This is a genomic window from Staphylococcus sp. 231237_7MaSpsaltlick, from assembly GCF_043107035.1.
Genome location: NZ_JBICNX010000009.1, coordinates 1 through 115,343, shown reverse-complemented (window position 1 = coordinate 115,343; position 115,343 = coordinate 1). Strand labels below are relative to the sequence as shown.

The following is a 115,343-nucleotide window of genomic DNA, read 5'->3' as shown; positions in this document are numbered from 1 at the left end:
AAGATGTTAAACGTTCATAATAGCTTTTATCTTCCATAGCATCTAAATTATAAAACTGTCCTAGCGTTGAATCACTCTTTTTTAGTTTTGATATAAATTGATCTTTTTCGTTGAGTTTTGTCGTCATACAATCCATGCGTAATTCTCCTTATGTTACTCTATTCCTAATCAGTATAAAGTTTATATCCAATATTGACAATTATACGGCTTACAAATTTCAAATTTTCAAAATGCAAACCATACAATACGCTTGGACATAATATTTCTATAGTTCAAAATTTTTATGTTTATATCGTTGCAAAAACGATAACAAATTAACAAAATAAAGTTTCTAACAGTCATTTTTGTGAAAAAAGTCATAAAATAAGGTATAATAATACTTAATAATACAAAGGGGGAAGATGCGATGAGTAGTGTAAAGCGTCTTGATATTAATTACAGAACTGACGAACTATTCGAAGATTTTAGAAACTTTGGAAATGAAGATTTATATTTAGTCGATGAGCTACGTGGTGAAATGATTGATGCAAGTTCAGACTCACCATTTTATGGCGTTTATGTCGGCGATCGATTAGGTGCAAGGATGGCACTTTATCGTAAAGGTGACGTAGAAGAAAAACACTTCCCTAATTTCGACGATTATAATGTGTTGTGGAAATTAGAGGTCTTACGTGATTTCCAAAATAGAGGTTATGGTAAAGCATTATTAGATTTCGCAAAGGATCAAGGATTACCAATTAAAGTAATAGCACGTAATCAATCAAAACAATTTTTCATCAAACATGGCTTCACTGATTTAGAAGAAGCAAACAAAGAAGGCCACGATGTTTTAGTGTGGTCGCCAAGTCAATAATACTTATTTATATGAATAAGTATTTATAAAAATATCGATTGTTAACTTATTATAAGCTCAGAATAATATAAAAGCGGGTCTATGAAATCAATTTTTAAATATATGATTTCTGCCCCGCCTTTTTTATTGAATATAAGTTACTATTTCATCTAATGCTGTAATTGTATAATCTGGTATTATCGTTGTCTCATTTACTTTATTTCTTGGGTTAAACCAACAAGTTGCTATTTTAGCATTTTTGCCTCCTAATATGTCTGAAGTCATTGAATCACCAATAATCAATGATTCTCCACGCTTTTCTTCTCCAATTTTATCAAATACATAATCAAAAAACTCTGGCATTGGTTTTTGAAAACCTGTTTGTTCTGATACAAATACATCCTTGAACCAATGACCGATATTAGTTTTCTCAATTCGACGTTCTTGTGTTTCTAAAACGCCATTAGTCACTATATACAAGTCATAATTATCTTTTAATCTATCAAGTGTTTCTATTGTATTTGTAAAATGTTTAATCGGCGCATTAGCTAACTCATCTCTAAATATATAATCTGCTTCAACACCATTTACTATTAAATTATGTAATTTAAAGTACGCTTCAAATCTTTTGCTTAACACTTCATCTTTGGTAAGTTCATTTTTTTGGAACGCATCCCAGTGAGCTTGGTTAACTTTCATAAATACTTCTAAATCGGCTTGAGTTGTTTTTAAATTATAATTTTTTGCCAATTTATTAAAAGCATAAGCTTCAGCATCATGAAAATCCACTAATGTATCATCAAAATCTATCAGTAAACTTTTAATCGTCATTTTAATATCCCTCCGCTCATTATTAATAATCATTAACCATCTCAGTATACACATATTTTACACATAAAAAAATGGCCAAGGTTATCACCTTGACCATTGTATAAAAATTGAAAGACTAGAATCCAAATAATTTTGAAACTAAGCCTACACCGTTTTCTACGATGCTTACAATGCTTGTTCCTAATTTAGCGCCGTCTCCTGCGATACCTGCTTGTACTGTTTCTTTGATTGCATCAAATAATCCTGCCATAATTAATTACCCCTTTAATTTGTATTTTTTATTTATAAAAGACTTATAGTCCGAATAATTTGCCTAATAGACCTGCACCACTTGATACGATATCTACAATGCTTGAACCTAAATCTGAACCATTACCTGATTTTGCCGCTGCTACTGTGTTTGCAATCGCTTCTGCTAATTTAGTCATTTGAATTTCTCCTTTATTAATTATTAGTATAATTTATTTTTAATCTAAGTCTAGAATCCGAATAATTTTGAAACTAAGCCTACACCGTTTTCTACGATACTTACGATGCTTGTTCCTAATTTAGCGCCGTCTCCTGCGATACCTGCTTGTACTGTTTCTTTGATTGCGTCAAATAATCCTGCCATAATTAATTACCCCTTTAATTTGTATTTTTTATTTATAAAAGACTTATAGTCCGAATAATTTTCCTACTAAACCTGCACCACTTGATACGATATCTACAATGCTTGAACCTAAATCTGAACCATTACCTGATTTTGCCGCTGCTACTGTGTTTGCAATTGCTTCTGCTAATTTAGTCATTTAAATATCTCCTTTATTTAGTTCATTGATTTATATTAAATTAAAATCTAGAATCCGAATAATTTTGATGCTAAACCTACGCCATTTTCTACGATACTTACAATGCTTGTCCCTAATTTAGCGCCGTCTCCTGCGACACCTGCTTGAACTGTGTTTTTAATTGCTTCGAATAAACCTTCCATTGTAAACACTCCTCGTTAAATTTTGATTATTATGACTGTTTTTATGTTGAAAACGATGCTTTTAAACAATTATTTTGTTTAGCTATCGTTCCTTACATTTACTATAAGATAATACATAATTAAATTGTCCATTTTTCTTTACTTAACTTTAAATATGCTTCATCTGTTCATTTTTTTATTTTGCTAAACAGTTTTGAATGCTTAAGTGTATTATGCACAATTAAATCAATCAAAATTATGTAAATCCTGTATTAATAATATATTTGAAAATTGTTAAATTTATTAGATAATTTAATAATCACTACTAATACCCATAGTATGTTTTTCTGTAAACAATGCTGGTTATAGGAAAAGAATATTTAAATTTATACTCTTCTACTTTATATAAGTAAAAAAAGCTATAAAGACATCTATATGGATATCTTCATAGCTTAATTTCATTTCTAAAATATAAATTATTATAGTTCAAATACCTTCGCAAATTTATATTTCTGTTACAAATTCACGATTAGCCGTAATAAAGGTACCGTGATTTGTTTTGAGTCTCGGTGTGCCTTTAGGTGATAAAACTATCTTTTGAATTTCTAAATTATCGCCTGAATTTAATATATTAACTGCTTCACCTTCAAATTTTCTATTTATATACTCTTTACACTTTTTCAATACAGCAACAGTATCAGGTTTACTATATATATATTTATCTTGCTTGTCTTTATTAACTGGATACACATTTTTTTTATTAGCAGTTAAATAATAACCTTCAGTTGTAATAAGCCTTGGTGTACCTTTAGTAGTTTCCACGACATCTAAAACGTCTACTAATTCTCCAATTTCTAAATCTTTTTCAGCAATTTGTTTGAATTCAACATCTGCATATAAATTCGATTTTTTAACAAGCGATACCGATTGCGGTTTATATGTCAGATATTCTGCTAAACCATTATCTCTATTTGTAGACTTGCTAGCTGATACAAACTCAGTTTTAAAACTTTGTCTGTTTAAAGTTGCCAATTGACTTGCATTAGGTAAATTCATATTCACGTAAATTGCTTTATACCCATCATAGATTAAGGATATATTGAATGCGAAATCACATTGGTTCAAATCTTCCGTGTTGATATAAATATAGTTATTTTTTATTTCAAAATCGAGAATCACGTCATTTATTTCGTTATTAATTTCATTAAGTATCACTTTATCAATAATGGTTTGATCATCTTTATATACACGAATCACATCTTTAAAAGTTCCTTCGATTAAATGTGAACCTTCATATACAGCAAACACTGTCTCTTTAATTGGTAAAACATTACGTAAAGTTTCGGGCATTAAGAAATGTACTCGATTATTTTTAACAAATTTATTTGCTTTGCCACCTTGTTGCAACATAGTTATAAATTCTATTAGATTTTGATACTCTTTGTTTTTCAAAAATTGGTAGATGTTTTTAAATGTATCTGTTAATAAATAATCTTCAATATTTTTACCATATGATTCTAACATTCTCACCATTTTATCAAACACTTCATAAAACACTGGTTTATTTTTAGCTTTTAAAAATCTATTATTTTTAAATAATCGTGACATATAATCAAGTTCCACAATTCGACTAATTGCTTGATGTTCTGCTTCACTTGGAAGTTCAAGTTTCAAAACTTCATCTAAAACTATTAAATTTAAATTAGTTTTTTCAATTATATCCGTTTGACCAACTAATGATTGATTATAAGTATAACGGTTCACATGATACGTTGGTGTAGGATTCATTGATCCTGCTTTACTTTTAGATATTACTTCTATAAAGAACAATTTATCTTCGCCGTATTTCATATGTTTAAAATAAATACCATTTTCTGTAATGATATTACGCTTAATGATTTTGCCTGGTGGACCAACTGCTCTAAATATTTTTTCTATTTCATATGGAACCAAATTATTAGCATTTTTATAAGAGCTAAATCTTCCAATTTTCTTTATAGCTTTATCTGTATGTTTAACACTTTGACCAAAAGCTATATCAGAATGGTGATCTATTGCTTGATTTAATAATATTGGCAGCCCTTCCGCATCTAACCAGTCATCTGCATCTAAGAAAGTAAGGTATTTACCTACAGATTTTTTTACACCTACATTTCTAGGTTCAGATGGACTGCCTGTATTTTCTTCTAATTTTATTATTTTAATAAAATTATATTTAGTAGCAAATGCTTCAACAATTTCTAATGAATTATCACTTGAACAATCATCAACAAAAATTGCTTCTATTTTGTCTTTATTGATATTTAGTTTATTGATAGATTCTATACACGTTTCTAGAAAATACGATTTATTGTATACAGGCACTATGATAGATAGTAATTTTTCCAATCCAATAATCTCCTTTTAAGTCGCTTTTTGTAATAAAACTGCTTATACTTATTATCAAAATATGTACTTTCATTCGTTTTTGAACTATTCAATACGGAGATATGTTTTATACAAACCCTTAATTATTTTTTTAAATGAAGCGCTCTAATAAGATAACATAATTTAATTACTCACAACACAAATAACCTATATGAGACAAATTAAAAATTAAAGATTGTATATTAATCTTGTTTTCACTTTTCTAATTATTTTTAAACAAACATCATAAAAATTAGACAAAAAAACAACCACCTTCCAAGGGAGAAGGTGGCTCAAAAAGAATGAAGTAATGGAGTACTTCATAACACTATTTTATTACGCACAACAAAATTGTTCAATGCTTTTTACAATAATTTAACATTCTTTTTTAAATCCTGAAATTTGGTGAGGCACGTTAAGAAATATATTTTCAATTTTTCAATGAACTTCCCTCAATGTATTCGCAAATCTTCATTTAATACATTTTTTGTATAATTAGACAGATTATATTTCGATTTATCTAAATTATGACAACATATGCCTATACTGTCTTTTTCATAGTTGTCAATTTACTACCTAATACACCGTTACCACCTAAAATACCTACTCGATTAAACATATATCATAATCGCCAAGCTTCTGATTGATTTTTTATAGTTATAAAATCTTTATACATTCCTGATGTTTGAAGTAATGTATGATGATTACCAATTTGAATTATTTTACCTTCATTAAGCACGATAATCTCATTAGCATTTTTAATCGTTCCTATCTTATGTGCGATAGTGATTACTGTTTTACCTTTACTTAATTCATCAATAGCTTGCTGTTTGAGATGTTCATTTTCTGGGTCAATACTTGCAGTTGCTTCATCTAAAATAATAATAGATGCATCTTTCAAAATAGCTCTAGCAATTGCTATTCTTTGCTTTTCTCCTCCTAAAAGTGATAATGGATTTTCATATTTTTTAGCCAGTAAATTCATAATTTATAACATATTGTCGACTTGTGTTTCAGCTACTTGAATATTTAGTAGTTGCAATTCTTGTTCTAAGTTTTCCGTAAATAATTGTGTATTCACACCTTGAATGACCATAAAGCCCTACTTTAACAAGACAACTTTACTATAAGTAACAATAATTTTCTGATTTTTGAATTGTGATATCGACAATTACATCACATTTATATTTTTCGATACATCATTATATTATCCCAATCGATAATCGTTATCAATGTAATTTTTAATGAATAATTACAACAAACAATAATATTATAATTATACGTTTAAAATATTGTATCCATTAACTTTTAATACTCCATTTTTCTTTACACTGCACATCATTACTTTACTACACATTATAAAAAGCCCAAAAATTGTACAGAATAATAGAATTGATTATATTGTTATACTGTGTTAATTTATAAATAGAAAAAGGGCGATACACTTACGTGTGTCGCCCCAGTGAGCCCGTTAAAAAGACGGCAGCTAGAATTTAATAATGATCAAATAATCATCTCATCCTCGCCAAAGTTAGAGATGGTTATTTTTTATGGCTTGATTTAACAATTGCGATTACTAAACCTAATAAGGTAACGATGAAAGTACCGAAACCTAACATTAAGTGTAGCACTTCTACAATTGAAACCACACAAGGCGTCTCCTTTCTAAAGATTTTGTCAGTACTTTCATAAGCACCACCTCACTTTATACTGAGATTAGCCACCATCTATCCAACTTGCTCATCTTTATATTTTATCATAGAAGCAATATCTCTACTAACGAATTATAGTTTCATTTTATATCATAAAAAAATTATACGTTTTTTCATTCTACCTATAGTTTGTTGCTAAATTCCATCTACCCTAGCTGCAAAAACACTACAAAATCAATGTATATATTACAATAATATTTGAATAAAAAATTACAAATTATTAAATATATCTGTTTTTCGTATTTAGAAATAATTTAACTAATAACCTTCATTAAATTGTACGCATAAGTATATTGAGCTATTTTATGATTTCATTAAAATAATCCGTACAATTAATGCTATAATATTCAATAGGTCAGCATTAAAAAATTTATAATTAAAAGTTTTGTTAAATACAAATAATGAGAAATACTTGTATGAACTGAATTACACCAACTATGTATTATATCAATCTCTGAAAAGACTTCATTAAATAACCCTATCGAAATATTAAAAAGTACCTGCCACAACATATATGCGATGGCTAGTTTTTTTAGGTTTTAGAAGGTTTTGTACAATAAAATATTTTATTAACTATAAAAAAGTATGGTTTATCCACACTTCACAATGGTTACTTAATTCGTTTTGAACCATTACGTGTGTTTGAATATAAAAAATTAAATAAAGGGGTATGTAGAATGGAAAAAGTTTTAGGTTTATTATTAGCTAGTACATTAGTATTGGGAGCATGTGAGAACAAGGAAGAAAGTAAAGAAGAACCTAAGAAAGAAGCAAAAGCACACAAGAAAGACAAGAAAAAAGAGAAGAAGAACAATAAACAAAAGAATACTGATAAAAAATCTACTTCTAGTTCAAATGAAGAAAGCGATGAAAATAAGAAAAGTAATACTGAGCACGAAAACACACAAGAAAATAACAGTGAGAATAATCAACAAGTTAATGTTGATAAAAATACAAATAACGCTAAAAATCCAAAGCAAGAACAATCTAACAATTCAGAACAAAATATCAGCAATGATCAACAAAATAGTAATAACCAACAAACTAAACCATCAAATAGCAACAACAGCCAAATGACTGAATCTGAAATAGCTGAATGGAATCAAACTAAACCTACTACTCATGACGAATCTCAAATGGGATATGGTAAAGGTGATTATGAAGCAGCTAGAGAACAAAGTAAACAAGTATGGGATGACTCTAATGCTCATGTAGGCGGACCAGGTTGGGTTGGTAAAAATGAAGGTTATGATAGTTGGGCAAAACGTCAACAAGCAGTACAAGAAACGGCATCACAAAAATAATTTTTAGGGTAGTACGCCTACCCTAATTATTTTTTACCCTTTTTAGGAAAATTTAGCCAAATGGCAACATTTACAGTCACAAAACAAAAAATAAAACTTCTACATCATGACAGTATGATGTAGAATACCCTAATTTTAAAACTGGTAAAAAGAGTTTGGATTCAAAACTAAAGCAGAAACAGCTAATTTAGCACAACAATTAATCTAGGATTTGGAAGATGCTAAAAAATTCGAAGAATACTTCAAAGAGTGGATAATATCAAATGGAAAGGATAAACTTTCAGTAAAGTAACAATATTGATATTCATACATTTTAGATGTATTTTCAGATCATTTCTGACAAGATATACTGCTTATAAATATTACAAGAAACAAATATCAAAAATTTATATCTAATTACTCCAAATGACAAAATTACACCCTGTTCTTTAAGGCATACACATGCCAGTTATCTTATTAGTAAAGGAATATCAATTGAATATATTAGTAAAAGGTTAGGACACGCAAACATATCTATAACACTTGAGGTTTATACACATTTACTTGATGAACATAAAAAAGAGCAAGGTCAACGCGTCAGAGAATTATTCTCTTGACCCGTATTTGACACTCGCTCTCTCGAAACGTTGATATATCAACGTGTTATAGTGTCCTGGGAGGGATTCGAACCCCCGACCGATGGCTTAGAAGGCCATTGCTCTATCCAGCTGAGCTACCAGGACATATTCTTTTTGAACACAAGAATTATTATATCTAACTTATCGCTATAAAGCAATACTCCAAGCATTAAAAATAAATATGATTTTTCACTTTAATAGACTTTTTATCATCTTTTTTTAATTTCATTAAAAAATTTACTGATTTTAGCATTTTACTGGGATAAAATAGCTTAATAATTAAATGATTTTAGGAGCGAAAGCGAAATTAAACTACATTAATCGCCCCTAAAAAGTTCTATCCTCACCAATATTACTTTATTATTCCTATAACAACACGTAATTTTACATAATTTATATAATTACTAGGCTGTACGTCCTTTTATCATTATAGACTGAACGTTTCACTATCAATGATTTGATGATTACGATTATAAAAATTTAATTTTACATCTTTTTCAATTTCATCAATCAACAATTCGGCATAGGTTTCTTCTATGTTACTTCTCGATTGTGAAATACTTCCAGGGTTTATGACATGAACGTCTCCAATGTGTTCATGTTTAGCCACGTGTGTATGGCCATAAAAAGCAAATTGACATCCTGATGCTTTTGCTTGTTCTGCAAGTGGCATTCGTGTACGGTTCACATTATATAAATGGCCATGTGTATAAAATGCTTTAATACCATTTACTTCTATAATTTCTTCATTTGGAAATTCTGGATAAAAGTCCGTGTTACCTTTAACTCTATAAAAATGGCTTAATTCGCTATCATGATATTCAAATTCTGAATCACCTAAATGAATCGCAACATCAATATCATCGTGATGACTTATTACGTCAAAAAGAATACCTTGTTCTGTGTGGTTATCACTTACTATAATCCATTTTAACATCACTGTTCACCTTCTAAGTATTGTCGTAACTTTTCAATTGCTTTACCTCTATGACTTACTTCACTTTTTTCTTCAGCTGTAAGTTGAGCCATTGTTTTATTTTTGTCATCTAAATAAAATATAGGGTCATAACCAAAGCCTTGTTCTCCTATTTTACTCAAAGTAATTTCCCCTTCAACTGTGCCTTTAAATTGGACAGTTTCTTCTCCAGGAGCACTCATACTAATGACACACACAAATTGTGCAGCACGGTTGATTTCATCACCTAAATTGGTTAACAATTTATCTATATTAGCATCATCATTTTTTTCAGTTCCTGCGTAACGCGCAGAATATATTCCAGGTTCTCCACCTAAAGCAAATACTTCTAGGCCACTGTCATCAGCTATCACTCGTTTATTTAATGCTTTTGCAGCTGCTTCTGATTTTAACTTCGCATTTGCTTCAAATGTATGTCCTGTTTCTTCTACATCAAAATCTTCAATTAATTCTGTGATGCCTATTACATTATAATCAGGAAATATAACTCTAAAATCATTTATTTTACCTTTATTATTTGATGCAATTACTATATCTTCCATTGTTTAATCTCCTATTCTTGTAATTCCATTTTTTCAACTTTCACTTTCATTTTTAACCACTCTTCAATAATTAATTCTATATGTTCAGTTTCTCCTGTAGCAAAAAATTTATGTTCAGGTTGTCGTTTATATCCTGCATGTTCATTACTAAAAGTTAATAATGCACTTACTTCTCGTGCAGTTTCTAATCCAGAAGAAATCACTACTTTTTCTCCACCAAAATAATCATTTATTGGTTGGTATAACAGTGGATAGTGTGTACAGCCTAAAATCACTGTATCAGCATTACTATTTCTCCAATGCTTTAATGTCTGATGTATAATAATACTTGTGATTGTAGGGTCTTGATACCTCATTTGCTCAACTAATGGTACAAAACCAGGACAAGCTATCCCTGATACTTCAACATTAGGGTTTATATTTTTTATATGATGTCTATAGGCTTCGGATTTAATTGTGCCTTCTGTACCTAAAATTAAAACATCATTGTTTTTGGTAGTCATAATCGCTGTTCTTGCACCAGGTTCAATAACACCAATTACTGGAATAGGTAATATATTTTGCAAATGTTTTAACGCTACTGCTGTAGCTGTATTACAAGCAATTACTAGCATTTTGATATCAAATGCCATTAATTTCTGTGCTAATTCTGTAGTGAATTCCCTAACTTGTGAGCCCTCTCTTGGGCCATAAGGGCAACGCTTAATATCACCTAAATAATATATTGTTTCATTTGGAAGTTGGCGCATAATTTCTTTGGCAACAGTTAAACCACCAACTCCAGAATCAATTACACCGATTGGTTTGTCCATATTCAATTACATCCTTATTTATTATCTTGTACTTTATTGTAGCATAGTCTTGTTTTCAAAATCATTAATCATGCTAATAGTTAAGTTTTCATCCGTAATATATACAATATGTATTTACCCTATTCAACTATGAAATAATTAACTAATTTTATAAAAAAGACTTAACATTTATTGTGTAAATGTTAAGTCTTTAATAATATTGTGAAATTAATATACTTGATGATCTGAACCAAAGAATGATTTGAACATATGGAACGATGTTTCTCTATTTAAAGCGGCAATAGATGTAGTCAACGGTATACCTTTAGGACATGCGTTTACGCAGTTTTGTGAGTTACCACATTCCTGTAAACCTCCACCGCCCATTAATGCTTCTAAACGTTCATCTTTTGTCATTGAACCTGTTGGGTGTAGGTTAAATAGTCTAACTTGTGAAATTGCCTGAGCACCAACGAAGTCATTTTTGCTAGTTACATTTGGACAAACCTCTAAGCAAACACCACAGGTCATGCATTTAGAAAGTTCATAAGCAGTTTGACGTTTTTTCTCTGGCATACGTGGACCTGGACCTAAATCATACGTACCGTCAATCGGAACCCATGCTTTCATTCGTTTCAAATTATCGAACATTCTAGTACGATCTACTTGTAAATCACGGATAACAGGGAATGTACTCATTGGTTCTAATTTAATAGGTTGTTCTAATTGATCAACAATTGCAGAACATGATTGTCTTGCTTGTCCGTTAATCACCATTGAACAAGCACCACAAACTTCTTCTAAACAGTTCATATCCCAAATAACAGGAGTCGTTTTTTCACCTTTACTATTAACTGGGTTACGTCTGATTTCCATTAAACATGCTATAACATTTAAATTCTCTCTATAAGGAATTTCAAATTCTTCGTTATATGGTGTTGAGTTGTCATTGTCTTGACGTTTTATAATTAATTTAATTGTTTTTTGGCTAGGTTGCTCGTTTTGTGCAGGAGTTTCATTAACTTCTTTTGTTTCTACCATAATTATTTACCTCCCTTTGACGCCTTAGAGTAATCACGTTTACGCGGTGGTATTAAACTAATATCAACTGGTTCATAAGTAAACTTAGGTGCCTCTGTCTTGCCTTGATACGTAGCTAATGTTGTTTTCAACCATTCTTCATCATTTCTTTCTGGGAATTCTGGTTTATAATGCGCGCCACGAGATTCATTTCTATTATATGCACCAATCGTGATTACACGTGCGAGTACTAACATATTCCATAATTGACGTGTAAAGAATACAGCTTGGTTACTCCAAGTTTGAGTATCTTCAATATCAATATTTTGATAGCGTTCCATCAATTCTACAATTTTCTTATCTGTCTCTAATAATGTTTTATTTTCACGCACAACTGTAACATTTGCAGTCATGACTTCTCCTAATTCTCTATGAAGTTTATAAGCATTTTCAGTACCCTTCATATTTAATAGGTTATCAAATTTCTCTTGCTCTTCTTTAACGTGTTTTTCGTAAATGCTCTCATCTAAATCTGTATATGAATCTTCAATATTTGAAATATAGTCTACTGCATTTGGACCAGCAACAGTACCACCGTAAATTGCAGAAAGTAATGAGTTAGCACCTAAACGGTTACCACCATGTTGTGAGAAATCACATTCACCAGCTGCAAATAACCCTTTGATATTTGTCATTTGATCATAATCAACATATAATCCACCCATTGAATAGTGTACTGCAGGGAAGATTTTCATCGGTACTTTACGAGGATCATCACCGGTAAATTTCTCATAAATCTCAATAATACCACCCAATTTAATATCCAATTCATGTGGATCTTTATGAGATAAATCTAGATATACCATGTTTTCACCATTAATACCTAATTTTTGATTCACACATACATCAAAAATTTCACGTGTCGCGATATCACGCGGTACCAAGTTACCATAATCTGGGTATTTTTCTTCTAAGAAATACCATGGTTTACCATCTTTATATGTCCAAATACGGCCGCCTTCACCACGTGCTGATTCACTCATTAATCTAAGCTTATCATCGCCGGGAATCGCAGTTGGATGAATTTGAATAAATTCACCGTTAGCGTACATTGCACCTTGTTGGTATACAATTGAAGCAGCTGAGCCTGTATTAATCATTGAGTTTGTTGTCTTACCAAAGATAATACCAGGGCCACCAGTTGCCATAATAACAGCATCTGAACCAAATGATTGAATTTCAGCAGTTGTCATATTTTGAGCAACGATACCTCTTGCCATATTATCATCATCTTTGACTATACCTAAGAATTCCCAACCTTCATATTTTGTAACTAAACCGTCAACTTCATAGCTACGCACTTGTTCGTCTAATGCATAGAGTAATTGTTGACCTGTAGTAGCACCGGCATATGCAGTTCTATGATACATCGTGCCACCGAAACGTCTAAAGTCTAATAGACCTTCTTTAGTTCTATTAAACATTACGCCCATACGGTCAAGTAAATGAATAATTTTAGGTGCCGCATCTGTCATTGCTTTTACAGGTGGTTGGTTTGCTAAGAAATCTCCGCCATAAACAGTATCATCTAAATGCACTGTCGGAGAATCTCCTTCCCCTTTTGTATTTACCGCTCCATTAATGCCACCTTGTGCACAAACAGAGTGTGAACGTTTAACAGGAACAAGTGAGAACAGATCTACATGCGCGCCCTGCTCTGCTGCTTTAATTGTTGCCATTAGACCAGCTAGTCCACCGCCGACAACAATAATTTTCTTCTCTGCCATAAATTGTCACTCCCTCAAATATATGTGAAACTTTATTTTATAATTTTATAAAAATGCTAAGATTGCGCTCATACCGATGTATGAAACAACTAAGAATACAATAAGTGAAACCCAAGTGAAGATTTGTTGTGATTTTTTAGATTGTAAGATACCCCAAGTAACTAAGAATGACCATAAACCATTCGCAAAGTGGAATGTTACAGCTAATAAACATACAATGTAAAAAATCAACCACCCTGGATTAGTTACAATATCGTGTACCATATCAAAGTTCACTTCATGTCCTAACGCACGTTGTATTCTTGTCTGCCATAAATGAATTGCTATAAACACGAACGTTATGATGCCTGTGAGACGTTGTAACATGAACATCCAGTTTCTAAATGCTGAATAATGTCCTACGTTCTCTTTTGCCGTAAAGGCAATATGTACACCGTATACTGCATGATATAGTATTGGAATATAAATAACAGCAAATTCCAATACAATTAAAAAAGGTAATGATTCCATAAATCCAGCTGCCTTGTTAAACGCTTCAGCGCCTTTAGTTGCCTGATGGTTAACAAGTAAATGGACTAATAAGAATCCACCTATTGGTATTACACCTAGTAAAGAATGTAATCGTCTTAAATAGAATTGATTTTTCGAGTATGCCAAAAGGAAGTCCCCCCTGTGAAACAATTAATTTTTTAGATTTCTTTTTTTGATGTGAAAGTAATTGGAATTTCTATATAACCCCTGCGTACAATAACTCTTTATGTATTGTATGTTTGTTACAACACAATATTATTGCACAATTTTAAACATAGAAGTATTATACAAAGTCTATTTTTATACATAATTTAAAATACAGTGTTAATGAGAATATTCTCAATTAGAAAACGCTTCCACATACATGTAAAAAAAGAATTCCTGTTATTTGCTATTGTAACACTAATTAAATAGAAAATGGGCATGAGAATGATTCTCATGCCACAAAGTTTTCACTACTTTTTGTCATATAACGCTTGATGAAGATTCTCAGCAACATTTTGTGGGAGCCCTGATTTTTTTAAATCTTCTACGCTTGCTGCTTTCATTTTCTTAATAGAACCAAATGTACGTAATAATTTTGTTTTTCTTTTAGCGCCAATACCTTCTACAGTATCCAATACAGATTGTAACCCAGTCTTCTGTCTTGTTTGTCTATGGAATGTAATCGCAAATCTATGCACTTCATCTTGTATTCTTTGAAGTAAATAAAATGGTTGACTATTTTTCTTCATGGGAACAACCTCTGCATTTTCACCGTAAAGAATTTCTGATGTTTGGTGCTTATCATTTTTACGTAGTCCTGCTACAGGTATATCAAGCCCTAGTTCATTTTCAAGGACATCAAGTACACCGCTCATGTGTCCTTTACCGCCATCTACAATAATCAAGTCTGGTAATGGACTACCTTCATTAAGTACTCGCGTATAACGTCGACGCACAACTTCTCGCATAGATTTATAATCATCTGGACCTACTACTGTCTTTATCTTATATTTACGGTAACCTTTTTTATTAGGTTTACCATCCACAAATGATACCATTGCCGAAACAGGATTAACTCCTTGAATATTTGAGTTATCAAAAGCCTCTATACGAATTGGTGTTTGAATGCCCATCACATCACCAAGCTCTTCTATTGCTTTTACTGTACGTGATTCATCTTTGGCAATTAATTCAAATTTATTTTCAAGTGTGATTTCGGCATTATGATTAGCTAAGTCTACCATATCTTTCTTTTTACCTTTAAGAGGCTGAACAATTTTAGTATCTACAACTGATTGGATAATTTCTTTATCAAGATGCTTTGGGACATGTACTTCTTTAGGTAAAATATGCTGATTCAAATCATAAAACTGACCAATGAATGTATAGAATTCTTCTTCTTCCGTCTGTTGAATGGGTATCATCGTAGCATCTCTTTTAATCATATTTCCTTGTCTTATAAAGAAGACTTGAATACACATCCAACCTTTTGACACACTATAGCCGAATACATCTCTAATAGTGCTGTCAGAGGAGGTAACTTTTTGTTTTTTATTTAAATTGTGTATATGTTGAATTAAATCTCGGTACTCTTTTGCACGTTCAAAATCTAATGACTCACTAGCTTCTTGCATTTTTTGTTCTAAATTATGCAAAATTGTCTTATCTTCACCGTTTAAGAAATCTGTAATTTCTTTTGTCATCTCAGCATATTTTTCTAAATCAACTGGATAAACACAAGGGCCTAAGCATTGTCCTATATGATAATACAGACATAATTTATCAGGCATTTTATCACATTTTCTAAAGGGATAAATACGATCTAATAGTTTTTTAGTTTCTTGTGCTGAATAAGCATTAGGATATGGTCCAAAGTACTTACCGCTTCCCTTTTTAACAGTACGTGTAACAATTAACCTCGGGTATTTTTCTTTAGTTATTTTAATAAAAGGATAACTTTTGTCATCTTTTAATAAAACATTGTATCTAGGTTGATATTGTTTGATTAGGTTTAGTTCTAACAATAAGGATTCTGTTTCACTCGATGTTACAATAAACTCAAAATTTCTAATTTCACTTACTAAGCGTGTCGTCTTAGCGTCATGTGCTCCTGTAAAATAAGATCTTAATCTATTTCTTAACTTTTTGGCTTTACCAACATAGATGATTTGGTTATTGCGGTCTTTCATTAAATAACAACCTGGTTCAGTAGGAACCACCGTAAGTTTTTGTTTAATTTCTTTTTGATATGTTTCCATAATCAGAGCTGCCTCCTTTCTTTATTATTTTTATACTGGTTAAACTTGGCTTATAAAGCCAAAAGCGTTACTACTAAAAATCTATATCTATACTATTATAAAATAGCTTGGCTACATTACACAATTTATTGAAATCTCTACACTTTAACTTTATAAGTGCTTATATAAGATGACACTATTAGACGAACAATACTAGCTTCTATCAACAAAGCATTTAAGATTAAACTTATCTATAAGATTAAGAGGTTGGTCTCATTTCAATAAATTACTTTTCATATGATTAAAAAATCCAGGACATTGATATGTCCCGGATTAGGTTCTTCTTTAGTATATTATAAGTGTTTTTCGATTACTTCAGCTAAGTTTTCTTTAGGTTGGAAACCTACAACTTTATCTACGGGTTCGCCATCTTTAAATACGATTAAAGTTGGGATACTCATAACTTCAAATTTAGCAGCTGTTGATGGATTTTCATCTACATCAAGTTTTAAAATATTAGCCTTACCTTCAAAATCACCAGCTAAATCTTCTAATACTGGAGCAATCATCTTACAAGGGCCACACCAAGTTGCCCAAAAATCTACTAAATTTACCCCTGATTGAATATTTTCATCAAAGTTTGAATCCGTTACTTTTACGATTGCCATAACTGCCAATCCTCCTTAAATTTCAAATGATGAAGAAATTATAACAGACTTTATGATATTCTGCATACCTCTTGCTCACGATTATTTTAATTCTACCACGGTTACACCAAATCCGCCTTCACTTGGCATCCCGTTTCTATATGATGACACACTTTTGTGCCGTTTCAAATGATTTTGCACACCTTTTTGTAAAGCACCTGTACCTTTACCGTGAATAATATAAACTTGTTCATAGTTACTTAGCACAGCTTGATCTAGATATTGGTCTACCGCGACCATTGCTTCATCATAACGGTAGCCACGTAAATCAAGTTCCATTTTAATACTTTGTCTATTTTCGCGTTTAATCATTTTAGTAGGCTCTTCTTTAGTTTTCTTAGTTTTTTCCAAGTCTTCTAAAGGTAGTTTCATCTTGATTATACCCATTTGTACTACTGCTTCATTATTATCAATTAGTTCTAACACTTCACCTTTTTGACCGTAAGTCAATACTTTAACTTCGTCACCAGTTTTAATCGTATCCCATTTTTTCTTTTCAACATTTTGTTTAATTGATTTAGCTTCATACTGATCGTCCAATTGTTTCTTCTTATCAATCAGTTCATGTTCTTTTACATCTGCACCTTTTTTATCTCTTAATTCACGTAATTCTTTTAAAATCTCATCCGCTTCATTAGTAGCTGATTTCACACGTTGATTCGCTTTTTCTTTCGCTTCATTCATGAGTTGCTTTTCATGGTTTTGATATTGTTCATATTGTTTTGCTAAAGCATCATGTGTATCTTGAGCTTCTCTAAGCAGTTGGTCTAACTCAATTCGTTGTTCATCTACACGTTTTGAATTTGTTTCAAGCGAAGCTATCATTTCATTAATTTCTTGTTCGTCTTGGCCAATCATAGATTTAGCTTTTTGAATAACTTGAATGTTTAGCCCTAGTTTTTTTGAAATGTCAAAAGCGTTTGAACGTCCTGGGACACCCATCAATAATTTATATGTTGGGCTCAGTGTATTAACATCAAACTCTACACTCGCATTCATAACTCCGTCTCTATTATAACTATATGCTTTTAATTCTGGATAGTGTGTAGTTGCCATTACTAAAGAACCTATATCATGTACATAATCCAAAATACTCATTGCTAAAGCAGCACCTTCGCTTGGATCTGTTCCTGCGCCTAATTCATCGAATAAAATCAAACTATGCTTTGTTGTTTCTTGTAAAATCTCAACGATATTTTTCATATGAGAAGAAAATGTAGAAAGTGATTGTTCAATAGATTGTTCATCACCAATGTCACAGAAAACATTTTCAAATACACTCAACTTACTACCATCAAGTGTAGGAATTAACATACCTGATTGTGCCATCATAATGATTAAACCAAGCGTTTTTAACGTAACTGTTTTACCACCAGTATTAGGACCAGTAATAATAACCGTCTCAATATCTTGTGCAAATTCAATCGTATTAGCTACAACAGTATCTCTATCCAATAAAGGATGATAAGCTTTTGGTAGATATACTGTTCTTTCAGCAGTAAATTCTGGTTTAGTTCCTTTAATTGAACTCGCATAACGCGCTTTGGCAGTTAGGAAATCAATTTGTCCCATTATAGATTCTGACATTAAACAAGCTTCAGCTTCTTCCGCCACATAGCCCGTGAGTTCAGATAAAATTCTTTCTTTTTCAACTGCTTCATCATTACGTAAACGGCTAATTTGATTACTCATTTCTACAATAGATGATGGTTCAATATATAAAGTCTGTCCTGAAGCCGATTGATCATGAACAATACCATTAAAATCTTGTCTATACTCAGCTTTAACCGGTATAACATTACGTTCATTACGTACAGTTACAATTGCATCGGAAAGTTTTTTCTGATTACTTTGGCTTTTAACAATTTTATCTAAGTTTTGTTTGATACGCTGTGTCGTACTAGAAATTTTACTTCTAATACCTTGTAATTCATAACTGGCATTGTCATATAAATCATACGCATCACATTTTTCGTGTATACTTTGATATAAAGTTGTTAAAATTGGTAACTGTTCCATTCTATCATTGAGAATTGGGTAATTAATCGTTTCTTCTTCGCTTATAAGATTGTTATAAAATGTCTTATATTGATTTTGTATTTGTATAAGACGTTTAATTACATTTAATTCACTCACATTCAGTACGCCACCAATACTAGCTCTATGAATAAACGCTGAAACTTTTGCTAACCCGCTTAAACTAGGCATACGATGTTTGTTGTAAATTTGTGCAATTTCATCAGTCTCATTCATTTGAAATTCTACAGTATTAAAATCCGTAGCAGGTGTCATAGCTATAACTTTTTCTTTTCCTAAATCACTAATTGCTTCATTTTCAACTAACAATTTGATTTTATCGAATTCTAAGACATCTAATGATTTCTGTCTCATCTAATCCCTCTATTTCTTCAATTTAATATTATTTTCTATTAGCGATTTAAAATCTTCGCGAGACATCGTATTAATAACTCTATCTTTTTTTACAAATCCTTTTTGTGCAGTTGCGATACCATATTTCATAAATTCTAAATGATCTATATGATGTGCATCTGTATTAATTGTTAATTTAACATTAGGATGTTTTTTTACAGTTTCTGCATTTAAATCTAAGCGTTTAGGATTTGCGTTAATTTCTAAAATTGTATTTGTTTCAGCTGCTATCTCACATAATCTGTCAATATCCGGTTCATAGCCTGGACGTTTACCTATGATGCGTCCTGTCGGATGCGCAATATGCCTAACATAAGGGTTACGGCATGCATTTTCCAAACGTTGCATAATTTCCTCTTGTGATTGATTAAAACTTTGATGTATTGCAGCTATAACATAATCTAATTGTGCTAATACTTCATCATCATAATCTAAACGTCCATCTGGTAATATATCCATTTCTATTCCTGAATAAATATCAATTTCATCATATTTCTCATTTAAAGCTTTTATTTCTTCATTCTGGCGTAATAACCTTTCTACAGACAAACCGTTTGCTACTTTCAAACTCTGCGAATGGTCTGTAATTACCATAAATTGATATCCTTTTGCAATATTAGCTTTGATCATTTCTTCTAAACTAAATGCACCATCACTATATGTTGTATGCATATGAATATCTCCTTGGACATCATCTAATTTTATAATCTCTGATAAGTCTTTATCAAACTCACTGCCATCTTCTCTAATTGCAGGTTCAATCCAATTAACACCAAAATGTTCGTAAATCTCTTTTTCACTTTGGTATTGAATGATGTTTCCATCTGCTTGTTCAATTCCATATTCGCTCACTTTTTCATCTTGTTCTTTTGCTAATTGACGTATGCGAATATTATGATCTTTGGAACCTGTAAAGTGCTGTAATGTATGATAAAACGCTGATGGTTCGATCAGCCTAAAATCAACACCAATGGTTTCATCATCAAAACTTAGCTCTAATGATACCTTTGTTTGACCAACGGCAACATCTTTAACTTTGTTCGGAATATTTAATAATGCTTGTTGTACACTGGCTGGTTCATCTGTACTAATTATATAATCTAAATCCTTACTCATTTCTTTATATCTTCTAAAACTTCCAGCAACTTCATATTGTACAACGGCGTCAATTTGTAACAAATATGCATCTATAATTTTATTTAACCCACGCATTTGGTCAATAGGATAATTATCTTTTTTAGCGCCTAATGCTTTTACAGCTTCCAATATATTTTGTTCTGTCTTTTTGGCAAAACCACTTAATTCACTTACTAATCCTTGTTCACATGCAGCTTGTAACGCTTCTTTCCCATCAATATTCAATTCTTTATATAACTTAGCTATTTTTTTACTACCTAATCCTTGAATCTTCAATAATGGAATAAGACCTTCTGGTACTTCTTGCTTCAAAGATTCTAATGTAGATGATGTGCCATGTTTTCGGTATTCATCTATTACGTCACCTACGCCTTTGCCGATACCTTTTAATTGAGTCACATCTTCTATTTGTTCTATAGGACGTTCGTCAATTTCAAGGCTTTGCGCGGCTTTTCTATATGCAGATACTTTAAATGTATTTTCACCTTTTAATTCCATATAAGTGGCTATTTTTTCTAATAATTGAATAATATCTTTTTTTGTCATTATTTTCACTCCATAGAAAAAGGTCAAGACAGATTACTGCTTCAAATTCAGTAAATTGGTTATGTCCTGACCTCCTATATTTTATAAAACTTTATATGTTTATATTCTAAAACATTCTATATATTTAGTACATAAGTTGATATAAATGGCACGTGAAATATAAAGTGTTCAGCTAAATGGCCTTCCATCAACTGTTGTTGCATGAATTCAAGTGGGTACATTGAAATCATATAAACCAAAGTAGCGCAAATAATAGTTGAAGAAATAACACTCATTATTACACCTAACATACGACTTACCCAATTAGGCTTTCTAGATGTAATTACATTATCAAATACAACGACAATAGCATAACAAATTACTTTAGTAACAGTTGCTATAATCAAAAATGCTATAATATGATCAAAACGCTGCTGTAGATTATCAAATTGAAATGCATAGTTCAAATCATATGCACGCGTTTTAGGAAATGGCACAAATAATTCTAATCGTTGTGAAATTTGTGAATGTAAACGATGGGCCACCCAAAGTGAGAATATGGTTGAACCTAAATGTAACGACCCCAACCAAATACCTCTTCTAAACCCAATCATGCCTATGTAAAGGAAAATAATTATGATTATTAAATCGCTAATCATTATTCTTCTCTATTTTTTAATTGTTTTATTTCTTGTTGTAAACGGTAATTTTCTTCTTCTAGCTGTACTTTTTCATGCATTATGTTTACGGCTGTAAGAATAGCTTTTCTAGTAGTATCAAGACCTGCGCTTTTACTAGCTAGTGTTTTCAGTCTCTCATCTACTAAATGCGCTACATAACGGATATGCTCAGGGTTGTCTTCTCCGACAATTGTATAATGTTGATCATTTATAGTTACGTTAATCCGATTTTTAAACTCACCCATATAATAACTCCTGACTTTGAATGTAAATTTCCGAACTTATTCTTTCATTAATTCCATTAAGTATGTAATTTAGTTATTTAGAATATTTATCACGAACTATTATACACGACATAATATTATTTTGTAAGTGGTGAGATTTGTTATATTAGAATTTCTTGTGATTTATTCTTTTTTTGTCTATATAAAAAGATTTTCTCTAATCTTTATATATACTATCCATTCGTGCTATTCTCAAATTTTATACGTGTGATATGATATTAAATGTCTAAATTTTAATTAAGATACTTATATAAAGCGAGGTCAATAACATGTCTAATGTTGTACACAAACTAACTAAACAACAAATCGACCAATTACTGTCGAAAATACCTTTTGATACTACAAATGTATCTCAAGGTATGAAAGCTAAAACAAAATATAAAAATACATCTATTTCTGTATATAATTCAAATAAGGTAATGTTTCAAGGTAAAGATGCTGAATCCATCGCAGCCCAATTATTACCAAATGCCATTCCCACTAAAAAAAACGCAACTAAAACATCTAAATCATCAAATTCACAACAAACAATACAATATAACCGCTATCAATGTATAGGAAGTGATGAAGCTGGCAGTGGAGATTACTTTGGACCGCTTACGGTATGTGCCGCTTATGTTTCTAAAAAAAATATTCAAATCTTAAAAACATTAGGCGTAGATGACTCCAAAAGATTAACTGATGCTAAGATTGTTGAACTAGCAGAACAACTTGTAACTTTTATCCCTCACTCATTGTTAACAATGAACAATGAGAAATATAACGAAAAACAAAAAGCTGGGTGGTCTCAAGTGAAAATGAAAGCTGTGTTACACAATGAAGCTATTAAAAATGTGACACAAAAAATTGATACGGAGGAGTTAGATTATATTGTCATTGACCAATTCGCTGAGCCTGGCGTATACAAACGCTACGCGTTGAGCGAACTACCATTTAGTAGTAAAACTAAATTCGAAACTAAAGGAGAATCAAAATCCATTGCCATTGCAGCTGCAAGTATTATCTCACGATATGCGTTCGTTAAACATATGGATAGTTTATCTCGTGCAGCAAAAATGGAAATCCCTAAAGGTGCGAGTAACAAAGTTGACTTAACCGCCGCTAAATTAATTGAGCGTAAAGGCATAGCTTATCTTGATAGTATTTCAAAAAAACATTTTGCAAATAGACAAAAGGCTGAAAACTTAGTACAAAAAAAATATAAATAAGAAAATAACACTACTTTCAACCTATCATTTACCATTATATTCTCTTAACATTATGACGCGTTCATTGAAAGATTTTTCTAGTTACACTGTAAATCTAGTAGGTCTTATTTAATACATCAAATAATCTGATATAAATATAAAACACACCTCCATGTTTGAAATCATACTTAATCCCAAAAGTTGGACTAAAATCTAACTTTTAGAAGTGCACGTCAATGGAGGTGTGTTTTTAGTTTATATGTTTACTTTAAACCACTTTCAACTATATTCTATATTTTTTATAGTATTAAAAGCATATAGCAATTTAAGTATGACTATCTAATTGTAGCACCTTCTGCTTGTAAAGCAGTCAATATTGCTTCATGTACCGCATTCACTTTATCATCCGTAAGTGTATCTTCAGTATCTAAATATGATAAACGAATTGCTATTGATTTTTCATCTTCAGCGACATGTTCGCCCTCATAAACATCAAATACTTCAGCTTCTTGTAATATATCGTCACCATTTTGCTGAATTATATTTACTAATTTTGCTGAAGGTATATCGCGGTTGATAACTAATGCAATATCTCTTGATACGCCTGGGAATCTAGGTATTGGTTGATAATTAATATAACCTACAGATACTGCCATTAATTCATCATAATTCAACTCGAATACGTAAGTACGTTTTAAATCATTGTCTTTTTCAATTTGTGGATGTAATTCTCCTACAAATCCAATAACTTTTCCATTTAATTTCACGTAAGCCGTTCTACCTGGGTGTAAACCGTTAATTTCGCCAGCTTCATATTCAAATTGTATATCTAACTTCTCAGCCACTCGATCCACAATACCTTTAGCTATGAAGAAGTCTATTTCTTCCTTCTTACCTTGCCAAGCGTTCACTGTATAATCACCTGTTAAGATACCACTTAAATATTCAACCTCATCTGGTAATTCACCTTCACCGTTACCAAAGAAGACACGACCAAGTTCATATAAGCGCACTTGGGTATTTTTACGTGCTACATTATATGCAACAGCATCAATTAAATGTGGAATCAAACTTTGACGCAACGTAGAATGTGCTTCACTCATTGGCATTAACAACGCAACTGTATCACGGTTTTGCAATGCAAAGTGGTTAGCTCGTTCTTTATCGACAAGTGAATAATTAATAGCTTGGTTTAAGCCTGCACCTTCTAAAGACGCTTTTACAATACGAGACTTAGACTGTCTATCCGTTAACGAACCATGAGTAACATGTTCAAATACTGGTAGTGTTGAAGGAATTTCATCATAACCATATATACGTGCGATTTCTTCAATTAAATCTTCTTTAATTGTGATGTCTTTACGACGTGAAGGCACCATAACAGTTAGTACATCATCAGTGTTCGTTGTTTCAAAACCAAGTTGCACGAAGATAGCTTCAATGTCTTTTGCAGCTAGTTCAAAACCAATTGTTTGATTAACTTTTGAAACCGAAATATCAATAGGTGTTACAAACTCACCCAAATCACCTTCAGCGACACGTCCTTGTGTAACAGTACCACCTGCGTATGTTTGCAGTAAATAACAAGCACGATCAACCGCTTCGTCTACAAATTCTGTAGCAATTCCTTTTTCAAAACGGCTAGAAGCTTCACTTCTTAAATTCAATCGTCTTGATGTATGGCGAATTGATACTGGATCAAATATAGCACCTTCAATAACAACATTTGTTGTCGCTTCAGTTACCTCTGAGAAGTCTCCGCCCATCACACCAGCAATAGCAATTGGTGAATTACCGTTAGTGATCACGATATCAGATGTTACTAATTTACGTTCTTGATCATCTAATGTTGTTATAATTTCACCTTCTTTTGCTTGGCGAACATCGATTTGTTTAGAACCAATTTGGTCTTTATCAAACATGTGTAACGGCTGGCCATATTCAATTAAAACATAGTTTGATATATCAACTACATTATTAATCGGACGGATGCCTGCTTTAATCAAACGCATTTGCATCCACTCTGGTGAAGGTTCGATAGTTACATTTTTTACGACACGCGCACTATAATAAGGTACTTTATCTTCATTTTGAATAGTTACACTGATTTCATCAGCAGTTTGTTCATTATTTTCATTACTTTTGGTTTCTGGTTTTACCATTGGCACATTATATAACGCTGCCGTCTCATAGGCTGTACCAATCATACTCAATGCATCAGCTCTATTTGGTGTAAGGTCAAATTCCATAACTTGATCATCTAAATATAACGCAGTCAACGCATCAGTACCAGGCGTCACTTCTGATGAAAATACATAGATACCGTCCTCGAATTGTTTAGGCACTAAGTTTGTTGGTACACCAATTTCCTGAAGTGAACAAATCATGCCTTCTGAACGTTCTCCACGTAACTTTGCACGTTTAATTTTCACTCCACCTGGTAATCTACCTCCAACCGTTGCAACAATAACTGTTTGACCGGCATCTATATTAGGTGCGCCACAAACGATTTGGACTGGTTCTTCTTCACCAATATCAACTTGGCAAACATTGAGTTTATCGGCATCAGGGTGTGTCGCTTTTGATTGTACATAGCCTACAACTAGATTTTTAATGTCTTTTGTATAATCAATAATATCGTCTACTTCAATACCAGTTCGTGTGATACGTTCAGCAAGCACGTTAACAGGTTGATCAACCTCAACATATGATTCTAACCATTCTTTTGAAATAAACATTATTTTTCACCTCTATCTTCTACTGCTTTAAATTGATTTAAGAAACGTACATCATTGGTATAGAAATGTCTTATATCTTCAATACCATATTTCAACATTGCAATACGGTCTGGACCCATTCCAAATGCAAAACCAGAATATTTAGTTGAATCAAATCCTGCCATTTCAAGTACGTTAGGATGTACCATTCCAGCACCTAAAATTTCAATCCACCCTGTTTGTTTACATACATTACAACCTTCTCCTTTACACTTGAAGCAAGATACATCTACTTCTACTGAAGGTTCTGTAAATGGGAAATAGCTTGGACGTAAGCGAATCTCTCTATCTTCACCGAATAATTGTTTTGCCAATAATTCTAATGTCCCTTTTAAATCACTCATTTTAATATTTTCATCTACAACTAATCCTTCAATTTGTGTAAATTGATGACTATGTGTAGCATCATCTGAGTCACGGCGATAAACTTTTCCTGGACATAAAATTTTAACAGGCCCTTGTCCATTACGTTTTTCCATAGTCCTTGCTTGAACTGGAGATGTGTGTGTACGCATTAATATTTCATCAGTTATGTAAAAACTGTCTTGCATATCCCTAGCTGGATGAGATTTTGGTAAATTTAATGCTTCAAAATTATAATAATCTTGCTCTACTTCAAAGCCATCTACAATTTCATAACCAAGACCTAAGAATAAATCTTCAATTTCTTCGATTGTGCGTGTTAATGGATGTTTTGCACCATTAGCAATTTTACGGCTAGGTAATGTCACATCGATTTGTTCTTCTTTAAGTTGTTGTTCTAATTGTTCGTTTGCTAACAATTCACGGCGTGAGTCAATTTCGCCTTCAATTGTCTGTCTCACTTCATTTACTTGTTGACCGTAGGCAGGCTTTTCTTCATTCGGTAGATCTTTCATATGCTTCATTAATCCAGTAACTGAACCTTTTTTTCCTAAATACTTAACCTTTACATCTTGTAATTCTTTTTCATTTTGAGCTTCATTGATATCCACTAATGCTTGTTGTTTTATTTCTGACATAGCTTCTGTTTGTGTCATACTTAGCCCTCCTATTTTTTAAATATGATCGAGTTATTTAAATTAAAAAACCACACAAAAAAGACTTTCATCCCTTGAAACTGGGACGAAAGCCTTCCGTGGTACCACCCAAATTTATGCATAAGCATACACTTGTTGTCATTGATAACGGAAATGATATCCGACTTAAATTTCTTTAAGTAACCAAAAAGGTGAAAAAAACTAAATACAGTGGATTATCTTTCAGTCTTGAATAATCTCCCTTAAGCATCTGTATATTATAGTTTACGTCTTTTTATCGGTAATTATTTAAATTTCATTCTCTTTATTATATACGATTATTCACAAAAGGGTCAACCTTTCAAGTGATACATTACAATACTTCCTGCAATGGCAACGTTTAAGCTTTCAGCTTTACCATAAATCGGAATTATTAAATTTTGTGTGGTTTGTTCTAATAATTTTGGATTTACGCCATCGCCTTCATTGCCTAATAATAATGCAAATGCATCTTGACTTGAAACTTGATGGTAATCTACTGCATTCTCTAATGCTGTACCGTATACTTCGCCTTCAAAATTTTCAATAAACTCACTTAAATCTTTTGTGACAATAGGTAAATGAAATACACTTCCTTGGCTTGCACGTAATACTTTATCCTGATAAGGATCTGCAGTGCCTTTTTCAAGCACTATTAAATCTAACCCTGCCGCATCTGCAGTACGAATTAAAGTACCTAAATTACCTGGATCTTGTATACAATCAATAAGTAACACTTGTTTAGCAGAAGTAATTTCATATTCAGTTTTTTCAATAACAGCGAAAAAACCTTGTGGTGTCACTGTACCTGATAATACTTCTGCAACTTTCAGGTTAATTTCAAATACTTCTTGTGCATAATCTTTTAATTTATCATCCAATCTATCTGCATCGACAACGTATAATTGTTGGATTATCAAATTACTTTTATAAGCTTCTTCGATTAAGTGGTAACCTTCAATAAGTGCTAATCCAGTTTTATCTCTTTCGCGTTTCTTTTTTAATTTATTCGCGCTTTTAACTTTACTATTTTGTGCTGAAGTAATCATTTCCATAGCATAGCCTCTTTATCATTTTATTTTTCAACCTCTGAATAAATGTGTAATATTTGTATGAATATTTTTTGCGATTTTAGAAAACGGTTGTTCTTTTTCTACTAATACACTATCACCATTATAAGTTATTTCGTCTCCTTTAACAGGGGAAATATCATTAAGGAATTGAATTTTCAATGTTTGTGTTACTTGCAAGTTTTTATCATTCATTACTTGAAAATGAATATGTGGTTCAGATGAATTACCCGAATTACCAACATTAGCTATATGTTGACCACGTAATAATTCATCACCTTTTTCAATTTTAAATGAATGTGGTTTAATGTGTGCAATCAGACTATATTCTTTGGGCCCATGTTTTATAACTATATAATTTCCTTCGGGATGAACTGTATTCATCTCACCTGGTATACTATCTGGGATTCCGTCGACTATTTCTTCAACAACACCATTTGCTGGAGCAACAATCGGCGAATCATAAATATGATAATTCTCACATTGGTTTAAATCACCTTTATATGTACATCCATCTTCAATTTTTATAAGATCCATTGCTAATCTCTGATTTTTATATTGATAATGATAATTGATTAACTCATTGTCGCCGCCCCAATAGACAAGACATTTGGATTTAATTGGTATCGTGTAATGTTGTTTTGATTGTTTTATACCACGTATATGTTTAATCGGTAACAACGTCATTCCGATAATTTCCTGATATTTGTTTAAAAAAACACTTACACCCGTGCTCAGGTTATCATCAAACCAAATAAATTCTTGATGTCGATTTATATGTAAGTGTCTATATAAATGATTTTGACCTCTAATGGCATTATAATTACTTAATATTTTTTCCAAATCATTTATAGACGTAACATCTTGAAAATAATCACTAAAATGATTGTATAGCCATTGAACATCATTGTTTTCTATCTTATTTATAATAATTTGCGCATTTATTGTTTCCATCATTTTTACACAACCCATCAGTTGATAATAAAAAAATTTCTATCTTTAAAATAAAAAATCGTTCAAAAATTATCAAGTGAATAATTAATGAACGATTTGATTAGGTTAAAACATAACCTTTAAATTATTGAAATTATTTTGATACAACTTCTTCGCCATTGTATGAACCACAGTTCTTACATACACGGTGAGATAATTTGTATTCTCCACAATTTGGGCATTCTGTCATACCAGGTACTGAAATTTTTAAATGCGTACGACGTTTATTTTTTCTTGTTTTAGACGTTCTTCTTTTTGGTACTGCCATGATAATCCTCCTTATATTCAAACACTAAATAGATATTTTTAGATTCAATAATCCATTATACTATAGATTACTTAAATCTGCTATTGCTCTTCGTCATATAATTGTTGTAGTTTTTGAAGCCTAGGATCGATTTGCTCTGATTCGGAAGATTCCTTCTCTTGTGCAAGTTCAATCGCTTGTTCTTCGTCAATAACTTCCCAACCATTACCTTCTCGTAACATCTGATCGCTTTCATTTGAAAAAGCACGCATTGGCTTTTCAATAATAACTAATTCTTCAGCAATATCCTTTAGATTTATCATACCGTTTGTTGCATCATGGTAATGTTCATCATCTTCTTCATCGTTGCCATATTGCTCATATCCTTCTAAATCAAAAATCTCTTGAGAGTTAATATCTAAAGGAACTTCAACTGGAACCAATGTACGTGCACACGCCATTGTGTATGTTCCTGTTATATGCATATCTGCAATGACTTCATTTGATCTGACGGTTAATTTACCCTCAACATCAATATCAGATAGATCTATTAAATCTAATGATTTTACTAAATGATCAAAATTAACCGTTTGATGGAACTCAAATGGTTTATCTTGGAATTTTCTTAATTGTGTTATTGACCATTTCATATGGCTTCACCTCTATCAAGCACAAAATTTATTTTAACTTTATAGACATAAGTTGTCAAGATTTTTTCTTAACACAATTATATCTGTTACAATAACTATAATGAATTCTGAAAGGAAGAATTGCAAATGAAAAGTGTTGCACTAATCACTGAATATAATCCTTTCCACAATGGTCACTTATATCATGCTCAACAATCAAAGTCAACAACCGGCTCTGAAGTTACTGTTGCAATAATGAGTGGAAGCTTTGTGATGAGAGGACAACCAGCAATTTATAATAAATTTAAACGCACGCGTATGGCACTAAGTGTGGTCGACTTGGTAATTGAACTTCCTATCTTTGCATCGTTATCAGCAGGACAATATTTTGCTGAATTAGCCGTAAAAGTTGCTGATTATTTAAATATTGATCATTTATCTTTTGGTAGTGAGTCTGGAAATATTGATGCTTTTCTGACACTAGCAGAAGATATTTCAAATACAGAACAATCATTACAATTTGCCGAAAAAACAAAAGAAGGTAAAAGTTATCCTAGAATCCTAAGTGAACTAATAACTAATAATGAGTTACTATCTTCACCAAACAATACACTAGGTATTTCTTATATCAGAGCAATTCAAAAATGGGCGCCAACAATACAACCATGGACCATATCACGTTTACAAAGTGCACATCATGAAGAAGAGATAGCAAACTTAAGTTTTGCTAGTGGCACGTCAATTCGCAAATCACTTCAAAATGCTAATACCCAATGGAAACAAGTAGTCCCTGAATCTGTGCACCCCTACTATACTATTCCAAATGTTTCAGTTTCTGACACATTTCACTATTTAAAATATGCAATATTAAGCCAAGATACAGATTCCTTAAACCAAATTTACACCATGAGTGAAGGTTTCGAAAATCGTATTATTCAATTTATTGACCAAGCAAAAGATTTCGAACATTTTATGGCACTATTAAAAACGAAACGATTTACCTATACACATATTCAAAGATTATTAATGAATATTTTATTGAATTTTAAACAGCAACAAAAACCTGAAGCAATACATGCCGTTAGGGTATTAGGTATGACTCAAAAAGGCCAGCAATATTTAAAGCAGTTGAAGCATCTTTTTCCTGAACGCAATTTCATTACTCAGCTCAATAAGCAAAATGCACATTTTTTCAAACATGAAATACATGGAACAAAAATTTATAACCTTATTTCAGGTGAAGCTGCCAATGACTTCAATACACCTGTTATACGTGTTTAAAGCGGATCTATACAATACAAATTCGTAATCGATGTTATCTTAACTATTTGTTTATTTATTCAAAAAGAGTGGTTCAATAATCAAAATAACCAATTAGATTATTGAACCACTCTTTTTGTTATTTTTTAAATTTTTCATTCAAAGCTTTTTCAACATGTACAGGCACAAAATCTGACACGTTAGCTTTATACGCCGCTACTTCTTTTACTACACTGGAACTTATAAACGAATAATTTGTACTCGTCATCATATACATCGTTTCTACGTTGTTGTTAAGCTTTTTGTTCATAGATGTTAGTCTTAACTCATATTCAAAGTCACTCACAGCTCTTAATCCTCTGATTATTGTTTGCGCACCGATTTCGTCACAAAAATCAACCAACAATCCATTAAAATGATGCACTGTTACATTATTTAAATGTTTTACTGATTCTTCAATTAGCTCAATACGTTCTTCAATTGAAAAAGTGCCTGCTTTATTACTATTTTTCAAAACACAAATATGTAACTCATCAAAACGATCCGCACTCCTATCTATAATATCGATATGACCGTATGTGATTGGATCAAAACTCCCTGGAATGACTGCTTTAGTTGTAGACATTTTAATCTCCTTTTTCTAATAACAAAGTATCTGTCAATCCATAATGATAACGTTTTATCACATGGAATGGCTCAGTTTTTATATTTTCGTGATGATGGAACTCACAAACGATAATACCATTTTCTTTTAACAAATTAAACTTTGTGATACCTTCAAGTGCTTCATCTATCAAACCTTTTTCATAAGGTGGATCCAAAAATATCACGTCAAATTGGATATCTCGTTTAGACAATGCTTTTAAAGCGCGATCTGCATTGTTTTTATATACTTCTGCCTGTGATTCGATATTTAACATTTTTAAATTTGCTTTAATCACTTTTACTGCTTTAAAATTTTGATCGACAAAAACCATTTGATCCATACCACGTGACAAGGCTTCTATGCCTAAAGCACCACTACCAGCAAATAAATCTAAACCTATACCTGAAACTTCATGTAAACTATTAAAGATACCTTCTTTTACTTTATCCATTGTTGGTCTTGTATTACGCCCTTCCATACTTTCAAGCGCTTTACTTTTATGTATACCCGATATCACTCTCATACAATACACACTTCCATTCTTAAAATAAATTTTATATAATGCTTAATGCACAGGTAAGGAGGAACAATTTAATGAAACAATCTTTTATAAAATTAGGTGAAGGCCTAACAGATTTGTTTGAGTTTAATACATTAATCGAATACAACTTCGAAAGAATCGATCACCTTATTTATTTCCATTCACCTAAATCTAAAACTCAACGTTCATCTGTCGCACTAGTCATGAAACCAACCAGCGGACAGCATTTCCAAGCAATGTATATAATGCTTAATGCCCTTAATTATCCATATCCAAGCTCAAATAAAAAATTCGAAATGATCAACAATCAAGCAGCTAAATATAATGTAGTCGTAAAAGCGATTGAAGTTCAACCACTCGAATTGTTCCACGAAACTGAACTGTATTTCAATTATTTAACAAGCGTCTTGAGATTACAAAGATGGATACCACCTTTACAGTAAAGAAAAAAATAAGCCACACTAGACATACGTTGTACTATTGTGGCTTCCATATTTTCATCAGTTGATGCATTTAACTTTTGTAGCTTTATGTTTTATATCTGACGTAATGCTTACATTATCTCATGTTGCTCTTTTTCATAAGTTTTCTTCAAATACTTATAAGGTGAACCTTCTACATGTTTAACATATTTAAGTTTCATCAATTTGTTTACAACATCATCCGCTTCCGCCTCATTAATATACATGACTACGAAACGATCTTGTCTATTTGTACTTACAATATGCCCAAATTTTCTTATTTGTCTTTCATGTTTCATATGCTTCAAATATATAATCAAGCTTATTCTAGGTATAATATTCATATTCTTATCACTCCAATTATTAGCCATTATATAATATCATGTCTTTTTCAATTTATAAATAACAATTATTTTGAACTCTCCTGTACTTTTGCTATATTACTTTATATACACAACTTGAGGAGGAATGTTCGTGACAAAATTCAACAAACTAATTAAAGGCGGTTTTTTAGGCACAGTAGGTTTAATGGGTAGTATTTTCTTTTTCACTAAATATAGTACTAAGCCACATAATCAAAGTATACCACCTTTCTTTTCTAAACCCGCACCATATATTTTTGCACATCGCGGTGGCATGGCAGTTAGACCTGAACAAACTAAATTAGCTTTTGATAACGCAGTTGCCCACGAAATAGATGGGTTCGAAACAGATGTAAGGTTAACAAAGGATCAAGAACTTGTTGTTTTTTATGATGCTGACGTGGACCGCACTACAAATGGTTCCGGAAAAGTAGCAGAGCATACTTTAGCAGAACTTAAACAATTAGATGCTGGTTATCATTTTACCGATATTAATGGCATTCAGCCTTATCGTGGCGATATAGATGCAAAAATATTAACGTTTGATGAATTATTAAAAACGTATCCAAACCAACTTATAACCGTCAATTTACAAGATGATCCAAAAAGTGAACAAGGTCAGCTTGCGCCTGAAATCATCTATGAAATTATCGTTGCTAATAACGCACAACAACGCGTTTTAGTATCTAGCTTCTATAGCAAACAAATTGAACGCTTTAATATAATAAGTAATGGTACTGTAGCCATTGGCGCAAGTCAAAATGAGGTTGCAGAAGGATTGTTAAAATTTTACACCGGACTAGGTAATACTTTTCAACCACGTGCCAACACTTTCCAAATGTTTGTATCATTCAAAGGCATAAAATTAACTTCACCTAAGTTTATCAAATGGTTAAACGAGCGTAATATCGTCCCAGCTTATTGTGGCGTAAACAACCTTGATTTAATGAACGATTTGGTTTTTTACGGTGCGCATACATTAATAACTGACAGACCCGATTTAGCACAACGTTTTAAAAATACTTATCACTAAAATATAAAAAATAGGGCAACGATACCAAAATGTATATTTTGATTTCGTTGCCCTGTTTCTATAGCTCAATAACTAAAGTAACTCTTTTATTTATAAAGAACAACTACATGATCCGCCTGTTGCACAACCACCTGCATCTTTTTGGAAAAATGGGTTTCCTGCTTCAATTTTTACATTTTCAGAAACTGCATATGCAATTTTCACTATCACTTGGTCGATTAATTCTTGCAATGCGACTTCTTTTTGTTTGTGGTTCATGACGACAGGTAACATTTCATATGCTCTTTTACGTTTTCGCGTATCTAACATCACGTTTTGGTAATCTGGATGATACTTACCAAAACGCATAATTTCATCGTATTTATCTTTTGACTTTAAAAAGGCTTGGTACAGGAGATGTGCTTCGTCATTATTAGCAAGCGCTTGTTCTGCCTGTCTGTATTCTTGATACAAACGAGATTCTAATATTTTATCACTTAAATCTTCTATTTCATCGAGTACGGTCAGCGTTTCCTCAGTTATCATAATCAACTATCTCCTAACTATTTATCTTCTACAAAAATCAGCGTATAGTAACCATTTGTTACTTCTCCACCCATTTCATTATATTTTGAGTTTAACATTCTAGATCTATGAATATCCGAATTCAACCAACTATGAATAAGTGTTGGCACTTCATTGAAATCATAACCCACGTTTTGGCTCGTAGATACAAATGGTATCTCTTGCTCATTTAATTGCTGTTTTAAAGCATCTTCAGTAAATTCAACACTATCAGTACCTATTGCTTCATACAAGTTAAACGATGCAATGTGTGCTAAATCATTATTTATACTTAACGGTTCAGCATCTTTTAACCTTCTCATTTCATTTGTAATTTCATATAATGTCATCAATTGGTTTGCATTTTGCTCATATGGCAAATCTTTTTGTTTACGCGTAACTTCTCCATCTTCTTTATCACTCAACATTTGATAAGGTTTAAATGCTGCTAATGCATCACTGTCTAAATACCTAACTGCAACAATTTTATTAGCTTGTTGATCAATATAGACTTGAGCATAAATATCTTTAAATTTTATAAGTGTTTGAGTTTTCATGTCAGAATCTGAAATTTCTAATTCATATTTTTTTCCATTTGATTTGATTGTTGGTTCTGGATTTATACTAAATTTCTCAAATACATTTGAAGCATCATCAGAAATTTTAACCGGATTTACTTTTGCTTCTTTTCCTGTAGCGTATACAGATTTAATACTATTACCTTTAGTTGTAACTAAATAATATTGGTTTTTTTCTTTGAATACATAATTTTTAAAATCACCTTTATATGAGTACACTCTTTCAGCTTGGCCATATGTATCTGTAAGTTTTTTTAGGTCTTGGCCAATCCAAGTACCTATACCTTCCTTGGGCATTGGATTTTCAACATTTTGCTCACTTTCTTGAAAGTCTTTGTTTTGGGTTGTTTTGGTCGAATTTTTATTTGGGTTTTCCAAAACATCAAACTTCAAACGTGGCGAGTAAAAAAGATATATCAAGAAAGAAATCAATAATAGTACACCAATAACTTTAATTATTAGTTTTTTCATCACTCACCCACCTATAGTTCTCTTTTGTTTATTGTACATGTTTCAATATATCACAAGCAAGGTATGTCATTATATAATGATGAATTATTAAAATGAATTTGATTTACTAAACGCATAAGCTTATTAAATTAATTTAAGTATTATGCAATGCTTTTAGGGGTATACTGACTTAGGAGAGGTGAATGATTATGTCAATAATTCGCGTACATGGCGCTAAACAGAATAACTTAAAAAATGTTTCGGTCGATATACCCAAACACCAAATAACCGTATTTACAGGGCGTTCTGGCTCTGGAAAATCTTCTTTAGTTTTTAGTACTATCGCCGCAGAGTCAGAACGCTTGTTAAATGAAACTTACTCAACATACATACAACATCAATTAGCTCAATTTTCAAAACCAAATGTAGATTTAATTGAACACTTACCAGTAGCAATGATTATTAACCAAAAAAGATTAGGAGGTAATTCACGCTCTACAGTTGGTACTATTTCAGATATTTATGCTTCTGTCAGATTACTGTGGTCCCGTATTGGTGAGCCATTTGTTGGTTACTCAGATATATTCTCCTTTAATAATCCTAAGGGTATGTGTCCCGAGTGTTCAGGATTAGGTTATGTGGAAAATATTGATTTAGATGAATTGTTAGATTATGATAAATCACTTAATGAAGATGCAATTCAATTCCCGTCATTCAGACCAGATAGTTGGCGAGGTAAACGTTATTTATATTCAGGACTTTTTGACAATGACAAAAAATTAAAAGATTATACTGAAGACGAATTCAATACATTACTTTATACAAAACCAACTAAATTAAAAAATCCACCCGAGAATTGGCCAAAAACAGCAAAATTTGAAGGCTTAATTCATCGGTTTAGGCGCTCTTTCCTATTAAATGATAACTTTGAAAAAAATAGATTTAAAGACGCTATCGATCGCGTAGTCACATCTAAAAAATGTCCAACATGTCTTGGTAAAAGACTTAATCCTGATGTATTACAATGTAAAATTAATGATTTAGACATTGCAGACTTTACTAATTTATCCATAGACGAAGCCTTACATTTTATAAAACAAATTAATTCTCCAAAGGCAAAAGTGATTATCGAACCATTGCAACAACAGTTATCTTCTTTAAGCTATATTGGATTAAATTATTTAACACTTTCTAGAGAAACAACTACTTTATCTGGCGGGGAATCACAGCGCATTAAATTAATAAGACACCTTAATAGTGCACTCAGCGACCTCGTCTATATTATAGATGAACCAAGTATTGGTTTACACCCTGATGATATACAACGTATTAACGAAATTATTCAATCATTAAAAGATAAAGGCAACACAGTTTTAGTTGTTGAGCATGATCCTGATGTTATAAGTATTGCTGATTATATCATTGATTTAGGCCCACTAGCAGGCAAAAACGGAGGAGAAATTACTTTTACAGGAAACTATGAATCATTATTAAAATCATCTACACATACGGGTATAGCATTACGTAAACAGCATCAGTTGAAATCAGATCCTAGAACTTCCCATGATTTTATCAATTTAGAACACATCGATAGAAATAATTTAAAAGACGTATCTGTTAAAATGCCCAAACAAGCAATGACTGTAGTGACAGGTGTCGCTGGTTCTGGTAAAAGTTCACTGATACATGCAGGTTTAAAACAAGTACCTAACACAATTTTTATTGACCAAAAGCCCGTACACGCTTCAAGTAGATCAAATTTACTCACCTATTTGAATATATTTGATGATGTGAGAACTTACTTTAGTGAAATAACACATTTAAAAAAGGCAATGTTTAGTTACAACTCAGAAGGTGCATGTCCTGAATGTCATGGTAAAGGTATCATCAAAACAGAATTAGCCTTTATGCCAGACTTTACTCAAACTTGTGATTTGTGCCATGGAAAACGCTATAAACCTGAAGTATTAGAGGCAAAAATAAAAGGTTATAATATTGCAGATATTTTAGCATTAACAGTAGATGAGGCAATTTCATTTTTTCAAGAAAAGAAAAATATTGCTCAACATTTAGAAGCATTAAAATCTACTGGTTTAAATTATATGACTTTAGGTCAAACACTCGATACTTTATCTGGTGGTGAAATACAACGTGTTAAACTTAGTAAATATTTAACACAAACTGTCCATCAACACACTTTTGTATTTGACGAACCCACTACTGGGTTACATGAAGATGATATTCCTATTCTATTAAATTGCTTCGAAAGCCTAATCTATAATAACAATACAGTAGTCATCATTGAACATAATCTCACAATGATGACTCATGCTGACTGGATTATTGATATCGGGCCGTTTGCAGGAGAAAAAGGAGGTAAATTACTTTATCAAGGCGCACCTCATGGTTTATTAACTATAAATGATTCCGTTACGGCGAGACATTTACAAAGATATATCGATAATTAATATTAAATAAATTATAGCGTGATAACTTGAATCGTAAATCAGTTAATTATTTAAAAATTGTTATCATTTGCCCAATTTATTTTTACAAAGAAACGATTTAAGCCAAAACTAATTTTTTACTTATTCCTCTTATATGTTAGTTACACTATCAATCTCTCTTATATATTATAATTAAAAAAGCTATGAAGAAATCTAACTTTCTAGATAGATAACTTCATAGCTTTTTTAATATATTACGTATAAGTAGTGCTTATCGATTTAGAAATTCAATTTTTTGTTTTCTAATCGTAAATAAATAGAAACGGGCTATCAAACCTGTTTATATAACAAATTTATGCCCGTTACCCTTTTTATATTCCCTAGTTCAAATAAAAGACTAACACTTTTCAATGTTAATTATAATCCGAATGTCGCTTTAATTAATGAGGTCGTTTCTCCACCTGGATAAAATACATAAAGTAATAAATACACAGCTACGCCCGTAATTGCTGTGAAGAACCAGATGATAGAAGCAATTGGTCCGACAAATCTATGTACTTTAAACTTATCTTTAAAAGCAGTAATGATTTGTAAAAGTCCTAAAACTCCACCAATGGTTGCTAAATTTATGTGAAAAACTAAGAAAATTGTATAATAAAGCTTAACCGATTCTGGACCACCAAATGCAGTATTACCAATAAAAATAGTTCTTGAAGCGTAAATAATAAAGAAAGCTAATGCAAAACCAGCAGCAGCTAACATTACTTTTTTATGGCTTTCAATTTTTCTTAACCAAATTTTGCGCCAACCGATAGCGACAAGGATTGCACTAATTACAATAAAGCTTGTACTGATTGTAGGTAAAATAGGTAAATTCATATATTACATCCTTATTTATAATTATTAAAACATTTGAATTAATGAGACGACAACAATTAGTACAAAGAAAACCACTAAATAGTTTAATGAATATATAAACATTTTTGTTGCCCATTTTGTTTGATCTGAATCCTTTTTAAAGCTTGTTAATCCTAAATATAACCATCCTAAATTTAATAGTGTAGCCAATACTATAAACGTTGTTCCTAAGCTACTTAATAAAAATGGGAGTGGTAATAAGAATACTAACCATAAAAACATACTTACTCTCGTGCGTTTAAACCCTTTTACTGATGGTAACATTGGAATATTTGCTAATGAATATTCATCTTTACGTTTAATTGCTAAAGCGTAAAAATGGATAGGTTGCCAACAGAAAATCACTAAAAATAGTGCTACTGCTATCAAACTGATATTTCCTTCAATTGCTGTCCAACCAATTAAAGGTGGAACTGCACCCGGAAAACTACCAATCACCGTATTCCATACCGTATGGCGTTTAGACCAAATTGAGTAAAATGATACATAACCCACTATACCTAGTAGTCCGATTACACCTGAAGGTATATTTAACGCAAATAGTAATGCTTCCCCTATTAGCATCATCCCAAAGCTGAGCATTAATAAATTTCTATTCGAAATTCTGTCATTAACTGTTGGTCTCTGTTGTTTACTTGGCATGATACTGTCAATATCTTGATCGTAGTAATTATTTAAAGCACATGCGCCCCCCATAATTAACGTAGAGCCCACCAACATCATTAAGATTTGTGGTATTGACGAGAGGAAGGAATGATTTGCCAACACAATCGCTAACCATGATCCAGCAAATGCAGGGAGTAAATTACCTTGTACTAATCCCATCTTGATAATTTGCTGCAACTCTTTAAAAGTCACACGACTAGAATTATGCGCCAAAGTTTGTTCTTTGTTCATAATTTCCCTCCTAATTTTTCCATATAATACAATGATATATTAAATTTGTAACATTGACTACATTTATGTAAACTTATTTGTGACACTTTAACGACATTACTAAAAAGTCATTTTTGTGACACAATTAAAATAACTTTTATTGTTATAATTAAATGTGAGATTTATTAAAATAACTTTAAATGTATCATTATGGAATAAAATAATTACAGTGGCATTAGCTATATGTTTAATAACTATTTGTACTTTAGTTTCTCAACTGTTTTATTTTTATGTGGGGGGTTAATTCTTGTTTAACAAAAAAAACCTAAAATGGTTATCCGTGTTGGCAGCTGTAATTATGGCTTTTGTTCAATTAGGTGGCGCGTTAGTTACTAAAACTGGGTCGGCAGATGGCTGTGGATCCGATTGGCCTTTATGCCATGGCGCATTTTTACCTGAGAACTTACCAATACAAACTATTATTGAATTAAGTCATCGTGCAGTTTCTGGCTTATCTTTAATCATAGTTCTCTGGTTAGTCATTGTTGCTTGGAAGCACATTGGTTATATTAAAGAAGTTAAATCTTTATGCATTATTAGTGTTGGTTTCTTACTAATACAAGCACTTGTAGGTGCTGCAGCAGTAATGTGGCAACAAAACGCTTATGTTTTAGCGTTACATTTCGGTATTTCGCTCATTTCATTTTCTTCAGTATTTGTTTTAACTTTAATTATTTTTGAAATCGATCGCAAATATGAAGCGGATGAATTATTTATTAGAAAACCATTAAGAATTTATACTTGGATAATGGCAATTATCGTTTATTTAACAATTTATACTGGCGCATTAGTCAGACATAAAGAAGCTAGTTTAGCTTATGGTCAATGGCCATTGCCTTTCAATGATTTAATGCCTCACAATGTCCAAGATTGGGTGAATTTTACTCATAGAGGGATGGCATTAATTGCCTTTATATGGATAATGATTACGTTCATTCACGCAGTAAATAATTATAAAGACAACCGTACAATACGATACGGCTATACAGCAGCATTTATATTAGTTATTCTGCAAGTAATTACTGGCGCATTGTCTATTATTACAGAAGTTAATTTATTCATAGCCTTATTACACGCTTTATTCATAACATTACTCTTCGGTTTCATAGCATACTTTATTGTATTGATGTTACGAACAATTAGGAGTGGCGGATAACTAAAACTTTAAACATGTTATATTAAATAAAAAACTGTCAACAAGCTAAAAGCCTTGTTGACAGTTTTTTTGTATGCTTTTCCAGACATATACTCACATGCTATATCATCTAAATACAACATAATGTTTTCTTGATAATTTTCCCATAATTCATTAACTTTTATCTATATTTTTGCGCTTTTTTTGTATCAAAAAACAGGACTGATTTTTATATCTGTCCTGTTTAGTATAGAGCCATATAAAAGAGCGGGCCACGAAATCAGAAATTTCAATTTTGATTCCACGACCCGCTTAATTTAAATGTGTTATAAGAGATTTTGCTAAAATTTTAATCTACAGGTTCTTTTTCAATTTCAATTAACAAATCTCCTGTTTCTATTGCCTCGCCACTTTGTACGGTAACTTGCTTCACAACGCCATCAAACGGAGCTTGAATCGTTGTTTCCATCTTCATAGCCTCAGTTATCAATAATGCTTGTCCACTTGTAACCGTTTCACCTATTGAAGTCTTAACTTCAGTAACTGAGCCTGGCATTTGTGCACCGATATGGTTTGGATTCAATTTATCTGCTTTCGGTTTAACACTTTCATTTGCTTTTACATTTTCATCTTGTATAAATATACGTCTAGCTTGTCCGTTCATGTCATAGAAAATTGTACGAATTCCCTTTTCATCTGGTTCCGTAATAGTTTTCAATGTGATGATTAGGCGTTTGCCTGTATCAATTTCAATTTCTACTGTTTCGTTTGAACGCATTCCAAAGAAGAAAGTAGGTGTATCTAATAACGATACATTCCCAAACTGTTCTTGTGTCGCAATGAACTGTTCATAAACTTTAGGGTATAAAACATAACTTATGATATCTTGCTCCGTTACTTCTCTTTCTTGTTTTTCTTCTAATTCTTCTCTTACCGCTTCAAAATCAACAGGCTCTAAATACTCTCCAGGACGATCTGTAATTGCTTCTTGTCCTTTTAGAATTACTTTTTGTAGCTGTTTATTAAAGCCATTTACAGGCTGTCCAATATCACCCTTGAAGAATGAAACGACAGATTCTGGGAAGTCTAATTTATAACCATCTTTTATCACTGTATCTTCGTCTAAATCATTTTGCACCATATATAACGCCATATCCCCAACAACTTTAGAGGAAGGTGTTACTTTAACAATGTCACCAAATAAGAAGTTAACACGTTGATACATTTCTTTTACTTCATTAAATCTATTACCCAAACCTAAGCTCTTAGCTTGTTGACTAAGATTTGAATATTGACCGCCTGGCATTTCATGCTTATAAATTTCAGTATTCGGTGATTTAATATCACTTTCAAAGTCATTATAATATTGACGTACAGTGCCCCAGTAATGAGACAAGGCTTCTAGGCCATCGACATCAGCACGCATATTTCTATCAAAACCATTTAATGCATAATATAGTGAATTACCACTAGGTTGACTTGTTAATCCACTCATTGATGCAACAGCTGTATCAATAACATCTACGCCTGCATCTATAGCTTCTTTATAGACTAATAATCCATTACCACTTGTGTCATGTGTGTGTAAGTGAATTGGGAGGTTAACCGCTGCTTTCAATTCACCTATTAATTCATTTGCTGCTTTAGGTTTTAGCAGACCTGCCATATCTTTAATAGCTAATATATGGAAACCTTCACGTTCCAGTGTTTTGGCCATATTCACGTAATACTCTAATGTGTAAATATCCGAACGATTTGGATCTAGAATATCACCTGTATAACAAATAGTGCCTTCTGAAATTTTACCGGCTTTTTGTACAGCTTCATTTGCCACTTTCATTTGATCTACCCAGTTTAATGAGTCAAAAATTCTGAAGACATCAATACCAGCTTCAGCACTTTCTTTAACAAATTTTTCAATGACATTATCAGGGTAGTTCTTATACCCGACAGCATTAGATGCACGAAGTAACATTTGGAATAATACGTTTGGAATAGCCTTTCTAAGTCTTTCTAAACGTTCCCAAGGATTCTCTTTCAAGAAGTTATATGCTACATCAAATGTAGCACCGCCCCACATTTCTAAAGAGAAACTATCTTTCATTACTTGTGCTGTTTTCGAAGCAATGTTCATCATATCTTTAGTTCTAACACGCGTTGCCAGTAATGATTGATGCGCATCTCTAAATGTCGTATCGGTTATTAAAACATCATCTTGCTGTTTTAACCATTCAGCTACGGCTTTTGGCCCTTTACTATCTAATAGTTGTTTTGTACCTTCTAACGCTGCAACTTCTTTTTTAGAGACTTGTGGTATAGGTGATGTTTCATAAATAGGTTTTGGTCGTTTTTCTACGTTTGGAAAACCATTAATTGATACATTACCAATATATTCTAATGTTTTTGTACCTCTATCTAGTGTTGGCGCAATATCAAAAAGTTCAGGTGTTTTTTCTATAAATTTAGTTGTATAATCACCTGTTTTAAATTGTTCGTTTCTCATAACATTAATTAAAAACGGAACATTGGTTTTAACACCACGGATTCTCATTTCTTGTAATGAGCGATCCATTTTTTCATTCGCTTGTTTGAATGACATTGCATGTGTTGATAATTTCACTAATAAAGAATCATAATAAGGTGAAATTTCAGCACCTTGGAATCCATCACCAGCATCTAACCTTACGCCAAAACCACCACTTGAACGATAAGCAATAATTCTCCCACTATCAGGCATGAAATCATTTGTAGGATCTTCAGTAGTAATACGACATTGTATCGCATAACCAAGCGTTTGAATATCTTGTTGTTGTGGCATACTGATTGCTTCATCATATAAATTCTCGCCATCAGCTACTAATATTTGTGTCTTAACAATATCTACGCCTGTAATCATTTCAGTTATCGTATGTTCAACTTGTACACGTGGGTTTACTTCTATGAAATAAAATTCGTCCCCAGAAACTAAAAATTCTACTGTACCAGCATTCACATAGTCGATATTTTCCATTAATTGAATAGCCGCAGCACATATACGTTCTCTTAAATCATCTTCAAGCGCTACTGAAGGCGCTACTTCAACAACTTTTTGATGACGTCTTTGAACTGAACAGTCACGTTCGTACAAATGCACTATATTCCCGTGTTCATCACCTATGACTTGAACCTCAATATGCTTTGGATTATCGATATATTTTTCAATATAAACTTCACTATTACCAAAAGATTTTTCAGCTTCAGACTTGGCACGATGGAATGCATCTTCTAACTCGTCTTCAGAACGTACGATACGCATGCCTTTACCACCGCCACCACTCGTAGCTTTTATCATCAATGGATAACCTGCTTCATTTGCAAATGCAATCGCATCTGATTGATTATCAATTGGGCCGTCTGTACCTGGAATAACTGTTAGATTTGCATTAATTGCAGTCGTTCTAGCTTTAACTTTATCGCCAAACATATCTAAGTGCTCAACACGTGGCCCTATAAACTTGATGCCTTCTTCCTGACATCTTTTTGCGAATGTCTCATTCTCACTTAAAAAACCATACCCTGGATGAATTGCATCAACGCCTGCTTGCTTAGCAACATCAATGATTCGTTCGATGTCCAAATAAGATTCAGCAGGCCCCAAATCCTTACCCACTAAGTATGATTCATCAGCCTTATATCTATGTAAAGATCCTTTATCTTCATTTGAATAAATAGCAACTGTTTTAACATCTAATTCTGTTGCTGCTCTAAAAATCCTTATTGCAATTTCACCACGATTGGCTACTAAAAGCTTGTTTATTTGTTTCACATCATGGTCCCCCTTAAATTTAGAATTTTCAAAAAAGTTTGATATAAAAACCATTATAGCAAAATCCGAACAATCTAGACAGTAAAAAATATTTAGCCATTATATTAAAACAATTTAAAATACATATATCTATCCTCAAGAGATAGTTAATGATTACGTCGCTAGAAACTACTTAACGCCTTGATATCAACACTTTCTTATAAAATTATATCATAAGAATAACATAATAAAAAGTTATTAAATACAATAAGTTTAACTTATTATTTTTGTACTTTGTTAAAAGTTTTTCAAAATTACTATAAAAAAGTAAAAAAATAAGCAAACGTTTTCAATACATTCGTATCAAAACGTTTGCTTTTATTAAGAACGTCTAGCTGAATTAATTCGCGTCCTACTTTTTCTAGTCTTTTTATATTTTGCTTGTTCAATTTTAATTTGTTTTGCAGTTATTAATAACAGCCCCATAGCTATACTTAGACTAATCATCGAAGATCCCCCGAAACTAATGAATGGTAAAGGGACACCAGTTAATGGAATTGTACCAGAAATACCACCTAAGTTAACAAAAGTCTGGCTTCCTATATAACTTGCTACTCCTACACAGACTAACTTATAAAAATAAGAATTTGTTTTACTTGCAAGTTCAAAAGCTCTATAAACAATAAAAAAGAGTAAACATATAACGAATAAACCACCTAATAAACCTAACTCTTCACAAATAATAGAAAAAATAAAGTCTGTATGTGGCTCAGGTAAATAACCTAATTTCATAATACTATTGCCTAACCCTCTGCCTAATAATCCTCCATTACCGATTGCAATCAATGAATTTGAAATGTGATATCCTGTTCCTGATTCTTGGCTAAATGGATTTGTTAGCGTGCTGAATCTTGCAGTTAAATAATCCGGCACTAGTCCCACCAACAAGAAAAGCGAACCAATAATTACAATACCTACTATAATCAACAACCCGTATTTGATCGATTTTTGAACACCAATACCTGCATAAAATAAAATTGCGAAGAATATAATCATGATAAGTAATGTTTGACCAACATCTCGTTGTAATAAAACAAGGCCAATACATAAGCCAGATAAAACGATAGGATATGTTAGTAATTTAGGTTCTTTAAATACTTTAGGCCGTTTCTTTTCAATCATATATGGTATATATAAAATGATACCAATTTTTAATAACTCGGAAGCTTGTAAATTCATAAAACCTAAATTAATCCAACTTTTTGAACCATTGATGTTGCTTCCAACCAATAACGTCGCAACCAACAATATTACGATGCCAAGCATCATTCCTTTTTGGAATCTGCTCGTTTCAAGAAATTTGACGTTCATAAAGAAAGCCATAAAAAATACAATAATCAAACTCATAATTACATACATCAATTGTCTTGTATAAAAGTATGTTCCAGCTACCGATATACCGCCTGTCAACGACCCTTTAGTCGCAGCGACCATGCTTGCACTGTAAACCATTACCAAACCTATTAAACATAGTAATAAATAGGTAATGACTAGCGGATAATCAATATATTTTGCATTTCGACCTATATATCGAAAAATTTGTTTTACATTATTCATTTGACATATCATCCAATTCTCATTATTTATTATCACTAACTAAATACTTTTATTAATTCGACTTATGTTCAGTAACCTAGTTGTCTTTAAAAACTTTTTTAGCTTTATGTAAAATAAATTGTGCTTTAAACATTATAACAAACATTCTATCAATTTCTCGAATAAATATAACAAAATATTGAGCTTTAAATGCTCGTAGATTTAACTTTATAAACACGACAAAAGCGGCTAAGATATAATCAACAATTATTGACATCCTAGCCACCTGTAGTATACTTATGTAGTTTGATATTGCACACCATATAAGTTTTCATATTTTTCTAATATTGAAAGCGCGATTCCAATTATAAAACTATTTTATTTAACCCAATTAAACATTTGTAAATGCATCATGCAATTTAGAAAGTTCTTTTTCTAATCGAAGCATTAAATCTTTGCCCACTTCTCTATCAACTAAACCAAGTTGTACAGCGAAATCTACTTCTTTTTGTAATCCAAACATCTGTGTATCAAGTACTTCTTCATACAATGGGCATTGAGGTAATGTAAGATTATCCATTTGTACTTTAATAAGTTGGAGAATCCTATCAGCATCTTTATTCAACTGGTCATATGCCGCATTATTAATTTTTTGATTTTTTACCAAGACATATTCCCCCTATCAATTGTAACTTTATATGACGAGTTTATCTTAATGCATACCAAAAAGCAAGTGAATTCAAGAATATACGTAATACTAGTATTTGTGATAAAATTGAAATTGACAATTATTTATTTGACTTTAATTTATGACGATAATAAGTATAAGACGAGCAATGACGATATATTAGCTAGTTTTTGTCAGAATATTTTGCTTTAAAAATAATATATATATTTTATTTTTAACACGTATTTGTTCACAAAAAAGTCAGATTCAATCAAATTGCGAATCATTGCTTATTACCGTTTTAATTTAGACACAGGATATACAAATAGGAGTGGGATTATGATTCAAATTAAGGGTGAAGTTAAATTTCCAATTACGTTAGATAGTACAACTTGGATTTTTGACGACAGAAAAGTTCAAATAGAAGACTTAGAGCAAGGCACATTCGATGGTACCAAACCTATCAATTTTGATGATAACCGTGAATGGAATAGAGCGATTTTAGAAGGACAAACTAATCCACCAACATTAAATTCTGAAATTAAATATAAAAAAAGAGCAGTTTTAGAAAATTCATTTGTTATTAACATGTCACCGTTTTTCAAAAACGCAGAACCATTTAATCATGCGAAAGCGATTCGCTTATCTAATGACAATGATTCAATAGAAGTACCTATTGACTTATTACCATATCTTTTTTTCCAATTTGCAAAAGATGGGAAAAGATTATATGACGATTATTCAGTAGATAGCTTTGTATATATTCCAGAAGAAGGTTATTCATACGAATTTAAGTATGTCACTCATATCGAGGTGATTTAATATGAAAAAAGTTCAATGCATAATTTGTGATACTGAGGTATTTATCGATCAAAATACTTTAGAAGCTAAAAGATTACGCAATGACCCGATGCATACTTTTATGTGTGATGAATGTAAAAGTAGACTTGATACACCGAAACAACGTAACCAAGTAACTACTTATGACCATCGTTAATATAAATCAGCACCTTCTTTTTTGCGATGGGCTGATTTTAAACTGTCGACAAAGTTTCTGACTTTGTCGACAGTTTTTTATGCATGCTTTCCGTGGCCACTGCCTAGCCTGTAGTCTTCGACTAGCGCGCTTCCTACAGGAGTCGGCCCAAATAACTAACTAAATTACACTAAAAAGATTATAATATATAAATAAACAAACCTTAGGCGAACTATCACTTAAGGTTTGCTTATTTTCTGAGACATCATTTTTACAATCTGGCTTATTTATTAACATCGTATTATCACGCTATCGCTTTAATAATAAATAGAGCTGAGACCTTAATGTCCCAGCTCCACAATCATACTAAATTAAATTTAGTAGACTTTTATTCATCTTCTTGCATTAATTGTTTAATGCGTTTTGCTTCTTTTTCACGAGCATTTTTTTCTAATACTGTTTTTCTAATACGGATATTTTCTGGTGTAGCTTCTACAAGCTCATCGTCATTAATAAATTGTAACGCTTCTTCAAGAGTTAAAGTTCTTGGACGTTTCATTGTTACAGTTTGGTCTTTGTTAGAAGAACGTACGTTAGTTTGGTTTTTCTCTTTCGTAACGTTAACTGTTAAGTCATTTTCACGATTATGTTCACCAACAACCATGCCTTCATAAACTTCAGTTCCTGGTTCCATGAAGTTAATACCACGATCTTCTAAGCCCATAAGTGCATATGAACTTGCTTTACCAGTATCTAATGACACTAGAGCACCATTTCTTCTACCACCGATACGTCCTTTAACACGAGGTTTAAATTCTTCAAATGTATGATTGATAATACCATAACCACGTGTTTGTGACATAAATTCAGTAGTATAACCGATTAAGCCACGAGCTGGTACCATAAAGATAATACGCGTTAAGCCATTATCTGTAGTTACCATGTCTAACATTTCACCTTTACGTTGGCCTAATGATTCAATAACAGCACCTGTGTATTCTTGAGGTACTTCACATTGTACACGTTCAAATGGTTCACATTTTACGCCATCAATTTCTCTTAAAATAACTTGTGGTTTAGAAACTTGTAGTTCAAAACCTTCACGTCTCATATTTTCAATTAAAATAGATAAGTGTAATTCACCACGTCCAGCAACAATCCATTTATCTGGTGAATCAGTTTCTGTAACTTTTAATGACACATCTGTTTCTAATTGTTGATCTAAACGTTCTTGAATTTGACGAGATGTTACATAATCACCTTCACGGCCAGCGAATGGAGAATTGTTTACTCTGAACGTCATTTCTAACGTTGGTTCGTCAATTCTTAATACAGGTAAAGCATCTCTATTATCTATTGGGGTAACAGTTTCACCAACGTTGATGTCTTCCATTCCTGATACAGCAATTAAGTCGCCTGCATGTGCTTCATTAACTTCTTCACGTTTCAAACCAAAGTAACCAAAAATCTTAGTTACACGGAAATTTTTAACTGTACCATCTAATTTAATTAGTGAAACGTTATCACCTACACGCATTGTTCCTCTGAACACACGTCCAACACCAATACGACCTAAATAATCACTATAGTCTAGTAACGCCGTTTGGAATTGTAATGGCTCATCTCTATTATCAATAGGTGCAGGAACATAATCAATAATTGTTTCATATAATGATTGCATGTTTTCGTCTTGTTTCTCTGGATCTAAGCTTGCAGTACCGTTAACAGCTGAAGCATAGACTACTGGGAAATCTAATTGTTCATCATTTGCTTCTAATTCGATAAATAAATCTAATACTTCATCTACAACACCTTCAGCTCTAGCTTCAGGTTTATCGATTTTGTTAACTACTACTACTGGTTTTAAGTTTTGTTCTAAAGCTTTTTTCAATACAAAACGTGTTTGTGGCATTGTGCCTTCATATGCATCAACTACTAATACAACACCATCAACCATTTTCATGATACGCTCAACTTCTCCACCAAAATCGGCGTGTCCTGGTGTATCTAAAATATTAATACGATTATCTTTATAATTTACTGCTGTATTTTTAGCAAGGATTGTAATACCACGTTCTCTTTCGATGTCATTTGAATCCATTGCTCTTTCATCTACATGCTCATTCTCACGGAAAATTCCTGATTGTTTTAATAATTCATCTACAAGTGTCGTTTTACCATGGTCAACGTGAGCGATGATTGCTATATTACGCACATCTTCTCTTAATTTAGTCATTTTATACAATTTCCTTTCTCGAGTAAATTCCCACTTTTCTTTGCAACTTTTTTATTATATCATATAATTGGTTAAAGAAAACTATAAAGGTGTGGTATAATGCAACAAAAAAAATCCAAATCAATTTTCTGGGTACTCGCTATAGTAGCTATTGTCTTTTTACTATTATTTAGCTTTAGTTTAGCTGCTACAAATGTTCCATTCATGATTTTAACATTTATATTATTCATTGCAACATTTGGTTACGGTTTCACATTAAAAAAGAAATATCGTGAAAATGATTGGCTATAGTCGGATGATTTTGATTATATTTAATAGATAAGCGTCCCATTCCTTCAAATCAGGATTGAGGCGCTTTTTTATAGGTTTATTTATAAGATATACTCTAATTATTGCTTTTTAATCTCTGTTGTAATAATTCAATAATTTCATTATTTTTTTGAAAATGTTGCTCGATTAATTCAGAATGTAACTGTTCATTAGCCATAATGATTGAATTAGGTTCATAAATTGATAAAGTATCTCCCATTAAATTTGTTCCAACACCCCCCACTTCATTTAAAATAATCAAACCACCTGCAAAATCCCAAGGTTGTAATCTGGGGGTAACATAACCACCCAATTTGCCTGTTGCAACATGTATAATCTCTAAAGCTGCAGAGCCGTATGCGCGTGCACTCCTGGCTTCTTCTACTATAGGTTTGAACACTTCTCCTAATCTTGGCTTTGTCAGCCAATTTGGATTAATTCCAATAATACTTGTCTTTAATGGCGTGTCCTCGATTTTAGGTAACAATGTCCCATTTTCATATGCGCCTTCACCAGTTTTAGCATGATATAACACATCGTTCATAACGTCATAGACAAATCCAGCGTATGGGTTTCCGTTATTATAAATACCAATAGATATTGCAAAATTTTCTTTTTGATGCACAAAATTTAACGTACCATCTATTGGATCAATGACCCAAACGACACCTACTTCATCTTTAAGGTGGTGTCCATGTCCTTCTTCTCCTATAACTAAATGATTCGGATAAGTTTCCGTTATATTATCAAATAGGTATTTTTCTGTAGCCTTATCGACATTTGTTACTAAATCATTAGGATTAGATTTAGTTTCTACTTTTATATCTTCTTTCATTATTTTTCTAACATTAATTCCTGCTTCTAATATAAGTCCTTTGGCAAATTCATAGACAGTCATCGTATCAGCTCCTTATTCATCCTCATTATACATTAACTAACTTTCCAAAAGATATTAACCAACCTTTATTATTTCAATAATTATAAGAATTACGAATAAGGTGAATTAAGATTATTTAATATAATTTATGTTTACCCTTTACCAACATAGTGTACACAATCTATAACAAATCATTTATTAACTAAAAATAAGAGGCATGTAAAATGTTTATCAGAGTATAATGTGCTACAATACATACGAAAATAATGATTATAGGAGGCACAAATGACTCAATATACATTCAAACCTAAAGACTTCAAAGTATTTACAGTAGATGGCTTAGATGCGAGAATGGAAGCACTTAACAACCATGTCAGACCACAATTGCATGCTTTAGGTGATTATTTCTCACAATATTTAGAAACTGCTACAGGTGAAGTGTTCTATCCTCACGTAGCTAAACATGCTCGTAGAAGTGTTAATCCACCTAAGGATACGTGGGTAGCATTTGCAACTAATAAACGTGGTTATAAAATGCAACCTCATTTTCAAATAGGATTATTTGAAAACCAACTATTTATTATGTATGGGGTTATGCATGAGGCAAAAGATAAAGCACAACAAGTTAAGGTTTTCGAAAATCAATTTGAAACATTAAAAAATCTGCCAAACGATTTTAGTATAAGCTTAGATCATATGAGCCAAGCAAAAACATACATACAAGAAATGACAGACGAAGATATACACGAAGCGTTTAAACGTGTTAAAGAGGTTAAAAAAGGTGAGTTTTTCGTAGCTCGTACATTAGCTCCAGGTTCTGAAATTCTTAAGAATGATAAGTCATTTTTAAAATTTTTAGAAGACACATTTGAACATCTATTGAAATTTTACAAATAGAAGTATTGTAAAAATCATTTTAGTAAAATAATTAGTGATTAATCCAATGCCGATAATTATTAATGTTTCGGCTCAGAACGCAAACAACCCTACGCATTAATTTGTGTAGGGCTTGTTTATTTCTATTTATGTAGTTGCTTTTCAAAATAATATTGTACTTTCAGATCATTATATATTCTTTTACTAACCATATTGCAACTTTTTAAGATTCATGGCAGTACAAATTAGCGTGGTATCCTGTAATATTGCATCGCCTTTACGTAATAAATGATTATTAGGAACTACTTTAGAGATAGAAATATTTTCATATTCATCACTTTTATCAATTGATTTATTCATCGTAATATACCCTGCCACTGTTTAATTTATATATTATACTATTTACGAATAATACTGTCAGTTATTTGTCTCATTTCTTGCGAGAAAGCTTATATCTGAAGACTACAGCTTAAGTCAGTGAATGTAGAAAGCGTGCATAAAAACTGCCAACAAAGACGGACACTTTGTCGACAGTTTGAACCAAGGTACTTATTAATGTTTCAACTTTTAATCTAGGTATTAGTTATAAATCAGCTTACCTAAACTATTTTAGTAAATATATGGGTCATCTTCTTTTTTCTTTTTCATTTCATTTTCTGGATTTATTTCAGCTTGTTTACGTTGATTATTTTGCTCGTCAAAATTCTGTTGAGAAAACATATTATTATTTTGTTCATCACGAGGTCCTTTTCTTACAAACAGCATGATAGCAACAACAAACCATAATATCAGTGCAATAAAGTTTCCTGCAAATATACCAGTAATTGCTGCAATGATTAAAATACAAGCTGCTAGGATACGATTTCCTTTAATAGTCAATGTACCAATAATACCTAATATCGTTGAAATAATTAAAAAGCTTCCTTGGAAAATAACGGAAGTTTTAAATGCTCCAATTGACATTTCTATCCCTTGTTGTTGATTCATTTCTTTAAATGTTTCTTGAAATTCTGGCACATTCAGGAAAGAAAATACAAGAACCATTAGTAATAAGAATAATATACTTAGACCATTTGCTACCCAGGCTGTGATTCTTTCAGCTTTTCTCTTCATAATCTTCCTCCTATTTTTTTATTAATCTTATCATAGCAAATTTATATTGTGTTAAAAATCATCACGTCCTAATTACAGCACATTTTTATTAAATATGTTTAAACATAATAATTATTTCAGTAAAAATAAAATGGCTATCGTAACACTGTTTAGGTTGACCTAATATTTTTTTTGGAGTAATCTATGGATTGTTAATAAATGTATATGGAGGTGAGGGTATTGACAAAAACAGTTCAATCCCATAAGAGTTTAGATGAAATCAATAATACGGTTTCCGTCAATGCTCACGGTAAGTTTAGCCAGAAACTTTTTTCTTATTTAGGTCCTGGTCTATTAGTAGCTGTAGGCTATATGGATCCTGGTAACTGGATTACATCTATGCAAGGCGGTGCACAGTTCGGCTACGTTTTGCTATTCGTGATTTTACTTTCAAGCCTGTCAGCCATGTTATTACAAAGTATGACGGTGAGATTAGGAATAGCAACAGGTATGGACTTAGCACAAGCAACAAAACACTATTTAAATAAACCGGTCGCTTTTATATTTTGGATTATTGCAGAATTAGCAATTATCGCAACAGATATAGCTGAAGTAATAGGTAGTGCAATTGCTCTTGATTTACTCTTCGGCATACCCTTATTGATAGGCGCATTAATTACCGTGCTAGATGTTTTTCTATTATTGTTCATTATGAAATTTGGATTTAGAAAAATTGAAGCTATCGTAGGTACGCTTATTTTTACAGTGCTTGTTATATTTATCTTTGAAGTCTTTGTAGCTTCTCCTCATGTCACAGAGGTTTTAAATGGATTCGTCCCTAATAAGACAATCATCACAGATAACAGTGCACTCTTTATTGCTTTAGGTATAATTGGAGCGACAATCATGCCCCATAATTTATATTTACACTCATCCATTGTTCAATCAAGAATGTATGCTCGTAATAGTAGTAATTCTAAAGCACAAGCGATTAAGTATGCAATAATGGATTCAAACATTCAATTGTCTATTGCTTTTGTAGTTAACTGCTTACTTTTAGTCCTAGGTGCTGCCCTTTTCTTTGGTGTCAATTCAGAACAGCTCGGTGGCTTTTATGATTTATTCAGTGCTTTGCAAAATCAACCTGTGTTAGGCGCCTCATTAGGAGCGCTTATGAGTACATTATTCGCAGTTGCATTACTAGCTTCTGGCCAAAACTCTACAATAACAGGAACAATGGCTGGTCAAATTGTAATGGAAGGTTTTATCAATTTAAAAATACCAAATTGGTTACGTAGATTGATTACTCGTGCTATTGCAATATTACCAATTATAGTATGCTTAATTATCTTTAAAGGTAACGAAGCTAAAATGGAACAATTACTAGTATTTTCACAAGTATTCTTAAGCTTAGCTTTACCATTCTCATTAATTCCATTACAACTTTCAACTAATGATTATAGTTTGATGGGACAATTTAAAAATAAAACTTGGGTTAATATTATATCTTGGTTCTTAATTATTATTTTAAGTTTATTAAATATATACTTAATCATCCAAACTTTCCAAGAATTATAAACGAAATACAAAAAAGGAGCGAGACATCAGTCTCGTTCCTTTTTTAGTTTCAAATGAACTAGCATATCTTATAGCACATTTTAGAATTTCTATATCTTATTTTTTGTCTTCTGAGTTGTCCGATTCAGCTGATTCTTTGCTATCATGTTCAGTTGTATCAGCAGCAGTTTGTGAAGTCATTTTTTTTCTTTCTTCAAAATTTTGTCTGCGTTGATTCACTGCACTTGGTTGTTGCTTACGTCTTTCTTTTTCACGTTTTCTTCGTTCTTTTTTCTCTTGTTTAATACGTGCTTTTTCTTCTGCTTTTTCTTGTTTTAATCTTGCTGCTTCTTCTGCTTCGGCTTGTTTACGACGTTGTTCTTCTTCGTATGCTTCTTGATGTCTTCGTTGTTCTTCTTCGTATGCTTCTTGTCTTCTCTGTGCTGCTTCAGCTTGAGCTTGTTCGTCATACTCTGTAGTTGCATTGTCAACTTCAGTTTGACTTTGATTTGAAACTGATTCTCCATGTTCATCATAAACGTCACTTACTGCGCCAAATTCATCAGTTTGTTGTTGCTCATCTTCAGTTTGCTTTTTATGTTTATAATTGTATTTCGCTTGTCTGGAAAGCACTTGTGGCTCTTCATGTGCCTCTTGTGTCTCAGCGTTTACTTTATCAGCTACTTCAGAAGAATAACCGCCTCTTCTTAGTTGGTTATCATTTCTTATTTGTTGTTCAGCGTCAGAAGTCTGTTCTCTCTCACTATATTGTGGTTTTGGTCCAGTCTGTTGTTCGTATTCTGAATAACGACCTTGGTACCCTTCTCCATAATAAGCAGGGACTGTTTCTACCTTATCTTTACGTGCAAACATCATAACTGCTACGATTAAAAATAGGATTGGGATAATAAGTGGAACAAATAATAATACCAATGGTAATGTAACTATTGTAGCTAAAAGGAATAAAAACCCTGATAGTATTCTAATATTCATTGAGATAAGTGCTAAGAATGATAATAATAAACACACAATAAAGTAAACGATAATAGCCCACACACCATTTTGTAACCAAATTACAAATTGCGTCGTATTCAAGCTATTATTAGCTAAAATTTGCTGAACAAAATCATTACCATTTAATGTAGTTTCTAAATTTTGTATTGATGTCTCACTACTAAAAGATACTAGTGCAATAAACATCGTAATAATGGTTAGTAATAATAAAAATACCCAGCTTAACCAACCTAATACTTTTTCTGCTAGTCGACTCACAGGACGTCTAACTTGAGTATATTGCTCTCCTGACATGTCTATACAACTCCTTATAATGCTTTCAAACTATTATAGCGAAAATACGCTAAAATAACTACTAACTTAGATTTATTTTAATGACATTTTAAAATTTAAAAATCTTTCGTTATATTCACTCAATGTTTCTTTTCCCAAGTCTCTGTAAACTTCTAAGTTTTCTTGTGACTCTTGTGATGGATAAAAGCGTTCATCATTTTTTACTTCGTCTGGAAGTAAATGTCTTGCTGCTTTATTTGGTGTTGCATAACCAACCCATTCTGTATTCTGCTTACTGTTTTGTGCGTCTAATAAAAAATTCATAAACTTATATGCGCCTGCTTTATTTTGAGCAGTTTTAGGTATTACCATATTATCAAACCATAAATTCGAACCTTCTTTAGGCACAACGTAATCAAATTCATCGCTACCTTGAACCATAGGAGCAGCGACACCGCTCCACACAACAGCAATATTCGCTTCATGTTGTTCTAGCATCATAGTGATTTCGTCACCTACGACGCCTTTAACGTTTGGACCTAAATGTCTTAAATCTCGTTCCGCTTTTTCTAGGTGTTGTGAATTCTTATCATTTAAACTGTATCCTAATTTATTCAACGCTAAACCTATTACTTCTCTTGCACCGTCTACTAATAATATATCATTGTTATATTTCTTGTTATACAATTGATTCCAAGAGTTAAAATTATCATTAGGATACGCCTTTTTATTATAAATAATACCTACAGTTCCAAAAAAATACGGCAAGGAATAGCGATTATTTTTATCAAAAGACATATTCATATAATCTGGATCCAAATTTTTAATATTAGGAACATTGTCATGATTTATCGGTAATAACATGTTTTGTCTTTTTAATTTTTGAACAGTATATTCACTAGGAAAAGCAACATCGTAATGTGTGCCACCATTACGTATTTTGGCTTCCATTGCTTCATTAGAATCAAAAGTTTCATAGATTACTTCAATACCTGTTTCTTTTTGGAATTTTTTAATTAAACTAGGATCAATATATTCTCCCCAATTATAAACATAAATTTTTTCGCCATTTTTTGAATGGTCTTTCGCTGTAAACTTATGACTGATAAACAGACATATTAATCCAACAACAACTGAAACTATGATTAATTGTAAGAATCGCTTCATTGCTGTAAACCTCGTTTCACTTGCTTTTTATGTTTCACCATATTTTGAATGAAATAATAACCAAAAATACCTAACATAATAACTACAAATAATATTGTAGAAATAGCATTGATTTCCATGCTAATACCTTTTCTAGCCATAGCATATACTTCTACTGATAATACACTAAATCCGTTGCCTGTCACAAAGAAACTTACGGTAAAATCATCCAGTGAATATGTAAGTGCCATAAAAAATCCACCAATAATTGCAGGCATCAGGTGCGGTAGCATTACTTTATTTAAAACTTGAAATTCAGTTGCTCCTAAATCACGTGCTGCATTAAGTGTATAATCATTCATTTCATAAAGTTTAGGTAAAACAATGATAACAACGATTGGTATACAGAATGCAATATGAGAAATTAACACAGTCGTGAATCCAAGTCCTAGGCCTGTGAAATGACCAATTGCCGTAAACATAATTAAAAATGAAGCTCCAATAACTACATCTGATGAAACCATCAATACATTATTTAATGTTAATAATGAAACTTTCAACTTTTTATTTCTCAGATGAAATAGACCAATTGCGCCCATCGTGCCAATCACCGTTGCAAAGGCTGCTGCTAAAAGTGCAACAGCAATGGTATTAAAAATGACTGACATGAGGCGTTCATTATTAAATAATGTTTGATAATGTTCTAAGGTAAATCCTTCAAAGTGAATCATGTTACCTGCGGAATTAAAGGAATAAAGCATTAAAAATAAAATTGGAATATATAATACTGCGGTTAATATACCAATGTATAATTTACCATACCATTTCACGTGCTTCACCCTCTTCCATTCGACGATTTAGTATTAGTAATGATCAACACTAGTGCCATAAATATAATAAGGCATAACGCAATCGTTGAACCCATTCCATAATTTTGAATTACAAGAAATTGTTCTTCTATCGCAGTTCCTATATTAATCACTTTATTTCCTGCAATTAATCTCGTTATCATAAACAAGGATAATGCAGGGATAAATGTCACTTGAACACCTGTTAATACACCTTGTTTCGTCAAAGGAAGTATTACTTTTCTAAAAGTAGTAAACGGACTTGCTCCTAAGTCACTCGATGCCTGTAGTATATTATTAGGAATATCTTTCATACTATTAAAAATAGGTAAAATCATAAATGGAATATAAATATAACTTGCTACAATTAAAAATGCAGGAACGGTAAACAATAAATCCATTTCAGATAAATGTAATAACCTTAACATTTGATTGATAATACCATCATGACTCAATAATCCAATAAATGCATAGGTCTTCAGTAGTAAATTAATCCATGTAGGTATGATTAATATCAGTAACCATAAATTTTGAAATTTGGAAGATCTAATAAAATAAGCTGCTGGATAACTGACTAACAATGTAATGAGTGTGATAACAGCTGCAAAAACTACTGAGTCCCAAATCATACGAAAATATTTCCATGTCAGAATTTGCTTATAATTTTCAAAACTGAAATGCCCGTGTAAATCAAATAAGGAGAAGTACACAAGCAAAAGTACTGGAACTATAATAAATAGTATCATCCATAACACATAAGGAATGAATAAGAATTTGTTTATTTTACGCATGGTTATGCTCCTCATAACTTTCGATACGTTGATCAAATTCTGCTTCAGTTTCTCCTGGCACCATAATATGAATCGCTTCAGGATCAAAATACAAGCCAACTTTACTTCCTATTTCTGCTTTTTTAGTAGAATGAATCATCCATTCATAGCCTTTTCTGTCTATACAATTAATTTCATAGTGAACGCCTCTAAATAGCATCGAATCAACAGTGACCTCAAATAAACCTTCTGCAGCTGCCATCAAACTAATATCTTCTGGTCTTATAACAACTTCAACTTTTTTCTGTGAATCTATACCCATATCAACACAGTCAAAATCTTGACCATAAATATTAACTAAATAGTCATCAATCATTGTACCTTCAACGATATTAGATTCTCCTATAAAGTCTGCCACGAAGCGATTGACTGGTTCATCATAAATATCAGTTGGTGTGCCGAATTGTTGAATTTTACCATCTTTCATAACAAAGATATAATCACTAAGTGCCAAGGCTTCCTCTTGGTCATGTGTTACAAAAATAAACGTTATTCCCAACCTTGATTGTATCTCTCTTAACTCATATTGCATCTGTGTACGTAACTTTAAATCTAGCGCAGACAGCGATTCGTCTAATAAGAGTATTTCAGGCTCATTAACTATAGCTCGTGCAATTGCTATGCGTTGTTTTTGACCACCACTCATACCATCAATTGTGCGTGTCTCATACCCTGTTAATTTCACAAGCTGTAAAGCTTCTTGAACTTTCCTTTTAATTTCAGATTTACTTATTTTTTTAAGTTTTAATCCAAAAGCTATATTGTCATAAACATTAAGATGTGGAAATAATGCATAATCCTGAAATACCGTATTTACTTTACGTTTATTTGCAGGCGTTTGATTGATTTTCTTGTTTTGATAAATAATCTCCCCATTATCTGCAGTCTCAAAGCCAGCAATGAGTTTTAGTATGGTCGTTTTACCACAACCTGATGGACCAAGTAACGTGTAAAAATGTCCTGATTCTATATCAATATCAATCTTATCTAAAATTTGTAAATCATCGTAACTTTTACTTACAGATTTGAAAGATAATAAAGGTTCCATATATATCCTCCTATAAATAAGAAGCGGTAACGACTATCATCACTTGAGCTTCTTCTGATTTTGGGTTTATTAATCTATGTAACTGATTAGCCTTAAAATAAAGCGCATCTCCTACTACAGCATGGTAATCATCATCACCTAATTTCAAAGTAACTTGTCCTTTTAAACAATAGATGAAAGTATCTGATTCTGATGGTTCAAAATTTTTATACGAGGCGTTACCTTGTAACGTTAACAATAATGGCTCCATTTCAAATTCATTAGACTGTGTAACCGGCCAATTTAATATATAACCCTTATCATATTCATCATAAGTAACTTGTGATGCCTTTTTATATAACACTTTTTCTGTTCGTGGTTCTTTGAAAAAATCACTAGGAGTCGTACCCAATACTTCTAATATATTCAAAAAGGTTTCCATACTTGGTGATGCATATTGACTTTCAATTTGTGATATATAACCTTTTGATAAGTCAGTACGCTCTGCTAATTCTTCTTGTGTTAAATGCTTTATAATACGTAAATTCTTAATTTTCTTACCTATCTCCATTTTTTCACCTTTTCAAAATATTATAGTGAAAAGTTTTAATTTTCATCATAACTAAAATTTTTGCTTTTAAAAAAATAAAAAGCTATATTCTGTTTACTTTTATCAAACATTTTGTTTAATGCTTAATAAAAATATCAGAATATAGCTTTTATGACAATAGTTATTTTTATTTTGATGAAAAATATCTTTGTTCTGGTGAAGTTTGTACTGCTTTAACCACTTGATAACTGTTATAGCCGCTATTATTCTCAAATTCTTTAAAAATCTGTTTCTCTTCAGCTTTGCCAGGTACAATTTCTTTAAATTGTTTATAACGATTTAATATGAGTTGTCCTTCAACTTTAGATTCATAATAAGCCTCAACAGCATTGAAAAATGACACGACTTGCATCATCTCATCATTTGTCCAATCTAAATCTATTGGATATTGATATTCCATTGTTTTTTTTACCTCCAATTCAATTAACTTATCTTCATTATATTTCAAAGTAATATTTTGTATCATCTATATGCTATATACAAAAAAATCCGAGACATTTATTTATGTCCCGGACTCAATTGTCATATTGGTAATAAATCATTACTTTGAGTAAGAACTTAAATTAAGTTATGCTCAATTGTAAACATTTTTACCAGAGTGTGATAACAAATACTTGTTATGTCACATTCCTTTTTAACTTTAGTATGAAAATCTAAAGAAATTACATTGTATGAATAGGTAATCCTAATGCTTTTTCAGCAGCTTCCATAGACATTTCACCTAATGTTGGGTGAGCATGAATAGTTAAAGATAAATCTTCAGCATTCATACCTGCTTCAATTGCTAAACCTAATTCAGAAATAATATCAGAAGCGCCAGTACCAACTACTTGAGCACCTACTAATGTGTTATCTTCTTTAAGTGTTAACAATTTAACAAATCCAGTTGTGTCATCTAATGATAAAGCACGTCCATTAGCTGCATAAGGGAATTTAGAAGCTGTAACTGCTAAACCTTCTTCTTTAGCTTGAGCTTCTGTGTAACCAACAGTAGCAAGTTCTGGTTCAGTGAAACATACAGCAGGCATACCAATGTAGTCTACTTCAGATGCTTCACCAGCAATTACTTCAGCAGCAACTTTAGCTTCATAACTAGCTTTATGTGCAAGTGGTAAACCAGGAACGATATCGCCAATTGCAAAAATGTTTTCAGCTGAAGTACGGCTTTGTTTATCTACTTCTAACAATCCACGATCTGCAAATTTAAGGCCTAACTCTTCTAAACCTAATTCATCAGTGTTAGGACGACGTCCTACAGTAACTAATACGTAATCAGCATCGATTGTTTGTTCTTCGCCTTTTACTTCATAAGTTACTTTCACACCATTTTCAGTTTCTTCAGCAGATTTAGCCATTGCTTCAGTTACAATTTCAACGCCTTTTTCTTTCATACCTTTTTTAACAGGTTGCGTCATTTGTTTTTCGAAACCACCTAAGATGTCTTTTGCACCTTCTAGGATAGTAACTTCTGAACCAAAGTTAGCGAAAGCAGTTCCTAATTCTGAACCAATGTAGCCTCCACCAACAACAACCAATTTACCAGGAACTTCTTGTAAATTTAGAGCACCAGTAGAATCGATTACGCGGTTACCAAATTTGAAGTTAGGGATTTCAATTGGTCTAGAACCAGTTGCAATAATCGCGTTTTTGAAATTATAAGTTTGAGCACTTTTATCATCCATAACACGTAGGCTATTGTTATCAACAAAGTAAGCTTCACCTTTTACGATTTCAACTTTATTACCTTTTAATAATCCTTCAACGCCACCAGTTAATTTCTTAACAACTGATTGTTTGAATTCTTGAACTTTATCATATTTTAGTGAAACACTTTCAGCGATTACACCTAAATTTTCAGAGTTCTTAGTTTCGTCATAACGATGTGAAGCGTGTAATAACGCTTTTGAAGGAATACATCCTACGTTTAGACATACACCGCCAAGCTCGCCTTTTTCTACGATTGTTACTTTTTGACCTAATTGTGCTGCACGAATTGCTGCAACATATCCGCCAGGTCCTGCTCCGATTACAATAGTATCTGTTTCAATTGGGAAATCTCCAACTACCATGTTTTACCCCTCCATTAATAATAATTCTGGATTATTTAATAAACGTTTAATATGATTCATAGCATTTTGTCCAGTAGCACCATCAATTTGTCTGTGGTCAAAGCTTAATGATAATGATAGTACTGGTGCTGCAACAATTTCTCCATCTTTAACGATAGGTTTTTGTGCAATGCGTCCGATACCTAAGATAGCAACTTCTGGGTGATTGATAACTGGTGTGAACCATTGTCCGCCAGCTGAACCGATGTTACTGATTGTACAAGTAGCACCTTTCATTTCATCAGCTGATAATTTACCATCACGAGCTTTAACAGCAAGTTCGTTAATTTCATCTGAAATTGCAAACATAGATTTGCGATCAGCATTTTTAACTACTGGTACTAATAAACCTCTGTCTGTATCAGCTGCGATACCGATATTCCAGTAATGTTTGTGCACGATTTCGCCAGCTTCTTCATTGAATTCTGTGTTAAGCGCTGGGTATTTTTTAAGTGCAGAAACAAGTGCTTTCACTACATATGGTAAGAAAGTTAATTTAGTACCTTGCTCAGCTGCAACTTCTTTGAATTTTTTACGGTGATCCCATAGTTCTTGAACATCAATTTCATCCATTAATGTTACGTGTGGTGCAGTATGTTTTGAGTTAACCATTGCTTTAGCAATTGCTTTACGCATTGCTGGGATTTTTTCAGTAGTTTCTGGGAATTCACCTTCAGTAGAAACTGCTGCTGGTTGTGAAGCGCTTGTGCTAGTTGTTTCTTCGCTAGCTGCTGCACTTTCATTTGAAGCAGTTGATTGGCCACCATTTAAGTAAGCGTCAACATCTTCTTTAGTAGTACGTCCGTTTTTGCCTGAACCTGAAACAGCTTTAATATTAACGCCTTTTTCACGTGCATATTTACGTACAGAAGGCATCGCTTTAACACGTTTGCTTTCGTCTACTTCTTCATCATTTGAAGCTTGTGCAGGTGCTTCTGGCGTACTTTCTTCTGCTGGTGCCTCTGTTTCTTCACTAGCAGCTTCGTCACTTTCACTACCTTTAAATTGCATTTCTTCTGCATCTGGTGCATCGATTTTAACAATTGTATCACCAACAACTGCAACAGTACCTTCGTCTACTAAAACTTCTTCAATAGTACCAGAAACAGGAGATGGAATTTCTACAACTGATTTGTCATTTTGGACTTCAGCTAATACATCGTCTTCTTCAATTGTGTCTCCAGCTTTAACAAACCATTTTACAATTTCACCTTCGTGGATACCTTCACCAATGTCGGGTAATTTAAATTCAAATGCCACGTTATTATCCTCCTAAAAATTCATATTAAGTCAAAAATTAGAAAACAGGTTGAGACAATTTACTCATACCTTCTTTATTGTATATATAAACTTGAATGAAGTAGGTATAGCGACGTATCGTATACGCTACTCCATTCAAAGAGTATATTAAAATTCTAATGTTTCTTTTGCTTTTTCAATGATATCGTTTTTGTTTGGTAACCAAACATTTTCCGCTTGTGTAAACGGATAGACAGTGTCAGCCGCTGCAACTCTTGCAATAGGAGCTTCTAATGAAAGGATTGAACGTTCAGCTAACTCAGATGCAACTGTTGCACCAACACCAGCTTGACGTTGAGCTTCTTGAACTACTACTGCACGACCAGTTTTTTCAACTGAAGCAACAAGTGTTTCGATATCAATTGGTTGAACAGTACGTAAGTCAATGACTTCTACTGAATAACCTTCTTTTTCTAATTCTTCTGCTGCTTTTAATGACTCTTGTACCATCGCACCGTATGCAATAAGTGTGATGTCATTACCTTCTTGTTTTACGTTAGCTTTTCCGATTTCAATTGTGTACTCTTCTTCAGGTACTTCATCACGGAAAGAACGATATAATTTCATGTGCTCTAAATATACAACTGGGTCATTACTTCTAATTGCAGAAATTAATAATCCTTTAGCGTCATATGGATTTGAAGGGATTACCACGTGTAAACCAGGTGATTGAGCTAAAATACCTTCTAAGTTATCAGCGTGTAATTCTGGTGTATGAACACCACCACCAAATGGTGCACGAATTGTAACTGGAGCTTGTTTAGAGTTACCAGAACGGAAACGCGTACGCGCAATTTGTCCTGCTACAGAGTCGAACACTTCAAATACAAATCCTAAGAATTGTATTTCCATAACTGGACGGTATCCTTGTGTAGTTAAACCTAGAGCTAAACCACCAATACCAGATTCCGCTAAAGGTGTATCAAATACACGATCTTCACCGAATTCTTTTTGTAAACCTTCAGTTACACGGAAAACACCACCGTTAACACCGACGTCTTCACCGAAAAGTAAGACATTTTCATCATTTTGTAATTCGGTTTTAAGCGCATTATTAATCGCTTGAACCATTGTCATTTGTGCCATCGGTTACTTCGACTCCTTCTCTTTATAAATTTCATATTGCTCAGCTAAATTTTGAGGCATTTCATCGTACATATTTTCCATCAAGTCAACAACTGTTTGTTTTTCAGTGTTGTCTGCTTCTTTAATAGCAGCTTTGATTTCAGATTTAGCACGTTCGATAACTTCGTTTTCTTTTTCTTCAGTCCATAAACCTTTATTTTCAAGGAATTTTCTGAAGCGTACTAATGGATCCTTTTTCTCCCATTCAGAATCTTCATCAGATGTTCTGTATTTAGTCGGATCGTCACCAGCCATTGTATGTGGACCATAACGATAAGTGATTGTTTCGATTAATGTTGGACCTTCACCGTTTACAGCACGATCACGCGCTTCTTTAGTTGCTTGATATACTGCTAATGCATCCATACCATCAACTTGGATACCAGGGATACCAACTGAGATTGCTTTTTGAGCTAATGTTGTAGCTGCCGTTTGTTTACTACGTGGTGTAGAAATCGCATAGTTGTTATTTTGAATAACGAAAATTGCAGGTGCTTTATAAGCAGAAGCAAAGTTAATACCTTCATAGAAATCACCTTGTGACGAACCACCATCACCAGTGTATGTGATTGCTACAGCTTGTTTACCACGTTTTTTAATACCTAATGCAACACCAGCTGTTTGAACATACTGTGCACCGATTATAATTTGTGGACTTAGAGCGTTAACTCCTTCAGGCATTCTGTTTCCTTTAAAGTGACCTCTTGAGAATAAGAAAGCTTCTGTTAAAGGTAAACCTTGCCAGATTAATTGTGGTACATCACGGTAACCTGGTAATATAAAGTCTTCTTGCTCTAAAGCATATTGTGAAGCTAATTGTGAAGCTTCTTGTCCTGCTGTCGGAGCATAGAAACCTAATCTCCCTTGTCTATTTAATGAAATAGAACGTTGGTCAAGGATACGTGTCCATACCATTCTCTCCATTAATTCAACTAATTGCTCGTCTGACAATTCTGGTAACAAATCTTCATTAACAACATTGCCATCTTCATTCAAAATTTGAATCATTTCAAATTTAGATTCAGTATCATTCAATACCTTCTCTGCATCGAATTGGGCTTTTAATTTCTGAGCCATTCAATTCACCAAACCTTTCCCGTATAGTAGAAATTCATTTTATCCTTTAACATTGTACCACAAAACTGTTACACTGTTAAACAATTTGAAAAAGTTCTGTAATACTCAAAATAGATACAGTTTTTGTGTCTGTATCAATGAAAATTATAACACTGTACTACTCAAAATCATGTAATTTTTTCTAAAGGCTTCTATATAAATGTAAGCGCACCCATTTATTATGCTATAATCAATTGACACAAATTTCAAATGTAGTGCATTCAATTTTAAGCGAGACTGTCTACATCTTCTTTTTCTTGGTTAACTTTTTTCATTGCATCTGAATATTGTTTAAAGGCTTTGTTCATATCTTTATATGATTTCGATACTGCTTCTGATTTTTTATCAATTTCAGCTTGGTCCACTTTTTCACCTGACGTGTATTGGAACATATTCTTTTCTTTAGTCAAAATGTTTTTGTAAGCTTTAGAATAATTATCGTGTGCTTTATACTTATCTTTAAGTGCATTATTTAATTCTTCAACTTCTTTTTTCTTTTGTTTATCACTTATGTTATCAACATGTTCTTGCGCTTTTTTAAATTCTTTTTCAGAATCATTAAGTGCTTTCTCTTCTTTTTCAAATTCTTTTTCTCTTTCTTCTACGTTATCTACTACTTTTTTTGAAGTTTCTTTAACTTCTTGCTGGTCTTTTCCATTAATTTCTTTTACTAATTTTTGTTTTTCTTGTTCAAGATTATTTAATTTCTTGCCAACTGATGAAACAGGTTTCTCTTCATCAAATGCTTTTTGTACTTTTTCATTATAGTCTTTGATTTCACCTTTATCTGTTGTACAACCTGCGACTAACATAGTAGAAGCAATCACTGCACCGATGCCATATTTTAATTTCATTTTGAGAAATCCTCCTTTATTTGTATGATATATTATATAATATTTTATGATAAATCAAATCTATCACTGTATTTTTCCCATTAAGTTTTGGTATATTTTATATTAAGGAAGGTGTATGAACAAATGTTAACAATGAAAGATATTATCCGTGATGGACATCCAACACTTCGTCAAAAAGCGCAAGACGTGCCACTACCGATTTCTGATGAAAATCGCAATATATTAAAATCAATGCGAGAATTTTTAATTAATAGTCAAGATGAGGAAACTGCTAATAAATATGGTCTACGTTCAGGCGTTGGACTCGCTGCCCCTCAAATTAATATTTCTAAAAAAATGATAGCTGTATACTTACCAGATGACGGAAATGGCAAAAGCTATGACCTTATGCTAGTCAACCCAAAAGTAGTAAGTCATAGTATACAAGAAGCTTATTTGCCTACTGGCGAAGGATGCTTAAGTGTAGACGAAAATATTCCCGGACTCGTCCATCGTAAAAATAGAATTACAGTTAAAGCAACTGATATCGATGGTAAAGAAGTTAAGTTACGTCTAAAAGGCTACCCAGCAATCGTGGTTCAACATGAAATTGACCATATTAACGGCGTTATGTTTTATGACCACATTGATCAAACTAACCCTCTTCAACCACACGATGATGCAGTAGAAGTTTAATTTATAAAGTAAAAATACCGTTAGCAAATTGAGATTATCAAATCGCTAACGGTATTTTTACATAAAGTCATCCCTACGTTCATGATAAGGAACTTCTAATTCTTTCAATTCTGATTTCAATAAATTTAACTCTTGAATGTCGATGAATTCTGGATCATGATTATGTTTTACATAAATTTGATTTCCATTTACATTATCAATGATTTCATTATAATTAAAAAACATAATTACTTGTTCAGCACGCACCTCAAAAGTTACATCTTGAAATATTTTATCAGTTCTTTTTTTTTCAACTTTCACATCTTCAATAATTCTCTTTACTTGATCCATTTCTATCACCTCAACGTCACTTTCACTACGATAAGCTACTGCTATTGCAATGATAATTAAATTTTCCTTCTCAATATTATCTTATAATATTTTTCATTTCATACTCAAGCTTAAACTTCTTTTTATACAAATTTTCTGAAAAAACACAAAGTCAATTTTACAATCTATATAAAATATGAGCATAATTGTTCGGATTAATGGCATACAACAAGATAAAACTGCTTTATTTATTCTACTACATCATGTAAAATGAGAGATAACTGAAAACATACAAGTAATTATATTTGTGTTTTTCTAATCGAACGAAATTAAGAAAATCGCCCTAGCAACATACTGGGATAACTAGTATGTTCTCTTTATATAATGGTAGTGGAAACATCACGTTTTTGAAAATAATGATAATACTTCATCATTTTCGTCCCACTTATAATACTAGGGTTTTACAATAAAATAAAAAGAAAATCAATAGATGATTTTTAGGAGGAAAATAATAAAATGGCAGTATTTAAAGTATTTTATCAACATAACAGTGACGAAGTAATTGTACGTGAAAACACGCAAACAATTTATGTTGAAGGACAAACAGAAGAACAAGTTAGAAGATATCTAAAAAACCGTAATTTTAATATTGAATTTATAACTAAATTAGAGGGCGCACATTTAGAGTATGAAAAACAATCAGATCACTTCAACGTGGAGCAAGCTGAATAATGAAACAAATTCATAAAAATGAAGTTGCGGTTTATGCACTTGGTGGTTTAGGTGAAATTGGTAAAAACACTTATGCCGTTGAGTATCAAGATGAAATCGTTATTATCGATGCCGGGATTAAATTCCCTGACGACAATTTATTAGGTATCGATTACGTTATTCCTGATATCACTTACCTAGAGCAGAACCAAGATAAAATTGTTGGTCTGTTTATTACTCATGGACATGAAGACCATATAGGTGGTGTGCCCTACCTATTAAAGAAAATTAATGTCCCTATTTATGGTGGACCATTAGCTTTAGGCTTAATTAGAAATAAATTAGAAGAACATCATTTGTTAAGAACAACAGAGCTTATTGAAATTGAAGAAAGTAGTGTAATTAAATCAAAACACTTTGAAGTTTCTTTCTATTTAACTACTCACAGTATTCCAGAATCATATGGTGTTATTGTAAACACTCCTGAAGGTAATATTGTGCATACTGGAGATTTCAAATTTGATTTAACTCCTGTTGGAGAGCCTGCTAATATAGCTAAAATGGCTAGACTTGGTGAAGAAGGCGTTCTGTGCTTACTCTCTGATTCAACTAACTCATTAGTACCCGATTTCACATTAAGCGAACGCGAAGTTGGTCAAAACGTCGAAAAAATATTCAGAAATTGTAATGGCAGAATTATATTCGCCACATTCGCTTCTAATATTTATCGTGTGCAACAAGCTGTAGAAGCTGCTATTAAGCATAATCGTAAGATTGTAACTTTTGGTCGTTCGATGGAAAATAACATCAAAATTGGTATGGAATTAGGTTATATCAAAGCACCGCCAGAAACATTTGTTGAACCTAATAAAATCAATACTGTTCCTAAACATGAACTCTTGATTTTATGTACTGGTTCACAAGGTGAACCAATGGCTGCACTTTCAAGAATCGCTAATGGTACACACAAACAAATTAAAATAATACCTGAAGATACGGTTGTCTTCAGTTCATCACCTATCCCAGGTAATACGAAAAGTATCAATCGTACGATTAACTCACTATATCGAGCTGGTGCAGAAGTCATTCATAACAAAGTATCAAATATTCACACTTCAGGACATGGTTCTAAAGGTGATCAACAATTAATGTTACGTTTGTTACGCCCTAAGTTCTTCCTACCAATTCATGGTGAATACCGTATGTTGAAAGCACATGGTCAATCTGGAATTGAATGTGGCGTTGAGCCTGATAATGTCTTCATATTTGATATAGGGGACGTCTTAGCTTTAACACGTGATACAGCGCGTAAAGCTGGTAGAATCCCTTCTGGAAATGTACTTGTCGATGGTAGCGGTATCGGTGATATAGGTAATGTAGTTATTCGTGATAGAAAACTTTTATCTGAAGAAGGTTTAGTAATCGTTGTAGTAAGTATTGACTTTAATACAAATACACTGTTATCAGGTCCAGACCTTATTTCAAGAGGTTTCGTATATATGCGCGAATCAGGACAATTGATTTATGATGCTCAACGTAGAATCAAATCAGATGTAATTGCTAAATTAAATCAGAACCCAGAGATTCAATGGCATCAAATTAAATCTTCTATCATTGAAACATTACAACCTTATCTATTTGAGAAAACTGCACGTAAACCAATGATATTACCAGTTATAATGAAAGTTAATGAAGATAATAACCAATCATTTTCTAAAAAAACTAATAGCAATCAGCCTAAACCTAAGAAAAACAACACGAAGGCATTTGCTAAGTCTAAAAAACCAACAGATAAAAATAATAAAAAAGTTAATAATAAAAAACCGACACAAAATACTAAGAAGCAATCAACAGATGTACCATCAAAAAATGAATAGTGGTGCGTTGTGCAAAAGGTTGATTTACGACAGTAAAGCTAATTAGAACTAGTAATGAATATTAACAGTTCATTAAGTAAGCACTAATAAAAAAGATGAAGTTGAGACTTGAAATTACGTTTCAACTTCATCTTTTTTTATTTTAAAACAACAATATCTTAATATACTATTAGAAAAAGCACTTAAAAGTAGATATTGTATAAGTAACTACTTTTAAGTGCTTTTTCTATGATTAACGTTAATGATCTACTAATGATTATCTTACTACTTTTTTCTCAAAGCGATTTAAATCATTATCGTGTCCTATCATTATCAAAATATCTCCTATTTCTATACTTAAGTTAGGGTCTGGCGATACTAAGATTTCTCTACCACGTTTAATAGCAATAATACTAATGCCAAATTGTGCACGAATATCCAATTGTATAATTGTTTGACCTGCCATTTTCTCACTTGCTTTGATTTCAACGATAGAATGTTCATCTGCAAGTTCTAAATAATCCAAGACGCTTGCACTAGCTACATTATGAGCAATCCTTCTTCCCATATCTCGTTCTGGGTGAACGACGGTATCAGCACCAATTTTATTTAAAATTTTAGCATGATAATCATTCTGTGCTTTAGCTGTTACTTTCTTTACACCTAATTCTTTTAAAATTAAAGTCGTTAAGGTACTAGATTGAATATTCTCTCCAATTGCAACAATAACGTGGTCAAAATTTCGGATACCTAAACTTTTCATTACAGCTTCATCTGTTGTATCTGCTACTACAGCATGTGTTGCAATGTCACTGTATTCGTTTACTCGAGCTTCATTCATATCAATTGCCATAACATCCATGTCTAAAGCATTTAATTCTCTTACTATACTGCCACCGAATCGGCCTAAACCAATCACCACATATTCTTTATCCATATGCGTCCTCCAATTTAAAAATTGTGGCATATTAATTGAAATCATTACTTAGAAAAGTATTGCTGTCAATTAATATAACCACATTTGAAAATATTAAGTTATTTTTTGCCTTCTACATATTTTTTATCAAAGACAAATAATCTTAATAATAATATTAACGATGGAATGAGTAAAAGTAAACCTAAAATAAACACAATAATTAAGGCTATTGCCATGCTACTATTTACGACACCTTCATCTATTCGAATATAAGGATACAATATATATGGCAATTTACTTGCGCCATACCCAAAGAATGCAAAGCCCATTTGGAAAATTACTAATGTAAAAGCATAGCCATGACCTTTTTTCATAAGTGTTAATATCATTGCACCAACAAAACATATAAAACTTAGTAGGAACATCCACCAATAATTTGTTACCGCGTTTAAGAAGTGTTCTTCATTTTGTAAACGTAATGATAAAAATACAAATAATGATACCGCGATCATAGGTGCTCCCCAAATTAAGAACCAATATCTCAATAAATTGTATGCTGGTTTATCTTTTGCTTTAGAAGCGTAAAAAGTAAGAAAACCTGATGAGATATAAAGAACTGAAATAATCGCTAAAAATACGACTGACCATGAATATGGACTAAGCAACAATTCTAACCAATTTAAGTCTAAATGATTCTCTGTGCCAGTAATATACCCACCTTCAGATATCGTTAATGTTGTAGCTAGCGCAGCTGGGATTAGCAATCCAGCTATACCGTACATTCCTAACCATGGTAACTTAGTATCTGGACCATAGTTTTCAAAAGCATAAAAGCCACCTCTAATTGATAGCAAAATTAACGCAATTGACGCTGGCAAGAGTAACACTGTCCCAAGATATTTGGCTGTATCAGGGAAGAACCCAACCATACCTACGAAGAAAAATACAAAGAACACATTTGTTACTTCCCACACTGGATTAAGATAACGAGCAATCAAATGATTAATTTTCTTATCCTGTTTCGTAATTTTTGCATGTAGTGTAAAAAAGCCTGCACCAAAATCAATTGAGGCGATAATGATGTAACAGAATAAGAAAATCCAAAGCACCGAAATACCAATGTATGCAAATATCATTCTGCATCACCTCTTTCTGAAGCTAATGCTTCAACATCTTTATATGCTGGTTTATGCTTAAACATACGGATCAGTACATAAGCTGAAGTAACCATAAGAACGATATAAAGTAGTCCAAATAATATCGTCACGAGCGTAAGTCCACCCGCTTGTGTTGCAGCATCAGCGACTTTTAGATAGCCACGAACAATCCATGGTTGACGACCTTGTTCAGTTAAGAACCAACCAAACTCAATTGCCAACATTGCTGCAGGCCCGGTTAATAATGCACCATATAACATCGGTTTTGAATATGTGAATTTCCGTAATTTTTTAAACACAAGCGTTAACACATACGCACCAGATACTATGAGACAAAATACTCCCATAGAAACCATTAAATCGAAGTAATAATGTACAATCATAGGTGGATGTAATTCCTCAGGGAAATCATTCAAACCTTTTACTTCTGTATCTGTATTATTATCTGCTAAGAAGCTTAAAATACCAGGAATTTTAACTGCACCTGTAACTTCTTGCGTTTTTTCGTCTAATGATCCAAATAAAACTAAATCTGCATTCGATTCTGTATCAAAGTGCCATTCATATGCTGCTAGTTTTTCTGGTTGCTCTTGATGTAAGAATTTTGCAGATAAGTCTCCAGCTAACATAGATCCTAAGGTAAAGATTACACCTAAAATCATAGTTAATTTTAGTGCTTTCTTATGATACTCAGTATCTTTTTTAAATTTATTTTTTAACAATTTAAACGCTGCGATAGCGGCTAATACAAATGCCATTGTCATTAATGCAGTGGCTACAACGTGAAATGAACGTATCAAGAATGAATCATTAAACATTGCGACTAAGGGTTCTACATTAACCATTTTACCATTTTTCATTTCAAATCCAGCAGGTGTATTCATAAATGAGTTAACTGCCGTAATAAAGAATGCGGAAAATGAGCCACCTAATATAACTGGAATACTAATAAGAAAATGTGTCCATTTTCCTTTAAAGCGATCCCAAGTATACAAGTAAATACTTAAGAAAATTGCTTCAAAGAAGAAAGCAAAAGTTTCCATAAATAACGGTAATGCTATGACATGACCACCCATTTGCATAAATGTAGGCCAAAGTAGTGATAGTTGTAAACCAATTATAGTCCCGGTTACAACGCCAACAGCTACCGTGATAGTATAACCTTTGGTCCATCTCTTCGCCATCGCCGTATACGATGGGTCATTTCTCTTAATCCCTAAAAATTCAGCAACAGCAAACATGACCGGTACACCTACACCGATTGTTGCAAAAATTATATGAACTGCGAGTGTCATCGCAGTTAGAAAGCGTGCTAATTCAACTGAATCCATAATATCACCTTTTTTATTTATTTGTGACAAAAATCACAACGTCCATTCATTATAAACTGCTTTACATTTTTTTGAAATAAATTGTGCTTAAAATAAAGTGACAAATTAATGACCAATAACATGTATTTTTTAAACTTGAAATATTTAATAAAGTTTCTTATATTTAAGTAAATTACAATTAAGAAAGGATAAAAGCACTATGACTGAAATTATAATTTACACTCAAAACGATTGCCCCCCTTGTACATTTATCAAGAATTATTTGTTAGATAAAGACATTGAATATACTGAAAAAAATATTAGCATTTCAAAATTCAGAAACGAAATGATGGATTATGATGCGTTTGCTACACCATTTATCTTAATAGACAACGAACCAATGTATCAAATTGATATGGATAAAATCAATCAAAGCTTAAATTTAAACTAGTGAGGCCTTGATATTCCATTAACTTATATATCAAACCTAACTCACAAAGTTCCATTTTACAATAATTGTGTATTGAAAGATTTAAATAATCAAAAAAACTGTTCACAAAGTTATTTAACTCTGTGAACAGTTTTTTATTGTAGTGATACACTAAAGTAATTCAATACTTATATATGCATTCGCTTACAAAATTATTCAAAAATTTTACTTAGCGTATTGTTCAACCAATTCTTGGACTTCTTCTGATGTCGCACAATTAATTGCTCTATTCGCTAGTTCTTCCATTTCATTTTGACTTAGACCTTTGATTTGTCGACGTGCTTTCAATATAGATGTTGCACTCATTGAAAATTCATCTAAACCTAGACCTAATAGCAATGGAATAGCAGTTTCATCTCCAGCCATTTCTCCGCACATACCAGTCCATTTACCTTCATTATGAGAAGCTTCAATCACTTGTTTTACTAAACGTAAAATTGAAGGATTGTATGGTTGATACAAGTAAGAAACACGCTCAGACATACGATCAGCAGCCATTGTATATTGAATCAAGTCATTCGTGCCGATACTAAAGAAATCAACCTCTTTAGCAAATACATCTGCTAAAGCAGCAGTTGATGGTATCTCTACCATAATACCTAATTCAATATCGTCAGAAACTTCAATGCCTTCGTTTGTTAAATTTTCTTTTTCTTCCAATAATAATGCTTTTGCATCGCGGAACTCTTTGATTGTGGCAACCATTGGGAACATAATATTTAATTTACCGTAAGTAGATGCACGTAATAATGCTCTTAGTTGCGGTCTAAAAATATCTGGTTGATCTAAGCATAAACGAATTGCACGATATCCTAAGAATGGATTCATTTCTTCAGGTAAGTTTAAATACGGTAACTCTTTGTCGCCACCGATATCTAAAGTACGTACAACAACACGCTTACCTTCCATTGTTTCCAATACTTTTTTATAAGCCTCAAATTGTTCATCTTCAGTTGGCATTTCATCTCTACCCATATATAAGAACTCAGTACGGTATAATCCAATACCTTCTGCGCCATTTTCGATAACACCTTTTAAATCATCTGGTGTACCTATATTAGCAGCAAGCTCTACATGCGTTCCATCAGCTGTTGTTGATGGTTCATCACGTAATTGTTGCAATGCTTGCTTATCTTCAAAGAAACGCTCACGTTTATTTTGATACGCTATAACTTCATCTTCAGTTGGGTCAATAATTACGTCACCAGTTAAACCATCGACGATAATCATATCGCCTTGTTTTACTTCTTTAGTAATTGACTTAGTACCCACGACTGCAGCAATTTCTAATGAACGACTCATAATTGCAGAATGTGATGTTCTACCACCAATATTTGTAACAAATCCTTGTACAAATTCTTTGTTTAACTGAGCAGTATCTGAAGGTGTTAAATCGTTTCCGATTATAACAACGCTTTCATCAATCATACTAGGATTTGGTAATTCTACACCTAAGATGTGTGCTAACACACGTTTTGAAACGTCTCTAATATCAGCAGCACGCTCTTTCATGTATTCATTATCCATTGATTCGAATATTGTGATAAATTGTCCAGTTACATCAGATAATGCAGTTGGTGCGTTAACTTGTTCGTTTTTAATTTTTTCTTCAATCGGTTGAATTAATTCAGGATCATCTAAAACTAATAAATGCGCATCAAAAATTGCTGCCTTATCGGCACCTAAATTCTCTTCTGCATTATTTCTAATCTTAGTTAATTCAACTTTAGATGTTTCGATAGCATGATTAAACTTTGCAATTTCAGCGTCGACATCTGTTACCTTTTCACTATCAAATGAAAGATCAGGTTCAACTAATAAATATGCTTTAGCAATAGCTACACCATCAGATGCAGCTATGCCATTAATATAGTTAGACATAATTATTTAGTTAATCCTTCTTTAGATAAGATATCTGTTATTGCTTCGATTGCGTCAGTTTCATCGCTACCATCAGCATAGATAGTGATTTCAGCATCTTTACCTACACCTAAACTCATAACACCCATGATTGATTTCAAGTTAACTTTTTTACCGTTATATTCTAATTGAATATCTGAGTCGAATTTTGAAGCAGTTTGAACAAGCATTGTCGCTGGACGAGCGTGGATACCTGTTTCGTCAATAATTACATATGATTTTTGTTCCATAATATGATATCTCCTTCGTATAGTTAAAATCGTTAGTTTATTATAAAACCTAGCATAGTTTTATATAATAACATTACCAAATTATACATATAAATTCAATTCGTTGCACCCATGATATGACAATATTCAACGAATTTTAATTATTTTGTGAAAACGTTATAGTTTTAAACAAGTGTTTTCGCAACTTTTTCACATTTTTGAATATGTTCTTCGCCTATTTTCTTCATGAAGTAATAACTGATTGAAGCTGAAATAGCTTGCCCAAGAATTGGGAACCATTTCGTTTGTTTAGCTGCTACACGTTTCGCTACATCTCGGATAACCACTTTCAATATTGCATTAGATACTTTTTTACCAATAAACTGGCTTCCTTGAATTGCAGCAGCTGCAAAAACACGTTCTTTCATATCGTCTCTCATATTATTAACCTGTTTATGATCAAGACCATATATCTTATTAACATCTTCAATAATGTCTCTCATAAGCTTAATATCTACACCAAAGTCTAAACCTGGAATCGGTACAATACTTACACTCGAAGATAAAACCGATTTCTTTCTAACGAGTGCTTGTGCTCTTTTACGACGTTCCTCAATCTCAATATTAGTTGTAGGTAGGTTACCTTTTTGTTTTATATCTTCAATTTTCAATACCTTATTGCCTACTTTATTTGTAAATTTATTTGTTATTTTATTTTTAAAGCTCATTTTCTTCACTCCTTAAGTAAATTCATTCACATTAAAAATAATACCCTTTTTTCAAAGTTTTACTTTATTTTTACAAAAATAGCTTTTAGATATTTAGATGGTTTGTAATGAGGATGTGTTTTAAAATCTTTAGGCAAGCCCATTACATCAACAATTTCATAATCTACATTCTGAGCATTTAATGTTGTATTCACTACATTTTTAAATGCTTTTAATGAAAATGCACTATTATTTGTACACAATAGTAGTGTACCGTCTGGTCCAAGTATATCTAACGCACCTAAAATTAATTTATCGTAATCTTTTTGTACAGAAAATGTCTTTTTCTTATTTCTAGAAAAACTTGGTGGATCAATAACAATCGTGTCATAAAATAAATCGTGACGACGTGCATAATTATAAAAATCAAATGTATCCATTACATAAATATATTGTGATTTAGGATCAATGCTATTTAACCCAAAATTTCCTTCTGTTAATGTGCGAGAGCGGTTCGCCAGATCAACACTAGTTGTCATCTCAGCCTTTTCTGCTGCAACGACTGAAAATGCACCAGTATAACTAAATACATTTAATATTTCTTTATCTTCCGCGTATTGGTCTTTTAATTTTTTACGTACTTCTTTCTGATCTAAAAAGATACCAGTCATTGGTCCGTCATCTAAGTGTACATTGAAGAAAGTGTAGTTTTCTTCAATAACTATTGGGAATTCTGGTGCGTCGCCGTCAACGAAACCACCTTTAATTTCTGCATCTTTGAAGCGCATTTTCTCATATATTGAAGTATACGGAAATACTGATTTTAATGCTGATAATACATTATAACGGAATTTATAAATCCCTTTTGAATACCATTGAATTAAGAAATGGCCATCATAGTTGTCTATTGTCAGACCTCCAACGCCATCTCCTTCACCATTAAATACTCTAAAAGCGTTTGTACCATCAATATTGTAGAAATATGTTCTTTCAGATTTTGCTGCTTCGAATAATCGTTCAAAAAATTGCGTGTTAATCACTTCATTTTTATCGTAACTTAACACCCAACCGATACCTTTATGTTGTTTACCAACGTATGCTGTAGCAATATATTGTTCCTGGTTATTAACTAAATAAAATAAATCCCCTTCTTTTAAATGATCATGTGAATAAATATCATCTTCATCTATAAGTGGATACTCATTTAAATATTTTGTTTCTTTACCTCTATTTAATGTGGCAGTTTTCATAAAATTATGTCAGCCTTTCTGCTTTTTATATTTATAATTTTTCTTTGCTTACTTATTCTATCATCTCAATCTTATCGTAACATCAATTATCTTTAAATCATTACATTATTAATAACATTACTAGCAAATATTAAAGGCCGAAACAAAAAATAATGATATCCTCGCTTTAAAGTGGACACTGAAAAAGTGGAAACTTTAAAGCGAACATATCAAAAATAAATGTTTCGGCCTAAAAATTAATATCGGCAATACCCGATTAAAATTGAAAGTATACTTAACACAGACTTGATTTTAATAGCCACTATCGTCGAAGTTAGTCGCTATCATCTTATTTATACAATAAGTTTCAACGCTACACTTTATACGCTTTAATAACTCAATGCATTAATATTTGCTTGGTTCACGTAATTTCATTACAAAAGCTACTACAATAGCAATTAACATAATTAGTAATATTGGCGTTATGAAAATTGATAATAGTAATCCATGCACCATAATATTCACAAATTCAGTAAGTAATTTGAAAAATAATAGACTGACCATAAATAATTGTAAATAGTAAAATCTATCTTTTAAGAAATTCGTTAGTGTCGTTAATATATAAATAATGATAATAAACATTAAGATTAGTAACGTTATCCACTCTATTACATATTGTGTTTGAGAGATTTCCCAATTACCAGAAACGAATAATGAATTTCTATTGTTAAATTCAATTAAAGTGAAAAACAATAGGACTGCGCCACAAAATAATTCCACATACGCTGATTTCACCCATTTAGGTATTTTCATCCAATTAGGAATATCATCCTCTTGAATATCAATTTTATTTTTCCACTTAGTAATGAATTTATCTTTTTTATCTCTTACTTTTTGAATATCTACACTTCTACGTGTCTTCCTAGTAAACTCTGTTGTTTTATCTTGTAAGTTTTTCCATGTTTCTTTCGTTTGATTTGTTACAGTGCCTTTACTTGTTCTAGATAGTTCCGGTTCTTCTTCCCCAAGTTCTTGCTTAGTTAATGGGAGGGATCTTCTTAAGAATAAAAAGTTCCAAATTGACATTTGACCCAGCAACCACATAATTATGAAAAATGTGTTTACACTTAAAATATCAATCGGTATAATTTCATCACTATCAATTCTCCCATATAGCACAATTTGCGTAATTAAATAACTAAAACCATAACTGAAAATAATCCAAAGATAATGGTATTTTCTATGCTCTGTATTTAACTCGTCTTTATAAACGATGTAACCAATGTGAATTACAAATGGTATTACGAAAATAATAGCAAAGAAGCTATAAACTTGAGTCATTAATATCAATGTGATAATAAAGAACAATATACCGACAACTAAGAAGAATATGGAAATATCATAGTCGTATCTAGTTGTTCTAAATAGAGTAAAACCAATCAAAACAACGCCAATACCAAATAAAATGATTATAATGGCGCTAATTACTGGAAAATTCCCAATATAATTGCTTATTACTCTAATTATTTCACCAAAAAATGCGTTTATAAAATCCCATACATTATGAATATGTAAGTCAATTTTACCCTTGTTATTTAATTTATCAATTAAAGGTAAATTGATTAAAATGATGAGACCTGTGAAAAGCGAAACGATGCCTATAATATAACTATATAATATCTCAGCGTGTTTCTTTAAAAAAGACATACCATTCACCTCAAAAGTTATTATATATTAACATTTAGTTCTTGTCTTTAACAATTTAATAAATACGTCCATAGTATGATATAAATAGATGTATAGTCAACTTTCCACTTATACCATTCAATTAAACAATAAATTGATTATAACTAAGACTCAAATTTAAATCACTAGTTTTGTTTGAATTTTTTATGTTGTGGTATATGTAAGTTATAGAAGTTCATATACTTTAGAAGGAGTGTTTAATCTATGAGTAAAGAAGAATTAAACAAAAAAGCCGCAGAACAAGCAAAAAAAGAAGAAGATAAATTAAAAGATAAGAAAGAATCTGCTGAAGATAGTACAGAAGAAACTAAAAAGAATGTACAAGATTCACTAGATTAATTGTTTCAATAATATAAATATCACATGCTTTAAAATATAAATGTAAATTCGACAAGTGAGGCTGGGGCAAAATAAATGCTCCAGCTTTAGCTTTGGTTATTACTTTTGTTGAACTTTCCATTAAGTTTAAAAGAAGATAATTATTAAACTTAATGGTAATAAAGTACATACATTAAATATTAAATTCAATTGATAGCCTTGACATTGTTCCTTAAAAGTCATACATTATAGTTAAATTTAAATTAATCATTCGCACTAGGGGTGTTTTGTGACTGAGATGAGGTGTACCCTCAAACCCTTTGAACCTGATCTAGATGAAACTAGCGTAGGAAAGTGTACTAATCACCTATTTTTCAGGTATTTGTATGCCTATATTTTAACGCGCAACTTTCTAGAAGGTTGTGCGTTTTTTATATTAGGAGGTTTTTTTATGTCAAAAGGATTAAAGCTTTCAGAAATTCTAGTGACTGTACTAATTGCTGTTGTTTTTGCAGTTATTTACAATATATGGAATTTTGTGTATAAAGCATTACAAGTTACAGGGTTACACTTTGAGGAATTAACATACGGTGCTTGGTTTATGGCTGCTATCGTCGCTTATCTTATTATTCCTAAAGCTGGTATTGCAATATTAGCCGAGTTTGCGGCTGGTGCTGGTGAAACTATTGTCATGGGTCGTTTTGATATTGCAACTATGGTCTATGCCTTATTACAAGGTTTAGCATGTGAAATTATATTTGCTATTTTCAGGTATAAGTCTCGTTCAGCAATGGTCGCAATGCTCGCTGGTCTCTTAGCTTCTATTTCAACATTGCCTTTAGACTTTGCTTATGGTTATTTAGGTGAAGTTGCCGGTTGGAATCTAGCGTTATATATCGGCTTCAGACTTATAAGCGGAATCATCGTTGCCGGCTTAATTTCCTACTATATTGTAAAAGCATTAGATCAAACGGGCGTAACTAAATTGTTCAGACCTGCTACAGAAAGTGACTATGATAATTTATAAGGAGCAATCACGTTGATAGTTACAAAAAATTTGCGATTAAAATATCCAAACGGTAAGAAAAAAATATTTGATCATTTAACACTCCAAATCAAAGAAAAAGAAAAAGTACTATTATTAGGACCATCCGGTTCTGGCAAAAGCACTTTATTAAATGTATTAAGTGGTATTGTACCAAATCTTATTGATCTACCTATCAAGTATGATGAATTGAATATCGACGATTCAAGTAGTGTTATATTTCAAGACCCAGATAGCCAATTTTGTATGCCCAAAGTTGACGAAGAGTTAGCATTTGTTCTAGAAAACCAGCAAGTCCCCCGACATGAAATGGATGAACGCATAGATAATGCACTTAAAGCCGTCGATTTAAAAGTTGATAAAAATCAATACATTAATCAACTAAGCGGTGGTATGAAACAGAAACTTGCAATTGCCGAAACGATATTACAACAGTCGAACACCTTGTTTTTAGATGAACCTACTGCAATGTTGGACGTTGAGTCAACTGCAGAATTATGGAATAAAATCAAAGCCTTATGGCAAAACCAAACAGTGATTATTGTCGAACACAAAGTGGAACATATATGGCAACATATGGACCGTGTCATCTTATTAAATTATGATGGTGAAATTATCGCTGATACTACCCCAGATAAAATCTTGAATAAACATGAAGATTTACTAACAGAATATGGGGTTTGGCACCCTAACGCTTGGCAATATGCTCCGCCAACGATACATTTTAATAATAATACTAATACAAACTTAGATCTTGAATTTGAGAATGTGAACATAAAACGTGGTAAACATAATTTAATCAACATACCTCATTTAAATATTGGTACTGGTGAATGGATTACAATTACAGGCGCAAACGGCTCTGGAAAAACCTCATTACTTGAATCAATGATGCAATTAATTAAATATGAAGGACGTATGTTAGTAGACAAGCGTCCTTTCAACAAAATTAAAGTAGCAGCTAAATATATGTATTTAGTTTATCAAAATCCAGAATTACAATTCATTACTTCTTCTGTTTATGATGAAATTCATATTCAATATAAAAATAAATTTAATTCTAGGCAAGAGGCTGACGCGCAGACTGAATCAATGTTAGAAACACTTAATTTGTTAGCCGTGAAATCTCAGCATCCTTATGAACTTTCCATTGGTCAAAAAAGACGTTTAAGTGTTGCAATCGCTCTAAGTTCATCGTCTGAATTCATTTTACTTGATGAACCGACATTTGGCTTAGATAGTCATAATACATTTAATTTAATAAAGTTATTTCAACAACGTGTAACTAGTGGTCAAACTATTATTATGGTAACACACGATTCAGAAATCATATCCCGTTATCCAACAAGAAGGCTACATTTAGCACATCATGTCATAGAAGAAATGTCTGGTGATCATTATGTTTGATATTTGGAAAAAATATTATACTTTTGTAGATGATGTAAATATAATTACAAAGTTAGCAATCGCAGTTATTTTATTTTTCTTTGTTATACTTGTTCATCAGTTTGATTTTATGCTCTACATTACATGTTTAATGCTGCTATTTTTATTAGCTTTTAATGGTTTGCAATTAAAAATCACTTTAACATTTGTTATTTTAACGATGCTATTCAGTCTCATATCTGCGTTGTTTATGATTTTTTATGGCGATGGTACGCACACACTATTCCAATTCGGCTTTGTCCATATTACTTCAGAGAGCTTATATCGTGGCTTACATTTAGCCATGCGTACGACTACCATTTCATTTTTCGGGATTTTAATTGCTTTCACTTCTCAGATTGTTTTAGTATTTTACAGTCTAATGCAACACTTAAAAGTAAAACCTAAAGTTGCTTATGCGTTTATGGCAGCAATTCGTATGGTTCCATTGATGTTCATTTCCTTAATAGAACTTAGAAAATCATTAAAAATGCGTTATCAGCTAATTCACGCACAAAATTATCGTGGCTTTAAAAAATTGAAACATTTACTAATTCCTTTATTAAGTCAAAATATCCGCAAAGCACATCAACTTTCTGTAGCAATGGAAAAAAATGGGTTTAAAGACGGTCCAAGAACGTACTATTATTATGCACCTTTCTCGTATAAAGATTTTCTATTAATTTTAGTAGTAGGAATCATTTTATTAAGTGCTTATTTATTGGCACAATATATTCCTATTACAGGCATTGAAGATATACGTGTAACAAATATTTATTAAAAAGGTTAACCACCTTTTAAGTAGTCATATTATCCAAAAACAAAAGCGATTGGACAAAACTTAAACCACTTTGTCCAATCGCTTTTTAATTTTAATACAATCTCTCAATTATTTAATCGCTTTATTACTAATATCTTTACGATAGAAAAGGCCTTCGCTTTCTATTTTATCGACCGCTTCATATGCATTATCTTTAGCTTTAGCAATATTTTCACCTTCACCTAATGCTAATATGACACGACCACCTGAAGTAATATACACATCATTTTCTTTCTTTAAACCACTTATAAAGTAATCGCCATTTAAATTAAAACCTGATACTTGATGTCCTTTTTCATATTGTCCTGGATAACCTTTTGAAGCTAACATGACACCTACAACTGCATTATCTTTCCATTCAAAATTGATAGGCGCTTTTGCTTCTAAATCAATTATATGTTGCATCAAGTCGCTCTCCATTCGCGTGAGAAGGACTTGTGCCTCTGGATCACCAAATCGAGCGTTAAATTCTATTACTTTTGGCCCGTCTGCTGTAATAATTGCACCTATGTAAAGTACCCCAAAGAATGAGTAGCCCTCTTTAACCATAGCTTGTGCAATTGGCTGAGCAATATCATCGTTAGTACGTTTCAATATCGATTCATCAATATGAGGCACTGGGCAATATGCACCCATGCCACCTGTATTTGGACCTTGATCATTATCGTATGCACGTTTGTGATCTTGCGCAATACAATCGAATGGTACTGCATAGTCTCCATTCACCATAGTCATAAGTGAAAACTCTTCACCTTCAAGGTATTGTTCAAATACAACAACACCTTCTTCTTCAGGATATAAAGTTTCTACACCTGCTTGTGCTTCTTCATAATTACTTGCAATAATGACACCTTTACCAGCAGCTAAACCATCCTTCTTTAATACCACAGGGTATTCACAAGATTCTATATATTGTAAGGCATTATGTTTATTAGTGATTTCTTTGTATTCTGCCGTTGGTATTTTATATTTTTCCATTAATTGTTTTGCAAATAATTTCGAACCTTCTATTTGTGCAGCGTCTTGATTAGGCCCAAACACTTTGATATCAGCTGCTTGTAATTTATCTGTCAAACCTTCTGTAAGCGGCTGTTCTGGTCCAATAATTGTCCACGCTATTTCGTTTTGTCTCGCAAATGTCACTATTTTTTCATGATCCGTTTCAGCTATTTCCGTATGAATGATTGCTACATCTAACATTGCGTCATTACCTGGAATAGCATGTATTTCATTAACGAGAGGTGATTGACTTAATTTATGTGCTAAAACATGTTCTCTACCACCTGCACCAATTACAAGTACTTTCATATAATATATGGCCTCCATTATTAATGTTTAAAGTGTCTAACGCCAGTAGTTACCATAGCAATACCATGTTTATTTGCCATATCAATAGATGCTTGGTCTTTAATTGAACCACCTGGTTGAATAATCGCTTTAATTCCTGATTTAGCAGCTAGCTCAACAGTATCATCCATTGGGAAGAAACCATCAGAAATCATTGCAACATCATCATTTATTTCAATCGCACGATCAATAGCAATTTGTGCTGAACCAACACGATTCATTTGCCCTGCACCAATGCCCACAGTTTGTTTGGCGTTACTTAATATAATTGCATTACTTTTAACTGAAGCAACTACCTTCCATCCTAATAACATTGCATCCCATTGTGCCTCTGTAGGTTCAACGTCAGTTACAACGCTCATTTCTTCACGTTTCAATGCTACATTGTCTTTATCTTGTACTAAGTAACCACCTGAAACAGACACAACTTCTTGTTCACTATTATCAATGGTCATATCAATTTCTAATAATCTTATATTTTTCTTTTGACTTAAAACTTCTAAAGCTTCTTGAGTAAATTTTGGTGCAATAATAACTTCTAGGAAAATACCATGTAAAGTTTCAGCTAATGATTTTTCAACTGTTCTATTTAAAGCTACAATACCACCAAAAATAGATTGGCTATCAGCTTCAAAAGCATGTTGATAAGCTTCATCAATTGTGTCAGCAACACCAACACCGCAAGGGTTCATATGTTTCACAGCAACTGCTGCTGGTTGTTCAAACTGTTTTACAAGTGACAACGCAGCATCTGCATCTTTAATGTTATTATAACTTAATTGTTTACCGTGTAATTGTTTAGCACCTGCAAGGGTATGTGATGCATCTGAAGTGCGAACAAAATAAGCAGATTGCTGTGGGTTTTCCCCATAACGTAAACTTTCTTTATTGTCTTTAAAATAATCGACGATTGCAGCATCATACTCATTTGTATGTTCAAATACTTTAATCATTAGTGATTTGCGATAATCTTCATCTAACTGGTCTTCTTTTAATCTATTAATAATTTCATTATAATCAGCAGGATGAACTACTGTTGTTACATGTTTAAAGTTTTTAGCTGCAGCACGTAACATCGTTGGACCACCAATATCAATATTTTCAATGGCATCACCTTCAGTTACATCTGGATTGGCAACTGTTTCTTTGAATGGGTAAAGATTCACAACGACCATATCAATTAAATCAATATGTTGTTCTTTTAATTGTTCTAAATGTTCAGGTTTATCTCGGTCAGCCAAAATACCACCATGTACAGATGGATGTAAAGTCTTAACTCTACCGTCCATAATTTCTTCAAATTGTGTTAGATCAGAAATAGATTTTACAGGCACGCCTGCTTCAGCAATTGCGCGCATTGTTCCACCTGTTGAATATAATTCATAACCATTTTCTGTAAGTGATTGCGCAAATGCTACAATCCCTGTTTTATTAGACACACTTAAAATTGCTTTCTTCATTATTACTTGCACCTCTTATTGAATGATTTTTGAAATGACTGCTGGGTATAATTCATGTTCTAATGCTTTTATTCTCTCTTCTAAATCAGCTTTAGTATCGTCCGGGTATATATCACATGTTCTTTGTTCGATAATTTCTCCTGTATCCATCCCACTATCGACATAATGTACCGTTGTACCCGTTATGGCATCACCACTTGCTAACGCTTGTCCCACCGCATCTTTACCTTTGTATTTAGGTAATAAGGATGGGTGAATATTTAAAATCCTTTTATCATACGCTCTCAAAATATTTTCACCAATTAATTTCATATAGCCTGCCAAGACTATCCATTCAACTTTTTCTGAAGTAAGCCACTCTATAATTTTTCGTTCATAGTCTGCTTTAGAATCAAAGTTTTTCAATTCATTAATATGTACATCTAAATTGTATTTCCTAGCACGTTCAATACAATATGCACTAACTTGATCTGTATACAATGCTGTCACTTCAATATGAGGAAGGTTACCTTGCTCAATTTGTGTCATTATACTTTCAAAATTACTACCTGACCCTGACGCAAAAATAGCTATTTTGGCCAATTTTATACCCCCGTTAATTGAATTGGTTCTTCGCCTTCAACGATTTCCCCAATTGCATAAGCATTTACGTTTTGTTTGTTTAAAATATCTAAGGTTGTTTGTACTTGTGACTCATCTACTACGATTGTAAAACCAATACCCATATTAAAGATGTTGTACATTTCCTCAGTTTCAATTTCTCCTTGTTGTTGCAACCAATCAAAAATTGGCAACGTTGGGAATTGCTGTACGTCGATATTTGCAGTGACGCCTTCCGGTAATGCTCTAGGAATATTTTCATAAAATCCGCCGCCTGTAATGTGTGTCATGGCATGAATTTTAACCGCTTCTTTAACAGCTAATACTGGAGCGACATATAACCTTGTTGGTTCTAGAAATGCTTCTAAATATGTTTGTTCATCGTTGTAGTTATCTTGTAAATCAATCTTAGATTTTTCGATTAATTTTCTAACTAAGCTATATCCATTTGAATGAATTCCACTAGATTCAAGTCCTATAATAACTTGACCTGGCTTTACTGAAGAACCATCAATATATTCACTCTTTTCAACCGCACCTACAGCAAATCCTGCCAAGTCATATTCACCTTCGTGATACATATCACCCATCTCTGCAGTTTCTCCACCAATTAAAGCAGTATGTGTCTCTTCACAACCGTCACTTACCCCTTTGACAATTTGTTCGATGACTTCTGGGACAACTTTATGTGTTGCAATATAATCTAAGAAATACAGTGGCTCTGCACCTGTAGTTAAAATATCATTGACGCACATAGCAACGGCATCAATACCAATTGTGTCATGTTTACCGTGATCGATTGCTAATTTCAATTTTGTACCTACTCCGTCTGTGCCAGAAACAAGTAATGGTTCTTTCATGTTTAATTGTGATAGATCAAATGTTGCCCCAAAACCACCTAAACCACCAAGTACTTCTTTGCGCATTGTTCTCTTAACGTGACTAGACATACGATTTACTGCTTCATAACCTGCATTAATATCTACACCGGCTTGTTGATATGCTTTAGACATTTAAATTACCCTCTCTATCAAAGAATTGTTTATGATCTGCTATATATGCTTTTTGGCGATTGCTTAGATGCGCTATATAATCTTCTTCATAGTCATAAAGTCCTGCTGGATAGTCACCAGTAAAACTTTCTACACATAATCCACTGTATGGTGCATCTACATCAAGTCCAATGGAATCAATCAATCCATCAACTGATAGATAAGCTAAAGAATCTGCCCCAATATGTTCGCTTATTTCTTCTGGTGATTTGTTAGCAGAAATAAGTTCAGCTGTTGTCGAAACATCGATACCATAAAAACTTGGGAACATAAACTCAGGCGACGCGATACGTACGTGTACTTCTCTGGCTCCAGCATCTTTCAACATTTGCACGATACGTCTACTAGTTGTACCTCGGACAATTGAATCATCTACAAGCACGATATTTTTATCTTGTACAATATCCTTAACCGCTGATAATTTTACGCGTACACCTTGTTCACGTAGTTCTTGGGTTGGTTGAATAAATGTTCGTGCAACGTATTGGTTTTTAACTAAGCCCATTTCATAAGGCAAGCCGCTTTCTTCTGCGTAACCAGAAGCAGCAGATAATGAAGAGTTCGGCACTCCGATAACCATATCTGCACTTTCAGCTGGACTTTCTTTAGCTAGTTGCTTACCAGATTGTTTTCTAACTGCATGTACATTTTTACCAGCAATTGTAGAATCAGGTCTAGCAAAGTAAATATATTCCATCGCAGAAATAGCAGTCGTCGTGTGTCTCGTGTATGACTCTACTCTAATGCCTTCGTCATTAATCACAACATATTCTCCTGCATGAATATCGCGCACAAATTCTGCACCTAAGACATCAATCGCACATGTTTCACTCGCAATCATATAAGAGCCGTTTTTCATTTTACCTACAGCTAATGGTCTGATTGCATTAGGATCAACTGCGCCGTATAATGCATCTTTAGTCAAAATAGCAAAAGTAAATCCACCCTTTATCTTTCTCAAACTTTCTTGGAATGCATCTTCAAAGGTTGGTGCTTTACTTCTTCTAATTAAATGCATGATGACTTCTGTGTCCGATGATGAATGAAAAATAGACCCTTGATGTTCTAATGAACGCTTTAAACTTTGTGCATTTATAAGGTTTCCATTATGACAAACTGCAACACTCATATCGTAAAAGTGATATAAAAATGGTTGGATATTTTCAATACCTTTATTACCAGATGTAGCGTATCTTACATGTCCAATAGCATGTTGATAAGACTTAAAAGTTTCAAGTTGAATATCAGAAATCGCTTCTGTTAATAAGCCTAAACCACGTTCACCAATTAACTTTTCACCATTTGAACACACAATTCCAGCACCTTCTTGCCCACGATGCTGTAAACTGTGTAACCCCATATAAGTTAGTTGCGCAGATTCGGGGTGATTCCATATGCCAAACACACCGCATTCTTCATTTAATCCGTTGCTGTCATACATTTAGGTATTGCTCCTTCCCATATATCAGTAAGGTTTTGAACATCACGTGTTATTTGAATCTCATTATTAGTTACTTTAAATTGATCGTCGTGTGTTAATTGTCCAATTTCAATTGCACTTTCTATATCTAACGTTTGTCCTTCTTTCACTGCAACAATATAACGCCCTTGTGTTTCACTAAATAATTGAGCGTTCGTTACATTTAATTGTGCGTTTAATCCAAGTTGGTAATGTGCACTCATACGCGCTAACGTCAACAGTAAGCCGCCTTTTCCAACTGTTTGAACGTGTGATGCGATTCCATCACGAATTACTTGTTTTATAGATTCACCCTTTTGTACTTCATCAGATAAATCAATTGCTTCAAATTCATGATTTACTTTCTTATAAAGTAACTTCTCAACTTGGCTACCACCAAAATCATCCTTTGTGTCACCTACTACATATAAAGTGTCGCCAGCACTTGGTTGGAAATCATTTAAATAATCGATGTCTTCGATTAATCCAACCATGCCTACAACTGGTGTAGGGAAGATAGATGTTTCTCTTGTTTCATTATAAAGTGATACATTACCTGATACGACTGGTGTATTTAAGACTTCACACGCTTCTGACATACCTTTCGTTGAATCCGCTAACTGTTGATAAATTTCTTTCTTTTCTGGTGATCCATAGTTTAGACAGTCAGTCATTGCTAAAGGCGTGGCACCTACGGAAATCAAATTACGGTATGCTTCCGCTACAACCATTTTTCCACCTTCATAAGGGTTATTAAATACATAACGTGCTTCACCGTCAATCGTAGATGCGATTGCTTTATTCGTACCTTCTACTCGAACTACTGATGATTGCAACCCTGGTTTCACAATTGTATTAGCACCAACTTGTTGATCATATTGTTCATATAAATAACGTTTAGATGCAATTGTAGGATGTTGTAATAATTCATCAAATACAGACTCTACATCTACTTTACTATAATCATTTTTACTTTCATTGTAGTTTGGCGCTTCACCTTCTAATACATAAACAGGCGCTTCATCAGATAAAGGCTGCACAGGAATATCCGCAAACACTTCATCTTCGTACGTTAATACAAAACGATCTGTATCTGTTACTTCACCTATTACAGCGCTATCTAATTCGTGCTTATCAAATAAATCTAAGAATTTTTGTTCTGTGCCTTTTTCAACAACAAGTAACATACGTTCTTGTGTTTCTGATAACATCATTTCATACGGTGATATACCTTTTTCTCTAGTTGGGACTTGTTCTAAACGTAAATGTAAACCACTGCCACCTTTTGCAGCCATCTCTGAAGAAGATGAAGTTAACCCTGCAGCTCCCATGTCTTGTATTCCTACAAGTTCATCAAACGTAATCGCTTCTAATGTAGCTTCCATAAGTTTTTTACCAACAAATGGGTCACCGATTTGTACTGATGGGCGTTTACTTTCACTATCTTCGCTTAATTCTTCAGAAGCAAAAGTAGCGCCATGAATGCCGTCACGACCAGTTTTCAATCCAACGTAAATCACTGAATTGCCTACACCTTTTGCTGTACCTTTTTGAACCATATCATGATCGATGATACCTACACACATAGCATTTACTAAAGGATTTCCATCATATCTATCATCAAACTCTATCTCGCCGGCAGTTGTTGGGATACCTATACAGTTACCATAACCACCAATACCAGCAACCACGCCACGTAATAAACGGCGATTTTGTTTTTCAGTTAATTCACCGAAGCGTAAGCTATTTAATAAATTAATAGGTCTTGCACCAATAGATACGATATCTCTAATAATACCGCCGACCCCTGTTGCCGCACCTTGATAAGGTTCTACAGCAGATGGATGGTTATGTGATTCAACTTTAAATACAACAGCTTGATTATCACCTATATCCACAACACCTGCGCCTTCACCCGGTCCCATTAATACATGCTCACCAGAAGTTGGGAACTGCGTTAAGAATGGTTTAGAATGTTTATAAGAACAATGTTCACTCCACATTACAGAAAAGATGCCTATTTCTGTAAAATTAGGTTCTTTACCTAAAATTTCGCAAACTTTTTCATATTCTTTATCACTTAAGCCCATATCTTTATACAATTGTTCTAATTTAATTTCTTCTGCACTCGGTTCAATAAACTTAGACATTTTGTTCCCTCCAACTATTTACCATTGCTTCAAATAACTTCACGCCACTGTCTGTACCTAAAATTGATTCAATTGCGCGTTCTGGATGTGGCATCATACCACAAACATTTCCCTGTTCATTTACTATGCCAGCAATATCATTGAATGAACCATTTGGGTTATCAACATATTTTAAAATAATTTGATTGTTTTGATCTAAAGCTTCGTATGTTTCAGGCGTGCAGTAATAGTGTCCTTCACCATGTGCAACTGGGTATACTACCACTTCATTTTTATCATATAGATTTGTGTATGCTGTTTGGTTATTAACAACTTTTAAAGACTCATTGCGACTGACAAACAAGTGCGAATCATTATGTAGTAATGCGCCGGGTAATAGTCCTATTTCTGTTAATATCTGAAATCCATTACAAACACCTAATACTGGTTTGCCTTCTGAAGCAAATCTTTTCACTTCTTCAGTAATCGGTGCCACACTAGCCATTGCACCTGAACGTAGATAATCTCCAAATGAAAAACCTCCTGGAATTAACACGCCATCAAAACCATCTAAAGAAGTATTTCGATAATCAACATATTCTGCTTGTACACCAGACTTTATAGCCGCATTATACATATCTCTATCACAATTGGAGCCTGGAAATTTTAGCACTGCAAATTTCATTATGCTTTCTCTCCTTCTTCCAATACTTTATAGCTATATTCTTCAATGACAGTATTAGCAAATAGTTTTTCACTTAATGTCGTAACCACATTGTGTACTTCAGCATCTGTAGCTTCATCTACTGTCATATATAAAACTTTTCCAACACGGATATCGTTAACTTGTTTATAGCCTAAATCGTGAACTGCACGGTTTAATGCTTGTCCTTGTGTATCTAATACTTGTGGTTGTAATGTGATGTGTAATTCAATTGTTTTCATTTTTATAAAGCCTCCAGTTTATTTAAAAAAGTTTGATATGTTTCAATGATTGATCCTCTATCTTCTCTATATACATCTTTATCAAAATTTGTATCGCTATCTTTATCCCAAATACGGCATGTATCAGGAGAAATTTCATCAGCTAGTAAAATCTGTCCATCATTTGTACGGCCAAACTCTATTTTGAAATCGACTAACCGTAAGTTCATTTCATCCATTAATTGAACTAGAACTGCATTAACATCCTTTGCCGCTTCTTTTAATGAATTTATTTCATTATCTTCAGCTAAATGTAGTAACTTAATATGATCTTCTGTTATTAGTGGATCATTTAGGTCATCGTTTTTATAGAAGAATTCCACAAGTGGTTCGTCAAATTCATGTCCTTTTTCAAAACCAAGTCTTTTAGTAATAGAACCTGCAGCAATATTTCTGACTACTACTTCTAAAGGGATGATTTCAACTGATTGTACAAGTTGTTCTGTTTCAGATATCTGCTCGATAAAATGGCTTTTCTCACCTTTTGCTTTTAAATAGTTAAAAATGTGAGAAGTGATTTGGTTGTTTAAACGACCTTTGCCTTCTATTAAATCTTTTTTAGCGCCATTTCCTGCAGTAACTTCATCTTTGTATTCAACACGTAATACATCATTTTCACCAGTCGAAAATATTCTTTTTGCTTTACCTTCATATAATAAAGACATTATTGAGATCTCCCTTCAAATTTATCAAGTAGTGCTTGTTCGCATTTATCTATGTCAGTTGTCAACACTGTTAAATGCCCCATTTTTCTATTAGGTTTTCTAGATGTTTTACCATATATATGGACATGCCATTCAGCATGCTCACTAAATTGGTCTTCTAATAAATCTAAATCTTTCCCTAATAAGTTCATCATTATTGCTGGTTTTAACAATTCAATTTGTTCTGGTAATTTTTGACCAGTAATAGCCAAAATATGTGTATCAAATTGTGAAAAATCGCATGCTTCAATTGAATAATGACCGGAATTATGCGGTCTAGGTGCAATTTCATTTACATATAAACGGTTTTCACCATCTATAAAGAATTCAACTGTAAAAGTACCTACGAAATGAATATTTTTGATTATTTTATCAACTTCATTTCGAGCTTCTGCTTCTTTTTCATGCTCCGTGCGAGCAGGTACGATTGTTTTAAAGAGAATTTGATTTTGGTGTTCATTTTCTTGTAGTGGAAAATATGTGATTTGATTGTCATTACCAATGGTAACTGTTAGGGATACTTCTTTTTCTAATTGCAAATATTGCTCAGCAACACATTCTTGTTTTTCTAAAAGTGCTTTTGCTTCATCTATATCTGATGCTGAATTAACTAATATTTGACCTTTACCATCATAGCCACCAAACCTTGTTTTCACGATAAAAGGATAACCGATTGTTTCTATAGCAATATTCAAATCATCCGTCTTAGATAATTGTACAAATGGCGCAATTTTGCAATTTGCTTTTTGTAATGTTTGCTTTTCAGTCAATCGATCCTGGAGTAATTGTATAGCTTGATATCCTTGAGGAATATTATATTTTGAGACAAGTGTCTTTAATTGATCGGCTGATATATTTTCAAATTCGTAAGTGATGACATCAGATAACTCACCAAGTTGTTCCAATGCTTCTTGATTATCATACTCGGCGTTGATAAATTCATGTGCGACGTACTGACATGGACATGCTGGATCAGGATCAAGTACGATTACTTTGTAACCCATCTTTTGAGCTGATTGTGCCATCATTTTACCTAATTGACCGCCACCGATAATACCGATTGTTGAGCCGAACTTTAATTTATTGAAGTTCATCTTGCATTTCACTCACTTTCTGAACTAATGATTTTTCATAATTTTCCAAATTTTTTTGGACTGATTGATTATCAATACTTAGTATTCTTGCAGCTAGTACACCTGCATTTTTCGCTCCAGCTTTGCCTATAGCTGTAGTTGCCACTGGAATACCTCCTGGCATTTGGACGATTGATAATAATGAATCTAGTCCTTTTAAACTTTTTGACTCAATTGGTACTCCAATTACTGGTAATGTTGTCATCGATGCAACCATGCCAGGTAAATGAGCGGCACCGCCTGCACCTGCAATAATAACATCATAACCATTTGCTCTTGCTTCTTTAGAAAAATCAACCATTAATTGTGGCGTACGATGCGCTGAAACAACTTTCTTATCATACGGAATTTCTAATTGGTCTAACATAGAACAACTTTCCTTCATTGTTTCCCAATCTGATGAACTACCCATTATGACTACCACTTTCAAAACGAACACCCTTTCAGAAATTTGAAATGTCACTACTATTAGATGTATATTACAGATATAGCATAACAATTAAACCATGCTTTTTCAATCAAAAATCGAACTTTAACCAAAAAAAAGTACATAATTTACGTCTTTTGGTTGTTAATTGCCATGGTTTTTATGTTAATGTTAAGTAAAGTTCATACATTCGAGGAGGATTTTTCATGGTCGCAAAGATTTTAGACGGAAAACAAATTGCTAAAGATTACAGACAAGGGCTTAAAGATCAAGTTGAAGCTTTACAATCTAAAGGTTACACACCTAAATTATCTGTTATTTTAGTGGGTAATGATGGCGCTAGCCAAAGTTATGTTAATTCAAAAAAGAAGGCTGCTGAAAAAATTGGTATGATTTCTGAAATTGTACATTTAGATGAGTCAACTTCTGAAGAAAATGTATTAAAAGAGCTTAAACGCTTAAATGAAGATGATAGTGTGAGTGGTATATTAGTTCAAGTGCCATTACCTGAACAAGTAAGTGAACAAAAAATACTGGAATCTATAAATCCAGCTAAAGATGTTGATGGCTTCCATCCAGAAAATATCGGTAAGTTATATATTGACCAACAAACTTTTGTTCCATGTACACCACTAGGAATCATGGAACTTCTAAATCATGCTGACATTGATTTAGAAGGTAAAGATGCTGTTGTAATTGGCAGAAGTCATATTGTTGGGCAACCTGTTTCTAAATTATTACTTCAAAAAAATGCAACTGTTACAATCTTGCATTCAAGAACAAAAGATATGCATAGTCACTTGAAAAATGCTGATGTTATCGTAAGTGCTGTCGGACGTCCAGGCTTAGTAACTAAAGATGATGTTAAAGAAGGCGCAGTCGTAATAGATGTTGGTAACACTCCTGATGAAAACGGCAAATTAAAAGGTGATATCGCTTATGATGAAGTTAAAGAAGTAGCTGGCGCTATTACACCGGTTCCAGGTGGCGTAGGCCCAATGACAATTACTATGGTACTAAACAACACTCTTATAGCTGAAAAAATGCGTAGAGGTATTGAATAGTCAAATAAATAACGTCTGTTAAATATTTAATGAGTTAAAAATAGGGTAATTATTTATTAAAGCAGAGAACATGGATAAACCTGTTCAAAAGGCAATCATGACTGGTTATCAAGTGCTAGTTATAATCAATTTATCTCGCCTTGCTTGACTGTCTCCTATTGCTTATAAAAAAGCTGAAAAGTTTAAACGTAAAGTTTTCTACCCAAAAAATAAACGTCAATTTCTAAATTATTCCAATAGAAATTGACGTTTATTTGTTTTATGAAATTTTTTAACATGTTGAAATCCCGAAGACTATTATGAGTGTAAGACATTAAGCGCAAAGCAACTCAATCTATTCTCAATTAACAAAAAAATTTTACATATAACAGACAGCCAATCTAAGTGATTAGCTCTCTTACTTTATTGAGACTTAAAATCTGCTCAATGTGTAATTTATCAATAAAGAATATCAATTGTAGAAAGTTATACTCCTACGCTTAATCTAGGAATAAATGATTCGAAATGTAAATGTTGTTGTTCAACACCCATTTCTTTCAATGTAGTAATAATTGATTTCAGGAATTTAACACCTCCGCAAACATAGATTTCAGTGTCTGCTGAAATAAATTGACTTAGATACGTTGCATCCATATATCCCGTTTTTTGTTTATCATGAATAATATACGATGCATTATCGTTATTATTTGCAATATCTTCTATTCTACTGTAAAAAGGAATTTCTTCTATATTTTCAACATTTTGAATAAAGTCTACTTTTACATTTGAGCTTGCTACTTCGTTAAACATTGGAATTAACGGAGTGACACCTATACCTGAACCAATAAATAGTTGAGGCGCTGTGTTATTTACTACACCAAATCCACCTACTGGAGCTGATAAATTTATTGTCCCGCCTATTTGCATCTCATCATGTAAAATGGTTGATACTTCTCCCTCGTGAAAATCTGTTACATCTCTTTTCACTGCAAAAGTTAATGTATGTTCGTCGCCTTCAATAATGGAATAGTGACGTTTGGCACGATATTCCAATTTATCACTTTCTACGTCTACAGTAATATATTGACCTGCCTCAAATTTACTTAAGTTATATTCATTTGACTTAACGGTAAACACCTTGATATCTGAAGTTGTTGGTTCTATATTAATAATTTCAAAAGGTTTAAAACCATCCCAAGCCATCTCATCGTAAATATCTTTCTCAACATTAATAAATACGGAAGCTATTTCACCATATGCTTTTGCCCACGTAGCAATAATCACATCATCTTCTGGTAGCCCTAGTACATTTTGAATAGCTGCCAATAAGTTTTCTCCCACAATATCGTATCCGGCTTCTGGCACTTGTAACGCGCAGTGTTTATAAGCAATTTCTTTAACAACTGGCATGATGCGTGTTAAATCATCGATATTGGTTGCTGCCGCTAATACACTATGCGCTAACGCAGTAGATTGTAAGCCTTTTTTTTGATTCGTTTGATTGAACATATTTTTTAACTCAGGATGTCTGGTAAACATTCTATTATAGAAGTATGATGTAATTTCTTCTCCTTTTTGTTGTAATACCGGAACAGTTTCCTTAATAATATCTCGTTCTTTTTCATTCAACATTAATTACACCCCTAATTTTTATTTAATTCTTTTTTACATTTTTATCTTATTACAAAATTGAAAGTTACAAAAGATTTTTGTGATAAAATTCACAAAAAGTTCAATTTACATATTTTTAACCGGAAATTACAATGAAATTTATAGAAATAAGCTATATTAGGACTATAGTATGATGTATAATGTAGCAAATTAAAGTATAGTAAGATTAAATAAAATTAATGTTTTGCGTTCGGAGGTTACGTAATGAATAAATTAATACAATCTTTGTCTGCATTAGGTGTATCAGCTACACTTGTATCACCTAATTTAAGCGCAGAAGCTACTGAAAATTCAATCCCAGAACTTAAAGGGATTAATGATACAATTATCGATAAAGGCGATGACTACAATATATTAAATGGCATACGTGCTTATGATAAAGAAGATGGCGATCTTACACATAAAATCAAAGTTGACGGTAATATTAACACCAAAAAAGCTGGTAAATATAAAATCGAATATAAAGTTGAGGATTCAGATGGCGCAACAAATAAATCTATTCGTTATATTGAAGTAAAATAATTTTATAATTTTAATACATATATCCCTAAATGATAATGTTTATCACTGTTTTGTGACCGATTTTGGCTTATCGTCTTAAATATGACACTTTTCACAAAATGTACACATAATTTTAACAAATCTTTGAAAGCCCACCAGACGTTGAGTTTGTTGGGTTTCTTTTAATTTTACAATATTTTTTTTCGTACAAACACTTGTAAATATTGCGTAATATCTTAAAATTGATGGTAAGCCCTACATTTGTAGTATTAGGAGGTCAAAAAAGTGTCAAAATTTAAGTCTTTGCTTCTACTCTTTGGCTCGCTAATTTTGCTTAGTGGTTGTTCTAACGTAGAAGTTTTAAACCCAAAAGGGCCGATGGCAAGCGATACGAAGTTTTTGATTATGTATTCAATCATCTTCATGCTTGTTATTATTGCCGCTGTTGTTATTTTATTCACGGTTTTCCTATATAAATATAGAATAGGAAATACTAAAGAATCAGGAAAGATGCACCACAATTCTTTAATGGAAACAATTTGGTTTATTATTCCTGTAATTATTGTAATTGCTTTAGCCATCCCAACGGTTAATTCACTTTACAATTATGAGGAAAAACCACAGAAAGAAGACGATCCACTTGTTGTTTATGCGACAAGCGCTGGTTATAAGTGGTTCTTCAGTTATCCTGAACAAAAAATCGAAACAGTTAATCATTTAACTATTCCGAAAGATCGCCCTGTTGTCTTCAAACTCCAATCAATGGATATGATGACAAGTTTCTGGATTCCACAATTAGGTGGCCAAAAATATGCGATGACAGGTATGACAATGGACTGGACATTAACAGCTAGTGAAGAAGGTACGTTCAGAGGACGTAACTCAAACTTCAATGGTGAAGGCTTCGAACGTCAAACATTTGATGTTAATTCTGTAAGCCAAAGTAAATTCGAGAATTGGGTAAAAGATGCTCAAATCAAAAAAGTATTGGACCAAGATACATTTGATAAGCAACTTTTACCAACTACTGAAAATAAAAATTTAACTTTCAGTGGTACGCATTTAGCATTTGTTGATCCTGCAGCTGATCCTGAGTATATTTTCTATGCTTATGATCGTTTCAATTATGTGCAGAAAGATCCAAACTTTAATACACCAGAAGAAATAAAAGAAGATGTATTAGATAAACCAGATAAACCTGCACGTAAACCACAAATCACAAATGCAAACTATGAGCGTCATGGAATGAAAGCCATGATTCTAGGCAATAATGAACCATATGATAGTGAATTCAAAGATGAAGAATCACATAATATGGATGAAATGGAAAAAATCTCTGAAGGTGTTAAAGATGAAAAAGCATCTAAAATAGAGAAAAAAGACCATGAAAATGGAGGTGGACATTAATGAATTTTCCATGGGATCAATTACTCGTTCAAGGTAACTGGATGATAACGATGGCACAAATTGGTGCACCTTTCGCAATCATTGCTGTGATCGCAGTAATTAGTTATTTTAAATTATGGAAATATCTATATAGAGAATGGTTCACATCTATTGACCATAAAAAAATTGGTGCAATGTACTTAATCTGTGCGGTATTAATGTTCGTACGTGGCGGCATCGACGCACTAATGATGCGTACGCAGTTAGCAATTCCAGATAACACATTTTTAGAAGGAAACCATTATAATGAGGTCTTTAGTACACACGGTGTAATAATGATCATCTTTATGGCAATGCCTTTCATCTTTGGTTTATGGAATGTCGTAGTACCATTACAAATTGGCGCACGCGATGTTGCATTCCCTATATTAAATAACGTAAGTTTCTGGTTATTCTTCTCAGGTATGATTTTATTCAACCTTTCCTTTATAGTCGGAGGTTCACCTGCAGCTGGTTGGACAAACTATGCACCACTTGCAGGCGAATTCAGCCCAGGACCTGGAGTTAACTATTACTTAATAGCAATACAAATTTCTGGTATCGGTACATTAATGACCGGTATAAACTTCTTTGTTACTATACTTAGATGTAAAACACCAACTATGAAATTCATGGAAATGCCAATGTTCACGGTTACTACTTTTATTACGTCATTAATCGTTATCTTGGCTTTCCCTGTATTAACAGTTGCACTAGCACTATTTACGACTGACAGAATATTCGACACTGCATTCTTCTCAGTTGCAAACGGTGGTATGCCAATGTTATGGGCTAACTTCTTCTGGGTATGGGGGCACCCTGAAGTGTATATCGTTATCTTACCAGCATTTGGTATTTACTCTGAAATTATTCCGACATTTGCACGTAAACGTCTATTCGGTCATCAAAGCATGGTCTGGGCAACTGCAGGTATCGCATTCTTAAGTTTCTTAGTTTGGGTTCACCATTTCTTCACAATGGGTAATGGTGCATTAATTAACTCATTCTTCTCAATTTCAACCATGCTGATTGGTATACCAACTGGTGTTAAAATCTTTAACTGGTTGTTTACGCTTTATCAAGGTCGTATCACCTTTGAATCACCAATGCTATTCGCATTAGGTTTCATACCTAACTTCTTAATAGGTGGTGTAACTGGTATAATGCTCTCTATGGCAGCAGCAGACTACCAATACCACAATACGTACTTCTTAGTAGCGCATTTCCACTATACATTAGTGGCTGGTGTTGTATTTGCTTGTCTAGGTGCTTTAATTTTCTGGTGGCCTAAGATGACTGGATTTAAGTTAAACGAAACATTAAACAAATGGTGTTTCTGGTTATTCATAATCGGATTTAACATTTGTTTCATACCACAATTCATTCTTGGTTTAGATGGTATGCCTCGTCGTTTATATACTTATATGCCAGAAGATGGTTGGTGGTTACTAAACGTAATTTCAACTGTCGGTGCCCTAATGATGGCATTAGGCTTTATGTTCTTAGTTGCAAGTATCGTATACAGCTTCTTCAAAGCACCACGTGAAGCTACTGGCGATAACTGGGATGGTTTAGGTCGTACGTTAGAATGGGCAACTGCAAGCGCAATGCCACCTAAATACAACTTTGCTATCACTCCAGATTGGAATGACTATGACACATTTGTAGATATGAAAGAACATGGTCGTCATTATTTAGATAACCATAATTATACAGATATCCATATGCCAAATAACACACCTGTTGGTTTCTGGATGGGAATTTTCTTCACTATTGGTGGATTCTTCCTTATCTTCGAAACACTTATTCCAGCAATAATTTGTTTATTAGGTATTTTCGGTACAATGATTTATCGTAGTTTCCAAATAGACCACGGTTACCATATACCAGCGTCTGAAGTAGCAGAAACTGAAAAACGTTTACGTGATGCACGTATTAAAGAAAGGGAGGCTGTAAGTCATGAGTCATGATGCAAACACAATTGACCAACGTTCGCATGAAGGTAATTTAAATAGACTTGGCTTTTGGATTTTCCTTACAGCAGAATTCTCATTATTCGGTACGTTGTTTGCGGCATTATTAACACTTCAACACGGCGGCGATTATGCCGGCAAAATGACTACTGAATTATTTGAATTACCACTTATATTAATAATGACATTTGCATTATTAATTAGTTCTTACACTTGTGGTATAGCAATATACTATATGAGAAAAGAAAAAGAAAAATTAATGATGATCTGGATGATTATCACAGTCCTTTTAGGTGCTGTATTCGTAGGCTTTGAAATTTATGAGTTTGCGCATTACGTACACGAAGGTGTTAATCTAACTATTGGTTCTTATTGGTCTAGCTTCTTTATTCTACTAGGAACACATGGTGCCCACGTATCATTAGGTATTGTTTGGATTATTTGTTTATTAATTCAAGTTGCAATGCGAGGATTAAATAAAGACAATGCTCCTAAATTATTTATAGTCAGTTTATATTGGCACTTTTTAGATGTTGTTTGGATTTTCATCTTTACTGCCGTATATATGATAGGGATGGTGTTTAGCGGATGAATACAATTGTAAAACATACTGTAGGTTTTATTGCCTCAATCGTTCTAACGATCTTAGCAGTATTCGTAACCTTATACACATCTATGGCACTTAATGCTAAGATTACCATCATCTTTGGTTTTGCTTTTATACAAGCTGCAGTTCAATTATTAATGTTCATGCACTTAACTGAAGGTAAAGATGGAAATTTACAAGGATTCAAAGTTATATTTGCGATTATCATTACTTTAATTACTGTTATCGGTACTTATTGGGTAATGCAAGGTGGACACTCAAGCCACTTATAATCCTAAAAAAGACTTCTCTTCGGAGAAGTCTTTTTTTATTATTATTTTTTATAAAAGTTAAAGCAAGTTACTGTACTATTTCCAATTATGTTTAATACATTTTTTAAGCATTCAAACTACAAAAATTGTAAAATAAGCACATACCCTATTTTATTCAAGGAGGTTAATTAATAATGAAACAACCTATAATTATAGACACTGATCCTGGTATTGATGATGCTGCTGCAATCAGTATTGCTTTAAATCACCCTGCATTTGATTTAAGAATGATTACTACTGTCAATGGAAATGTTGGGATTGAAAAAACAACAGCAAATGCATTAAAACTTAAACAGTTTTTTACAAGCAATGTACCTATACATAAAGGTGCTTCACAGCCCCTACTTTCAAATATCGTAGACGCAAGTACAGTCCATGGAGAATCAGGTATGAACGGATATAATTTTCCTGAACCTAACTATGATGATTTAACTTCAATGCATGCTGTGGAAGCTATGTATAAAGAATTAAAAATAAATGAAAATCCGGTAACACTCATTCCTATTGGACCACTAACGAATATTGCGCTATTAATATCTACTTACCCTGAAGTTAAAGATTATATTAAAGAAATTGTCTTAATGGGTGGTTCTGCTGGCCGTGGAAATGTAACGCCCTCTGCAGAATTTAATATTTTTTGTGATCCAGAAGCTGCTCAAATCGTATTCAATTCAGGTTTACCTTTGACTATGGTCGGTCTTGATGTTGCAAGAAGTTCTACATTAAGTCATAAAACAGTAAATGAACTTCAGGTATTAAACCAAACTGGTGATATGCTACACCATCTTTTCAAACATTATAAAGGTGATGATTTTGAAAATGGCATTAATGTTTATGATGTATACACTGTGCTTTATCTGCTCCATCCCGAAAAGTTTGATGTCCAAGAAGCAGATGTTCAAATTGAGACTAATGGTACATTGACAAAAGGTGCAACAGTTACAGATTTTAAATCATTATTCCCCAATTGTAGCGTGGTCATGTCCATTGAACCTAGTGTATTTAAAGATATCTTTATAGATGCACTCAAATACTGTAAATAATTGATAGTTTATTAATACATAAAAAAACACTCCTTTTTACTATTTAATCTGTAATTTTTAAGCTTTGCTTAAATAGTAAAGGAGTGTTTTTCATTTTAATATTTCTGACCAACAATATTATATGGTTCACCTTGTTTCAAGATATCATAATAAATATGTTTTATTTTCTTTTCGTTACTAGTCTTACTATTTTCATAATTAGTGCCTAATACTACTATATATTTGTTATTAAAATAAGCTGTAAAAACTTGACCAAAAAAACCGCCATTAATCCTATTTTTATCTGGAAGTGAATAAAAACCATATCTATAAGGTTGCGGATATTGCGATGTTAGACTTTCATGTAAAAATGGCTGTGTGATTTTATCATCAAAAAGTTCATTTTTTTGCAAATTTAAAATTAATTGTCCCATATCGTATGGCGCCATAAAGAGATTACCTGCACCATAATACTGATCTAATATATTTGGCGTTTGTTTTATCGGTTTATCAGAATTTTTATCCTTTTTATAGCCAATAGCCATATTTTTTTGATAATCTACATCATTAAAAAATGCTGTAAAATTCAAATTATATGGCCCAGCAAGTCTCTCTTCAAAATTCTTTACATACGATTTATTAGTCACCTCTTCAATCACACGTGATAAAACTAGGTAATTCGCATCATTGTATCTGTTTTTATTATAATATTTTTGCTCTATTCCCTTTTCTTGTATAGCATGCACGGCTTCATCTAAATTTTTATATTGCGGTGAAGCACTATATTTATATAAACCACTTTTATGTTGCATCAATTGATTTAATGTAATGGGTTGAACTGATTTAAACCATGGTAAATACTTTGTGACTGGATCCTGCATATTTATTTTCTTATCATTTACAAGTTGCTTTAGCATTAAACCAGTTGTAAATTTTTGAGAAGATCCAATTAAATATAATGTATCCGCTGTGTTCTTTTCATCTTCTTTAAAATTTCTTATACCGTAACCTTTATTTAGCTTTAATTGACCATTTTCAAATACAGCAGCAGTGCCATTAAATTTAATTTGTTCTAAATATCTATTAATTTCTACAATATCAGAATTTTTTTCGTCAATAACAGTTTTTAATTCTCCTACTTTTTTATGATCTTTTGATGCTTCTTCATATGATTTGTTAGCATTGTATTCTTGATTATAACGTTGGTAATGTTTATACACTATTAAAAACGTTATAGCTATAAGAAGTATACTCAAAATAATCGTTAATCGTTTTAGTTTTTTCGTAGTCATCTTTTTGCCTCTGTTTTACTCAATCTATATAGTTAATATAGTCTTTTTCAAATTGTTCCGTTATGGCATCAATATTATCTACATTAAGTGAAAAATACAGCTTAATTTTTGGTTCTGTGCCTGACGGTCTTAAAGCAATAAAACCTTTTTCAAATATGAACCTAATTAGATTTGTATTAGGTAATGATAATAATTCAGTTGTTCCCTCTTTTACATTTCTAATTTCACCAGTTCGATAATCCTCAATCTGTTTGACATCCATACCACATATTGAAAAAATATCTTTATTTCTAAACTGATTCATTATTTTAGAGATTTTCTCATTACCTTTTGTACCTTCAAAGCTAGGTGCAATTGTTCTATCTTTAAATTCACCAATATTTTTATAGATATCATTAATTGTATCTTTAAACGTTAAACCGTTTTTATTTAATAAATTCTTATATTTAATCAGCAACGGTACCATTTGAATTGCATCTTTATCTCTAGATATTGGTTTTGCTAAGTATCCGTGGCTTTCTTCGAATGCTAATAACAATTGCTTATTAGACGTGTTGTTTTTTTGTTCAATAAAGTCTGAAATATATTTAAACCCAGTAAGTACATTAGCCACTTCAACATTTAATGATATGGCCAATCTCTCCGCTAGTTCACTTGTAACAATCGATTTAATAATATATTGTGGTGTATTAGCTTCTATTAAATCTTGAAATCTTAATTTCATAAACAGTAGACCTATTTCATTACCATTAAAATATCTATAATCATTATCTCCATAACGTTCAATAAAACCTAATCTATCTGCGTCTGGATCTGTAGCAATAATCAGTTGTGCATCTGTTTCGTCTGCTAATTTTTTACCTAGTGTAAACGCGGCTTCGTCTTCAGGATTAGCAATTGCAATAGTTGGAAAATGACCATCTGGTTTTGATTGTTTTTCTTCTATTACATAGTTATGATAATTCAACTCTGCTAATATATCTGACATTAGTGGTAAACTCGTACCATGTAAACTTGTAAGTACAACTTTTGCATCTTTTTCTTCAATTGTACCTACTAATGTTTTTACTTCAGATTTATATTTTTCTGTAACTTCATTAGCCATGTATTGAATTTTCTCTTCATTTAATAATGATTCAAAATCACCTTTTTCAATTGACAGTGGCGATGCAATTGAATTTATATACGAACTTAACGTTTCTGATGCTTCTGGTAATAATTGACCACCATGATTATCATAAATTTTTATACCATTATAATTTTTAGGGTTATGACTAGCAGTTATCATGACACCCGCACTTACATTTAACTCTCTTACCGCAAAAGATAGCTCGGGTGTAGATTTGTAATTTTCTGATACAATCGTACGCACCCCATTTTTAGCTAAAACACTTGCCATTTCTCTAGAAAATTCTTTTGATAATAATCTAGTATCAAAATGTATAACTGCTGATGGATTGTTACTAACTTTATTTTTTAAATATTGTGCTAATCCTAACGCAACTTTTCGAACAGTAAAGGCATTTAATCTACCAGGTCCTAAACCAAAAGTACTTCTTATACCTGCAGTACCAAAAGATAAAGTAGTTTCAAAGCCCCCGTTTTTCTCTTCTTCTGTTTGTAATTGATAAAAATCTTTAACTAAACTCTCATCAATTTTCTCTAACCAAGCTTGTTTCACGTTAATGTATCCTCCTTATATCTCTCAGAATAAAGATATATTTAATTTTAAAAGCTAATTTTCAATAATTCATCTCATAAATTTTTCTACTCTAACAGAACCTATTAAATATTCATTAGAATTGATATTGTCTACAAGTTTATATTTCCACTGTATATTATATCTTATGTTTTAAAATAAATCATTTTTAATCAAATGACATAAATGTAACCTTCATATCTAAAGTTTGATTACTCAAGCGCTAACTACTACAAATACCTTTTAATTTCACTTCAAACTTGTAAATAACATATTGATAGTTGATATTTTTTAATTATAGTAATAAAATTATAAGTTATAGTACATTTTCTTCTTTACAAATATTTAACAAAGTTAAAAAGGTTAATAACTTAAACAAAATAATAGTTACATGTACCAAATCTTATACATGGGGAGCTTCAAACATGAATAAATTTTTAAAATATTTTTTAATATTTCTATCTTTACTTCTTGTGGTTGTTCCAGTGATATTTGCCGTTATACTATTAAAATCTTCTCAAGGCGCTTTTGAACATTCATACAATGATCAAGATTCAGCGAGACAATCTAACATCCGTGAATCAAAAGTTGATCCTTCAAAAGATCCTATCTCTATCTTATTCTTAGGTATTGATGATAATAGTGGTCGTGAAAAAAACGGACAAAGTACTGAACAATCAAGATCAGATGCAATGATTTTCTCTACACTCAACACCGAGAAAGAACAAATAAGAATGTTAAGTATCCCACGTGATACTATTAGTTATATCCCTAAAGTAGGTTATTACGATAAAATTGCACATGCTCATGCTTATGGAGGTCCTAAATCATCAATGGACTCTGTAGAAGCTACTTTAAATGTGCCAGTTGATTACTATGTAAGAATAAATATGGAAGCTTTTGTCGATGCTGTAAATGAACTGGGCGGTATCGAATACGATGTCCCTTATGACATTAATGAACCGAATACGGATGATTCTGGAAAAATAAAAGTTAAAAAGGGCCACCAAAATTTAAATGGTGATGAAGCATTAGCCGTTGCGAGAACAAGACATCAAGATTCTGATTTAAAACGTGGTCAACGTCAAATGGATTTAATAAAAAAACTATTTGCTAAAGCTCAAAAAGCAGATTCAATTAGTAAATTAGATGATGTTGTTGAAATTGTTGGTAAAAATGCCAAACACAATTTAAGTTATAAAGAAATCAAAGTGCTTGCAACATCTTATTTAAAAGATGATATTGAAATCAAGAGTACACAACTTGAAGGTAAAGATGATTACTTAAATGGTATATATTATTACAATCCTGATATAAAAAATATTCAAGATACGTCAAATCTTTTGCGTGATGATCTAGAATTACCTAAAATAAAAGACAAGATAGAATTTCTAAATCAACGTGTTATTGATTTTTATGGTACACTCATACCACAAACAGAGATAGATAGTTCATTGTTAAGAAAATCTCAAAGTGATAGTACTAGTAATGACGATGATGAAAATCAATCGTCAGATAGTAATTCTACAGATTCAAATAGCCAAAAAAATAATGACAATGATAATAGCCAACAATCAGATGCCAATCAAGACAATCAATATGAAAATCAACAAGACAACAGCAACCAACAAAACAACGGCCAAAATACACAACAACAAATTAATCCAAATCAACAACAACCTGATCAAAATCAGCAACAACCTGATCAAAACCAGCAACCTAATCAAAATCAACAACCAGATACTCAAGAAATACCAACAAATCAATATTAATTTTAGGGAGGAGCTCACTGTATGTCACGTAAAACATATGACAAACTTAACCAAATAAACGGTATGTTTAATGTATTAGAACAACAATTGATTCACAGCAAAGATATGGCACTTTTTAGAAATGAATTTTTCTATGTCAATCATGAACATCGCGAAAATTATGAGGCATTACGAATTTACTATAAAGATAGTGACAATAATCCAATTGTTGATGGCGCGTGTTATATTGTTGCGCTTCCAGAAATTTTTGAAAAAGTTGATGTTTTTGAATCAGAACTCCCTTTCACATGGGTTTATGATCAAAATGGTATTACAGATACGATGAAGCAGATTAGTGTGCCAATCCAGTATCTGATTGCTGCTGCACTGGAAGTAACTGATGTAAACTTATTTAAACCTTCTGGCTTTGCCATGGGAATGAATAATTGGAACATTGCACAGATGCGTATTTTTTGGCAATATACTGCAATTATTAGAAAAGAAGCATTATAAAATAACTGCCCTATCATATAAATTATGATAGGGTATTTTTAATATCAAAATTGAAATGAGGAATCCTAATGTTCAAAATTGTTACAACTCAAACTATGCTAGAAGAAGCTCATAATATACGTAAAAAGGTCTTCGTTGAAGAACAAAGCGTGCCTTTAGAAAATGAAATAGACCAATACGAAACTATGGCTACTCATATAATCGGATACGACAAAAATGATATGCCATTTGCTACCGGTAGATTACGCCCTATAGATAACGGTGTAAAGATAGAAAGAGTGGCTATTTTAGCAACACATCGTAACAAAGGTTGTGGAAAATTATTAATGGAATTTTTAGAAAAAGTAGCAAAAGATCAAGGCTATCAAAGATTAATGCTTAATGCACAATACCACGCACAAGGATTTTATGAATCTCTTGGCTATCAATCCTTTGGAGAAACGTTTATGGAGGAAAATATTAAACATATTGCAATGATAAAAATAATGTAAAAACAATCTTCATATTTTTACATTAATATTCCATCTAATTTTTGTAATATTTCTTCAGATGTATTTTTTCAATATATTGTGAATAAGGCGTAATAACGCTTTAAATTGAATATTAAATCTTTTCTAAAACTTAATAAGATTAATTTTATATTACAAATCGGTGAAAAATAAGTCACTCAATCCTTAGTCGTATTATAATGAATTTAAATTTATAAAGTTAAAGGGGCAGTTTAATGGCTAAGAAAAAAAACACTTATAAGGTACCTTCAATTATAGCATTAACATTAGCAGGTACAGCTTTGACAACTCATCACGCACAAGCGGCAGACAAAACGCAAGATCAATCAACTAACAAGAATATTTTAAATGATGATAAAGCACTTAACCAAAGTGAACAAATTAAGTCTGAAATTAGTAAACCAACAGCGAACATTTCAGGTACGCAAGTCTACAAAGACCCTACACAAATCAAACAGGCATCTACTGATAATAACTTAAACTATGATGCTCAAATTGATGAATTGAACAATCAAACTTCTGATCAAATGACAACGCAAAATACATATAATCAAAACGGTCAAGATCAGGAGGCACAACAAAAAGATGATTCTACTGTAAAAACTAATCAAGAAAATGTTGAAAACGAAATTACTTCTGATGAAGCAACTAACAATGTTAACACATCAGATAATGTAGAAAAACAAGCTACTGAAGCTGTTCAAGAGGATGACATTGTATCTGATAAAGGCAACGTTACTTCTGATAATAAACAAGATGTAGCTAAAGACATTAATAAATTTGATGATACTTCAGTTGAACAAGATAATAATGCTGTTCAAAATGATAGCGTTGTTACTGATAAAGACGACGTTACTTCTAATGATTCACAAGATGTAACTAAAGACAGCGATAAATCTGATGCTGCTTCTAGTGAACAAGGTAATAATGCTGTTCAAAATGATAGCGTTGTTACTGATAAAGACGATGTTACTTCTAATGATTCACAAGATGTAACTAAAGACAGCGATAAATCTGATGCTGCTTCTAGTGAACAAGGTAATAATGCTGTTCAAAATGATAGCGTTGTTACTGATAAAGACGATGTTACTTCTAATGATTCACAAGATGTAACTAAAGACAGCGATAAATCTGATGCTGCTTCTAGTGAACAAGGTAATAATGCTGTTCAAAATGATAGCGTTGTTACTGATAAATACGATGTTACTTCTAATGATTCACAAGATGTAGCTAAAGACAGCGATAAATCTGATGCTGCTTCTAATGAACCAGATAGTAATGCTGTTCAAAATGGTAGCGCTGTTACTGATAAAGACGACGTTATTTCTGATGATTCACAAGATGTAGCTAAAGACAGCGTTAAATCTGATGCTGCTTCTAATGAACCAGATAGTAATGCTGTTCAAAAGGATGACAGTACATCTGATAAAGACGACGTTACTTCTGATGATTCACAAGATGTAGCTAAAGACAGCGATAAATCTGATGCTACTTCTAGTGAACAAGATAGTAATACTGTTCAAAAGGATGACAGTACATCTGATAAAGACGACGTTACTTCTGATGATTCACAAGATGTAGCTAAAGACAGCGATAAATCTGATGCTGCTTCTAGTGAACAAGGTAATAATGCTGTTCAACAGGATGACAGTACATCTGATAAAGACGACGTTACTTCTGATGATTCACAAGACGCTGCTAAAGACAGCGATAAATCTGATGTTGCTTCTAATGAACAAGATAGTAATGCTGTTCAAAAGGATGACATTGCCTCTGATAAAGACGACGTTACTTCTGATGATTCACAAGACGTAGCTAAAGACAGCGATAAATCTGATGCTGCTTCTAATGAACAAGAGAGTAATGCTCTTCAACAGGATGACAGTACATCTGATAAAGACGACGTTACTTCTGATGATTCACAAGATGTAGCTAAAGACAGCGATAAATCTGATGTTGCTTCTAGTGAACAATATAGTAATACTGTTCAAAAGGATGGCGCAGAGACTACTAAAGCAGTCAACACTACTTTCTATAGTGCACAAGCTGCACCTAAACTTAGAGTAGCTAGAAGTGCCGATTCAACAGTCGCAACACGTTCTGCACTTACAAAAGAAGCAACAACTCGTTCAACATTACCAAAATATTCACCAAAAGTGAGTTCTTCAATTAATAATTATATTCGTAAGAACAACTTTAAAGCACCAAACTATGAACAAGATATAGCATCATATTTACCAAAATATAATTATCGCTACGGAAAGCCTGAAGGTATTGTTATGCATGACACTGCTAATGATAATTCAACTATTACTGGCGAAATCAATTTTATGAAAAATAATTATCAGAATGCTTTCGTACATGCATATGTAGATGGAAATCGTATTATTGAGACAGCAAATACTGATTACTTAGCTTGGGGCGGTGGCGCTGCAGCTAATGAGCGTTTTATACATGTAGAATTAGTTCATACACATGACTATGATTCTTTTGCACGTTCAATAAATAATTATGCTGATTATGCAGCTACAAACTTACAATATTATGGCTTAGTTCCTGATAGTGCTGAATATGATGGTGTAGGAACTGTTTGGACGCACCAAGCAGTAAGTACTTTCTTAGGCGGTACTGATCACACTGACCCTCATGGTTACTTAGCTGCACACAACTATAGTTATAATGAGTTATATGACCTTATTTATGAAAAATATTTAATTAAAACGGGTCAAGCAGCTGCTTGGGGAACACCTTCTTCAGGTAGTACGAGTGGAACTGGCTCAAATAATACTGGTTCAAGCAACACAGGTACGACTGCACCTACTAAAACAGGCACTGTGAAAGTAACAGCGAATAATGGTGTTGGCAGAATTAATACTACTAACGATGGTTTATATACTACAGTATATGACCAAAATGGTAAGAAAACTGACCGCACAAACCAAACACTTAAAGTTACAAAATCAGCTACTTTAGGTAATGAAAATTTCTATTTAGTTTCTGATTTCAATAAAGGTACATTAATCGGTTGGGTACACCAAGGTGACGTTAATTATAATACTGCTAAAGCAGCAACTAGTATAAATAAAGCTTATAAGATTAAGCCTGGAGAAACGTTATATACTGTTCCGTGGGGCACAAGTTCTCAAAAAGCTGGAACAGTTTCAGGTAAATCTACACAAACGTTCAAAGCAACAAAACAACAACAGATTGGTAAGACTAATTATGTTTATGGAACTGTAAATAATTTATCTGGTTGGGTAAGTTTAAGTAAGTTATCTTCAACAAGTAATACTGCTACTTCCCCTACTACAAATTCAGGGAAACTAACTGTAAGTAAACTTACGAATCAACAAGGTACTGTTGCCAAAAATAACCATGGCGTATATACGACTGTATATGATAAACAAGGTGTCCAAAAATCATACGTTAATGGCAAAACATATAAACTAAGTAAAAAAGCAACATTAGGTAATAATGCATTTTACTTAATTACTGATAATAAAACCAATACTAATATAGGTTGGATGCAAACTGGTGACATCAAAGTTAAAGAAGCAGCAACAAAAGCTACTACTAACCAAACACAAAATATAAGTAAAATTGGTCAGTTAAATACGAAGAATTCTGGTATTAAAGCTACTGTTTATGACCAACAAGGTAAAGACGCTACAAAACTAGCTGGAAAAACTTATAATGTTACTAAACAACGCACTGAAGGAAATAAAACTTATGTATTAATCCAAAATGTTAATCAAAATACGCCAATTGGTTGGATCAATACAAAAGATATTAATACTCGTAATTTAAGTCAAGCAAGTGCTAAAAATGGCCAATATACTGTTAAAGCAACTAATAATGGTCTTTACGCAGTACCTTGGGGCACAAAATCACAACAACTTGATACACTTAATAATCTAAAAAATAATCAATTTAATGCATCTAAATCTGTTTACGTTGATAAAGATGAATACGTTTATGGTATTGTAAACAATAAAACTGGTTGGATAGCTGCAAATGACTTAAATAAGTTACAACCAGCTAATAACACTAATGCTTCAAATTCTCAAAATATTACTAAATCAGCGGTAACACCGTATAAATATGATTATGTTATTTTCAATAAAAATGGAAGCTATTATCTAGATCCAACATCTACAACTGCAGCAGGTTCACTTAAAGATTTCTATGAAAGTATTTTCACAGTATACGAAACTCAAGTGATTAATGGCACAACTTGGTATCATGGTAAACTTTCTAATGGTAAAGTTGTTTGGATTAAAGAAACTGATTTACGTAAAGAATTAGTAAAATATTATGATTCAGGCCTTACTTTAGATCAAGCAGTTGCTATCCAAAAAGGTTTAACTGCTAAACCACAAATCCAACATACACCTGGAAAATGGGAAGATGCTACAGCAAGAGAAATCAAAAATGCTATGGATTCAAGTAAGCTAGCAAAAGATGAGACTCAAAAATATCAATTCTTACGTTTAGATAAAACTCAAAATATTGGTTCAGCTGATTTAGATAAATTACTTGTTGGTAAAGGTATATTAGAAGGTCAAGGCGCAGCATTTAGCGAAGCAGCTAAGACTTACGATATCAATGAAGTATATTTAATCTCACATGCTCTATTAGAAACTGGCAATGGCACATCTAAACTTGCAAATGGTGGCGATGTTGTAAACAATAAAGTTGTTACAGATGGTCCGAATAAATATTATAATATGTTTGGTATTGGTGCTGTTGATAGTGACGCTGTAAAACAAGGATTTATAACTGCTAAAAACAATGGTTGGAATACAGTTAAAAAAGCAATAGTCGGTGGCGCTAAATTCATATCTGAATCATATATTGATAAAGGTCAAAATACACTTTATAAAATGCGTTGGAACCCTGAAAATCCAGGTGTTCACCAATACGCAACAGATGTAGCATGGGCATCTCATAATGCTACTCGAATCAAAGGTTTCTATGATTCTATGGATAAATTGGGTAAATACTTCGACGTTGATACGTATAAATAGTATTTGTTTAAAACTTTAAATCAAACAATTAAAAGAAGCGTACTAATGACAATGCTTATCGCAAGTTATTGTCATTATATACGCTTCTTTTTCTTATTAATTAAC

At 32.5% G+C, this 115,343-nt stretch carries 109 protein-coding genes, 1 tRNA gene, 2 pseudogenes and 1 riboswitch (1 of these 113 running past the window's edge); of the genes and pseudogenes, 33 read left to right on the top strand and 79 right to left on the bottom strand.

What is annotated here, in order from left to right; all coding sequences use genetic code 11:
• Nucleotides 1-136, bottom strand: partial view of a bacillithiol biosynthesis cysteine-adding enzyme BshC gene (gene bshC, locus ACF91D_RS17905; protein ID WP_208181579.1) — the 5' end (the start) only. It extends 1,478 nt beyond the left edge of the window; 136 of the gene's 1,614 nt are visible here — the first part of the coding sequence; its start codon is at nucleotides 134-136; the stop codon falls past the left edge of the window.
• 270 nt (nucleotides 137-406) lie between these two features.
• Here bshC and ACF91D_RS17900 point away from each other — a divergent pair, with 270 nt between their 5' ends.
• Nucleotides 407-853 carry an N-acetyltransferase gene (locus ACF91D_RS17900; RefSeq protein ID WP_039066865.1) on the top strand — a complete coding sequence of 149 codons (447 nt, stop codon included), beginning with the start codon at nucleotides 407-409 and terminating at the stop codon, nucleotides 851-853.
• Between the two features lie 123 nt (nucleotides 854-976).
• On the opposite strand, the gene ACF91D_RS17895 is transcribed toward ACF91D_RS17900, so the two are convergent.
• From ACF91D_RS17895 to ACF91D_RS17855, 9 genes and pseudogenes are all read right to left on the bottom strand, one after another.
• Nucleotides 977-1,663 carry a YjjG family noncanonical pyrimidine nucleotidase gene (locus tag ACF91D_RS17895; protein ID WP_039066866.1) on the bottom strand — a complete coding sequence of 229 codons (687 nt, stop codon included), beginning with the start codon at nucleotides 1,661-1,663 and terminating at the stop codon, nucleotides 977-979.
• Nucleotides 1,664-1,778: 115 nt separating this feature from the next.
• Nucleotides 1,779-1,913, bottom strand: a complete 135-nt coding sequence (locus ACF91D_RS17890; RefSeq protein WP_037556984.1) for a beta-class phenol-soluble modulin — start codon at nucleotides 1,911-1,913, stop codon at nucleotides 1,779-1,781.
• 43 nt (nucleotides 1,914-1,956) lie between these two features.
• Complete coding sequence (locus tag ACF91D_RS17885; RefSeq protein ID WP_101050812.1) at nucleotides 1,957-2,091, bottom strand: beta-class phenol-soluble modulin; 135 nt, start codon at nucleotides 2,089-2,091, stop codon at nucleotides 1,957-1,959.
• A 50-nt stretch (nucleotides 2,092-2,141) separates the two neighbouring features.
• A complete protein-coding gene (locus ACF91D_RS17880; RefSeq protein WP_037556984.1) occupies nucleotides 2,142-2,276 on the bottom strand; it encodes a beta-class phenol-soluble modulin in 135 nt (44 codons plus the stop codon).
• Between the two features lie 43 nt (nucleotides 2,277-2,319).
• Nucleotides 2,320-2,454 (bottom strand): beta-class phenol-soluble modulin, encoded by a 135-nt coding sequence (locus ACF91D_RS17875; protein WP_039066868.1) that lies wholly within the window; start codon nucleotides 2,452-2,454, stop codon nucleotides 2,320-2,322.
• 47 nt (nucleotides 2,455-2,501) lie between these two features.
• A complete protein-coding gene (locus ACF91D_RS17870) occupies nucleotides 2,502-2,636 on the bottom strand; it encodes a beta-class phenol-soluble modulin (protein ID WP_039066869.1) in 135 nt (44 codons plus the stop codon).
• Between the two features lie 483 nt (nucleotides 2,637-3,119).
• Entirely contained in the window at nucleotides 3,120-5,003 is a 1,884-nt protein-coding gene (locus ACF91D_RS17865) for a glycosyltransferase family 2 protein (protein ID WP_327620644.1), read from the bottom strand.
• Between the two features lie 640 nt (nucleotides 5,004-5,643).
• Nucleotides 5,644-5,982, bottom strand: a pseudogene (locus ACF91D_RS17860) (ATP-binding cassette domain-containing protein); the annotation flags it as partial.
• A gap of 580 nt (nucleotides 5,983-6,562) precedes the next feature.
• Nucleotides 6,563-6,670, bottom strand: coding sequence for a putative holin-like toxin (locus ACF91D_RS17855; protein ID WP_081325011.1), 108 nt, complete (start codon nucleotides 6,668-6,670; stop codon nucleotides 6,563-6,565).
• 740 nt (nucleotides 6,671-7,410) lie between these two features.
• Here ACF91D_RS17855 and ACF91D_RS17850 point away from each other — a divergent pair.
• Together ACF91D_RS17850 and ACF91D_RS17845 are read left to right on the top strand one after the other, a co-directional pair.
• Nucleotides 7,411-8,037, top strand: coding sequence for a hypothetical protein (locus ACF91D_RS17850; protein WP_327620645.1), 627 nt, complete (start codon nucleotides 7,411-7,413; stop codon nucleotides 8,035-8,037).
• Nucleotides 8,038-8,441: 404 nt separating this feature from the next.
• A pseudogene (locus ACF91D_RS17845) lies at nucleotides 8,442-8,633 on the top strand (tyrosine-type recombinase/integrase); the annotation flags it as partial.
• A gap of 52 nt (nucleotides 8,634-8,685) precedes the next feature.
• On the opposite strand, the gene ACF91D_RS17840 reads toward ACF91D_RS17845, so the two are convergent.
• The 13 genes from ACF91D_RS17840 to zapA form a co-directional block, all read right to left on the bottom strand.
• Nucleotides 8,686-8,759, bottom strand: a tRNA-Arg gene (locus ACF91D_RS17840).
• Nucleotides 8,760-9,081: 322 nt separating this feature from the next.
• The gene (locus ACF91D_RS17835) at nucleotides 9,082-9,591 is read right to left on the bottom strand and encodes a YfcE family phosphodiesterase (RefSeq protein ID WP_069792881.1); all 510 of its coding nucleotides are present in this window, start codon (nucleotides 9,589-9,591) and stop codon (nucleotides 9,082-9,084) included.
• A complete protein-coding gene (locus tag ACF91D_RS17830; RefSeq protein WP_069792882.1) occupies nucleotides 9,591-10,172 on the bottom strand; it encodes an XTP/dITP diphosphatase in 582 nt (193 codons plus the stop codon). The genes ACF91D_RS17835 and ACF91D_RS17830 overlap by 1 nt, the downstream gene beginning before the upstream one ends.
• Nucleotides 10,173-10,183: 11 nt before the next feature.
• A complete protein-coding gene (gene racE, locus ACF91D_RS17825; protein ID WP_039066881.1) occupies nucleotides 10,184-10,984 on the bottom strand; it encodes a glutamate racemase in 801 nt (266 codons plus the stop codon).
• Between the two features lie 207 nt (nucleotides 10,985-11,191).
• Complete coding sequence (gene sdhB, locus ACF91D_RS17820) at nucleotides 11,192-12,004, bottom strand: succinate dehydrogenase iron-sulfur subunit (protein WP_039066882.1); 813 nt, start codon at nucleotides 12,002-12,004, stop codon at nucleotides 11,192-11,194.
• Between the two features lie 2 nt (nucleotides 12,005-12,006).
• Entirely contained in the window at nucleotides 12,007-13,770 is a 1,764-nt protein-coding gene (gene sdhA / locus ACF91D_RS17815) for a succinate dehydrogenase flavoprotein subunit (RefSeq protein ID WP_039066884.1), read from the bottom strand.
• A gap of 45 nt (nucleotides 13,771-13,815) precedes the next feature.
• Nucleotides 13,816-14,427 carry a succinate dehydrogenase cytochrome b558 subunit gene (locus tag ACF91D_RS17810; RefSeq protein ID WP_039066885.1) on the bottom strand — a complete coding sequence of 204 codons (612 nt, stop codon included), beginning with the start codon at nucleotides 14,425-14,427 and terminating at the stop codon, nucleotides 13,816-13,818.
• A 329-nt stretch (nucleotides 14,428-14,756) separates the two neighbouring features.
• Nucleotides 14,757-16,544 (bottom strand): excinuclease ABC subunit UvrC, encoded by a 1,788-nt coding sequence (gene uvrC, locus ACF91D_RS17805; RefSeq protein WP_327620646.1) that lies wholly within the window; start codon nucleotides 16,542-16,544, stop codon nucleotides 14,757-14,759.
• Between the two features lie 332 nt (nucleotides 16,545-16,876).
• Nucleotides 16,877-17,191 carry a thioredoxin gene (gene trxA / locus ACF91D_RS17800; RefSeq protein WP_017724191.1) on the bottom strand — a complete coding sequence of 105 codons (315 nt, stop codon included), beginning with the start codon at nucleotides 17,189-17,191 and terminating at the stop codon, nucleotides 16,877-16,879.
• 81 nt (nucleotides 17,192-17,272) lie between these two features.
• Entirely contained in the window at nucleotides 17,273-19,621 is a 2,349-nt protein-coding gene (locus tag ACF91D_RS17795; protein ID WP_039066886.1) for an endonuclease MutS2, read from the bottom strand.
• 9 nt (nucleotides 19,622-19,630) lie between these two features.
• Entirely contained in the window at nucleotides 19,631-21,343 is a 1,713-nt protein-coding gene (gene polX, locus ACF91D_RS17790) for a DNA polymerase/3'-5' exonuclease PolX (RefSeq protein ID WP_327620647.1), read from the bottom strand.
• 116 nt (nucleotides 21,344-21,459) lie between these two features.
• On the bottom strand, nucleotides 21,460-21,981 hold the full coding sequence (locus ACF91D_RS17785) for a CvpA family protein (RefSeq protein WP_039066888.1): 522 nt from the start codon (nucleotides 21,979-21,981) through the stop codon (nucleotides 21,460-21,462).
• Nucleotides 21,981-22,247, bottom strand: a complete 267-nt coding sequence (zapA, locus tag ACF91D_RS17780; protein ID WP_017724187.1) for a cell division protein ZapA — start codon at nucleotides 22,245-22,247, stop codon at nucleotides 21,981-21,983. The genes ACF91D_RS17785 and zapA overlap by 1 nt, the downstream gene beginning before the upstream one ends.
• Nucleotides 22,248-22,555: 308 nt before the next feature.
• Here zapA and rnhC point away from each other — a divergent pair, with 308 nt between their 5' ends.
• The gene (gene rnhC / locus ACF91D_RS17775; RefSeq protein WP_039066890.1) at nucleotides 22,556-23,494 is read left to right on the top strand and encodes a ribonuclease HIII; all 939 of its coding nucleotides are present in this window, start codon (nucleotides 22,556-22,558) and stop codon (nucleotides 23,492-23,494) included.
• Nucleotides 23,495-23,808: 314 nt separating this feature from the next.
• Here the strand turns inward: rnhC and pheT are convergent, their stop codons facing one another.
• From pheT to ACF91D_RS17745, 6 genes are all read right to left on the bottom strand, one after another.
• Entirely contained in the window at nucleotides 23,809-26,211 is a 2,403-nt protein-coding gene (pheT, locus tag ACF91D_RS17770; RefSeq protein WP_327620648.1) for a phenylalanine--tRNA ligase subunit beta, read from the bottom strand.
• The gene (gene pheS / locus ACF91D_RS17765; protein ID WP_039066895.1) at nucleotides 26,211-27,269 is read right to left on the bottom strand and encodes a phenylalanine--tRNA ligase subunit alpha; all 1,059 of its coding nucleotides are present in this window, start codon (nucleotides 27,267-27,269) and stop codon (nucleotides 26,211-26,213) included. Before pheS ends, pheT begins: the two co-directional genes overlap by 1 nt.
• Before the next feature lie 332 nt (nucleotides 27,270-27,601).
• Nucleotides 27,602-28,342 (bottom strand): TrmH family RNA methyltransferase, encoded by a 741-nt coding sequence (locus tag ACF91D_RS17760; RefSeq protein WP_107550159.1) that lies wholly within the window; start codon nucleotides 28,340-28,342, stop codon nucleotides 27,602-27,604.
• 27 nt (nucleotides 28,343-28,369) lie between these two features.
• Nucleotides 28,370-29,314, bottom strand: coding sequence for a M23 family metallopeptidase (locus tag ACF91D_RS17755; protein WP_237282762.1), 945 nt, complete (start codon nucleotides 29,312-29,314; stop codon nucleotides 28,370-28,372).
• 130 nt (nucleotides 29,315-29,444) lie between these two features.
• Complete coding sequence (rpmF, locus tag ACF91D_RS17750; protein ID WP_017724181.1) at nucleotides 29,445-29,618, bottom strand: 50S ribosomal protein L32; 174 nt, start codon at nucleotides 29,616-29,618, stop codon at nucleotides 29,445-29,447.
• An 80-nt stretch (nucleotides 29,619-29,698) separates the two neighbouring features.
• Complete coding sequence (locus ACF91D_RS17745) at nucleotides 29,699-30,247, bottom strand: YceD family protein (RefSeq protein WP_039066899.1); 549 nt, start codon at nucleotides 30,245-30,247, stop codon at nucleotides 29,699-29,701.
• 126 nt (nucleotides 30,248-30,373) lie between these two features.
• On the opposite strand from ACF91D_RS17745, the gene ACF91D_RS17740 reads away from it, so the two are divergent.
• Nucleotides 30,374-31,507 (top strand): nucleotidyltransferase, encoded by a 1,134-nt coding sequence (locus ACF91D_RS17740; protein ID WP_039066900.1) that lies wholly within the window; start codon nucleotides 30,374-30,376, stop codon nucleotides 31,505-31,507.
• A gap of 118 nt (nucleotides 31,508-31,625) precedes the next feature.
• Here ACF91D_RS17740 and coaD read toward each other — a convergent pair whose 3' ends face one another.
• Together coaD and rsmD are read right to left on the bottom strand one after the other, a co-directional pair.
• On the bottom strand, nucleotides 31,626-32,111 hold the full coding sequence (gene coaD, locus ACF91D_RS17735) for a pantetheine-phosphate adenylyltransferase (RefSeq protein WP_039066901.1): 486 nt from the start codon (nucleotides 32,109-32,111) through the stop codon (nucleotides 31,626-31,628).
• 1 nt (nucleotide 32,112) lies between these two features.
• Complete coding sequence (gene rsmD / locus ACF91D_RS17730) at nucleotides 32,113-32,655, bottom strand: 16S rRNA (guanine(966)-N(2))-methyltransferase RsmD (RefSeq protein WP_039066902.1); 543 nt, start codon at nucleotides 32,653-32,655, stop codon at nucleotides 32,113-32,115.
• Between the two features lie 71 nt (nucleotides 32,656-32,726).
• Here rsmD and ACF91D_RS17725 point away from each other — a divergent pair, with 71 nt between their 5' ends.
• The gene (locus tag ACF91D_RS17725) at nucleotides 32,727-33,116 is read left to right on the top strand and encodes a DUF7147 family protein (RefSeq protein ID WP_039066903.1); all 390 of its coding nucleotides are present in this window, start codon (nucleotides 32,727-32,729) and stop codon (nucleotides 33,114-33,116) included.
• Between the two features lie 110 nt (nucleotides 33,117-33,226).
• Here the strand turns inward: ACF91D_RS17725 and ACF91D_RS17720 are convergent, their stop codons facing one another.
• Nucleotides 33,227-33,478: a YlbG family protein gene (locus ACF91D_RS17720; protein ID WP_039066904.1), complete on the bottom strand. Its 252-nt coding sequence runs from the start codon at nucleotides 33,476-33,478 to the stop codon at nucleotides 33,227-33,229.
• A 130-nt stretch (nucleotides 33,479-33,608) separates the two neighbouring features.
• Here ACF91D_RS17720 and ACF91D_RS17715 point away from each other — a divergent pair, with 130 nt between their 5' ends.
• Complete coding sequence (locus ACF91D_RS17715) at nucleotides 33,609-34,529, top strand: lysophosphatidylglycerol phospholipase D (protein ID WP_039066905.1); 921 nt, start codon at nucleotides 33,609-33,611, stop codon at nucleotides 34,527-34,529.
• A gap of 90 nt (nucleotides 34,530-34,619) precedes the next feature.
• On the opposite strand, the gene ACF91D_RS17710 is transcribed toward ACF91D_RS17715, so the two are convergent.
• Entirely contained in the window at nucleotides 34,620-35,054 is a 435-nt protein-coding gene (locus ACF91D_RS17710; protein WP_039066906.1) for a YlbF/YmcA family competence regulator, read from the bottom strand.
• A 17-nt stretch (nucleotides 35,055-35,071) separates the two neighbouring features.
• Nucleotides 35,072-36,121, bottom strand: a complete 1,050-nt coding sequence (locus tag ACF91D_RS17705; RefSeq protein WP_039066907.1) for a CAP-associated domain-containing protein — start codon at nucleotides 36,119-36,121, stop codon at nucleotides 35,072-35,074.
• A 188-nt stretch (nucleotides 36,122-36,309) separates the two neighbouring features.
• On the opposite strand from ACF91D_RS17705, the gene ACF91D_RS17700 reads away from it, so the two are divergent.
• Nucleotides 36,310-38,568 (top strand): ATP-binding cassette domain-containing protein, encoded by a 2,259-nt coding sequence (locus tag ACF91D_RS17700; protein ID WP_081325013.1) that lies wholly within the window; start codon nucleotides 36,310-36,312, stop codon nucleotides 38,566-38,568.
• 396 nt (nucleotides 38,569-38,964) lie between these two features.
• On the opposite strand, the gene ACF91D_RS17695 is transcribed toward ACF91D_RS17700, so the two are convergent.
• Complete coding sequence (locus tag ACF91D_RS17695) at nucleotides 38,965-39,426, bottom strand: DUF420 domain-containing protein (RefSeq protein WP_069792890.1); 462 nt, start codon at nucleotides 39,424-39,426, stop codon at nucleotides 38,965-38,967.
• 24 nt (nucleotides 39,427-39,450) lie between these two features.
• Nucleotides 39,451-40,362, bottom strand: coding sequence for a heme o synthase (gene cyoE / locus ACF91D_RS17690; RefSeq protein ID WP_039066910.1), 912 nt, complete (start codon nucleotides 40,360-40,362; stop codon nucleotides 39,451-39,453).
• A 286-nt stretch (nucleotides 40,363-40,648) separates the two neighbouring features.
• On the opposite strand from cyoE, the gene ACF91D_RS17685 reads away from it, so the two are divergent.
• On the top strand, nucleotides 40,649-41,557 hold the full coding sequence (locus tag ACF91D_RS17685; protein WP_039066911.1) for a COX15/CtaA family protein: 909 nt from the start codon (nucleotides 40,649-40,651) through the stop codon (nucleotides 41,555-41,557).
• 328 nt (nucleotides 41,558-41,885) lie between these two features.
• On the opposite strand, the gene ACF91D_RS17680 is transcribed toward ACF91D_RS17685, so the two are convergent.
• From ACF91D_RS17680 to ACF91D_RS17665, 4 genes are all read right to left on the bottom strand, one after another.
• Nucleotides 41,886-45,341: a pyruvate carboxylase gene (locus tag ACF91D_RS17680; RefSeq protein WP_180948505.1), complete on the bottom strand. Its 3,456-nt coding sequence runs from the start codon at nucleotides 45,339-45,341 to the stop codon at nucleotides 41,886-41,888.
• 360 nt (nucleotides 45,342-45,701) lie between these two features.
• Nucleotides 45,702-46,937, bottom strand: coding sequence for a cell division peptidoglycan polymerase FtsW (gene ftsW, locus ACF91D_RS17675; protein ID WP_039066914.1), 1,236 nt, complete (start codon nucleotides 46,935-46,937; stop codon nucleotides 45,702-45,704).
• 76 nt (nucleotides 46,938-47,013) lie between these two features.
• Nucleotides 47,014-47,193 (bottom strand): hypothetical protein, encoded by a 180-nt coding sequence (locus tag ACF91D_RS17670; RefSeq protein WP_039066915.1) that lies wholly within the window; start codon nucleotides 47,191-47,193, stop codon nucleotides 47,014-47,016.
• A 114-nt stretch (nucleotides 47,194-47,307) separates the two neighbouring features.
• Complete coding sequence (locus ACF91D_RS17665) at nucleotides 47,308-47,583, bottom strand: Fpa/YlaN family protein (protein WP_039066917.1); 276 nt, start codon at nucleotides 47,581-47,583, stop codon at nucleotides 47,308-47,310.
• A gap of 339 nt (nucleotides 47,584-47,922) precedes the next feature.
• Here ACF91D_RS17665 and ACF91D_RS17660 point away from each other — a divergent pair, with 339 nt between their 5' ends.
• Nucleotides 47,923-48,405, top strand: a complete 483-nt coding sequence (locus ACF91D_RS17660; protein ID WP_039066919.1) for a hypothetical protein — start codon at nucleotides 47,923-47,925, stop codon at nucleotides 48,403-48,405.
• 1 nt (nucleotide 48,406) lies between these two features.
• Nucleotides 48,407-48,580, top strand: coding sequence for a DUF2197 domain-containing protein (locus tag ACF91D_RS17655; RefSeq protein ID WP_080706854.1), 174 nt, complete (start codon nucleotides 48,407-48,409; stop codon nucleotides 48,578-48,580).
• 367 nt (nucleotides 48,581-48,947) lie between these two features.
• On the opposite strand, the gene typA is transcribed toward ACF91D_RS17655, so the two are convergent.
• Nucleotides 48,948-50,795, bottom strand: coding sequence for a translational GTPase TypA (gene typA, locus ACF91D_RS17650; protein ID WP_039066921.1), 1,848 nt, complete (start codon nucleotides 50,793-50,795; stop codon nucleotides 48,948-48,950).
• A 99-nt stretch (nucleotides 50,796-50,894) separates the two neighbouring features.
• On the opposite strand from typA, the gene ACF91D_RS17645 reads away from it, so the two are divergent.
• Nucleotides 50,895-51,086 carry a DUF5325 family protein gene (locus ACF91D_RS17645; RefSeq protein WP_039066923.1) on the top strand — a complete coding sequence of 64 codons (192 nt, stop codon included), beginning with the start codon at nucleotides 50,895-50,897 and terminating at the stop codon, nucleotides 51,084-51,086.
• A 94-nt stretch (nucleotides 51,087-51,180) separates the two neighbouring features.
• Here ACF91D_RS17645 and ACF91D_RS17640 read toward each other — a convergent pair whose 3' ends face one another.
• Nucleotides 51,181-52,002: an inositol monophosphatase family protein gene (locus ACF91D_RS17640; RefSeq protein WP_039066925.1), complete on the bottom strand. Its 822-nt coding sequence runs from the start codon at nucleotides 52,000-52,002 to the stop codon at nucleotides 51,181-51,183.
• A 264-nt stretch (nucleotides 52,003-52,266) separates the two neighbouring features.
• On the opposite strand from ACF91D_RS17640, the gene ACF91D_RS17635 reads away from it, so the two are divergent.
• Complete coding sequence (locus ACF91D_RS17635; RefSeq protein ID WP_039066926.1) at nucleotides 52,267-52,878, top strand: YktB family protein; 612 nt, start codon at nucleotides 52,267-52,269, stop codon at nucleotides 52,876-52,878.
• Nucleotides 52,879-53,061: 183 nt separating this feature from the next.
• On the opposite strand, the gene ACF91D_RS17630 is transcribed toward ACF91D_RS17635, so the two are convergent.
• Together ACF91D_RS17630 and ACF91D_RS17625 are read right to left on the bottom strand one after the other, a co-directional pair.
• A complete protein-coding gene (locus ACF91D_RS17630) occupies nucleotides 53,062-53,217 on the bottom strand; it encodes a hypothetical protein (RefSeq protein WP_182477867.1) in 156 nt (51 codons plus the stop codon).
• A 249-nt stretch (nucleotides 53,218-53,466) separates the two neighbouring features.
• Complete coding sequence (locus ACF91D_RS17625; protein ID WP_069792892.1) at nucleotides 53,467-53,970, bottom strand: DUF4064 domain-containing protein; 504 nt, start codon at nucleotides 53,968-53,970, stop codon at nucleotides 53,467-53,469.
• A gap of 204 nt (nucleotides 53,971-54,174) precedes the next feature.
• Between ACF91D_RS17625 and ACF91D_RS17620 the strand changes: the two genes are divergently transcribed.
• Nucleotides 54,175-55,527: an Nramp family divalent metal transporter gene (locus ACF91D_RS17620; protein WP_327620705.1), complete on the top strand. Its 1,353-nt coding sequence runs from the start codon at nucleotides 54,175-54,177 to the stop codon at nucleotides 55,525-55,527.
• A gap of 96 nt (nucleotides 55,528-55,623) precedes the next feature.
• Here the strand turns inward: ACF91D_RS17620 and auxB are convergent, their stop codons facing one another.
• From auxB to ACF91D_RS17560, 12 genes are all read right to left on the bottom strand, one after another.
• Nucleotides 55,624-56,814, bottom strand: a complete 1,191-nt coding sequence (gene auxB, locus ACF91D_RS17615; RefSeq protein ID WP_119605186.1) for a lipoteichoic acid stability factor AuxB — start codon at nucleotides 56,812-56,814, stop codon at nucleotides 55,624-55,626.
• A 72-nt stretch (nucleotides 56,815-56,886) separates the two neighbouring features.
• Complete coding sequence (locus ACF91D_RS17610; RefSeq protein WP_039069769.1) at nucleotides 56,887-57,960, bottom strand: ABC transporter substrate-binding protein; 1,074 nt, start codon at nucleotides 57,958-57,960, stop codon at nucleotides 56,887-56,889.
• Nucleotides 57,957-58,769, bottom strand: coding sequence for an ABC transporter permease (locus ACF91D_RS17605; RefSeq protein WP_069792894.1), 813 nt, complete (start codon nucleotides 58,767-58,769; stop codon nucleotides 57,957-57,959). Before ACF91D_RS17605 ends, ACF91D_RS17610 begins: the two co-directional genes overlap by 4 nt.
• Nucleotides 58,770-58,774: 5 nt before the next feature.
• Nucleotides 58,775-59,578: an ABC transporter permease gene (locus ACF91D_RS17600; protein WP_039069771.1), complete on the bottom strand. Its 804-nt coding sequence runs from the start codon at nucleotides 59,576-59,578 to the stop codon at nucleotides 58,775-58,777.
• Nucleotides 59,571-60,665 carry an ABC transporter ATP-binding protein gene (locus ACF91D_RS17595; RefSeq protein WP_039069772.1) on the bottom strand — a complete coding sequence of 365 codons (1,095 nt, stop codon included), beginning with the start codon at nucleotides 60,663-60,665 and terminating at the stop codon, nucleotides 59,571-59,573. The genes ACF91D_RS17600 and ACF91D_RS17595 overlap by 8 nt, the downstream gene beginning before the upstream one ends.
• 10 nt (nucleotides 60,666-60,675) lie before the next feature.
• Nucleotides 60,676-61,215, bottom strand: coding sequence for a helix-turn-helix domain-containing protein (locus ACF91D_RS17590; RefSeq protein ID WP_119586242.1), 540 nt, complete (start codon nucleotides 61,213-61,215; stop codon nucleotides 60,676-60,678).
• 166 nt (nucleotides 61,216-61,381) lie between these two features.
• Nucleotides 61,382-61,654 (bottom strand): UPF0223 family protein, encoded by a 273-nt coding sequence (locus ACF91D_RS17585; protein WP_069792895.1) that lies wholly within the window; start codon nucleotides 61,652-61,654, stop codon nucleotides 61,382-61,384.
• A 262-nt stretch (nucleotides 61,655-61,916) separates the two neighbouring features.
• On the bottom strand, nucleotides 61,917-63,323 hold the full coding sequence (gene lpdA / locus ACF91D_RS17580; RefSeq protein WP_039069775.1) for a dihydrolipoyl dehydrogenase: 1,407 nt from the start codon (nucleotides 63,321-63,323) through the stop codon (nucleotides 61,917-61,919).
• Between the two features lie 3 nt (nucleotides 63,324-63,326).
• Complete coding sequence (locus ACF91D_RS17575) at nucleotides 63,327-64,622, bottom strand: dihydrolipoamide acetyltransferase family protein (RefSeq protein WP_039069776.1); 1,296 nt, start codon at nucleotides 64,620-64,622, stop codon at nucleotides 63,327-63,329.
• 147 nt (nucleotides 64,623-64,769) lie between these two features.
• Complete coding sequence (locus ACF91D_RS17570) at nucleotides 64,770-65,747, bottom strand: alpha-ketoacid dehydrogenase subunit beta (RefSeq protein ID WP_039069777.1); 978 nt, start codon at nucleotides 65,745-65,747, stop codon at nucleotides 64,770-64,772.
• Nucleotides 65,748-65,750: 3 nt separating this feature from the next.
• Nucleotides 65,751-66,863 carry a pyruvate dehydrogenase (acetyl-transferring) E1 component subunit alpha gene (pdhA, locus tag ACF91D_RS17565; protein ID WP_017724145.1) on the bottom strand — a complete coding sequence of 371 codons (1,113 nt, stop codon included), beginning with the start codon at nucleotides 66,861-66,863 and terminating at the stop codon, nucleotides 65,751-65,753.
• A 266-nt stretch (nucleotides 66,864-67,129) separates the two neighbouring features.
• Complete coding sequence (locus ACF91D_RS17560; RefSeq protein ID WP_119585163.1) at nucleotides 67,130-67,756, bottom strand: YkyA family protein; 627 nt, start codon at nucleotides 67,754-67,756, stop codon at nucleotides 67,130-67,132.
• A 123-nt stretch (nucleotides 67,757-67,879) separates the two neighbouring features.
• On the opposite strand from ACF91D_RS17560, the gene def reads away from it, so the two are divergent.
• Nucleotides 67,880-68,431 carry a peptide deformylase gene (gene def / locus ACF91D_RS17555; RefSeq protein WP_069792897.1) on the top strand — a complete coding sequence of 184 codons (552 nt, stop codon included), beginning with the start codon at nucleotides 67,880-67,882 and terminating at the stop codon, nucleotides 68,429-68,431.
• A gap of 57 nt (nucleotides 68,432-68,488) precedes the next feature.
• On the opposite strand, the gene ACF91D_RS17550 is transcribed toward def, so the two are convergent.
• Complete coding sequence (locus ACF91D_RS17550; RefSeq protein WP_039069780.1) at nucleotides 68,489-68,761, bottom strand: hypothetical protein; 273 nt, start codon at nucleotides 68,759-68,761, stop codon at nucleotides 68,489-68,491.
• Between the two features lie 495 nt (nucleotides 68,762-69,256).
• Between ACF91D_RS17550 and ACF91D_RS17545 the strand changes: the two genes are divergently transcribed.
• Both ACF91D_RS17545 and rnjA read left to right on the top strand, forming a co-directional pair.
• Nucleotides 69,257-69,472 (top strand): DNA-dependent RNA polymerase subunit epsilon, encoded by a 216-nt coding sequence (locus ACF91D_RS17545; protein ID WP_039069781.1) that lies wholly within the window; start codon nucleotides 69,257-69,259, stop codon nucleotides 69,470-69,472.
• A complete protein-coding gene (gene rnjA, locus ACF91D_RS17540; RefSeq protein WP_119585161.1) occupies nucleotides 69,472-71,328 on the top strand; it encodes a ribonuclease J1 in 1,857 nt (618 codons plus the stop codon). The genes ACF91D_RS17545 and rnjA overlap by 1 nt, the downstream gene beginning before the upstream one ends.
• A gap of 256 nt (nucleotides 71,329-71,584) precedes the next feature.
• Here the strand turns inward: rnjA and ACF91D_RS17535 are convergent, their stop codons facing one another.
• From ACF91D_RS17535 to ACF91D_RS17525, 3 genes are all read right to left on the bottom strand, one after another.
• Nucleotides 71,585-72,244 carry a potassium channel family protein gene (locus tag ACF91D_RS17535; RefSeq protein WP_017724139.1) on the bottom strand — a complete coding sequence of 220 codons (660 nt, stop codon included), beginning with the start codon at nucleotides 72,242-72,244 and terminating at the stop codon, nucleotides 71,585-71,587.
• A gap of 98 nt (nucleotides 72,245-72,342) precedes the next feature.
• Nucleotides 72,343-73,359, bottom strand: a complete 1,017-nt coding sequence (locus ACF91D_RS17530) for a cytochrome d ubiquinol oxidase subunit II (protein ID WP_039067573.1) — start codon at nucleotides 73,357-73,359, stop codon at nucleotides 72,343-72,345.
• The gene (locus tag ACF91D_RS17525) at nucleotides 73,356-74,711 is read right to left on the bottom strand and encodes a cytochrome ubiquinol oxidase subunit I (RefSeq protein WP_039067729.1); all 1,356 of its coding nucleotides are present in this window, start codon (nucleotides 74,709-74,711) and stop codon (nucleotides 73,356-73,358) included. The genes ACF91D_RS17530 and ACF91D_RS17525 overlap by 4 nt, the downstream gene beginning before the upstream one ends.
• A gap of 199 nt (nucleotides 74,712-74,910) precedes the next feature.
• On the opposite strand from ACF91D_RS17525, the gene ACF91D_RS17520 reads away from it, so the two are divergent.
• Nucleotides 74,911-75,141 carry a glutaredoxin family protein gene (locus tag ACF91D_RS17520; RefSeq protein WP_039067574.1) on the top strand — a complete coding sequence of 77 codons (231 nt, stop codon included), beginning with the start codon at nucleotides 74,911-74,913 and terminating at the stop codon, nucleotides 75,139-75,141.
• A gap of 204 nt (nucleotides 75,142-75,345) precedes the next feature.
• Here ACF91D_RS17520 and ptsP read toward each other — a convergent pair whose 3' ends face one another.
• The 5 genes from ptsP to auxA form a co-directional block, all read right to left on the bottom strand.
• Nucleotides 75,346-77,061: a phosphoenolpyruvate--protein phosphotransferase gene (gene ptsP, locus ACF91D_RS17515; RefSeq protein ID WP_069792898.1), complete on the bottom strand. Its 1,716-nt coding sequence runs from the start codon at nucleotides 77,059-77,061 to the stop codon at nucleotides 75,346-75,348.
• 2 nt (nucleotides 77,062-77,063) lie between these two features.
• The gene (locus tag ACF91D_RS17510) at nucleotides 77,064-77,330 is read right to left on the bottom strand and encodes a phosphocarrier protein HPr (protein WP_017724134.1); all 267 of its coding nucleotides are present in this window, start codon (nucleotides 77,328-77,330) and stop codon (nucleotides 77,064-77,066) included.
• Between the two features lie 164 nt (nucleotides 77,331-77,494).
• Nucleotides 77,495-78,037, bottom strand: coding sequence for a DUF697 domain-containing protein (locus ACF91D_RS17505; protein WP_069792899.1), 543 nt, complete (start codon nucleotides 78,035-78,037; stop codon nucleotides 77,495-77,497).
• Between the two features lie 59 nt (nucleotides 78,038-78,096).
• Entirely contained in the window at nucleotides 78,097-79,266 is a 1,170-nt protein-coding gene (locus tag ACF91D_RS17500; protein ID WP_039067579.1) for a class I SAM-dependent rRNA methyltransferase, read from the bottom strand.
• A 384-nt stretch (nucleotides 79,267-79,650) separates the two neighbouring features.
• Complete coding sequence (auxA, locus tag ACF91D_RS17495; protein ID WP_069792900.1) at nucleotides 79,651-80,952, bottom strand: lipoteichoic acid stability factor AuxA; 1,302 nt, start codon at nucleotides 80,950-80,952, stop codon at nucleotides 79,651-79,653.
• 243 nt (nucleotides 80,953-81,195) lie between these two features.
• Between auxA and graF the strand changes: the two genes are divergently transcribed.
• From graF to ACF91D_RS17475, 4 genes are all read left to right on the top strand, one after another.
• Nucleotides 81,196-81,330 (top strand): glycopeptide resistance-associated protein GraF, encoded by a 135-nt coding sequence (gene graF / locus ACF91D_RS17490; protein WP_198553071.1) that lies wholly within the window; start codon nucleotides 81,196-81,198, stop codon nucleotides 81,328-81,330.
• A gap of 247 nt (nucleotides 81,331-81,577) precedes the next feature.
• A riboswitch (TPP riboswitch) is annotated at nucleotides 81,578-81,679 on the top strand.
• Between the two features lie 81 nt (nucleotides 81,680-81,760).
• A complete protein-coding gene (locus tag ACF91D_RS17485; RefSeq protein WP_039067582.1) occupies nucleotides 81,761-82,336 on the top strand; it encodes an ECF transporter S component in 576 nt (191 codons plus the stop codon).
• Between the two features lie 12 nt (nucleotides 82,337-82,348).
• On the top strand, nucleotides 82,349-83,761 hold the full coding sequence (locus tag ACF91D_RS17480) for an ABC transporter ATP-binding protein (protein WP_039067583.1): 1,413 nt from the start codon (nucleotides 82,349-82,351) through the stop codon (nucleotides 83,759-83,761).
• The gene (locus ACF91D_RS17475) at nucleotides 83,754-84,560 is read left to right on the top strand and encodes an energy-coupling factor transporter transmembrane component T family protein (protein WP_069792902.1); all 807 of its coding nucleotides are present in this window, start codon (nucleotides 83,754-83,756) and stop codon (nucleotides 84,558-84,560) included. The genes ACF91D_RS17480 and ACF91D_RS17475 overlap by 8 nt, the downstream gene beginning before the upstream one ends.
• A 108-nt stretch (nucleotides 84,561-84,668) precedes the next feature.
• Here ACF91D_RS17475 and purD read toward each other — a convergent pair whose 3' ends face one another.
• Genes purD through purE form a run of 11 tightly spaced genes read right to left on the bottom strand, consistent with a single transcriptional unit; the run spans nucleotide 84,669 to nucleotide 95,897 of the window.
• Nucleotides 84,669-85,907, bottom strand: a complete 1,239-nt coding sequence (purD, locus tag ACF91D_RS17470) for a phosphoribosylamine--glycine ligase (RefSeq protein WP_119585157.1) — start codon at nucleotides 85,905-85,907, stop codon at nucleotides 84,669-84,671.
• A 20-nt stretch (nucleotides 85,908-85,927) separates the two neighbouring features.
• A complete protein-coding gene (purH, locus tag ACF91D_RS17465) occupies nucleotides 85,928-87,406 on the bottom strand; it encodes a bifunctional phosphoribosylaminoimidazolecarboxamide formyltransferase/IMP cyclohydrolase (protein WP_101094480.1) in 1,479 nt (492 codons plus the stop codon).
• A gap of 15 nt (nucleotides 87,407-87,421) precedes the next feature.
• Complete coding sequence (gene purN / locus ACF91D_RS17460) at nucleotides 87,422-87,988, bottom strand: phosphoribosylglycinamide formyltransferase (RefSeq protein ID WP_039067589.1); 567 nt, start codon at nucleotides 87,986-87,988, stop codon at nucleotides 87,422-87,424.
• Nucleotides 87,989-87,990: 2 nt separating this feature from the next.
• On the bottom strand, nucleotides 87,991-89,019 hold the full coding sequence (gene purM / locus ACF91D_RS17455) for a phosphoribosylformylglycinamidine cyclo-ligase (protein WP_069792906.1): 1,029 nt from the start codon (nucleotides 89,017-89,019) through the stop codon (nucleotides 87,991-87,993).
• Entirely contained in the window at nucleotides 89,012-90,499 is a 1,488-nt protein-coding gene (purF, locus tag ACF91D_RS17450; protein ID WP_039067592.1) for an amidophosphoribosyltransferase, read from the bottom strand. Before purF ends, purM begins: the two co-directional genes overlap by 8 nt.
• Nucleotides 90,478-92,667 carry a phosphoribosylformylglycinamidine synthase subunit PurL gene (gene purL, locus ACF91D_RS17445; protein ID WP_069792907.1) on the bottom strand — a complete coding sequence of 730 codons (2,190 nt, stop codon included), beginning with the start codon at nucleotides 92,665-92,667 and terminating at the stop codon, nucleotides 90,478-90,480. Before purL ends, purF begins: the two co-directional genes overlap by 22 nt.
• Nucleotides 92,660-93,331, bottom strand: a complete 672-nt coding sequence (gene purQ, locus ACF91D_RS17440) for a phosphoribosylformylglycinamidine synthase I (RefSeq protein WP_107548675.1) — start codon at nucleotides 93,329-93,331, stop codon at nucleotides 92,660-92,662. Before purQ ends, purL begins: the two co-directional genes overlap by 8 nt.
• Nucleotides 93,331-93,591 (bottom strand): phosphoribosylformylglycinamidine synthase subunit PurS, encoded by a 261-nt coding sequence (purS, locus tag ACF91D_RS17435; protein ID WP_017724119.1) that lies wholly within the window; start codon nucleotides 93,589-93,591, stop codon nucleotides 93,331-93,333. The genes purQ and purS overlap by 1 nt, the downstream gene beginning before the upstream one ends.
• Before the next feature lie 2 nt (nucleotides 93,592-93,593).
• A complete protein-coding gene (purC, locus tag ACF91D_RS17430; RefSeq protein ID WP_107549887.1) occupies nucleotides 93,594-94,295 on the bottom strand; it encodes a phosphoribosylaminoimidazolesuccinocarboxamide synthase in 702 nt (233 codons plus the stop codon).
• Nucleotides 94,295-95,428: a 5-(carboxyamino)imidazole ribonucleotide synthase gene (gene purK, locus ACF91D_RS17425; protein WP_101051327.1), complete on the bottom strand. Its 1,134-nt coding sequence runs from the start codon at nucleotides 95,426-95,428 to the stop codon at nucleotides 94,295-94,297. The genes purC and purK overlap by 1 nt, the downstream gene beginning before the upstream one ends.
• Nucleotides 95,415-95,897 carry a 5-(carboxyamino)imidazole ribonucleotide mutase gene (purE, locus tag ACF91D_RS17420; RefSeq protein WP_069792909.1) on the bottom strand — a complete coding sequence of 161 codons (483 nt, stop codon included), beginning with the start codon at nucleotides 95,895-95,897 and terminating at the stop codon, nucleotides 95,415-95,417. Before purE ends, purK begins: the two co-directional genes overlap by 14 nt.
• A gap of 203 nt (nucleotides 95,898-96,100) precedes the next feature.
• Here purE and folD point away from each other — a divergent pair, with 203 nt between their 5' ends.
• Nucleotides 96,101-96,958, top strand: coding sequence for a bifunctional methylenetetrahydrofolate dehydrogenase/methenyltetrahydrofolate cyclohydrolase FolD (folD, locus tag ACF91D_RS17415; protein WP_039067601.1), 858 nt, complete (start codon nucleotides 96,101-96,103; stop codon nucleotides 96,956-96,958).
• Between the two features lie 465 nt (nucleotides 96,959-97,423).
• Here the strand turns inward: folD and ACF91D_RS17410 are convergent, their stop codons facing one another.
• The gene (locus tag ACF91D_RS17410; protein ID WP_107550049.1) at nucleotides 97,424-98,569 is read right to left on the bottom strand and encodes a globin domain-containing protein; all 1,146 of its coding nucleotides are present in this window, start codon (nucleotides 98,567-98,569) and stop codon (nucleotides 97,424-97,426) included.
• A 243-nt stretch (nucleotides 98,570-98,812) separates the two neighbouring features.
• On the opposite strand from ACF91D_RS17410, the gene ACF91D_RS17405 reads away from it, so the two are divergent.
• The 6 genes from ACF91D_RS17405 to rihC all read left to right on the top strand — a co-directional run bounded on the left by ACF91D_RS17405 (nucleotide 98,813) and on the right by rihC (nucleotide 104,468).
• The gene (locus ACF91D_RS17405; protein ID WP_039067603.1) at nucleotides 98,813-99,130 is read left to right on the top strand and encodes a DUF5011 domain-containing protein; all 318 of its coding nucleotides are present in this window, start codon (nucleotides 98,813-98,815) and stop codon (nucleotides 99,128-99,130) included.
• 264 nt (nucleotides 99,131-99,394) lie between these two features.
• Nucleotides 99,395-100,516: a cytochrome aa3 quinol oxidase subunit II gene (gene qoxA, locus ACF91D_RS17400; RefSeq protein ID WP_392437455.1), complete on the top strand. Its 1,122-nt coding sequence runs from the start codon at nucleotides 99,395-99,397 to the stop codon at nucleotides 100,514-100,516.
• Nucleotides 100,516-102,504, top strand: coding sequence for a cytochrome aa3 quinol oxidase subunit I (qoxB, locus tag ACF91D_RS17395; RefSeq protein WP_039067606.1), 1,989 nt, complete (start codon nucleotides 100,516-100,518; stop codon nucleotides 102,502-102,504). The genes qoxA and qoxB overlap by 1 nt, the downstream gene beginning before the upstream one ends.
• Nucleotides 102,494-103,099 (top strand): cytochrome aa3 quinol oxidase subunit III, encoded by a 606-nt coding sequence (gene qoxC / locus ACF91D_RS17390; RefSeq protein WP_029379103.1) that lies wholly within the window; start codon nucleotides 102,494-102,496, stop codon nucleotides 103,097-103,099. Before qoxB ends, qoxC begins: the two co-directional genes overlap by 11 nt.
• On the top strand, nucleotides 103,096-103,386 hold the full coding sequence (gene qoxD / locus ACF91D_RS17385; RefSeq protein ID WP_039067608.1) for a cytochrome aa3 quinol oxidase subunit IV: 291 nt from the start codon (nucleotides 103,096-103,098) through the stop codon (nucleotides 103,384-103,386). The genes qoxC and qoxD overlap by 4 nt, the downstream gene beginning before the upstream one ends.
• A gap of 173 nt (nucleotides 103,387-103,559) precedes the next feature.
• Entirely contained in the window at nucleotides 103,560-104,468 is a 909-nt protein-coding gene (gene rihC, locus ACF91D_RS17380) for a ribonucleoside hydrolase RihC (RefSeq protein ID WP_107550048.1), read from the top strand.
• Between the two features lie 95 nt (nucleotides 104,469-104,563).
• Here the strand turns inward: rihC and ACF91D_RS17375 are convergent, their stop codons facing one another.
• A complete protein-coding gene (locus ACF91D_RS17375) occupies nucleotides 104,564-105,739 on the bottom strand; it encodes a serine hydrolase domain-containing protein (protein WP_119585147.1) in 1,176 nt (391 codons plus the stop codon).
• 19 nt (nucleotides 105,740-105,758) lie between these two features.
• Nucleotides 105,759-107,420 carry a phospho-sugar mutase gene (locus ACF91D_RS17370; RefSeq protein WP_119585145.1) on the bottom strand — a complete coding sequence of 554 codons (1,662 nt, stop codon included), beginning with the start codon at nucleotides 107,418-107,420 and terminating at the stop codon, nucleotides 105,759-105,761.
• 443 nt (nucleotides 107,421-107,863) lie between these two features.
• Between ACF91D_RS17370 and ACF91D_RS17365 the strand changes: the two genes are divergently transcribed.
• The 4 genes from ACF91D_RS17365 to ACF91D_RS17350 all read left to right on the top strand — a co-directional run bounded on the left by ACF91D_RS17365 (nucleotide 107,864) and on the right by ACF91D_RS17350 (nucleotide 115,238).
• Nucleotides 107,864-109,210: an LCP family protein gene (locus ACF91D_RS17365; RefSeq protein WP_119585143.1), complete on the top strand. Its 1,347-nt coding sequence runs from the start codon at nucleotides 107,864-107,866 to the stop codon at nucleotides 109,208-109,210.
• Between the two features lie 21 nt (nucleotides 109,211-109,231).
• Nucleotides 109,232-109,702, top strand: coding sequence for a DUF2538 family protein (locus tag ACF91D_RS17360; RefSeq protein WP_039067616.1), 471 nt, complete (start codon nucleotides 109,232-109,234; stop codon nucleotides 109,700-109,702).
• A gap of 68 nt (nucleotides 109,703-109,770) precedes the next feature.
• Complete coding sequence (locus tag ACF91D_RS17355) at nucleotides 109,771-110,193, top strand: GNAT family N-acetyltransferase (protein WP_107549920.1); 423 nt, start codon at nucleotides 109,771-109,773, stop codon at nucleotides 110,191-110,193.
• Nucleotides 110,194-110,426: 233 nt separating this feature from the next.
• Nucleotides 110,427-115,238, top strand: coding sequence for a GW dipeptide domain-containing protein (locus ACF91D_RS17350; RefSeq protein WP_392437450.1), 4,812 nt, complete (start codon nucleotides 110,427-110,429; stop codon nucleotides 115,236-115,238).
• The last annotated feature ends 105 nt before the right edge of the window (nucleotides 115,239-115,343 follow it).

Coding starts and splice junctions, on each gene's coding strand:
- ACF91D_RS17900 (WP_039066865.1), top strand. CDS start 407: ATGAGTAGTGTAAAGCGTCTTGATATTAATTACAGAACTGACGAACTA.
- ACF91D_RS17895 (WP_039066866.1), bottom strand. CDS start 1,663: ATGACGATTAAAAGTTTACTGATAGATTTTGATGATACATTAGTGGAT.
- ACF91D_RS17890 (WP_037556984.1), bottom strand. CDS start 1,913: ATGGCAGGATTATTTGATGCAATCAAAGAAACAGTACAAGCAGGTATC.
- ACF91D_RS17885 (WP_101050812.1), bottom strand. CDS start 2,091: ATGACTAAATTAGCAGAAGCGATTGCAAACACAGTAGCAGCGGCAAAA.
- ACF91D_RS17880 (WP_037556984.1), bottom strand. CDS start 2,276: ATGGCAGGATTATTTGACGCAATCAAAGAAACAGTACAAGCAGGTATC.
- ACF91D_RS17875 (WP_039066868.1), bottom strand. CDS start 2,454: ATGACTAAATTAGCAGAAGCAATTGCAAACACAGTAGCAGCGGCAAAA.
- ACF91D_RS17870 (WP_039066869.1), bottom strand. CDS start 2,636: ATGGAAGGTTTATTCGAAGCAATTAAAAACACAGTTCAAGCAGGTGTC.
- ACF91D_RS17850 (WP_327620645.1), top strand. CDS start 7,411: ATGGAAAAAGTTTTAGGTTTATTATTAGCTAGTACATTAGTATTGGGA.
- ACF91D_RS17835 (WP_069792881.1), bottom strand. CDS start 9,591: ATGTTAAAATGGATTATAGTAAGTGATAACCACACAGAACAAGGTATT.
- ACF91D_RS17830 (WP_069792882.1), bottom strand. CDS start 10,172: ATGGAAGATATAGTAATTGCATCAAATAATAAAGGTAAAATAAATGAT.
- racE (WP_039066881.1), bottom strand. CDS start 10,984: ATGGACAAACCAATCGGTGTAATTGATTCTGGAGTTGGTGGTTTAACT.
- sdhB (WP_039066882.1), bottom strand. CDS start 12,004: ATGGTAGAAACAAAAGAAGTTAATGAAACTCCTGCACAAAACGAGCAA.
- sdhA (WP_039066884.1), bottom strand. CDS start 13,770: ATGGCAGAGAAGAAAATTATTGTTGTCGGCGGTGGACTAGCTGGTCTA.
- uvrC (WP_327620646.1), bottom strand. CDS start 16,544: ATGGAAACATATCAAAAAGAAATTAAACAAAAACTTACGGTGGTTCCT.
- trxA (WP_017724191.1), bottom strand. CDS start 17,191: ATGGCAATCGTAAAAGTAACGGATTCAAACTTTGATGAAAATATTCAA.
- ACF91D_RS17795 (WP_039066886.1), bottom strand. CDS start 19,621: ATGAGACAGAAATCATTAGATGTCTTAGAATTCGATAAAATCAAATTG.
- polX (WP_327620647.1), bottom strand. CDS start 21,343: ATGACAAAAAAAGATATTATTCAATTATTAGAAAAAATAGCCACTTAT.
- ACF91D_RS17785 (WP_039066888.1), bottom strand. CDS start 21,981: ATGATTAGCGATTTAATAATCATAATTATTTTCCTTTACATAGGCATG.
- zapA (WP_017724187.1), bottom strand. CDS start 22,247: ATGGGTGAGTTTAAAAATCGGATTAACGTAACTATAAATGATCAACAT.
- rnhC (WP_039066890.1), top strand. CDS start 22,556: ATGTCTAATGTTGTACACAAACTAACTAAACAACAAATCGACCAATTA.
- pheT (WP_327620648.1), bottom strand. CDS start 26,211: ATGTTTATTTCAAAAGAATGGTTAGAATCATATGTTGAGGTTGATCAA.
- pheS (WP_039066895.1), bottom strand. CDS start 27,269: ATGACACAAACAGAAGCTATGTCAGAAATAAAACAACAAGCATTAGTG.
- ACF91D_RS17760 (WP_107550159.1), bottom strand. CDS start 28,342: ATGGAAATGATTACTTCAGCACAAAATAGTAAAGTTAAAAGCGCGAAT.
- ACF91D_RS17755 (WP_237282762.1), bottom strand. CDS start 29,314: ATGATGGAAACAATAAATGCGCAAATTATTATAAATAAGATAGAAAAC.
- rpmF (WP_017724181.1), bottom strand. CDS start 29,618: ATGGCAGTACCAAAAAGAAGAACGTCTAAAACAAGAAAAAATAAACGT.
- ACF91D_RS17745 (WP_039066899.1), bottom strand. CDS start 30,247: ATGAAATGGTCAATAACACAATTAAGAAAATTCCAAGATAAACCATTT.
- ACF91D_RS17740 (WP_039066900.1), top strand. CDS start 30,374: ATGAAAAGTGTTGCACTAATCACTGAATATAATCCTTTCCACAATGGT.
- coaD (WP_039066901.1), bottom strand. CDS start 32,111: ATGTCTACAACTAAAGCAGTCATTCCAGGGAGTTTTGATCCAATCACA.
- rsmD (WP_039066902.1), bottom strand. CDS start 32,655: ATGAGAGTGATATCGGGTATACATAAAAGTAAAGCGCTTGAAAGTATG.
- ACF91D_RS17725 (WP_039066903.1), top strand. CDS start 32,727: ATGAAACAATCTTTTATAAAATTAGGTGAAGGCCTAACAGATTTGTTT.
- ACF91D_RS17720 (WP_039066904.1), bottom strand. CDS start 33,478: ATGAATATTATACCTAGAATAAGCTTGATTATATATTTGAAGCATATG.
- ACF91D_RS17710 (WP_039066906.1), bottom strand. CDS start 35,054: ATGATAACTGAGGAAACGCTGACCGTACTCGATGAAATAGAAGATTTA.
- ACF91D_RS17705 (WP_039066907.1), bottom strand. CDS start 36,121: ATGAAAAAACTAATAATTAAAGTTATTGGTGTACTATTATTGATTTCT.
- ACF91D_RS17700 (WP_081325013.1), top strand. CDS start 36,310: ATGTCAATAATTCGCGTACATGGCGCTAAACAGAATAACTTAAAAAAT.
- ACF91D_RS17695 (WP_069792890.1), bottom strand. CDS start 39,426: ATGAATTTACCTATTTTACCTACAATCAGTACAAGCTTTATTGTAATT.
- cyoE (WP_039066910.1), bottom strand. CDS start 40,362: ATGAACAAAGAACAAACTTTGGCGCATAATTCTAGTCGTGTGACTTTT.
- ftsW (WP_039066914.1), bottom strand. CDS start 46,937: ATGAATAATGTAAAACAAATTTTTCGATATATAGGTCGAAATGCAAAA.
- ACF91D_RS17670 (WP_039066915.1), bottom strand. CDS start 47,193: ATGTCAATAATTGTTGATTATATCTTAGCCGCTTTTGTCGTGTTTATA.
- ACF91D_RS17660 (WP_039066919.1), top strand. CDS start 47,923: ATGATTCAAATTAAGGGTGAAGTTAAATTTCCAATTACGTTAGATAGT.
- ACF91D_RS17655 (WP_080706854.1), top strand. CDS start 48,407: ATGAAAAAAGTTCAATGCATAATTTGTGATACTGAGGTATTTATCGAT.
- typA (WP_039066921.1), bottom strand. CDS start 50,795: ATGACTAAATTAAGAGAAGATGTGCGTAATATAGCAATCATCGCTCAC.
- ACF91D_RS17645 (WP_039066923.1), top strand. CDS start 50,895: ATGCAACAAAAAAAATCCAAATCAATTTTCTGGGTACTCGCTATAGTA.
- ACF91D_RS17640 (WP_039066925.1), bottom strand. CDS start 52,002: ATGACTGTCTATGAATTTGCCAAAGGACTTATATTAGAAGCAGGAATT.
- ACF91D_RS17635 (WP_039066926.1), top strand. CDS start 52,267: ATGACTCAATATACATTCAAACCTAAAGACTTCAAAGTATTTACAGTA.
- ACF91D_RS17630 (WP_182477867.1), bottom strand. CDS start 53,217: ATGAATAAATCAATTGATAAAAGTGATGAATATGAAAATATTTCTATC.
- ACF91D_RS17625 (WP_069792892.1), bottom strand. CDS start 53,970: ATGAAGAGAAAAGCTGAAAGAATCACAGCCTGGGTAGCAAATGGTCTA.
- ACF91D_RS17620 (WP_327620705.1), top strand. CDS start 54,175: ATGGAGGTGAGGGTATTGACAAAAACAGTTCAATCCCATAAGAGTTTA.
- auxB (WP_119605186.1), bottom strand. CDS start 56,814: ATGTCAGGAGAGCAATATACTCAAGTTAGACGTCCTGTGAGTCGACTA.
- ACF91D_RS17610 (WP_039069769.1), bottom strand. CDS start 57,960: ATGAAGCGATTCTTACAATTAATCATAGTTTCAGTTGTTGTTGGATTA.
- ACF91D_RS17600 (WP_039069771.1), bottom strand. CDS start 59,578: ATGCGTAAAATAAACAAATTCTTATTCATTCCTTATGTGTTATGGATG.
- ACF91D_RS17595 (WP_039069772.1), bottom strand. CDS start 60,665: ATGGAACCTTTATTATCTTTCAAATCTGTAAGTAAAAGTTACGATGAT.
- ACF91D_RS17590 (WP_119586242.1), bottom strand. CDS start 61,215: ATGGAGATAGGTAAGAAAATTAAGAATTTACGTATTATAAAGCATTTA.
- ACF91D_RS17585 (WP_069792895.1), bottom strand. CDS start 61,654: ATGGAATATCAATATCCAATAGATTTAGATTGGACAAATGATGAGATG.
- lpdA (WP_039069775.1), bottom strand. CDS start 63,323: ATGGTAGTTGGAGATTTCCCAATTGAAACAGATACTATTGTAATCGGA.
- ACF91D_RS17570 (WP_039069777.1), bottom strand. CDS start 65,747: ATGGCACAAATGACAATGGTTCAAGCGATTAATAATGCGCTTAAAACC.
- pdhA (WP_017724145.1), bottom strand. CDS start 66,863: ATGGCTCAGAAATTAAAAGCCCAATTCGATGCAGAGAAGGTATTGAAT.
- ACF91D_RS17560 (WP_119585163.1), bottom strand. CDS start 67,756: ATGAAATTAAAATATGGCATCGGTGCAGTGATTGCTTCTACTATGTTA.
- def (WP_069792897.1), top strand. CDS start 67,880: ATGTTAACAATGAAAGATATTATCCGTGATGGACATCCAACACTTCGT.
- ACF91D_RS17550 (WP_039069780.1), bottom strand. CDS start 68,761: ATGGATCAAGTAAAGAGAATTATTGAAGATGTGAAAGTTGAAAAAAAA.
- ACF91D_RS17545 (WP_039069781.1), top strand. CDS start 69,257: ATGGCAGTATTTAAAGTATTTTATCAACATAACAGTGACGAAGTAATT.
- rnjA (WP_119585161.1), top strand. CDS start 69,472: ATGAAACAAATTCATAAAAATGAAGTTGCGGTTTATGCACTTGGTGGT.
- ACF91D_RS17535 (WP_017724139.1), bottom strand. CDS start 72,244: ATGGATAAAGAATATGTGGTGATTGGTTTAGGCCGATTCGGTGGCAGT.
- ACF91D_RS17530 (WP_039067573.1), bottom strand. CDS start 73,359: ATGATATTTGCATACATTGGTATTTCGGTGCTTTGGATTTTCTTATTC.
- ACF91D_RS17525 (WP_039067729.1), bottom strand. CDS start 74,711: ATGGATTCAGTTGAATTAGCACGCTTTCTAACTGCGATGACACTCGCA.
- ACF91D_RS17520 (WP_039067574.1), top strand. CDS start 74,911: ATGACTGAAATTATAATTTACACTCAAAACGATTGCCCCCCTTGTACA.
- ptsP (WP_069792898.1), bottom strand. CDS start 77,061: ATGTCTAACTATATTAATGGCATAGCTGCATCTGATGGTGTAGCTATT.
- ACF91D_RS17510 (WP_017724134.1), bottom strand. CDS start 77,330: ATGGAACAAAAATCATATGTAATTATTGACGAAACAGGTATCCACGCT.
- ACF91D_RS17505 (WP_069792899.1), bottom strand. CDS start 78,037: ATGAGCTTTAAAAATAAAATAACAAATAAATTTACAAATAAAGTAGGC.
- ACF91D_RS17500 (WP_039067579.1), bottom strand. CDS start 79,266: ATGAAAACTGCCACATTAAATAGAGGTAAAGAAACAAAATATTTAAAT.
- auxA (WP_069792900.1), bottom strand. CDS start 80,952: ATGTCTTTTTTAAAGAAACACGCTGAGATATTATATAGTTATATTATA.
- graF (WP_198553071.1), top strand. CDS start 81,196: ATGAGTAAAGAAGAATTAAACAAAAAAGCCGCAGAACAAGCAAAAAAA.
- ACF91D_RS17485 (WP_039067582.1), top strand. CDS start 81,761: ATGTCAAAAGGATTAAAGCTTTCAGAAATTCTAGTGACTGTACTAATT.
- ACF91D_RS17475 (WP_069792902.1), top strand. CDS start 83,754: ATGTTTGATATTTGGAAAAAATATTATACTTTTGTAGATGATGTAAAT.
- purD (WP_119585157.1), bottom strand. CDS start 85,907: ATGAAAGTACTTGTAATTGGTGCAGGTGGTAGAGAACATGTTTTAGCA.
- purH (WP_101094480.1), bottom strand. CDS start 87,406: ATGAAGAAAGCAATTTTAAGTGTGTCTAATAAAACAGGGATTGTAGCA.
- purM (WP_069792906.1), bottom strand. CDS start 89,019: ATGTCTAAAGCATATCAACAAGCCGGTGTAGATATTAATGCAGGTTAT.
- purF (WP_039067592.1), bottom strand. CDS start 90,499: ATGTATGACAGCAACGGATTAAATGAAGAATGCGGTGTGTTTGGCATA.
- purL (WP_069792907.1), bottom strand. CDS start 92,667: ATGTCTAAGTTTATTGAACCGAGTGCAGAAGAAATTAAATTAGAACAA.
- purQ (WP_107548675.1), bottom strand. CDS start 93,331: ATGAAATTTGCAGTGCTAAAATTTCCAGGCTCCAATTGTGATAGAGAT.
- purS (WP_017724119.1), bottom strand. CDS start 93,591: ATGAAAACAATTGAATTACACATCACATTACAACCACAAGTATTAGAT.
- purC (WP_107549887.1), bottom strand. CDS start 94,295: ATGTCTTTATTATATGAAGGTAAAGCAAAAAGAATATTTTCGACTGGT.
- purK (WP_101051327.1), bottom strand. CDS start 95,428: ATGAACTTCAATAAATTAAAGTTCGGCTCAACAATCGGTATTATCGGT.
- folD (WP_039067601.1), top strand. CDS start 96,101: ATGGTCGCAAAGATTTTAGACGGAAAACAAATTGCTAAAGATTACAGA.
- ACF91D_RS17410 (WP_107550049.1), bottom strand. CDS start 98,569: ATGTTGAATGAAAAAGAACGAGATATTATTAAGGAAACTGTTCCGGTA.
- ACF91D_RS17405 (WP_039067603.1), top strand. CDS start 98,813: ATGAATAAATTAATACAATCTTTGTCTGCATTAGGTGTATCAGCTACA.
- qoxB (WP_039067606.1), top strand. CDS start 100,516: ATGAATTTTCCATGGGATCAATTACTCGTTCAAGGTAACTGGATGATA.
- qoxC (WP_029379103.1), top strand. CDS start 102,494: ATGAGTCATGATGCAAACACAATTGACCAACGTTCGCATGAAGGTAAT.
- qoxD (WP_039067608.1), top strand. CDS start 103,096: ATGAATACAATTGTAAAACATACTGTAGGTTTTATTGCCTCAATCGTT.
- rihC (WP_107550048.1), top strand. CDS start 103,560: ATGAAACAACCTATAATTATAGACACTGATCCTGGTATTGATGATGCT.
- ACF91D_RS17375 (WP_119585147.1), bottom strand. CDS start 105,739: ATGACTACGAAAAAACTAAAACGATTAACGATTATTTTGAGTATACTT.
- ACF91D_RS17365 (WP_119585143.1), top strand. CDS start 107,864: ATGAATAAATTTTTAAAATATTTTTTAATATTTCTATCTTTACTTCTT.
- ACF91D_RS17360 (WP_039067616.1), top strand. CDS start 109,232: ATGTCACGTAAAACATATGACAAACTTAACCAAATAAACGGTATGTTT.
- ACF91D_RS17355 (WP_107549920.1), top strand. CDS start 109,771: ATGTTCAAAATTGTTACAACTCAAACTATGCTAGAAGAAGCTCATAAT.
- ACF91D_RS17350 (WP_392437450.1), top strand. CDS start 110,427: ATGGCTAAGAAAAAAAACACTTATAAGGTACCTTCAATTATAGCATTA.